Consider the following 112,522-nt stretch of genomic DNA (forward strand, 5'->3'; position numbering starts at 1 on the left):
CGGAAGAACCGCGTGTAATCAACCGGCCCATCTTTCAGCAGGCCGATCACGCCGTCCACCAGGTCCGACGCCGCGTCCCCTTCGGGCGTCCCGGCCAAGCCTGCCGGCAATCCAATCTTTGCCTTCATGCCGTTGAACCAGGCATCGCTGTACTGGCCGCGGAATTTGCCCAGGGCCTCCACGGCGGGGCCGACAGCCTGTTCCTGGTCTTCGTTGAAGAGCGGCAGCATGGCCTCCGCGAGCCGGGCCAGGTTCCACTCAGCAACCACGGGCTGGTTCGCGTAGGCATAGCGGCCGCCCACATCGATGGAACTGTACACGGCGGCAGGATCAAATGCGTCCATAAAAGCGCAGGGCCCGTAGTCGATGGTTTCCCCGGAGATGGTCATGTTGTCCGTGTTCATGACCCCGTGGACAAAGCCCACCAGCATCCACTTGGCCACCAGGTCTGCCTGGGCAGCCACCACTGCCTCGAACAGTGCAAGATAGGGGTGTTCCGAGCGGGCTGCCCCAGGGTGGTGCCTGCTGATGGCGTGGTCCGCCAAGCGGCGCAGCAGGTCCATGTTCTCGGTGGCCCGGGCGTATTGGAAGCTGCCTACCCGGAGGTGGCTGCTGGCCACCCGGGCCAGGACTGCACCGGGCAGCATCGTGTCCCGCCGCACCGGCCGTCCCGTGGCCACGACAGCGAGGGCGCGCGTGGTGGGAATGGCCAGGGCATGCATGGCCTCACTGACCAGGTACTCCCGCAGCATGGGCCCGATGACGGCACGGCCGTCACCCGCACGGGCAAAAGGTGTGCGGCCGGAACCCTTCAGGTGCACATCCCGCAGGCGCCCGCCCTCGCCAACAAGTTCGCCCAGCAGCAGCGCCCGGCCGTCGCCGAGCAGTGGCGAGTAGCCGCCGAACTGGTGCCCTGCGTATGCCTGCGCAACGGGGGTGGCGCCGGGCGGAACGTAGTTGCCCAGCAGGAGGCGCACACCTTCCGGCGTCCGCAGGTAGTCGGGCGCCAGCCCCAGCTCCTCGGCCAGGGAGTCATTGAGGACCAGCAGCTCGGGATCCGGCGCTTCCTCCGCCTGCCACGGAACGGCCAGCTCGGTTAGTTCGCGGGCAAAACGGCCTTCGAAGGCGACAGTTGATTCTGCTGCAGCAGTCATGGGTTAACCCTATCTCCGCCGTGTGTCCGGCGGTGGACGGCAGAACCGGCGACGTCGGACGCCGGCAGGCCAGGCACACGGGTGAGGGTGGGTTCCTTGCCGTGGGCGGTGACACCGGGCAGTTCGTCGGAAGCGGCGTTCATGGGTGACCTCCAGGGGTTGTTGAATGGCGTGGCCCTGGTGCAGCGGAGGGTTCCGGTGCAGTGGACCGTTCACGCGCGGTGGACTGTTCAGGCGCAGTGGAGCGGGTCCCGGGCCAGGTGCGCCGCCGGGGAAAGGGCACGCGCTGCAGGTCCTGCGCGGCGATGACGGTGGTGTCCCCCGCGCGGGCCCTGGCCTGGGCCGCCAGCGGTCCGGCGTCGTCGCCGTACCGCGAGGAAAAATGCGTCAGCACGAGGGTCCCAGCGCCCGCCCCCGCAGCAAGTTCCCCTGCCTGCCCGGCGGTGAGGTGGCGGTACTGGCGCGCAAGCCCGGCGTCGTCATCGCTGAAGGTGGCCTCCGCAACAAGGAGGTCGGCGCCGTCGGCCAGCTCTTCGGCGCCCGGGCAGGGCGCTGTGTCCATCACGAAAGCGAAGCGCTGGCCTGGCCGCGGAATACTGACGTCGTTGAGGCGGACGCCGGCAAGGTTCCCGTCGCGCTGCAGGCGGCCGATCGCGGGGCCCGCTATTCCTGCTGCGGCGAGGCGCTCCGGCAGGAGGGTGCGGCCGTCCGGTTCCGCCAGCCGGTAGCCGTAGGTCTCGATGCGGTGCTTCAGCGGCCGGACGTCCAGGCCTTCGGACACCGCACCGCTTCCGCCGTGGGGTTGCAGCCTGAGGTCGATTCCCGGTGAACTGACGGACACGAGGGCGCGGACCACGTCCTCGCCGGATGACGGGTAGTGGAGGTGGACGGGGTGCGCCACGCCGTCCAGGGCCATACGGGACAACACTCCCGGCAGCCCAAAACAGTGGTCTCCATGGACGTGGGTAAGGCAGATGCGGGTGATCTGGCTGGCCGGGACGCCCGCATGGATCATTTGGCGCTGTGTTCCCTCGCCCGGGTCAAAGAGGAAGCCCTCCCCGTCCCAGCGCAGAAGGTAGCCGTTGTGGTTCCTGGTCCGGGTGGGGACCTGGGAGGCCGTACCCAGGATGGTGAGTTCACGCATGGCAGATGGGACCAAAAAGCAGGTTCCGGACGAGTCCGGGACCTGCTTTTTATGGTTGCCGGGACGGCCTAGCGCCGCCGGAGCATCCCCATGATTTTGCCGGCCACGCCACCGGGCCTGGCTCCTGCGGCCCCCGTTGTGCCGGCCGCCCGGCCCGTGGCGTTCAGTCCGGTCCGGCGCGGTGTTCCGGCGGTCCCGGTCCTGCCGGAGAATCGTCCAGCGGCATTCCTGATCATGCTTCCCAAGTTCATGTGAAACTCCTTCAGTGTTGATCCTGCCAACCGATATTCATCAGCCTGCTTATCATTTTAGCGCAGTTTGGCTGAAGCCGGGGGAAGCAGCGGAAGAGCCTTGGGGAATGGTGCTGGCTCAGTGGAGGAGCCACGATCCGTCCTGCGGCGGACCAGGCTTCCGGCGCAATTTGCGGACCAGGTAGAGGAAGGGCCAGGCCAAAAGCCGCAGCAGGCCCGCCGTAACCAGCAACGCGAGCACCAGGACAATAACCGGCGAATACAGGAGGAATACCCCTACTGCTGCCGCAACATAACCTCCGATGAAGGCCAGGACGGCCCCTGTATCCATTGAAACTCCTCCCAATTTGGATCTTGGGCCTCGTCGCAGGGATGCCCAGCAGCGGAGGTGCCAGGTGCGGGGGGACCGGTAGCCCGTGGGAAAGGACAACGGATTTAGGCGGCCACCGCACACCCCTCCGGGATGCTGGAGATGTCATCCAATCTGCTGTGGCGGCCGCATGCTTCCTAACGGTCATCCAAGGCTACTCTCCCCGCACGAAGGGGGAAAGCCGAAGCCCCGACGCCGGGCAGCCCGCTCGTCGGGGGAGATCCCGGGCCGGAACAACGGGCAATTGCCCCTACCAGCGGCAGTGGGGTGGTCTCTTCGACGCCGTGCACCTGGCGCGTGGGACGATCTGGCGCACCTGGCGGGTGGCCGAGCGTCCAGGAGACGGACGACGTCGTCACTTTCGCCGTGGAGCGTGTTGATGAGAGGGAGGTGAAGCCTTCCCTGCCCGGGCTGTACGTCACCATCAGGATGCTTATGAAGGACGGGGTCCACCAGCCCCCGGCAGTACAGCCCTACGCGTGCCAACGACGGCAGGCACCGCCCCTTCGCTGTCAAGCGGGTGCACGGGCAGGGGGCGCCTGACGGCGAAATGTCCAACCTCCTCCACAACGACGTGAAGGTGGGCGACGAAGTGGGTGCGGAGGGGCCTCATCGCCCGGCGCGTTCCGCCCAAGGACATCCAGTATGAAGTGTTCGGTCCCGACGATTGGCTGGCCGGCTTCCAGTAAAGGAAAGCCATCATTTCGTGACGGGCGGCTACTTCCTCGTGGACGGGCGGTCTGGCGTGCAGGCACGCTGCCCAGGCTTACCGCTTGAGGCGGCGGACGAAGGGGGCTTTGCCCAGTGGGGTCCGTTCCAGCTGGTCCACCACTGACACGGATACCGGGGTATTCGTGACTCCGGCCGCCGTCAGGGCTCCGGCCACCGACGCCTGGATGCCCGCCGGAGTGCTTCCCGCCGCCAACCCTGCGATGAGTACCCGCAGACCGCTGCGTTCCTGAACCACCTGCCAACCCGAGGCCGCAGCCTGGTCCAGGACGTGGTGGAACACGATCGGGTGAATGCTGACGATGCCCGCCCTGCCTGGCAGTTCCAGCACGTCCTCCAGCCGGCCTTCAATGTCCTCCATCCGGATGAACGAACGCCCACAGGGGCAGCCCCGCTGGCCCAATGCCACGCTGTCGGACAGTTCGTATCGGATCAGCGGCAGCGTCCGCGAGAACAGGACGGTGACCAGGAGCTTCGCGCCCGCTGTCCCGGGAGGCACCGGAACCCCTTCCCGGTCCACTGGCTCGATGATGAGCAGGTCCTCGTAGACATGCCGGTTCCGGTAGGCGCACGGCGATGCGATACCAGCCGTCTCCGTGGCGGCGTAGACATCGAAGGGTGCGCTCCCCCAGGCCTGTTCCAGTTCCTGGGCCGCGTGCGGAGTGAGCACCTCCGAGGCCGACATCACGGCCTCGGGAGAGATCTTCAGGCGTCCGGACAACTGTTCAGCCGCCAGTGGGCGGAGCGCTGAGGCGTAGCCCACCAGCACCCGGGGCTGGAACCCGTTCAGTGCCGCCACCGTTTCGTCCAGGGGCGCGGTCACGTCCAGGCGGAGGGTGGGGACCAGGCCCGATCGCAGGGAAGCTCCAACGACGGCGGACTGGTGGGTGGGGACGCGCGAGCTTACCAGCGCCATTTTCAGCGGCCGGGTGGGGCCCGCCGCTATTCCGGCCCAATCATTGGCGCGGGCATAGGAGGCCAGCACCTGCGCCCATTCCGGACGGCTCCACGCGAATATTCCGCGCGGACCGGCGGTCCCGGCCGTCGCCGCGGCCCACCAGCGGCCCCTCCAGGGCAAGCCCGGATCGCCGCCCTCCGATGCCAGGGTCCGGAGGCGCTGTTCCAGCTCCGCCAGGCTCAGGTCACGTGCGGTCAGGGCCTCGTCGAAGTGGCCCATCAGGTCAGCCTTGGTCACAGGCGGTAACTGGGCAAGCGGAGCGCTATGCAGCCCTGAGTGATGGCGCCGGTAGAACCCGGACCCGGCATAAGCCGCCGTCCGGAGTTGACGCAGGGCGCGTTCCTGGTGCGCGGCGATCCGGGCGGGGCTCCAGCGGTCCCGTCGCCGCATGGCGGCCCGGAGGAGGAGCACACGGGCTACGAGCTGCACATCCATGGATCCGGCCGTGGAAAACCGGGCACGGCGGCTGGTCAGGCCCCGCGGGCGCGGCGGAGTGCCGCGAGGCGGGCCGAATATTCCGTCTCGTCTATTTCACCGCGGGCAAAGCGCTCGGCCAGCAGTTGCTCCGCACTGCCGGTGCTGTGGGCTCCGCCGCCATCCCTGCGATTGCTGACCGACATGGAGCGCGCAAAAACGACGATGGCGGCGATGATTGCACCCCAGAACAAGATGAAGCTCACCACCATCAGGATGTAGCCCCAGGCGCCCATGTTGCCGTCCCAAAACATCATCCCTGCCTCCTCACCTCATGCGGCCCCGCCCTGCTCCTGCTTCGAGGATCCATCCCGCGCGGCCGCGCCGCCAGAGTCTTTCGTCCCAAGAATGAACGCGCGGTCAGGGCCGCACACCTCAACGCTCCAGGTCGTCAGGCTCGAACTCGCTGAGCGGGGACCCGCCAAAGTTCTCCGTGTCGTCGCTGCCCTCAGACTCAGGCCCGCCCGGATTCTCCCCGAAGTCGACGTCCGCAACGGCCTCGCCCAAGGTGGGCGTCACCGGAACATCCTGGCGGTCATCGGCCGCGTACCGTGCCTGGGCTGAGTCGTCCCGGAATGCCTGCTCGCTAATGAAATCTTCTTCTTCCCCGGAGACCGCCTCGTCCTGGAGTAGAGGATCCTCCTGCCAGCGGTCCGGATTGTTTTCCGCCGCACCCGGGTAGCTGTCCGGCGCGCCCTTAACAGGGTCGAGTTCAAAGGACGCAGCCGCGCCGGGAGTCTCATCAAGAAGCACGTCGTCATCCCGGACAACCTCAAGGTTGTCGTCAGGGAGGTTCTGTTCCGTCATGGTGATGCCTTTCTCTTGAACAGCCAACGTCGCGTGGACAGGCTAAGCGGACAATAGTAAGCATACTGACGAAACAGTGGGGGCGCTAACCTCCCTGGCTTCCCTTGCCCCGGACCTGGACTATGCGCAACCGGCTCAGATGCAGGGCTCCGAGGACCAGGAACAGCAGCGACAATGCCAGCCAGGACCAGAAGGCTGCGGGGTCGAACCGTGCGCCGAACAGCGCCTTGGCGGGCTCCGCCGCAGCAAGGGACAGGATCAGGGCAAAGCCGAGCACATAGGCGGCCGGCAGCAGCAGCACCCCAGGCGTCCTCCCCCGGAAGGCCGCAACTGCGAGGATGAGGAAGGCCGGCATGATGAAGCAGAGATCCAGGATAAAGACCGAGTAGATGGTTTCAATCTTCTGCCGGGCTGCCATGAGCGGTACCAGCATGCCGATCCACAACGGATAGAACATCAGCGGTTGCAGGAGCGCCCCCGCCGCTGACGCTAGCCGTACGCGTTTGGGCAGGTGCACCCGGGCCGTCCCGCGGCACAAGGCGGCCACCTGGTACACCAGTGCCCAGACGGCGATTGAGAAGATGGCCATGTAGACCAGGTAGAGCCAGTTATAGACGCGTTCAATGATGTAGATGCCGTAGGCATAGGCGAGGTAGCCAAGCAGGCCCAGGACAATGATTTCCAGCTTTGGGCTGGATCCCCCGGCCGCCCAGGCAAGGGCCAGCAGCGCCAGTGCGGCGCCAAGGGACATGGCGTCCTGCGAGAACGCTCCGGGAAGGTAAGGCTCCTCGATGAGGCCGCTGTAGATCCCCGGGGAGGCGATTCCGGCACCGGATGCCAGAAGCGTCAGCACTGCCGTGAGCACCCAGGCAACCCGCCGCTGGATGTTCCTCTCCCGGCTGATGGGTTCCCGGGCGGGCGCGGATGGCGTACCTGCTGCTGCTTTATTCAACTTGCGGCTCCTTTGGGTTTATGTGAAGGCTCCCATGGGCGCGTTGCGGCGGCGAAGTGGCTAAGGTCCCCCTGTGGCCACCCGCGCGACTTGCCATGACCTTTGGCCCTATATCTCCTGCCGGCACAGAGCCAGTCTTGAACTGGACACCGCCCGAGAAAGACAGGGAGCCCTGCCATGACAACCCGTAAACCGATCGCAGTCGCCACCAACGACTCCCCGCAGAGCCAGGCGGCCGTGCTCTGGGCTGCCCGCCGGGCCGAGCGCTCCGGCCTGCCACTGGTGATCCTCCACGTCGTGGACGACCGGTGGATGGCTGAACCGTATCCGTGGATCGGCGTCCTCGAGGAGGCGGGCGACAAGCTCCTGCAGACTGCCGCCGGACGTATCCGGGGGGCTTTCCCCATTGGCGTTACCACCCGGCTGCTCACCGGAAGCGTAGGGGGCTCACTGGCGAAGTACTCCGGCAAAGCATCCATGGTGGTGGTGGGCTCGGGCACCGGCCACCTTGGCGGTTCCCTCGCAGACCGGGCCCTCCAGGTTGCGGCCTCGTCCAAGGTCCCTGTTGCGGTGGTGGGAACCCAGGAGCTGGAGGGCCGGTCCGGCGTGGTGGTGGGCGTCGACGGCTCCAAGGAAGCGACCCAGGCTGTGGCCTTTGCCGCTGCGGAGGCTGACAGGGAGGGGGACGACCTCACTGTGGTGTATGCCATCAACGCTCCCGACCGGGTAACGGACGCCGGCCTGTTGTCCACCAGCCTGGCTGACCTCATTACCGAGGAGGAGCGCATTGTCTTGTCCGAGACAGTGGCGGGGCTCAACGAGGACTACCCAAGCCTGCGGGTGCATCGGGTGCTGGAAACAGAAAGGGGCCCGGTGGAATCACTGGTTGATGCTGCTGCCGGGGCCAGGATGCTGGTGGTGGGCAGCCGAGGGAGGGGCGGAATCAAACGGCTTCTTCTCGGTTCCACAGCGCATGGGGTCCTCAAGCACCTGCCGTGCCCTACCGTGATTACCCGGATCCAGGCAATCAAGAACAAGACCTAGGCCGCACCGGCGGCGCCGCCGCCCGCGCACCGTGCTCCCACGCACAAACTGTCCCATTCCCTACATTCCGGGTTCGGCATCATGAAAAAGACCGCTGCAATAATCATGCTCATCCTGGGGATCCTCATCTCGATCGTCGGGGCCACCATCCTGGCCGGGGGTGCCGTGGCGTCAGTGGTGGGATCCGCCCAAGGCGACGGATACCTCACCACTCGCACGGAACGCCTTTCGGTGGGTTCCCACGCCCTGACCTCGCCGAGGCTTGACGCGGTGGGCGAGGGCGTACCGCCCCGCCTTCCTTTCGACGTCGGAACGCTGAGGCTGCGTGCTTCTTCCGTGGACCCCGGCAAGGAAATCTTCATGGGCGTCGCCCCGCAGGCCGACGTCGAGCGATACCTTTCAGGCGTGCATCACTCGGAGCTGCTTAAAGTCGACAGCCGGCCCTTCAGGGCCGAATACCGCGACATTCCTGGCACCAGCACTCCGGCACCGCCAGGAGAGCAAACGTTCTGGAGCGCCTCGGCCTCCGGGTCCGGCCAACAGGATCTCACGTGGGATCTTGCCGCCGGCAACTGGGCGATTGTCATCATGAACGCCGACGCCAGCCCCGGTGTCAATGCCGAGGTGCAGGCAGGTTTTCGCTCTGACCTGATCCGGCCGGCGGCAACGGGCCTGCTGGTGGGTGGTGCAGTCGCGCTGGCAATCGGGATTCCGTTGCTGATCCTGGGGGCCGTTGGACTCGGCCGGCATACGGGGCCCCACTCCGGCGGGCCGGCCGGGCCACCCCCCGGCTACGGGCCACCCCCCGGCTACGGGCCACCCCCCGGTTATGCGCCACCCCCACCCGGGTACGGCCAGCCCCCGGGGTATGCGCCGCCACCCGGCTACGCAGGTGCACCGGGAACGGAGGGCGCCCCGGGAGGTCCCGGAAATCCCGGCACACCGGGAGCCCCGCCGCTGCCCCAGCCTGGCCAAGGGGACCGGGCGGAACGTGCTCCCTACCCGGCCCGGCTCTTCGGCGATCTTGACCCGGCCCTGTCGCGCGCGATGTGGCTGGTCAAGTGGTTCCTTGCCATCCCGCACTTCATCGTGCTGTTTTTCCTGTGGTTTGCGTTCGTCGTGACCACCATCGTGGCGTGGTTCGCCATCCTTTTTACCGGCCGCTACCCCCGGTCCCTGTTCGACTTCAACGTGGGCGTCCTGCGCTGGAACTGGCGGGTCGCTTTCTACGCTTACGCCGCGGCAGGAACGGACCTCTACCCGCCGTTCACCCTGGCACGAACCAACTATCCTGCCGACTTCGAGGTTGACTACCCGGAGCGCCTATCCCGCGGGCTGGTCCTGGTGAAATCGTGGCTCCTCGCCATCCCCCATCTGCTCATCGTTGCAGCCCTCTCCGGCACCAACTGGACCTGGCGGGCGGAAACCGATGACTTGGGAACCACCTACCAACGGAGCACAGGCGTGTCGCTGCTGGGCCTGCTGGTCCTGATTGCAGTTGTGGCCCTGCTGTTCACCGGCCGCTACCAGCGCCCGCTGTTCGACCTGATCCTCGGCATCAACCGCTGGATCTACAGGGTCCTTGCATACGCCGCCCTTATGCGGGACGAATACCCCCCGTTCCGCCTGGACCAGGGGGCCCGTGAAGTACCGCCGGCCCTGGCGGGACCGCCATACCAGGGAGCGGCCCGCCCCTCGAATGACGGACTGCTTTAACGCAGCAGCAGCGTCGAACGGCCCCAGGTTTGCCTCTATTCTTGGATAGAAGCCCGCCCTAAACTGACCTTGCAATCATCGGCTGCATACAAGAGGGAGAAGGCCATGGCGGTCATCGAGCAGGTGCGCGAAGGAATGCACGTCGTAGCGTCGGACGGAAAGAAAATCGGCAAGGTCGAGGACCTTAAAATGGGTGATCCGGAGGCGGTGACCTCTGACGGCCAGACGGACCCTGAAACCGGAGGCCTCGTCAATACTTCGATCCATGGGTTTGCCGCGTCGTCCAGGTTGCCCCACCACACCGCAGAGAGGCTGTTGCGGATCGGCTATGTGAAAGTGGACAGGTCCGGTTTATTGACTGGTCACGCCTACTTTGCATCGGATGAGCTGGACCGGGTTGAGGGCGATACGTTGTGGCTCAAAGAGGGGTCCCACACCGGCTAGGTGGGAATGTCCGCTGCCACCCGACCTCAACCCCCTCGTCGCTGCCGCCTGCAGTGACTTTCGGCCCTACCTTTGCGGGAGCCCGCCGGGACACCATTGCCAGTGTGGCCGCACGGGCCGCATGAGGAGCTGAGATGAATACTTCCGGAGCACCGTTCTCGCGGATACTGGTAGGGGTCGACGGATCGGAGGCTTCCATTGAGGCCCTGCGGCAGGCCCAGCGGCTGGCGGTCCCGCTCGGCGCGAAGGTCCTGGCCAATGCCTACTGGGATTATCCGCAGGTCTACACGGGCTACGTGATGATGGGCATTGAGGGCTTCGAGGAACGCGCCGGGGACATCCTGGCGGAGGCAGTCAAGTCCGCCTTCGGTGACGAAACGCCGTCGAACGTCATCTCCAGCCTGGTCCGCGGCCATCCCAGGGAATCACTGATTGAAGCCAGCCGCGAAGCGGACATGGTAGTGGTGGGAAGGCGGGGGCACGGCGGCTTCGGCGGGCTGCTGCTGGGCTCAGTCAGTTCCGCGCTGGTGGCCCATGCCCATTGTCCCGTGCTGGTGGTCCACACACCGGAAAGCCACACGGCGTCCCCTTAGGGCAGGGCGGCTTGGGCAGGAACACACCAGGTAGTGACCGTTGACAATAATGCAGCAGGGCGGACGACGGCGGGTGGTCGCCGTGGCGGTGGCGCTCGCCCTGCTGGCGCTCGCCATAGTCCTGGCGCTGGTGCTCAGGGCGCCGGCAGGAGGGCCGCCGTCCGCCGGTCCGTCAGGCTCCGCGAGTGCCTCCGCAAGCCCGGAAGCGCCAAGCCCGGGCCCCAGCCCCACTCCTGGTGCCGCCAGCGCATCTCCCCCGGCGTCGGAGCCGGCGGAAGCCTCAACGGAAACACCCGAGGCGGGCCAAACTCCCGTCCAGCCGCCGGTCATCGTGCCTCCCGTCCCCGCCGCTCCGCCCTCCGGGCCCGACGCCGGCCCCGGCCCGGTTGCGCCGGCCGCGCCGTTCCCTGCCCCGCTCCGTGGCCAGGACCTCACGGTCATCCCGGGCGCCGGGCAAGTGGTGGCGCTGACTTTCGATGCGGGAGCCAACTCTGCGGGGCTGCCAAAGATCCTCGCAACCCTGTCCGCAAAGGGGGTTGCCGCCACGTTCTTCCTGACCGGGAACTGGGCCGGTGCGAACCCCGGCGGAGTGGGGCAGATCGTTTCCGCGGGGCACCGGGTGGCCAACCACTCCATGACCCATCCTGGTTTCACGGGGCTTACCGCCACCGGCATTGCTCAGCAGGTCCTCGGGGCGGAGCAGGCCATCCTGGCCGCCGGCGCGGACCCCCGGCCGCTGTTCCGCTTTCCCTTCGGCGAACGCGATGGCCGGACCATTACCGCCGTCAACGACCTCGGCTACGTTGCAGTCCGGTGGACGGTGGACACCCTGGGATGGAAAGGCACCAGCGGCGGCGTCACCATGCAGATCGTCGCTGACCGCACCCTGGCGGAGCTGCAGCCAGGCGAAATCGTCCTGATGCACATCGGTTCCAATCCCAACGACGGCACCACGCTGGACGCCGATGCCCTGCCGCAGATCATCGACCGGATCAGTGCCGCGGGGTATGGCTTCGTCACCCTCGACGCACTGCTGGCCTCATAGGCAGGGCCGGACCCATGGCGAAGGCCAGGCAGGCAGGACCCGGCGGCAGGAAGTCCGTCCCGGCCACGAACGGCGTCCAGGACCGGGCCCACCACGGCCTCCCCCTTCACGAAGTTGTGCTGCTGCTGGAGACGGACCACGTGCAGGGCCTCGATTCCGGGGAGGTGGCGCGCCGGCAGGCCCAGTTCGGCGCCAACGTGCTGCCCCGTTCACGAAGCGGGGGCATTGCCCGCAAGCTTGCCCGCCAGTTCAACAATCCGCTGGTTTACGTCCTGCTGGCCGCGGCCGCCGTCACCCTCCTCCTGGGCGAGTACCTGGACTCGGCCGTCATCCTCGCCGTGGTCCTGGTGAATACGGTCATCGGCTTTGTCCAGGAGGTCCGCGCGGAGGCTGCCCTGGATGCCCTCCATTCCCTCGTCCGGACCCGCGCCGTAGTGACACGGGGCGGGCAAAGGCATGAGGTTCCCTCCGAGGACCTGGTCCCGGGAGACCTCGTCCTGCTGGAAGCCGGCGACAAGGTGCCGGCGGACCTCCGGCTGGTACGGCTGTCCGGCCTGCGCGCGGACGAGTCGGCACTGACCGGCGAATCCGACGCCGTGGCCAAGGACGAGGTGGTACTGCCCACCGCCACCCCCGTGGCGGACCGCAGGAACATGGTCTACAGCGGCACCCTGGTGACCGCGGGCACCGGCGCAGGCATCGTCGTCGCCATCGGCGGCGAGACGGAACTTGGCGAGATCCACCGGCTCATGGGTGCTGTGCAGCCGGTGGCCACACCGCTGACGCAGAAACTGTCCCGCTTCAGCATGACGCTCACGGTGGCCATCCTTGCCTTGGCCGCGGTGGCCTTCCTCGCTGGCGTGGCACGGGGCCAGCAACCGGCAGAGATGTTCACTGCCGCCGTCGCGCTGGCAGTGGGGGCCATTCCGGAAGGGCTGCCGGCCGCCGTCACTGTCACGCTAGCCATCGGGGTCCGCCGGATGGCCCGGCGCCGGGCTGTGGTCCGCCGGCTCCCGGTGGTTGAGACGCTGGGCAGCACCACGGTGATCTGCTCGGACAAGACCGGCACATTCACGGAAAACCAGATGACGGTGCGTGCGCTCTGGACTCCGTCCGCCAGGTACGAGGTGACGGGTTCCGGTTACGCCCCGGAAGGGCACGTCCTTCCTGCCGGGGCCGGCGTCCCTGCGGCCGAGACCGGAGCAGGGCGGACGACGGCGGCACGGGACGAGGGACTGTACTGGTCCCTGCTGGCGGGCGGCGCCTGCAATGACGCCAAGATCATCCGGGAGGGGCATGCCTGGCAGGCCCAGGGGGACCCCACGGAAGCTGCCATGGTGGTGGCTGCCGCGAAGGGCGGCGTGGACGCCGCTGGATTCCTTTCGGCCAATCCGCGGACCGGCGCGCTGCCCTTCACCTCCGAGCGCCAGTACATGGCCACCTTCCACACCTCCGCGTTCCCGGGCGGCAGCGGCAAGGAGCCCGCCATTGTGCTGGTCAAGGGCGCGGTGGAGCGGGTGCTGGAGCTTTGTGCGGGCCAGATGGACAGCCAGGGCCGCACCATTCCGCTGTCCAGGCAGCCGGTGCTCGATGAAGCCCACCGGTTCGCCGGCACCGGCCTGAGGGTCCTTGCCACGGCGATGATGCGCCTCCCTGCCGGGGGTGCCCTGGCCGAGCCAAGCCTGCAGGGGCAGCTGACCTTGACAGGGCTGCAGGCCATGTTCGATCCACCCCGCGAGGCCGCGGCGAAGGCAGTGGAGGCCTGCCACCAGGCGGGCGTGGCGGTGAAAATGATTACCGGAGACCACGTGGGAACAGCCTCCACCATTGCCAAGGCAGTGGGCCTGACAGCGGACCGCGCGGACGGGACGGCACTGACGGGAACTGAACTTGACGCGATACCCGCGGACGCCCTGCCCGACGCCGTCGAGCGGGCCACGGTCTTCGCACGGGTGTCCCCCGAACAGAAGCTCCGCCTGATCGGCGCCCTGCAGTCCCGGGGAAACGTGGTCGCCATGACGGGGGACGGCGTCAACGACGCACCGGCCCTGCGGCAGGCGAACGTGGGCATAGCCATGGGCCGCTCGGGGACGGAGGTGGCCAAGGAGGCCTCGGACATCGTCCTCACCGACGACGACTTTGCCACCATCGAGGCAGCCGTCGAGGAAGGCCGGAACGTCTTTGACAACCTGACCAAGTTCATCGTTTGGACCCTGCCCACGAACATGGGGGAAGGCCTGGTGATCCTGGTGGCAATCCTGGTCGGGGCAACGCTCCCCGTCCTGCCCACCCAGATCCTGTGGATCAACATGACCACCGCTGTGGCCCTGGGCCTGATGTTGGCATTCGAGCCGAAGGAACCCGGCCTGATGTCCCGCCCGCCCCGCGCCCCCGGCCGCCCGCTCCTGACCTGGACCCTCACCCTTCGGATCATGCTGGTCTCCACCCTCCTCGTGGCAGGCACCTGGTGGATCTTCGAACTCGAACTCGCGGGCGGCGCCTCGCTCGCAGAAGCCCGGACGGCGGCCGTCAACCTTTTTGTTGCCGTGGAACTGTTCTACCTGTTCAGCTGCCGTTCCCTGACCCGGTCGGTCTGGCGGATCGGCTTCTTCAGCAACCGCTGGGTCATCCTTGGTGTCCTGGTCCAGGCAGCCGGCCAGCTGGCCATTACGTACTTGCCACTGATGAACGAGCTGTTCCATACGGCCCCGATCACCGCGGAAGCCTGGCTGCGGATCCTGGGTATCGCTCTGCTCGCGTCCCTGGTTGTGGCAGTGGAAAAGCGCTTCCGCCGCAGTGAGTTCTAGGTCCTGTCACCCTTCTGGACGGCGCTGGCCCGCCGTGCCCCACGTCGTCGACAGGAGCCGCACCATCACCAAACCGGTAACCACGGCCATGGCCACCGCCATCAGGATGGCCGCCCCGATTCCGATCGCCGCAACCAGCCATAGCTCCTGGCCAGGCTGCCACAGCGGGGTGGCCGCAGCCATGAAGACACCCAGCCCTGCCGCCCATGCGGCGGCGCTGCCGGCTACCCACCGCCAGGCCTGCGGGGCGTGATGCCGCAGTTCTACCCACTGCGCAAGGCCGATCGACACCAGGACCACCACCGCCGCCACGGCTCCCGTAGCGGCCTGGGCGGGTGCGGGCCAGCCCTGCCAACCCTCGTTGCTGAAGGTCAGCAGTGCCACGGCCCAGGCAACCACTGCCGCCGCTGCCGTTAAGAGGACCCACCGCCGGGCGGACACACCGGGCAGCCTTGTCCTGAGTACCCGCACCTGGAACCACCCCAGAACGGCTCCTTCAACAAAGCCGGCCAGCACCAGCAGGGGAACCGCCGCCGCCGGACCCAGGGCAGCCGAGGCGGACTGGGCGAGTGCCGGGGCCAGGAACCCCAGGCTCTCACCGAGGCTCACCCAGCCCACCCACTGGGCGAGGAATGCATTTCTGCGCGTCGCGACAGGTCCGTCAGCCACCGGGTACAGTCCTCCTTCTGCTGTCCTCCCAGCGTGGGCCGCGCGGCGGTGGAAACGCCAGTGCCAAAGGCCCCGGCGGTGGCACTGGAGCCGGCCGTCCCGCCTTGGTAGCTTCAACGGATGGGCATCAAACTTGAGAACGTGGGTATCGCGGTCCGCGACCTGGAAGCGGCAATCGCCTTTTTCACGGACCTGGGGCTCAATGTCGCCGGCCGTGACACGGTCAGCGGCGAGTGGGCCGACACCGCGGTCGGGCTTGACGGGAACCACGCAAAGATTGCGGTGCTGCAGACCCCGGACGGTCGTGGCCAGCTGGAGCTCTTCGAATACATCCATCCCGAAGCAATCGAGACGAATCCAACCCGTCCCAACGAGATCGGCATGCACCGCGTGGCCTTCTCGGTCGACGACATCGACGCAGCGCTTGAGACAGCTGCGAAGCACGGATGCCATCCGCTGCGCGGCGTGGCGACCTACGGTGACACCTACAAACTCACGTACCTCCGCGGCCCCAGCGGAATCCTCGTGATGCTGGCCCAGAAGCTGGGAAACGGCTGACACCGGAACCGGGACCAATGGCTCTGCCTGCGGCCTGCGCCTGCCGCCCATAGTTAACGGCAGGGAAGCACCCTCCGCTGCCAGTAGTCCGGAAGCCACGGACTGCGCAAGAGTTAGGAAGAGTCCATGAACCAGCCCAAAGACGCCGCCTCCGAGGCCCAGGCACTCCAGGCGGTGGAACGGCATCATTCCCACATGCTCAAGCAGCTCAACGGGCTGGTGGCCCTGCTGATGGAAGCGGTTGAGGCAGGTGATTCCGGCGCCGAAGGAACAGCACAGGCAACGTTGTTGGACTGGTGCGACAGCGAGCTGATTCCCCACGCCCTGGCCGAAGAGGGCCCCTTGTACAGTGGCGGCACACCGGAGGGGCGGCTCCTGGTTGAGGGCATGCTGGCCGAGCACCGCGTCATCGTGGACCTGGTGGAGGAACTGCGCACGTCCAGCGGGCTGTCCGCGGTTGTTGCCGGCGCTGCCATCCAGCGGATGTTCGCCATGCACCTGGACAAGGAAAACCGCCTCCTCATGCCCTTCATAGCCGACTCCCCCGGGCTTTCCCTGGCCGAAGCGGTCAAGGGCCTCCACGAACTGACCGGAGAAGGCAGCGGGCACCACGCGGAAGCCCACGACGGCGGCGCGCACCAGCGGTGACCTGCCCGGCGTACCTACTTCCCGCCGTCGGCCTGTGCCGCTTCTTTTGCATAGCCGCGCTCTTCCTCCGGGGCGTGCACCACCAGGACAGGGCAGTGGGCGTGGCTGACGCAGGCTGAGCTGACGGAGCCCGGGACAAAGCCGCTGTGCCCGCGCCGTCCAACGATGAGGAGCGAGGCGTTCCGGCTCCCCTCGACCAGGAGCTCGCCGGGTTTTCCGCGCACCAGCCGGGTATGGACATGCAAAGGCCGCTCGGGGCCGAACGCGGCTGCGAGCGCCTTCTCCAGCGACTGCTCCGCAGCATATTCAAAACCTTCGATACCCACCACGAGGTAGAGCCCGAAGCCGGGTGGAACATCCCAGCATGCCCAGGCCTCCACCGTCGCTTCGAGGGGCCCGGCCAAAGCATCGGCCGTCCGGAGGGCCGCAACCGAGGCATCGGAACCATCCACGCCCACAATGATTTTGGGGTGCCGTTCGTGGGCATCCATGATGTGGGCTCCATTCTGTTTGGCCTGTTCCAAGATTGGACAAGGTTCGGCTGCCGGAATAGGGCCTAAAGTCACAGTGGGGCCGCCGGCCAACCGTTGGACCAGCTGGTGCTGGTGCAGTCCTTGCCGAAAAAAGCGCCGTTGTATGATCATGACTCCAGACTTTGGTCCCTTCCCGCCAATCTGTGCGGAAGGAAGAATAGGCCTAAGCCCTTCGCAGGGGCTGCCTCACACAGCAGTGGGTGCTTGGTCCTTATGAACATGGGAGCGGTTAAGTGCGTATGCATGAGTCAGGCCCGGAAGGTACTGCAGATCCCCGCGAGCCTTTGCGCGTGTTCATCCTCGATGACCACGAACTTGTCAGGCAGGGCCTGAAGGACCTGCTTGAGGGTGAAGGGTTCGTGGTGGTCGGCGAAAGCGGTTCGGCGGCGGAGGCCACGCGGCGCATCCCGGCCCTGCAGCCGGATATTGCGATCCTGGACGGCCGGCTTCCGGACGGCACCGGGATCGAGGTCTGCCGGGATGTGCGCTCGTTCGATCCCCGCCTGAACTGCCTGATCCTGACGAGTTACGACGACGAGCAGGCCATCCGGGGAGCAGTGCTGGCAGGCGCGTCCGGTTACATCCTCAAGCAGATCAGGAGTGATGACCTGCTGGCAGGGATCCGCAAGGCTGCCAGGGGCGAATCGCTGTTCGAGCCCGGTGTCAAGGAGCGGATTATCGCCGGCCTGTCCAAGACCCCGACAGACCCGCGCCTGGAGGCGCTCAGCGCGCAGGAGAAGAAGGTCCTCACGCTGATCGGGCAAGGTCTGACGAACCGCCAAATCGGCGAGGAACTCTTCCTCGCCGAGAAAACCGTGAAGAACTACGTTTCCTCCATCCTGGCCAAACTGGGGTTCGAGAGACGCACGCAGGCTGCCGTGTACGTAACCCGGAACGCGCAGGACGCGCAGTAGCCGCCGGCGCTTAAGCGCAGGGCCGGACCGTTCGGGTTCTGCTGGATCCGGGCCTGATTATTGGCGGTGGGCGGACCAGGTTATCCGGGTGCCGTCCCCCGGAGCACTCTGGATAGCGCAGCTGCCGCCCAGCAGCTCCGCACGGTGCCGCATGTTTGCCAGGCCACTGACCCGTGCAGGCTCGGCAAAACCGCAGCCGTTGTCCGTGATCACCAGCTCAACCTGTTTTTGGGTGACGGAGATGGTGACGCGGATTTCGTCGGCGCCGGAGTGCCGGGCGGCGTTGCTCAGTCCTTCGGAGAGGACGGAAAGCAGGTGGCCGGCGATGTTCTCCCGGACGGCATCGTCCACGGGCCCGGCAAAAGCGACTTTCGGCGCCACGGCGTAGCTCCGGGATGTCTCCTGCACCACCTTCAGGATGCGGCCCGTGAGCGGTTCATGCTCGTGTTCGCCCGTGCGGAGGGAGTAGATGGTGTCCCTCAGCTTCCTGATGGTGTCGTCAAGTTCTGACGTGACGACGGCGATCCGCTCGTGGGCGATCGGGTCCAGCGTGTAACGGCGAAGGCTCTGGATGCTCAGCCCCGAAGCGAACAGCCTCTGGATAACAAGATCGTGCAGGTCACGGGCAATCCGCTCCCGGTCGGTGAACAGGAGATTCTGTTCCCGCAGGGCGTGGACACGGGCCAGGTCAAGCGCGAGCCCGATCCTGCTGCCGAAAAGCGAGCTGGACTCGACCTCGGCCTGGTTGTAGGCAGCCGAGCCCACCGGCCGGGCGAGCAGCAGCACGCCGTTTTCACTGTTGCTGTGGCCAATGGCGCAGACCAGCACCGAACCAAGCTTTTCCGCCACCTCGTCCTCGAAGACCAGCTGGGGGTCCCGCGCCACAAGCGACTCCCCTGTTTCGATGACCCGGGAGACGACGTCGGACGCCGCAATTTCCTGTCCCGCCTGCAGGCCCTGCACCCCCAGGCACGCCCTGCACCGCAGGACGCCGTCCCCGGCGGGAACCGCAATCACGGCAAGCGCTGAATCCGACACCCGCAATGCAGTTTCGGCAACAAGATCGAGGTTTTCCTCAGTTTCCGGGTGCGGTGTCATGATCAGCCGGCTGCTCAGCTCCATGCCGGCCTCCAGCCATTTCTGGCGCCGCTTGCTGTCCTCGAAAAGGCGGGCATTCTGGATGGCCACGCCCGCTGCGGCAGCCAAGGCGACCGCGAGGTCCTCGTCCTCCGGCGTGAAGTCCTGTCCGCCGTCCTTTTCCGTCAGGTAGAGATTCCCGAACACTTCGTCCCTGACACGCACGGGTACGCCCAGGAAGGTCTTCATTGGCGGATGGTTCCTGGGAAAGCCTGATGCTATGGGGTGCTGGCCCAGGTCGTGCAGCCGCAAAGGCCGCGGCTCGCGGATCAGGAGCCCCAGGACGCCATGCCCGGTCGGCAGGTCCCCGATGGACCTGATTTCGTCCTCGTCAATCCCCACGGTGATGAAATGGCTCAGGCTGCGGTCCTCGGCAATGACCCCCAGCGCACCGTACCTGGCGCCGACAAGTTCGCAGGCGGACCGCACCAGCCGGTCCAGCACGGCTTCCAAGCTCAGATCCTCGGCAAGGGCCACCACGGAAGAGAGGAGTCCGTTCATCCGTTCCTGGGTCTGCAGCAGCTCATCCGCACGGGCAACAAAATCGCGCAGGAGGTCCTCGGCCCTTTCCTTCATTGGAGAGCGCCACGGCTCAGTACTCACGTCCGACCTCCTGTGACAGTTACCCGCGACGCTGCGGGCCCAGCAGCATTCCAATCGTCCGGGCCGGTTGGTTCCCCCGGAAACACCACTTCACCTGAGCACGAAGGGATGTCTTGGGACCAGTCTAGAAGACAAAGTCAAGGCCTGAAATGCCCCATTTGGAGCGTAGATCAACGCAGGCGGCCTTCGGCGGAACGGTCCGGGACCTTCTTCCCTAGCCGGGCGGGATTCCCCGCTTTAGGCTACGGCCATGGATACAGCTGCGACGGAACCGGAAGCCGAAAGCCTCGGCGTACATGACTGCTGGAGATACCTCCGGTCAACCTCCCTCTGCCGGATGGCCTTCACGCGTGGCGACACGGTGGAAATCTTCCCGGTGAACTACGTGCCCAGCAACGGAACACTGCTGATCCGTACGGGAGAAGGAACGAAGTTGGACGCCGTGGCTGAACGCAGGGTGGTGGCGCTGGAGGCCGATGGGCTGAACCAATACGGCACCATCGCCTGGAGTGTGGTGGTGAAGGGCCACGCAGTGGCCGTCACCGACGCCGAGGAATTCCAGGACGCCGCCGACGCGGGCTTGTCGCCCTGGCAGGCGGGACCCAAGAACAGCCTTATCCGCGTGACACCCGAGGAAATCACCGGACGGAGGTTCGTGATCGCTCCGCCAACCCATTGGTGGGCTCCGCAGGAACCGGCCGACAGGGCCTGACGCGCATCCTCACCGCCGGACCGACAGTACCAAGGAAGGTAACCCATGGACGCAACCAAGCCCATCGCCGTCGGCATCATCGACTCCTCCCCCTCGAACGCCGCCTTGCTGTGGGCGGCCGCCCGCGCCCGCCGGCTCAAGCTGCCGCTGGCAGTCCTCCATGTCCTGGATGACCGCTGGATGGCAGGCGAGGCGCTGGACGCCCTCCCCTATATTGACGCTCTGCGGAACTCCGCGCTGGACATGCTGAAGGAGGCCGGGGAACGCGTACGCGCGGCAGAACCCGACCTCCAGGTAACAACCGAACTCCTGGAAGGCAGCGTCGGGGGTTCGCTGGGCGACTATTCAAAGAACGCGTCCATGCTGGTGCTGGGCAGCAGCGGCCACTCCCGCGCCGCACTGACGGACCGCGCACTCCAGGCGGCCGCCACCGCAGAATGCCCGGTGGCGGTCATTGGCACAAACCAGGGCGGCGGCCAGGGCGTCGTGGTGGGCGTGGACGGATCAAGGGAGTCCACCCAGGCCGTGGCCTTCGCGGCATCTGAAGCTGACGCACTGGGCGAAGAACTCACCGTCCTCTACGCCTTCACCGGCCCCAATCGCTGGATCAAGGCCGGACTGCCGTCCAGCAGTTTCGCCGAGCACGTGGTGGAAGAGGAACAGATCGTGCTGTCGGAGACAGTGGCCGGGCTCCGCCAGGACTATCCCGGCCTCGTGGTGCATGGAGTCCTCGAAACTGTCCTGGAACCTGCCGACGCCCTGGTGCAGGCCGCCGCCAACGCAAGGATGCTGGTCCTGGGAAGCCGCGGCAGGGGCGGCTTCGGGAGGCTGCTCCTGGGGTCGACGGCGCATGGTGTCCTGACCCAGCCTCCCTGCCCCACCGTCATCACACGGCTGAAGAAGACCCGGCACGAAAAATGACCGGCGGAACCCTGCCAACGGCGTGATGTATGAAGCCCGGGAAAGCATCGAACACCAACCGTCCTCCAGCGTTCCCGGGGGCCGGCGGCGGCGCGACGGGCTTACCTCGGCTGAGGTCCTGGAGCGAACCAGCGCAGGACGGGGCAACAGTGTCCCGGGGACAACAAGCCGCAGTCTCTGGGAGATCGTCCGCGCGAACGTCCTGACCCTTTTCAACGGCATCGTGGCGGGGTGCTTCATCCTGCTGTTGGTGCTGGACCAGTGGCGGGACGCGCTTTTTGGCTTTTCAGCCCTCGGGAATTCCCTGATCGGCATCGTGCAGGAATACCGCGCGAAACAATCCCTGGACCGGCTGGCCATTCTCCACGCGGCGGAGAGCAGGGTGGTGCGGGACGGCCGGACGCAGCAGGTCCCCGCGGACGCCCTGGTTCCGGACGACATCGTCCTGCTCAGCGCCGGGGAACAGGTCAGCGCGGACCTCCGCCTCCTGGACGGAGGGTACGTCGAGGCGGATGAGTCCTTCCTGACCGGAGAGTCCGAACCCGTGTCCAAGGCCCCCGGGGCGGTGCTCCTCTCCGGGTCGCTGATCATGGCAGGCAGTGGCCGTGCGGAGGTGGTCCGGGCTGGAGCGGACACGTTCGCCAACAAACTCACGGCTGAGGCCAAACGGTTCTCCCTGGTCACGTCCGAGATCCGCTCGGGCCTGGACAAGGTCCTCCGTGTTATCACCTGGCTGCTGCTGCCCACCGCGCTACTTGTGGCCAACGCCCAGATCCAGAACGCGGGCGGCTGGGAGGATGCCGTCAGTTCCGGAGGCTGGGTACCCGGCACCCTGGGGCTGGTGGCCAGCATCATTTCCATGATTCCGCTCGGCCTGGTCCTGTTCACCAGCGTCGCCTTCGCCGTCGGCGGGGTCCGGCTGGCCGGCCACATGGTCCTGGTGCAGGAACTGGCGGCCGTTGAGGTCCTGGCGAGGGTCGACGTCCTGTGCCTGGACAAGACCGGCACCCTGTCCTCCGGTTCCATCGCCTTCGAGGCCGTGCACGACGCCGGCACCCCACCAGTCGAGGGGTGGCGGAAGGCGCTGGAGTGGTTCGGTGCGAAGGAGGAAGCCAGCACCACCGCCAGGTCCATCGGTGAAGCCTTTCCCGCAGCGGACCTCCTGCCTGCGGCCGGCTCCGTTCCGTTCACGTCGGCCCGGAAGTGGAGCTCCGTGACGTTCCCGCCCGGCTCCGGGGCTGCCGGAACCTGGGTCCTGGGAGCCCCTGATGCCGTCCTCGGGGAATCGCCCTCCCGCGCCGGCGCCCACAGGCTCGCCGCAGCGCTGGCCTCCACCGGGCGGCGGACCCTGGCCCTCGCCCACCTGCCGGGCTCCATGCCCGCAATCGGGGAAGACGGCAGGCTGCCCCCTGGACTGGTGCCGGTGGTGCTGCTGACCTTCCGTGAGGACATCCGGAAGGACGCACACAGGACCCTTGCCTACTTCCGGCAACAGGGGGTCACCCTGAAGATCATTTCCGGTGACGATCCGCGCACCGTGGCGGTCCTCGCGCGCGAGGTGGGGTTTGGACAGGGCCCGGCCTATGACGCCCGGGAACTGCCCACCGACCCCGCCATGCTGGAGGAGACCATGGAGGGCAACCACGTGTTCGGAAGCGTGACTCCCGCCCAGAAGCGCGACATGGTCCAGGCCCTGAAGCGGCGCGGGCACACGGTGGCAATGACCGGAGACGGCGTCAATGATGTGCTTGCCCTGAAGGACGCGGATCTGGGCATCGCCATGGACACGGCGTCACCGGCAACCAAGGCCGTGGCGCGGCTTGTCCTCCTGGACGGGCGATTCGACAGATTGCCCGCCGTGGTGGCAGAGGGCCGCCGCGCCATCAGCAACATCGAGCGGGTTTCCATGGTGTTCCTCAGCAAGACGGTGTACATAACGCTGATCTCGCTGGCTTTCGCGCTGCTGCTGTTGCCTTTCCCGTTCCTTCCGCGCCAGCTGTCCGTGCTCGATGGACTGACCATCGGCCTGCCGGCGTTCTTCCTGGCGCTGCAGCCCAGTGCGCAGCGCTACGCACCAGGGTTCCTTAAACGCTCCCTGGCCTTCTCGCTGCCCGCCGGCCTGTGCGCAGCGCTGTGCGTACTGGCGGTCAACGCCTACGCACGGCTGGGCGGCCAATACAGTGCCGGGGCTGCCCAGTCCGCCACCGTCATCACCCTCGCCCTGATCGCGGCATGGGTCCTGGTCATGGCCTCGCGCCCGCTTAACTGGATCAAAACCCTCATCCTGGCCGGCATGTACGGCGGCCTGGTCCTGCTGTTCACCGTCCCGCCCGTGAAGGACTTCTTCAGGCTCGACTGGCCTCCCCCGGACCTGTTGGCGGCCTCCGTCATGGCAGCCGCGGCAGGAAGCCTTGCCATCGAAGGAGCAGGCTACTTCCAGCGGCGAGTGGCCGGCCGGCCAGGGGATGGCTGACGGAACATGACTTTTGGCTCTGTCCGGGCCCCGCCGGCCCATGCAACGGTTGTAATCCGACGGCAAGAGGAGGAACAGGTGCTCGCTTGGTGGGTGGACCGCCCCGGCCCCGTCTCTACCCGCCCCCTGGGCATGGGGATCCGCGAAGACCCCAGCCCCGGACCCAACGAACTGCTGGTTGATGTGAGCGTCTGCGGCATCTGCCGCACGGACCTGCACCTCACCGAAGGGGACCTCCCGCCCCGCCACCCCCGCGTTGTGCCGGGGCACGAGGCAGTGGGCGTGGTGGTCCGGAGCGGGCCGGGCTATTCCCGGTTCACCCCGGGGGACAGGGTAGGCGTCGCCTGGCTCGGCGGTGTCTGCGGTACCTGTGCCTACTGCCGGCGCGGAGACGAAAACCTGTGCACCGCCCCCGTCTTCACCGGATGGGACAGGGACGGCGGCTACGCCCAGCAGCTCACGGTCTCCCAGGACTTTGCCTACCCCATTCCGGATGTGTTTACCGATGAACAGGCGGCACCCCTGCTGTGCTCGGGGATCATCGGTTACCGCGCGCTGAAGCGGGCCCGGGTGCCTGCCGGCGGGCGCCTTGGCATCTACGGGTTCGGCAGCTCCGCCCACCTGACCGCGCAGTTGGCCATGCACCAGGGGGCGTCCGTTTTCGTCATGACCCGCTCGGCGAAGGCCCGTGCCCTTGCCCGCGACCTCGGCGCAGAGTACGTCGGCGGCGCCTACGACGATCCGCCGGTGCCCCTTGATTCGGCCATCCTCTTCGCTCCGGTAGGCGACCTCGTGCCTGTGGCGCTCCGGGCCCTCGACCGTGGCGGAACGCTCGCCATTGCCGGCATCTACCTGAGCGACATACCGGCCCTGAACTACCACGACCACCTGTTCTACGAGCGCCAAGTGTGCAGCGTAACCGCCAATACCCGTGAGGACGGCCTGGAGTTCCTGTCGCTCGCAGCCGCAATTCCGCTGGAACCGGCCACCACCGTCTATCCCTTTGAGGCCGCAGGAAGCGCGCTGGCCGATCTCGCTGCGGACAGGATCACCGGTTCCGCCGTTCTCCGGGTCCGCGCTGGGTAGGCAGCACGCCACGGTGGGACCTTGGACTCTGGAACCTTCCCTGCATGAAGCGGATGGTGGTAGTGCCGGGTAACCAGCTGACCCGGACCAACATGAGCAGGAGGCAAGAATGACCGAGCTGATGAAGTGGTTTGAATCCCGCCGCTCCCCCATGGACGTGATCGAAAGACTGTTCGAGGGCGAGGCGGGCACTTCCGCAATCCGGGTGGAGGAGATGGTGGACGGCAACACCCTGGTGGTGCGGGCGGAGCTGCCCGGCATCGACCCGGAAAAGGACGTGGACGTGACAGTGACCGACGGCGTGCTGTCCATCAGGGCAGAGCGGCAGGAAAAGAAAGAGCACAAGGACAAGGACAGCTACCGGTCCGAATTCCGCTACGGTTCCTTTGTCCGGCGGCTCCCGCTGCCCCGCGGCGTCCAGCTGGGCGACGTCACAGCTTCCTACAAGGACGGCGTCCTGGAAGTCCGTGCTCCCCTTCCGGACCAGGGCCAGGGACCCGCGGCGTCGAAAATCCCGATCAGCAGGGGTTAATGGTTGGCGCCTGGCCCTGCTGCGGGCCAGGCTCCCCACCCGGCGGTCAGCCGAACAGGATAGCCGCCTCCCTGTACCGTTCCTCGGGGACCACCTTCAGGCTTCCAAGTGCGAGCTCCAGGCCCACGGTGACAATATCGGTGCCCCGCAGGGACACCATGGTGCCCCACTTCCCGTTGGCGGCCGCTTCGACGGCGGCCATCCCCAGCCTCGTTGCAAGCACGCGGTCATAGGCCGTCGGTTCCCCGCCCCGCTGGATGTGGCCCAAAACGGTGGCCCGCGTTTCAATGCCCGTCACTTCCTCCAACCGCTTTTCCAGCAGGCGGCCGACGCCGCCAAGCCGCGGGCGCCCGAAGGTATCGAGGCCCCGGGGAGCGTAGGGTGCCTCCTGTCCTTCCAGCGCGAATGCCTCTGCCACCACCACCAGTGGCGCCCTCCCGCGCTCCCGCGCGGACAGGACCCAGGCGGAGATCTGGTCCAGGGAGACTGGATGCTCGGGAACCAGGATGGCATGGGCGCCGGTGGCCATGCCCGCGTGGAGCGCAATCCAGCCGGCATTGCGCCCCATGACCTCCGCAATCATGCACCGGTGGTGGGACTCCCCGGTGGTCCGCAGCCTGTCGATTGCGTCCGTTGCCGTTTGGACTGCCGAATCAAAACCAAAGGTGTAGTCCGTTGCCCCGAGGTCGTTGTCAATCGTTTTGGGCACGCCCACCACGTTGATGCCCTGGTCCGACAGTGCTTTCACCGCCGCCAGGGTTCCTTCACCGCCAATGGCAATAAGGCCGTCCAGGCCGTTGCGCCGGAGGCTGTCCCTTACCGCGTCAACGCCGCCGTCCTTGAGCGGATTGGTGCGGGAGGTTCCCAGGACGGTTCCGCCAAGCCGGGACAGTCCCCGGACGCTGGGGCGGGGCAAGGGAACAACATCCTGTTCCAGGACTCCCCGCCAGCCGTCGCGGAAACCCAGGAACCCGTAACCGTGGGCAACGTCGCCGCCCAGGACGGCTCCCCGGATCACGGCGTTCACCCCTGGGCAATCGCCGCCGCTGGTCAGGATGCCGAGTTGCTTCATCATGCGGCCGATCCCTGTGCCTGCGCCGGCAGCCGGAAACTCCGGGCCTGCCCGGCCGGGAGGGCCGTGTCCCTGCCGTTCACGCGTACCCTGATGGGGTCCGCGTCCCCTGGGGCGGAGGCCAGGTGCATGCGTCCGTCCCTGAGTTCAACCTTGAGGTGGTGTCCCCGGTAGCGCACTTCAAAGGCGACAGCCCGGAGCCCCCTGGGCAGGTTGGGTGCGAACACAATGGTGTCGCCGCTGAGCCGCAGTCCCGCGAAGCTGCGCTGGATAACGTCGATGGATCCAGCCATCGCGCCCAAATGGATTCCTGCCCGTGTTGTGCCGTGCTGCGTATCGTCGAGGTCGGCGTCGAGAGCCTCCCGGAAACTGTCCCATGCACGGTCCGCATCCACCGCCGCCAGGACGGAGGCGTGCGCCACGCGGCTGAGCGTGGATCCATGGGCGGTCCGGGCGAGGTAGTACTCGATGGTCCGGTTCAGCTGGTCCGGGGTGAAGGCGTAGCCGAGTTCGGACAGGAGGCTGATGAGTCCTTCCTGGCCCAGCAGGTAGGGCAGCATCAGGACATCTGCCTGCTTGGCGAGCTTGTAGCGGTTGGTTTCGTCCCCCTCAGCCTCCAGGATCAGGTCCAGCCGCTCGATGCTGTCATAGGCCTCGCGGTAGCGGTCCCAGTCGAGTTCCTCCAGTTGTTCGTAACCGGCGAACTGGCTGATGACGCCGTCGGCGTGGAACGGCACAAAGAGTGCCCTGCCCACCAGCTCCCAGCCGGCAACTTCCTCGCTGGTGATGCCGAGGCGGTCCATCAGCCCGCCCAGTTCGTTGCCCTGGACAATTGAGACAATCTCAGCGGCCCGGAGGCACGCCCAGGCAGCCATGACGTTGGTGTAGGCGTTGTCATCGAGTCCCGGAGCAGCGCTGCCCGGATAACCCGTGTGGTACTCATCGGGCCCCACGACGCCGCGGAGGTGGTAACGGCCGGTGTCCTGGCTGTGCTCCGCCCGGGACGAGAAAAAACGGGCAACGTCGATGACCAGTTCGGCGCCCCTCCGGAGGAGCCAGGCTTTGTCACTTGTGGCCTGGTAGTACTGCCAGGCGTTGAACGCCACGGCCAGGCCGGCGTGCAGCTGCATGTGCGAATGGTCCTTGACCCACCGCCCGGACCTGTCGTTGTAGAGCCATTTGGGAGTCTCCTCCGTCCCGTCGCTGCCGCTCTGCCAGGGAAACTTCGCACCCGCGAGCCCCAGGATGGAGGCGGCGTGACGGGCCGCGGGAAGCCTGCGCCAGCGGTAGTCGATGAGGGACCGGGCAACATCGGGCGTCCTGGACGTCAGGAGGGGCAGCACAAACAGCTCATCCCAGAAGACGTGGCCCCGGTAGCCCTCGCCGTGGAGCCCGCGGGCGGTAACTCCCGCATCAAGCTCGGCCGTGTGGCGGGTCAAAGTCTGCAGCACATGGAAAATGTGCAGGTTGAGGACCAGGCGCACCTGGACCGGTGCGTCGATGTCCACCAGGAACGGACGCAGTTCACGCCGCCAGGCCTCCTGGTGGGCAGCCAGAAGGGCTTCGAAGTCATCATCGGACCGCTCCAGGACTGCGCGTGCAGCCGACGCCGGGGAGGAAATCGCACGGTCACGCGAGGTCACAACGGCCACGGCCTTGCTGATCCTCGACGGCGCCCCGTCGACGAGCGGAACCTGGAACGTCCGGAAGTGGAAGGCACCCTTCCTGCCGGGGTGTCCCGCGCCCTGCGCCCCGGCGGCCCCGGTGCGGAATGCGGCAGCTATCCGGACCAGGCTTTGCGTCGTTTCAGCCTCAACGACGGAAATGGTGTCCGGAGGGGACTGCCGGGCGCCGCTTCCAGGCCCGGTCCGGTCCACCAGGTGGGTCCCGGGGCCGGCCCCCTGGCCGGGAGTGTTCGCGTTCCTGACGCCGGCATTGATCCCGCTGCGGACGTCCACTGAACCGCTCCAGCCCAGCGGGGTGACCTTCATTTCCAGGGCCAGCAGGTGTGGTTCGGCCATGGACACGAACCGGGTCTGGACCACTTCCAGTCGCCGCTTGTCGGCAGCTTCCAGCAGCAGCCGCCGTTCCAGGACGGCCCGCTGGAGGTCCAGGGTGCGGCGCTCGCGGAGGACAGTCATTCCTCCCGCCGACCACCACTGTCCCGACCCCAGCCGAAGGTCGACGGGAAGGCAGTCAGGAGCATTGACCATGTGTTCTTCCACGAGCACTTCACCGGCCACTTCAGCGGTTACACGGTTGTACACCCCCGCCAGATACATGCCCGGGTACCGGAAGCTTCCACCTTCCGGTGCCGCGCCCCGCACGCCCAGGTAGCCGTTGCCAAGGGTGGTCAGCGCTTCACGGTGCCCCTCGTGGCCGGCGTCAAAACCCTCATAGACCAGCTGCCAGGGATCACCCACCACGAGGCCAAGGTCCAGTTCACCCACGTCATTGAGGACTGAACGGGCCCCGGCGGCCTCAAGCTCCCGCCGGGTACCGTTCCGGTCGATTCCCACCACCAGCCCGAATCCGCCCCGGTGCGCCGCAAGTACCCCCGCCACCGAGTCCTCGATAACCACTGCGTGGGACGGCGATACCCCCAGGCGGAATGCGGCGGCCAGGAAGACGTCAGGGGCCGGCTTCCCGCGGAGGCCCAGGTTGGCCGCAGCGGTCCCGTCCAGGATGACGTTGAATTTGCCCGGAATACCGGCCGCGTCCAGGACGGAGGAGGCGTTGCGGCTGGACGTGACCACACCGGTGGGAACACCGGCGTCGGAAAGCCTTTGCAGCAGCTGCATCGTCCCCGGGTAGCTTTGCACCCCTTCCCGCCTCAGGTGCTCGAGGAACAGGCGGTTCTTCAGGGCACCAAGCCCAAAAGCCGTCCAGGTGCCCGGCTCGTCCCGGTCAGATCCCCGGTCAACCTTCACGCCCCTGGAGGCAAGGAACTTCAGTACACCTTCCTCCCGGGGAAGGCCGTCAATGTAAGTGCGGTAGTCGGCTTTGGTGAGGGGGGAACGGTCCGCGGCTGCGGGTATCCGCGGGTCCTGCAGGATCTGTTCGAAGGCCTCTTTCCAGGCGGCCTGATGGACCAGTGCCGTGTTGGTGACCACCCCGTCCAGGTCGAAGATGACGGCGTCAAAGGGCGGCTTGGCGGCAGCTGCGGTGGGCGACGCGGTCATATGACAGTGCTATCAGCCGGCCACCCGCCCGTGACAGTGCCGTTAGGCCTGTCTGCCCAGCCGCCGCTCGGCTGCGGCGATGACGGGCAGGGCCTTCAGGAACGTGTCCGGGTTCAGCGAGATGGAATCGATGCCCTTGCCGATGAGGAACTCGGCAAGATCCGGGTGGTTGCTGGGGCCCTGCCCGCAGATACCGATCTTGATGCCGGCGGCATGAGCCTTGTCGATGGCCTGGGCAATCATGGCACTGACGGCGGGGTCCCGTTCATCGAACAGCCCGGCCAGCTGTTCGGAGTCGCGGTCCACGCCCAGGACCAGCTGCGTGAGGTCATTGGAGCCAATGGAGAAGCCGTCGAACCGTTTGGCGAACTCTTCCGCGAGCACCACGTTGGAGGGTATTTCGCACATCATGTAGAGCTGCAGCCCGGCGCTGCCCCGCACCAGGCCGTGCTCCGCCATCGCTTCGATGACCAGGTCGGCCTCGTGCAGGGTGCGGCAGAAGGGGACCATGACGATGACATTGGCGAAACCCACTTCTTCCCGCACGCGCTTCAGGGCTTTGCATTCCAGGGCAAAGCCCTCACGGTAGTGCTCGCTGTAGTAACGCGAGGCACCCCGGAAACCCAGCATCGGGTTTTCCTCCGCGCTTTCAAAGTAGCCGCCGCCGATCAGGTGGCTGTACTCGTTGGTCTTGAAATCGCTGAGCCGGACGATCACGGGTTTGGGATGGAACGGCGCCGCAATTTTGGCGATTCCGGTGGCCAGGACGTCGACGAAGTACTCCCGGGGGTCCTGGTAGCCGCTGGTGAGCTTCCGGATGAGGGCCGCCTCCTCCGGATCGGTCACCCGCTCCGGGTGCACCAGGGCCATCGGGTGGATGCGGATGAGGTTGTTGATAATGAATTCCATCCGGGCAAGCCCCACCCCGGCAGCCGGCAGGCGCCACCACTTGAATGCTGCGGCCGGACTGCCGATGTTCACCATGACATCGGTGCCGGTGGCCGGAAGCGCCTCCATGTCCACCTCGTCCACGGCGTACTCCAGGAGTCCTTCGTACACGCGGCCTTCTTCGCCTTCCGCGCAGGACAGGGTGATGGGGGCACCGTCCGGGAGCGCTTCGGTTGCGTTGCGTGTTCCGACGACGGCGGGCACGCCCAGTTCCCGGCTCACGATCGCCGCGTGGCTGGTGGGCCCGCCGTGGTCCGTGACGATGCCGGCGGCACGCTTCATGACCGGAACCCAGTCCGGGTCCGTCATCCGGGTCACCAGCACCGAGCCGTCCACGAACGACTCGATGTCCTTCGCGTCCCGGATGACGCAGGCCTGCCCGTTGGCGATGGCATCCCCGATCGCTGCCCCCGAGGTCAGCACCCGCCCCGGCTGCCGGAGGTGGTAGGTGCGGAAGGTCGAACTGCTGCGCTGCGCCTGGACTGTCTCCGGCCTCGCCTGCACCATGAACAGTTCGCCCGTTATTCCGTCTTTGGCCCATTCCATGTCCATCGGCCGGCCGTAATGCTCCTCCACCGCGGTGGCCCAGCGCGCCAGCAGGACCACTTCCCGGTCGTTAAGCACCAGGGTTTCCTGCTCACGTTCCGTGGTTTCCACCATCCGGGTCCTCGCGTTTCCCCCGTGGCTGTAGACCATCTTGCGTTCCTTCGCGCCCAGTTCCCTTTCGATGATTGGGCTGAAGCGGTCATTGGCGAGCAGCGGCTTGAATACCTGGTACTTGTCCGGGTTGATGGTTCCCTGCACCACTGTCTCGCCCAGGCCCCAGGCGGCGCTGATGAGCACTGCCTGCGGGAAGCCGGACTCGGTGTCGATGGAGAACATGACCCCCGAGGCGCCAAGGTCCGAGCGGACCATGCGCTGGACCCCCACGGACAACGACACCTCAAGGTGGTCATAGCCCTTCATCTCGCGGTAGCTGATGGCGCGGTCTGTAAACAGCGAGGCGTAGCAGTTCCGGCAGGCTTCGAGGACGGCGCGCTCCCCGGCCACATTGAGGAAGGTCTCCTGCTGGCCCGCGAAACTGGCGTCCGGGAGGTCCTCCGCGGTGGCGCTGCTGCGGACGGCGACCGCCGCCTCTTGCTGGGCGGCGCGGCGGCACAGGAGGCGGTAGTGCTCCCGGATTGCCTCTCCAATGCTTTCCGGGAAGGTTGCCGACAGGAAAAGTTCCCTAATGGCCGCGCCCGCCTGGCGCAGGGTGGCCCGTCCCGCGCGGTACTCCTCGATGTAGGCCCTGATCCGCGGCTCCAGGGCGTTGGCTTCCAGGAAGGCGCGGTAGGCGGCGGCGGTAGTGGCGAACCCCTCAGGGACCCTTACTCCGGCAGAACGCAGGGACCGGCTCAACTCGCCCAGGGAGGCGTTCTTTCCGCCCACGGACGCTATATCCCCTATTCCCGTATCTTCGATCCACATGACATGGACATCGGCAAGGGGGGTTGCGGGAGCAGTCATGCCTTGATTCTGGGCCGTGGCGGAAGAAGCCGGGCAGAGTCTTTGGTCCCGAGCCCCGCCCCTGCCGGGAATGCCCCGTTCCGGGCAAACACCCCGGGCAAACGCCCCGGGCCGGGCACCTCACGCCCAGGGGCACGTACGGTCACGTGTGGCTGGCGCGTCCCCTGATGCCCTTGTAGGCCCAGTCAGCGGCGAGCACTGCGGGCACTGCGGACAGGGCCACGAGGAGTCCGGCCGGCGTCGGCGGGGCCTGCCCCAGCACGGCGGCGAGCTGGGGAATGAACAGGCAAGCCGCCAGCACAGCCAGCTCGGCCACGATGGCCCATACCAGGAGCCTGTTCGTGCCCCAGCCCAGCTGCCAGGGCGGCATTGTCGCGCTTCGGCAGGCGAAGGCGTTGGCCAGCTGGCCCAGCACCACGGCCGTGAAGGCGGCACCTGATGCGGCGAGGAGCAGCCCGGGATCCGGCGCTTCGCCGCGGGCCCAGCCGCCACCGAAGAGCACCGCGGAGAAGGCTGCCATTTCAACGGCCGCCTCCACGGGGCCCAGCACGCAAAAGACGCGCACCATCAGCTTCCGGTCCATCAGGTGCCGCCGTTCCGGCGGGCGGGCCAGCACGTGCTTGCCGGGCTGTTCGGCGCCCAATGCCAGGGCCGGCAGCAGGTCGGTGCCGATGTCCAGGGCAAGGATCTGCAGGACGCCGAGGGCAAGGGGAAACTGCCCGCCGGAGAGCGCCCAGACAACAAACGGCGTCAGCTCTGCCACGTTGTCCGTGAGGTGGTAGGTGAGGAATCTGTGGATGTTGGCGTAGGTGGCCCTGCCCTGCTCGATGGCAGCAACGATGGTTCCAAAGTGGTCATCGAGGAGGACCAGGTCCGCAGCTTCGCGTGCAACGTCGGTGCCGCTCAAGCCCATGGCCACCCCGATGTCCGCCTCGCGCAGGGCCGGGCCGTCGTTCACCCCGTCTCCGGTCATGGCCACCACGTGTCCCCGGGACTGCAACGCCTTGGCAACCCGCAGCTTCTGCTCCGGGGACACCCTGCTCACCACCACGCCGTCGCGGTCCAGGAGAGCGCCCAGCAACTGTTCATCGTCCGGGAGGTCCGAGCCTTCCAGCACCCATTCCGGAACCCCCATCAGGCCAATCTCACGCGCGATCGCCGCCGCCGTCCCGGGGTGGTCGCCGGTGATCATGGCGACTTTGAGCCCGGCATTGCGGGCGGTCCGGATGACCTCGCCCACGTCGGGCCTGGGCGGATCATGGAGCCCGATCAGGCCCAGCAGCTCCAGGCCGCGTTCGAGGTCCTCCGCAGGGCGGGACTCCCAAAGGTCCGGCGCGCCCTCCAGCTTCCGGCGCGCCACGGCGATGACACGCAGTCCGCGGGAGGCCATCAGGTGGACTTGTTCCTCCAGCGGCCCGGACACGGGGCCGCACAGCGGAAGTACCGCCTCGGGGGCACCCTTGCAGTACAGGTCCTGTCCCACGATCGCCGATTCCCGCCGTCGTACCGGATCGAAGGGGAGCCGGCGCGAAGGCGCCCTCCCCTCACCCGCTGTGCCCGTCAGCCGCCGTGCCAGCACGTCGATGGCCGCCTCCATCGGGTCGCCCGAGGCCCGCCACTGCCCTTCGTGCAGTTCAACGCGGCCCTGCGAGGCGGCGCGGGCCGCGAGCGCAGTTTCCGCGGCTTTGTCCGTTCCCTCCCCCTGGGCCGTCCCTTCGGGGCTGTACCCGTCACCGGCAATCTGGACCTGTCCGCGCGAGGTGAAGACCTCCACGGCGTTCATCCTGTTCTGGGTGAGCGTGCCTGTCTTGTCTGTACAGATGAACGTGGTGGAGCCGAGGGTCTCCACGGCCTCGAGGTTGCGGACCAGCGCGTTGCGGGAGGCCATGCGCTGGGCGCCCATCGCCAGTGACAGTGTCACGGTGGGCAGCAGGCCCTCCGGAACCAGGGCAACGGCCACACCGATGGCGAAGAGGAAGGAATCGCGCCACTGGATGCCCACCAGCAGGGAAACCAGGAAAAAGAGGGCGGCGATGGCCAGGGCGACGGAGGCCACCACGCGGACAATCCGCCGCAGTTCCAAGGACAGCGGAGTGGGTGGGGACACGGCGCCGCTGGTCAGGAGGGCGATCCCCGCCAGCCGGGTCCTGGCGCCTGTCGCGGCGACGGCGGCCTCGGCGTTGCCGTTGACCAGGAACGTTCCACCCCAGGCAGGATCGCCGCCCACTTTCGGCACCGGCTCGCTTTCCCCCGTCAGCATCGATTCGTCCACGGTGCAGGACGCTGCAGTGACCAGCGTGACATCGGCGGGGATGCGGTCTCCTGCGGCCAGGAGCACCACGTCGTTGACCACGAGTTCACTGGCATGGATTTTCCGGACGCGCCCGTCGCGCCGCACCAGGACGTCCGCGGGCAGCAGCGCCCGCAGTTTGGCCGCCGCATGCTGGGCGCGTTCCTGCTGGATGTGGGCAAAGACGCCGTTGACAATCACGACGACGATAATCGCCACGCCCAGTTGCGGCATGTCCGCGAGGAAGGCCAGGCCGGCCGCGCACCACAGCATGAGGGCGAAGAAGTGTGTCAGCTCCCCCCAGAGTTTCCGCCACTGCGGTACGGGTTTCTCGGCCGGAAGGAGATTGGGCCCTGCCTTTTGCAGGAGTTCCGCGGCCTGGACCGAGGTCAGGCCAGCCGCGGTCATCACACGACGTCCGCCTCCTGGCCCACCAGGAGCACCGGGCACACGGACCGTGCGGCGCACGCCTTGCTGACCGAGCCCATGGTGGTTCCGAGGAAACCTCCCTCACCGTGCCGGCCCACCACCAGCAGCTGCGCGCGCCGGCTCTCTTCCACCAGGACCTTGCCCGGCGGCCCGAACTTCACTGTTATGCCGATGTCCTCGGGCCGGTCGCCGGTAAATGCACGCCCCAGGGCTTCGTCCACCAACCGGCGGGCAGCATCCTCCAGCCTCGCCGTGAACTGGCGGTCGGCGCCTTCAAGGTGGGGCAGCACCAGGTAGTCCGGCATGCCGATGCAGGTGATGACCTCCAGCCGGGCGCCGAGGCGGGCCGCCAGGGTGCCCGCATACCTCAGGGCTGCCGAAGAGAATTCCGATCCGTCGACGCCCACGATCACGGGCTTGGATACTGTTTCTGCTTTCATATCCACCACACTCCCTACTGCTGCAGGCCATGGGAAGGGCCGAAGGTCATACCCGCCCCTGCGGTGTCAGCCGAGGCTCAGGGGCTTTTCGGCTTGGGTCCGTGCAGCGCCCGCAGCCCGTTCAGAATCGTGGCCAGGTCCACGAGCTCCTGCAGGAGTGCCCCGGTGACGGCGGGGATGTATCCCGTCATGGCCACAGCCATGAGTCCGATGCTGAGGCCTATTCCCGTCCAGATGCTGACCAGGGCCACGGCTACGGTGCGCTTGCCTATTTCGACTGCAACGGCCACCTTGGAGAGGTCGTCCAGCATGATCACAACGTCCGCCGATTCACTTGCCGCTGTGGCGCCCTTGGCTCCCATGGCGATCCCGACGTCCGCTGCCGCGAGCACGGGGGCGTCATTGACGCCGTCGCCCACCATCACCACGGGGCGCTCCCGCACGCCGGCCACCGCATCAACCTTGTCCTCGGGAAGGCAGTCCGCCTGCACGTGCCGGATGCCCGCCTCTTCGGCAATGTGCGCCGCTGTCCCCTGGGCGTCACCGGTCAGCAGCATGGTGTGCCGGATCCCCAGGCGGTGCAGCCGGGCAAGGGTTTCCCGGGCGTCGGCGCGCAGCGGGTCCTTCATGATGAGGGCACCGGCGTATTCGCCGTTCACGGCAACGTAGACCGCCAGCTGACCGCTCCGCACGGCGGCTTCCCTGAAGCCCCCTGACAAGCTCCGGACCAGGCCGGCCTTTCCCACCACCACAGTGTCCCCGCCGCATACCGCCTCCACCCCCTGGGTGGCGTGTTCCGTGGCCCGGGTTACCGGCAGGAGTTCAAGATCGCGCACGGCAGCGGCTTCGATGACGGACGCCGCCAGGACATGCGAGGAGTACTGCTCGGCGGAGGCGGCAAGCTGCAGGATACGGGCAGGGTTGATGGACCCGCCTTCTTCCCCGCCCGGCGCGGCCTGCACGGTGTCCAGGACAGGCCGCCCGGATGTCAGCGTTCCGGTCTTGTCGAACACGGCTGTCCTTGCTTTGGCCAGTTGTTCGAGGGTCCCGCTGTTCTTGATGATGATGCCCCTGTGGGCGGCCTGGCTGGTACCGGCAAGGAACGCCACCGGGGCGGCGATCAGGAGCGGGCATGGAGTTGCCACCACCAGGACCTGGGCGATCCGCACGGGATCCCCCGAGAGGAGCCATGCGGTTCCAGCCATGAGGACGGCGAGCGCGGTAAAGGGAACGGCGTAGCGGTCCGCCAGGCGGACCACCGGGGCCCGGCTGGACGCCGCCTCCTCCACCAGGGCGATGATGCGGCTGTACTGCGATTCGGCCGCCGTGGCGGCGGCCCGCATCCTGACGGCCGTCTCGCCGTTGACGGAGCCGCTGAGCAGGAGGTCCCCGCGGACCCGCTCCACCGGCAGGCTTTCGCCCGTCAGCGAGGATTCATCCATGCTGGCGGCGTCGGACAGGAGCTCCCCGTCCACGGGGACCAGCTCGGAGGGACGCACCACCAGTACGTCCCCCGGCACCACCTCGCCAATCGGCGTGTCCTCCAGGACCGATCCGGCGCCTTCCCGGTGCGCGAACCGCGGAGCCCTGTCCAGCAGCGACCTCAGTTCCCGTGCAGCGCGTCCCTGGGCAAAGGTTTCCAATGCTTCCCCGCCGGAGAGCATGAGAATAACCACCAGGGCGGCAAGATACTCGCCCACCCACACTGTGCTGCCAATCGCCATCAGCGCAAGGACGTCGATTCCCCAGCGGCCCTCGCGCAGGGAGCGGAACATTGAGACGCCACGGCTGGCGGCGACGACGACGGCATAGGCGGACGCGCCGAGCCGGGCCTGCTCCTCCAGGCCCGACTGCAGCAGCAGCCCCGTCAGAATCAGCATCAGGCCGGTCACTGCAACCAGCGGGTACAGCCGGACAAACGCGACGCCCCTGCCCGCCGCCGACGTGCGGGGCTGCTCGGGGTTCGCCGCCTGCCGCGGCCCTAGAGCGGTGCCGGGCGGGGCGGCCGGCCGTCCCTCAGGCAAAACCCGCCCGCGCCGGATCATCCAGGTGGCTCCACCAGGTCAGCGGCGGGGTGACCTTAAAGCGCCGGCCGGTCACCGCCGTCGGAGTGATCCGCACAAAGTAGTCCTTGTGCCCCGCCTGCCAGGGAAAAAGGGTGAGGCCAACGCCTGTCATCAGGTCCGGTGAAGGTTCAAGGACCTCAGCATGGCCCTTCACTTCGACGCTCCATGCGGTGTGCCTTCCCTGGTCGGTGCCATCGGCTTCGAGGGCGACGGCGGCGGGCCCGGCCGCTGCGTGCAGCTTTGTTCCTTCTCCGGTGCGGAAGACCACCGACTCATGGTCCACCTTGTAGTTCACGGGGAAGATCTCCGGATGGCCGTCAACCAGGACGGCAAGGTGGCCAACCGATACCGTGCGCAGGAGATCCCAGCAGGCACTTGCGCCAAGGACCTCGACTGCAGTTGCGTCCCGTTCCGGTGAGTTGTTGCGCATACTGCTGAACGTAGTGCTCCCTGGCGCGCTGCACTAGGGCATTTAGGCACTACGGCACAAAAGCAGCAGGGGCATTCAGGCATCAGCAGATGGTTCCGCGGCCGGGCTTTCCCCGGCCTTGTCATGACTTTCGGCCCTGCACTGCGCGCCGTGCCGCCCGCATGCTGGAGGGAACAATCCTCCTCCGGCTGGGTCCGGGAAAGGCCAGGGACACCATGAAGGCATTCGTCGTCTATGACTCCGCCTACGGCAACACCAAGACCATCGCGGAAGCCCTGGCAGCGGGCCTGGGCAACAAGGCCGCTGCAGTCCCCGTTGACCGTTTCGATGCCGGCTCACTCCAGTCCGGCGACCTCCTTGTGGTGGGCAGCCCCATCAATGGCTGGCGCCCGACGCCCAAAATCACCCAGGCGCTCGCAGACCTTGCCTCCCGTGGGCTGGCAGGGGTGAAGGCGGCAGCGTTCGACACCCGGCTCAAGCTGTTTATCCATGGGGATGCCGCCAGGAAGATGACCCGGGCGCTCAAGGCCGCCGGCGCCAGCATCATCACCGGCCCCATGGCCTTCTACGTCAAAGGCAGCGAAGGCCCCCTCCGTCAAGGGGAGGTTGACCGCGCAGCTGCGTGGGCGGAAACGCTCCGCTCCGCCGTGAAGGACCAGGGCAGCCGCAGGGAAGCGTGAACTCCGCGGGAGGTCAAAGGTCTTTGGGCCCTGTCAGTCCAGTAACCAGCCCCGTAGGATCTGGGCATGACCGACAAGAACATGGTGCCAGAAGCTGAAATCCTGGACTCCGAGGAGTGCTGGAAACTCCTGGAACGCACGAGTGTGGGACGGCTTGGCGTCGTCGTGGACGGCCAGCCCGATGTGTTTCCGGTGGGCTTCAAGGTTGACGGCGACGGCCTTGTTTTCCGGACGGGCAGCGGCACGAAGCTCCAGGCCATTGAAGCGAACTCCCTGGTGGCCTTGGAGGCGGACAGCGTCAGCGCCGAGTTTGGCCTGGCCTGGAGCGTTGTGGTCAAGGGCAGGGCTGTCCAGGACGATGCCGCGGGGCCGGCCCTGAACGAGACGCGCCGGGGGCTCTTTCCCTGGCAGGGAGTAGGCCAGGACCACCTCATCCGGATCGTTCCCCAGTCCGTGACGGGCCGGCGGTTCACCCTGTCCGCCACAGGCACCTGGGGCACCCCGCTGGACGAAGCCACCCGCGCAGGACTCGAATAGCCCCTCCCCATGGAGGACGGCGGACCCTGGACGGTTGACCGCTTTTTTGAAGGTTCCCCCACGGCCTACGGCGTTTACCGGGCGGCAGAACGCATGGCAACCGGGCTGGGACCCTTGGAGGTCCGGGTCTCCAAGAGCCAGGTTTCGTTCCGCCGCGGGCGCGGCTTCGCATTTCTTTGGCGCCCTGGCTCCTACGTGAAGTCCACGGTCCCCGTGGTCTTGTCCCTGGCGCTCCCTTACGAGGCGGCATCGCCGCGCTTCAAGCAAATCGCGCACCCCTCCCCCGGGATCTGGATGCACCATCTTGAGCTGCAGGACAGCGGCGAGCTGGACGCCGAGGTGGAACAGTGGCTGCGCGAGGCCTATGAAGCTGCCGGCTAGGGCGGGACGCCGTGGGCACCTTTTAGAGTCCTAAGGCCCTGTAACCCCGGCAGCCTGCGGCGCAGGCTAATGCCATGAACAACTCCGCCCAGCACCCGCAGAAAGTCCACCTCACGGAACAGCCCGTCGCCGTCGTCCGCGAACGCGTCCCCATGGCTTCACTGACCGACTTCTTCGGCCGGGCCTTCGGTACCGTGATGGCTGCAGCCCGGAAGCAGGGAGCCAGCCCCGCAGGACCGCCTTTCGCGCTCTACCGGGGCATGCCCAGCGAGACGGTTGACGTGGAAGCCGGCTTCCCCATTGCCGGCAGCTTTACCGACGCGGATGGCGTGGCGGGCGGGACCTTGCCTGAGACGGATGCCCTTGAGGCGCTCCACGTCGGCCCGTACGACACCCTGGAAAACACCTACCACGCGATCCTGGGGCAGATGGAAGCTGACGGCCTCACCCCGTCGGACACCATGTGGGAGTACTACCTGACCGACCCGGAAGCCGAACCCGACCCCGCGAAGTGGCAGACAAGGGTTGTCTGGCCCGTCGCGTAAAAGCCAACCATCCAAGGAGGTCTCCCATGAAGGTCCTTGTTGCGTACGCCAGCCGGCACGGTTCCACCACCGGAATAGCCGGGCGCATCGCTGCCCGCCTCCGTGAACAGGGGCTCGAGGCCGAGGCCCGGCCGGTGGCGGAAGTGCATGACGTCGGCCCGTACGAAGCCGTGGTGCTGGGCAGCGCCGCCTACATGGTCCACTGGCTCAAGGAAGCCACGGCTTTCGCGAGGCGGCACCGGCGGGAGCTCCAGGACAAAAAGGTATGGCTCTTCAGCAGCGGCCCCCTTGGCACCGAAGCTGTTGACAAGGATGGGGAGGATGTTCTGGCGAGCGCCCGGCCGAAGGAGTTCGCTGAACTGCAGGAGCTGCTCCATCCCAGTGGAGAACAGGTCTTTTTCGGCGCGTGGGACCCGGATTCCCCTCCCATCGGCATCGGTGAGCGCCTCATCAGGCTTGCCCCGGCAGCGAAGGAAGCCCTGCCTGCGGGTGATTTCCGGGATTGGGCGGCCATCGACGCCTGGGCCGACAGGATCGTTGCCGGACTGGACTCCCCAGGCGGACCGGCCGCCGGCGTCCAGGCAGGCTAGCCCGGCCATGCCTGATGTTCAGTCCGCGGTTCCACCCAGTCCCGCCTTCCAGGACAATCTCCAGCCATGGAGGCCGCTCTTCCGGTGGGCGGGGATAGCTTCTGTCCTCTTCGTGTTCCTGCTGATAGCCGCCCTGGTGCTGGATTTCCTTGCACCTCCGCCTGTGCACGGAGGGGCGGAAAACCTCGAATTCATCGCCGCCAACAAGGCGCGAATTACGTTGCGGAGCAGATCCTGTGGATCCTCCCCAACATCCTTCCGGTGCTGGCCTTCACCGCGCTCTTTGTGGCATTGGCCCCCGCACAGAGAAGCCTCGCGCTGATCGCCCTCATTTTTGGCGCCCTGCCATGGGCCCTCATCCTGGCCGTCCCTGTCAGCAGCCGCGGATCGCTGAACCTCATCTACCTCAGTGACCGCTACCTGGAGGCCGGTACCGAGGAAGAACGCAGGGTTTTTGCCACGGCCGCAGAAGCAATCCTCGCGGAGAACAACACCCCCGCGATCGTAGGAACCCTTTCTGCCTTCGGCATCCTCCTGATGGCTGTCGCCATGGCCACGGGGCCCAGGGCACTCTTCCCCCAGTGGATTGCCTGGCTGGGCGTGGCAACAGGGGCGCTGGGGGTGGTGAGCGAAATCCTCCGCCACGCGGTGCCTGAATTCTACTGGGGCTACGGCATCCTGCTCTGGGTGTGGTTTGTGGCTACCGGTTTCGCGCTGATCCGGCTTTCCGGGCACAGAACGGACGGAAAGTCATAAACCATCATCCGTGCCTTCATCCTGCCGCTCCTGCACTGCCCCGGATGGCAGCGCGCCGGGCCGGGAGAGCAGGGCCCGGAGCTCCTCGAGCAGCTCAAGCTGCTGGCTGTTGATCGCCATCAGCCGGTCGATCTCCGACTTTGACTGCACGTCTGTCTCGTAGTCGTGGCGGGCCATCGCCGCGGCAATGGCGTCCTGGCGCTTTGCGGCAATCAAAAGAATGGCGCCCTGAAGCCCGGCCAGCATGGAGAGGAAGAGGTTCAGGAGGATGTAGGGATAAGGATCCCAGGCGTCCGCCGCCAGCACGTAGGAATTAAACCCGGCCCATGCCGCCATGAAGGCAACGAACAGCCCCACGAAGGTCCAGCTGCCCATGCCGTTCCGTAGGACGTCCGCCGCCCGCTCACCCCGGCTTAGGCCCTCCTTGTGCCGTGCATGCCATGTAGTTCTCCGCTCGCTCATGTGCCTAGGGTAAGTGGCGGCGGCAGTACCCGCGCCCGCGAACCACGAATTACCCCAATGAATAGGGCAGACGGGACTTTGGTCCCTGATGGCAGCCCCTACCCTCTGGCACGCTGGATTGAGGCCCGAAGGATGCACCGTGGCTGGGGTGCTGTGTCCGGGCTGCGCACCGGATGCCGGTGGGCCCATGCGCTCCACTGCTTGGAGCAAGGATGCTTGAGGAGAACAAGGCTTATGGCGGGAACGTTCGAACTGTTTGTCGACGAGGATTCGCGGATCAGGTTCAGGCTGATGGCGCCGGATGGACAGGTACTGGCCGTTTCCGGACAGTACCCGGACAAGTACACCGCTGCTGACGCCATCAAGGACGTCCGCGAATGCGCCGGCACCGGTTTGATCCGGGATCTCGCGCCCGCGGCCACCCTTGTCCGGACGCCCCGCAGGGGACCCCAGTTCCGGGCGTTCGGTTCCGGCAAGGCCGGTTCCCTCGGTGCCGCCTAGGAAACCGGCCGCGCCGTGACGGCGGACGTCCAAACCCGGAAGGCGCAGGTCCTGGGCGTCAAAGGCCTGGTGAAGAGCTATGGCCAGCACACGGTGGTGGACGGCGTCACCTTCCACATCGAGGCCGGCGAAACCTACGGGCTCCTGGGCCCTAACGGGGCGGGGAAAACCACCATCATCTCCATGGTGGCCGGGCTGATTCCCGCGGATTCCGGAACCATCGAACTCGCCGGTTCTGCCATGACTCCTGCGAGCACCCGGGTCAAGCGGCACATCGGGCTGGTCCCGCAGGAACTTGCCATCTACCCGGACCTGACGGCGAAGGAGAACCTCCTGTTCTTCGGCAGGCTCCAGGGCCTCGGCGGCCAGGAACTCAAGAACCGGACGCAGGAGGTCCTGGACCTGATCGGGCTGGCGGACCGGGCCGGCGAGCAGACCAAGAAGTTTTCGGGCGGTATGAAGCGCCGGCTGAACATCGGCATCGGCCTCCTGCACCGGCCCACCCTGCTGATCCTTGATGAACCAACGGTGGGGGTGGATCCCCAGTCCCGCAATTCCATCCTGGAATCCGTGGAAGGCCTCGCCACGGAGGGCATGGCGGTGCTGTACACAACCCATTACATGGAGGAGGCGGAGCGGTTGTGCGACCGGATCGCCATCATTGACGAGGGCCGGATCCAGGCCGAGGGCACCCGGAACCAGCTCGTTGAATTGACGGGCGGCGTGGACCGGATCGACCTGCACGGCAGCGGAAACACCGGTGCCGCCGCCGCGGCACTGCGGCAGCTTCCAGGCGTGCAGCATGTCGACGGCGGCGCCTCCGGCCTGATCCTCACGGTGCACAACGGACCGGGCCTCCTTGCCCCCATCGTGGCCGAGGCGGGCGGCGCCGGGATGGTGCTGACCTCGGTGGAGATTGTCCGGCCGGACCTGGAGTCCGTCTTCCTGCACCTGACCGGCAAAGCGCTGCGGGACTGACGTGCACGGACTGTGGACCATGGTGGCCAATGACCTCCGGCAGCGGATCCGGGACAAATCCGTGTTTATCTTCTCGCTCCTTGTCCCCCTGGCCCTCATGGGGGTCCTGAACCTCTCCTTTGGCGGCTTCGACACTGAAAGCGTGGACCTCAAGCCCGCCGTCGTCGTCGCAAGTTCTGAGGACAGCGGGCAGTTGGGCGGCGCGCTGCTTGATGCCCTGGACTCGCTTCCCATCATGGACGTCACCATCCGCAAGGTGCCTGCCGCCGACGTGGGCCGGGAGACGAAGGACTCCGGAGCCGACCTGGGCATCATCCTCCCCGCGGAATTCACGACGGCGGTGAGGTCAGGGCAGGCCCTCTCCGTCCAGGTGGTGGAAGGGGATTCGGCGGGCCTTGAAGCCAACGTCCTGATTTCCGTGGTGGACGGGCTCCTGGGGCAGTTAGCGGCGGGCACCGCGACCGCCGCGGCAGGGGAAATCGCAGGGCTCCCCCATGAAGGCCTCGGCGCCCTTGCACAGCAGGCCGCAGCCGGCAGCCCTGCGCTGACGCTGTCTGAAGGCAAGGCGTCCGCTGAACAGCTTTCCCTCAAGGGCACCCTGGTGGCCGGCCAGACCGGGCTCTTCCTGCTTTTCACCGTCGGTTTCGGGGTGCTTGGGCTGCTGGCCGAGCGGGAGGAAGGCACGCTGGCCAGGCTGCAGGCCAGCCCTGTGGCCCACGGGACAATCATCACGGCAAAAGCCCTTGTTGGATTCATCCTCGGCGTTACCGCCACTACCATCCTGCTCACTGCCGGCAGCATGCTGTTCGGCGTCTCCTTCGGCTCGCCCGCGGTGGTCGCGCTCCTGGTGCTGGCCGTGGCAGCGTCCGCCACCAGCCTGACCTTCGTGGTTGCCCGCCTGGTCCGCAGCGCGGAGCAGGCGAACATCGCCCAGTCGATCCTGGGCATGGTGCTGGGCATCGCCGGCGGCGCGTTCTTCCCCATCGAGGCCTCGGGATTCCTGGCCACCCTCATGGACCTCAACCCGATTGCCGCCTTCATCCGGGGCCTGGGCATCACGTCGGGCGGGGGCGGAGTGGCTGACGTCGCCGTCCCCCTTGCCGTTATGCTGGGCTTCGCGGCGGCAGCCACACTGGCTTCACGCCTGCTTCCGGACAGGGGCGCCAGGGCATGAGGAGCATCACCGGCATCGCGGCCGTGGAAGTCCGGCTCTTCCTGCGGGACAGGTCCAATATCTTCTTTGTCTTCATCTTTCCCCTCCTGCTGATCCTGCTGCTCGGCTCGCAGTTCGGCGCCAACAGCGGCCAGTCACGTGTTGCCCTGTCCGGCGCACCGGACACCCGGCTGGCGACGGCCCTGGCGGAACGGCTGGGAAAGGACGGCCTCCAGGTGTCCACTGCCGGGGCCGGGACGGTGCGGGACCAGCTCAGCCGAGGCCGGACCGACGTCGGGATCTTCATCAGTGACGACGACGCCGCAGCGTTCGCAGCCGGCCGGCCTGCCGACCTTGAAGTGGTCACGGCGTCCCAGTCGGCAGCGCAGGCCGTGCTCCAGGAGGTGCGGGCCTCCATCCAGGCAGTCAGCACCGAGCGGCGGCAGCAGGCCCTCCTCGAATCCGCAGGGGTGGGTGCGTCCGAGGCGGCCGCCGCGCTGGAGCAGGCCAGGAAAGCGGTGGAACAGCCCCGCGTGGAGGTGGTTGACACCAATGACGTCTCCCAGGTGTTCCAGGGGCTGGGACGGTTCGACCTAGGAGCGGCCCAGCAGCTCCTGCTGTTCGTCTTCCTCAGCTCCCTCACCGGGGCCACCACCTTGATCAAGGCCAGGCGCCTCGGGGTCATTGCCCGCGTCATGGCTGCCCCCGTTTCAAGCTGGCAGGCATTGGCGGGCCAGGCCCTGGGGCGCTTCGGCATCGCCGCCGTCCAGGGTGGTTACATCATGGCCGGCACTGCCCTGCTGTTTGGCGTTGACTGGGGTGATCCCCTGCTGGCGGGGCTGGTCCTGGTTCTTTTCTGCGCAGTTTCCGCCGCTGCCGCCATGGTCATAGGTTCAGTGATGGATAACGACGCCGCTGCCTCCGGTGTGGGGGTTGGGCTGGGCCTGGTGCTGGGTGGCCTGGGCGGTTCCATGGTGCCGCCGGAGTTCTTCTCCGAGGCACTCCAGGCAGTGTCCCGGCTGACCCCGCACCGCTGGGCATATGACGCCTTCGCGGACATCCAGCGGCATGAGGGAACCCTGGCGGAGATCCTTCCGCAGCTGGGCGTCCTGGCCGCCATGGCGCTGGCGCTGCTGGCGCTGGGGTCCTTCCTGCTGCAGCGGAGCCTCAGCCGGGCGTTGTAGGTCGACGGCCGCCGTCGTACCCTCAGCGCCGGTACCCGCTATCAGAAGCTGGATGAACTGCCTGAGCCGGAAAAACTGCCGCCGCTGCTTCCATAGCCGGTGGTGCTGCCGCCTCCGCCGCGGGCTGAGCTGACGCTGCTGACCCCCGTATTGAGCCCCGAGTTGAAGGTTGCCACGGAGAAGAAGTGGTAGGACGGGTAGACGGTCCCCAGGATACTTGGCTCATAGCTACGGCGGCGGTGGTCCAGGCCTTCCTGGGCTTCCTGCATTTCCTTGCGCATGAGCCCGGCTTCGCGTTCGTTCTTGGCAAAGCCCCCGATAACCGTTTCCGCGTGGTTCTCCAGGAGCGAAGCGAGGCGGGTCCGGGCGTCGTAGAGGCGGTCCAGCGCCTTTTCCGGGCTGATCTTTTCCTCCGCCAGCTCCGCGGTCCACCGCTCGATCTCGCGCAGGCTCTGGTCCCGGAAGGACCGCAGTGCCGCCGCGGTTGCCGAGTCCCCCTGCCCGTGGCGCTTGCTGAGGAGCTGTTCGAGTCCGGCCAGGTCGCTGCGGAAAGGTGCCAGCTGCCGGTCCCAGGCAGTGTGCCAGGCGCTGGCACGGTTCAAGAGGGCGTTGGTATCCGCGATGACGTCGTCAAGGGCGTCGAGCTCGGAGGCCGCGTCTGCGTACTGGCGCGCCAGCTTGAGGTTCTTCCGGCGGCTCAATGCGCGTCTGGAGAGCGCGTGCACTTTGTTGGAGAGCTCGCTGGCCGCGTTGTAGCGGCTCAGGAAGGTGCGGTGTTTCTCGAGGACGTGGCTTCCATACCGGGATGATTCGGGAATGGTGGCGGCGTTCAGCTCCGTCACATCCAGATCCATGCTCACATTGCCGTAGCTCCGGTCCCCGCGCTCGATCTCCTTCCGGCTGGAAGACCTGGTAACGGCCCGCACAACGAGCCAGGCTCCGCCGCCGAAGGCTGCTGTTCCAGCCGTGATCCAAGCCGCGACCAGGAAGGCGGCCGAGCGGTACCAGGGCTGGTTGATGAGCTCCGCCGCGCGCCGGACGCCGGCGATGGTTCCCTCTGTCCACTGCGCATCCCGCAGGAGTTCCTTGGCCGAGTCCTGGATGTCGGTCCGCTGTTCCAGGGACACTTTGCGGTCTTCGCCCATGTACGTGCCAACATGGCGGCCCACCGGGTCAAGGGCAAAAATGAAGAGCCCGTCCGCCCACTTCTGCCCGTCAGCACTGATCCACTCAGGGTGCCCGGCCCGGGCAAACCTCAGGACTTCCTCGTTGAGGTTGTCCTCCGCGCTGCCGTTGTAGGTGTACACCACAACCTTGGTGGGGTTGTAGAAATCGATGCGTTCGAGGGCCGGTACCAGCGTGTTCCGGTCCAGCACCCCTGCCGTGTCCTGGACCTCCACGGACGCCGGCGGGACAGCGAAGGCGATGCCCGCTCTGCCGGGCAACAGCACCAGCAACGCCAGCAGCAGGCCAGCAGTCCTGCGCATTATGAGGCCCATTTCCGCCCACTTCCTGGAGGCGCGTCCGCCCCTAAACGGCGTTCCATCCGTTGTCCGAAGCCAGCACCACTCCATTGATGTTCGTGCCGTCCCGGCTCAGCAGGAAGGCGGTTCCTGCCGCCACCATGACTGTCTGGCCCTCGAACCGGTGCGGGGTGATGTTTTCCTGCCAGGCGGCCATGTGCTGCTCCTCGGGATCGGACAGAAGTTCTTGCTTCCGGCAACTGTGGGTACTCTGCTGGAATAGGCGGTACACAGCGCGGCCCACCCCAACAGCATGGAGTCTCACGGGGAGCCACCACAGTGCCGAAGGTCCCCTGGGCAGGAGCGGAGAGCAATGGAGGAATCAGGATCCATCGTTGCGGGATACGACGGTTCAGCTGAAGCCGCCGCCGCCGTCCATTGGGCAGCCCGGCAGGCGGACCTGCGCGGTTGTCCCCTCCACGTTGTCCACGTCTCCATTTGGCCGCTGCTGACACACCGGCTGGGCCCGGTTCCGGGGGTGGCGGACAGCGGCCTGGAGCGGTCAGCACAGGCGATCCTCGAGGAGGGCGTCAGCCACGCCCACGCCGCGGCCCCGGGACTGGACGTGCAGGGCACCCTGTTGCATGGGCTGCCGGCCTCCTACCTTGCCGAGGCCTCTGCCGGCCAGGAGATGGTGGTTGTGGGCAGCCGGGGGCTGGGTGGATTCCTGGGGCTGCTGGTGGGGTCGGTCAGCCTGGAACTCGCAGCCACTGCATCCTGCCCCGTGGCAGTGATCCGGCCGGACCTCCACCCTGGCGGGCCGATCGTCGCCGCGGTGGACGCATCCGGGTCCCCCACCGCGCTGGAGGACGCTTGCGCCCTCGCCTCGGCAACGCAGGCCAGGCTCAGTGTCCTGCACGTCCACCATGTGCCCGCCGGGTACGCACAGCGGAACGAGCCCGACGCCGAGGCTGCCGCAGGCGAAGTGCTCCACGCCGCCCTCCGGCGTGCCCGGGCGCTCGCACCCTACGTTGCCGTGGAGGGCAGGGTGCTCACTGACTCATCGGTCCCGCATGCCATCCTCAAAGCCTCGGATGACGCGCAGATGCTTGTTGTTGGGACCAAAGGCCACGGCTTTTTGCGGCAGACCATCGGTTCCACCGCCCACGCGGTCCTTCACCATGCACGCGGCCCGGTCCTGATCTCCCGGCGCGGCAACAGCTGACGGACCTACGCTCCTGCGCCAGTCCCAAGCCCTGTCTAGCCCGAACACGCCTATCCGGAGCGCCACGGGAAGAGCAGGTACAGGCTGACCCACGCCAGGCCGACCAACAGCAGGGCCCGGATCCACAGTTCCCAGGCGGTGTTCCACACCCACAGTGCCGCAGTCCATGGCAGGAGAACCAGGAATTCCAGCCCCTGCAGGACCCAGGGCTGGCCCCGGAAAGCGGCCCACAGGTCAGCCAGGTTTCCCTGCCTGACCAGCAGCACTGCGCCGAACGCCGCCCACAGCAGAACGGCGATGACGAAGACGATGGCGCTGACGATTTTGGTGGAGTCCGCCATGGTTCCTCCGGACTTTCTTCTGGATGGCCAATCGGTCGACCAGCTCCAACCCGCGTTGGAGCTCCAGAAACCAGCGTCACCCGAAATCCCGCGGGCCCACAGGGTCTTTCGTCCCAGCGGCCCGGGCGCGGTGGCCCATCCCACAGCGAATCGGGACGGTCGGCCCTATGCCGGGCGTTCCGTGGACAGGAACCTGAAGGTACGGCACGCGTCAACCGGGAGGATCCCATGCACGCCCTCCGGACATCAGTCCGAACGCATCCGCTGTGGTGGTATTTCAGCGTCACATTCCTCTTGTCCTGGGGCTGCATTGTGCTGGCCGTCTGGGCCAGCACGGGTGGCTTGTCGCCCACGCCGGAAGAATTCCAGCTGACGGTCCCCGTCACGGTGCCGGCGATGCTGCTGGGGCCTGCTGTTGCCAGCCTGCTGCTGACGGGAGTTGCCTCCGGACGTGCAGGCTACAGCGAACTGTGGCAGCGCCTGAAGCACTGGCGCGTGGGCGGGCGGTGGTACGCCATCGCCCTGCTGGTCGCGCCCGTGACGATGGCCGCCGTCGTGCTGGGTCTGTGGACTTCCTCTCCCGCATACGCGCCACGGATCGCCACGGCAGAAGACAAGGCCGGGACCATCGCCATGGCACTGGTGCTCGGGCTGGTGGTGGGGCTGCTCGAGGAAGTCGGCTGGACCGGGTTCGCCATCCCGAGGGCGCGCCGTCGCCTCAGCGCACTCTGGACCGGAATCCTGGTGGGGGTGCTCTGGGGAGTGTGGCATTTCTTCGTGAGTTACTGGGGCGGCGGCGGAACCAACGGCGGCATACCGATGGAGATCTTCCTTTCCCTGTGGTTCGTGGGCGTGCTCGTCGGGCAGCTCACCGCCTACCGGGTGCTCATGGTGTGGGTCTACGACCGCACCGGCAGCCTGCTCCTGGCAGCGCTGATGCACGCGAGCCTCTCCACCTTCCAGTTCATCCTGAACCCGCTGACGCCGGGGATCCCGCAGCAGGTCTACCCGTGGGGCCACGCGGCAACAGCCTGGCTGGTGGTCGCCGTCGTGATGCTGGTCCGCCGCGGCGACCTGACCCGGGGACCTAGGACCCTTTCAGCCAGGAAACCCATCCACCATTCTTGAGTTAACGCGGCGCTGGACGGCACCCGGATCATCGACGAGCAAGGAGCAGGAATGAAAGCCATTGTCTACGGCGGACCGGGGAAGAAATCCTGGACCGATGTGCCGGAACCAACCATCGTCAATCCCAGTGACGCCCTCGTAAAAGTGGACACCACCACCATCTGCGGAACGGACCTGCACATCCTCAAGGGCGACGTGCCGGCAGTCCAGGAGGGAAGGATCCTGGGCCACGAAGGCGTAGGAACAATTACCGAGGTGGGGTCCTCCGTCACCACGCTGAAGCCCGGTGACCGGGTCATCATTTCCTGCATCAAGTCCTGCGGCCACTGCGCCAACTGCAAGACCGGCCTGTACTCCCACTGCCTGGGGGACGAAGGCGCGTCGGGCATCGGCTGGGTTTTCGGCCACCTGATTGACGGCACCCAGGCCGAATACGTCCGTGTGCCCTACGCCGAGAATTCCCTGCACCTGCTGCCCGCCGGAGTGAGCGACGAGCAGGCGGTCATGCTCTCCGATATCTTCCCCACCGGCTTTGAAATCGGAGTGCAGTACGGGCGGGTCAAGCCAGGAGACACAGTTGCGGTGGTAGGAGCAGGGCCGGTGGGGCTGGCGGCCATCGCCACCGCGGGACTCTACGGAGCGGCCACCATCATCGCCATCGACCTTGACCGCAACCGCCTGGAGCAGTCCCGCGGGTTCGGGGCCACGGACATCGTTGTTTCGGGCGACCCGGACTGGAAGGACCAGGTCCTCTCCCGTACCGACGGGCAGGGGGTGGACGTGGCCATCGAGGCGGTGGGCATTCCCGCCACCTTTGGCATGTGCACCGAGATAGTCCGTCCCGGCGGCACCGTGGCCAACGTTGGCGTCCACGGCAAGGCAGTGGAACTGCACCTGGAAAGACTGTGGATCCAGAACGTCAACATCAGCACGGGCCTGGTGAACACCAACACCACGCCCATGCTGCTGAAGCTCGTGGCGCAGAAAAAGCTGCCCGCAGAGAAGTTCGCCACGCACCATTTCCGGTTCGACCAGTTCATGGATGCCTATGACACTTTTGCCCGGGCGGCGGAGACCAATGCCTTGAAAGTCGTAATCACTGCCTGACATGCCCGGCTGCGGGGTGTCCGGACGTCTGGCAGCACTTCCCGGCCTATGCTGGCAAGGTGACCCCTGTCCCGTCCCCCACGCCGCTGGACGTCGTCGTCCACTCTGGTCCGGCCGAGTGGTGGGTGATCCTCGCCGGGCTCGGTCCGCTGGCCGTGCTCATCGCAGCCCTGCTGGCGTTCTATATCAACTGGCGCACCCTTAAGCAGCGCACCGCTGCGGACAAGACGGCCCTGGACCAGAAGCGGGAAGCGGATGCCCGTGCCCTGATGCAGAAGACTGAAGCGGACAGCCGCGCTGAATGGTGGCGGCGGACGCAGTGGGCACTGGACCGCGCGCTGGACGGGGACGAGGGAACAAAGGCCTTGGGACTGGCCACCCTGGAAGTGCTGGCCCGCAGCGAACTCGCGCGCACCGAAGAACTCGAGTTGTTCGACATTGCATGGAAAAGCGTCTCCGGCGATGAGAACGGGGAGGACCTCGGGGAGGAAGGAAACGGCGGCCAGGAGATGCCCTTCGTGGACGACAGCCGCATCATGGGCGAGAATGGAACGACGGATGAAGGCACAACCAAGGAGGCTGGACCATGAGCGCAGCGTCGCCTGAACACCGGTTTGTCCATCCTCCGCGGAACACTTCCGCCAAGCCTGCCCCCAAGAAGGCCACCCCGGCTGAGCATCGGGTCCAGGTTGCGGCCGCCAGGCTGCGCGTCACGCTTGACGAGCGCCTGGGCCGCGAAACACCGGCCAAGACCAAGGCGCTGGCCAAGGAACCTATCTAGGTTCCATTCGGAAGGCTGTGCACCACGCACAGCGTGTGCTGGATCGGGTGGGTAGTGGCTGCAGTCCTCCTTGGATGGAATCCCAACGCATGGGACCGCTGGGACTACCCTGCCGCCGTCGAGCAGGTGGCGCAGTCCGGCCGGTTCCTGCAGCGCTGGAGCGTCGGCCATGCGCTGGACGTCCGGCTGGGGACTGAAGCCTGGCTCCTGGTGCAGGGCAGGACTGACGCATGGACCGGGCTTATTGGACACGGGGTGGTGGTGTCCGAACCATACGCCGGCATGCCCGGTGCGGAACCTGCCGACGCCGGCTGGAGCGTCAGCGTCGCTTTCGACGCCCTGCTCCCGCTCGGCGAGCAGATACGGCCCGAGGCCCTCAGCGAGGCCGTCCCCTGGCTGGCGTGGCGCGACGCCGTTGTTCGTCCAGGCATGGACCTTCCGCCTGGGGCGGAACCTGGCCTTCGCCGGTTGTGGCGGGAGCAGGGGCCGACGGCGGGTACCCCCGCCCAGGTGGTGTCCGGGACCTGCCCGCCGTCCGCGGTCAGCAGCATCGAGGTGAACCGCTACGAGCGGGACGCCGAGGCGCGCGGGGTATGCCTGGCTTTCCATGGAACGTCCTGCGCTGCCTGCGGATTCTCCTTCGAGGCCTCCTACGGTGATGCCGGCACGGGCTACATCGATATCCACCACGTTGTGCCGCCGGAAATGCTCGGGAGCGGGTACCAGCTGGATCCTATTGCCGACCTTGTTCCGCTGTGCCCCAACTGCCACACCGTGGCGCACCACGGGGTGACGGAACCACGCACGGTGTCGGAACTCCGGAACATCATCGCCGCTGCCGGCCATTTGAGGGGCGAGGCAGTGAGCCCGCATGCCCTTCAGGCGCAGGATGACGCCCGGCGGATCCTTGAAGGCCGCCAGGACTGACCAGATTGCCGTCCCGCGCTTGCGCCGCGGGGACCTTATGCCCTGTTTCCTCCGGCGGGTAAGCCGCATCCTGATCGGGACGTGTACGCACAAACTGTGGGAAGCAGCCATGCCAACAAGAAGGAAGACCAGCCGCACTGCCGGTCCTGCTGCAGGCGGCGGGCAGGGTGCCCAGGCATCCGTCGAGGCCGCCTACCTGTTCGGGTTCCGGGTGGCAGTTGCCACCACCGTCCTGACGGTGCTGACCTTTGCGCTTGCCCTGACAGCACTGCCGGACAAGGTCCCCTACCCCTTCACGGACGACGTGATCGCCGCCCAGTGGCCCGGTGACTACTACTGGCTGTTTCCGGCGATGATGCTGATGCTGCTGTTCGTGGCGTTGGTTGCCGCACTGCATCAGTACTCCCCGGACAGGAGCAAGACCTACAGTTCGCTGGCGCTGTGCCTCGCGGTGATCGCGGCGGCTGTCCTCCTGGTCAACTACTACATCCAGGCAGTGGTGATGCCCACGAGCCTCGAAAAAGGTCAGCTTGACGGCTGGTCCATCTTCACGCAGTACAACCCCAACGGGATCTTCATCGCCCTGGAGGAGCTCGGGTACCTGCTCATGACCGTGGTATTTCTCTGCCTGGTGCCTGTGTTGTCTACCCGGACCAGGCTTGAGCGGAGTATACGGTGGCTGTTCCTCGCCAGCTTCGCCGCTGCGGTGGCCTCCCTCGCCGTCGTAGTGGCGCTGCGCGGCATGAACCGGGAGGATGTCTTCGAAATCATCATCATCAGCATCGTCTGGCTGACCCTGATCGCCGGCGGGGTCCTCCTTGCGGTCCTTTTCAAGCGCGGCCCGCAGTCGGTATAGGCGTTCGACGGCGGCATCGAAGGAGAGTGCCATGGCTGGAGCGGCGCGGTACGGCGGCCCGCACTGGCGGCGGGTTGTGGCTGTGCTGGCCAACAGCGATGCCCGCACTGCTTATGCACAAATTGTCCTCGGTGCCGTGCCCGGGGACGCGCCCACAGAGTTGAAGAATCAGCAGCTGAACGGCCGGCGGCGGAACCGGGCCATCGAAAACCTGCTCGGGTCGGGGCTCGTGGAGCGCACTGCGGCCGGCGGGCTGGTGGCGCCTGAAGCGATCTTCCGGAATCTGCTGGCCCAGCAGCCGCGGCGGCAGGCACCCACCGGGGTGGCACGTTTCCTGCGCCTGGGCAGGATTGAGAGGTACCCGGCCACCATGGCGGAGCGCCGCGAGCTCCTGGCTTGGATTGCCAACGACTCGATCCGGCCTGGTGAGCACCTGACCGAGAAGCAGGTGAATGAGCGGCTCCTCTCCTACACGGAGGATGTGGTCCTGCTGCGCCGCTACCTGGTTGACTTCGGACTGCTGGAGCGGACGCCTTCGGGTTCATCCTATGGACGGCCACAGGAATCCTAGGAATTACAGCTCGCCCTTGACGGCTGCAAAACGTTTTGCATATAGTGATTCAAGCAACATACAAAACGTTTTGCAAAGGAACGGTCGATGGCGACGAAGGTAAACATCCGGGACGTAGCGAAAGCTGCAGGCGTTTCCGTGACCACGGTGTCGCACGCCCTGAGCGAAGCGCACAGCTCCCGGGTTAACGCCCGGACCGTCGAGCACATCAAGGCCGTCGCCGGCGACCTCGGCTACGCACCGAACCGTTTGGCGAGCGGACTGCGCAACCAGCGCTCCCAGATCCTGGGCCTCGTCAGCGACGAGATCACCACCACCCCCTTCGCCGGCGCCATGATCCAGGGCGCACAGGACGCGGCCTCCGAGCACGGACACCTGCTGATGGTGGTCAACTCCGGCCTGGACAATGAACTGGAGCGCCAGGAGATCCGGGCACTGCAGCAGCACCAGGTTGACGGAATCATCTTCGCCCGGATGTTCAACCAGCGGGTGTCCGTACCCGACGAACTGAGCGCGGTTCCCACCATCGTGTTGGACGCCACCACAGACAACCCCGGGTTGTCCTCGGTAGTGCCGGATGAGTTCGGCGCCGGCGAGTCCGCTGCCGAACTCCTGGTGGCGGCAGGCCACCGGAGGATCGCCATGATCAACAACGAGGACGACATCCCTGCTGCACACGGCCGGTTGGCAGGTTTCCGGGAAGGCCTGCTGCGCCATGGACTGGAACTGCCGGCAGAGTACCTGCTCGCCGGGCATCCGAGCACGGCCGGAGGGCGCAATGCCGCCCTGCAGCTGCTGTCCGGACCCGGGCGGCCCACCGCATTGTTCTGTTTCAACGACCAGATGGCCATGGGCGCCTACCAGGCGGCCGGCTATCTTGGGCTGGGCATCCCGGCAGACCTCTCGATTGTGGGAGTGGACAACCTGGAACTGATTGCCGACGCCCTTTGGCCCGGGCTCTCCACCATGGCCCTCCCCCACTATGAAATGGGCCGGTGGGCGGTCCATAAGCTGCTCAACGAACTGGAAAACCCTGGCGCGCCCCGGGTGCAGGAAAAGGTCGCATGCCCGCTGGTCGAACGCGGCTCCGTGGCCCCGCCCAAGAACTGACCCTGACGCCAACTGACCCGCAGGGCAGCCGTCGAGGCTGCCCTGGAACGAACCTGTCTTACCCCACAAAAAACGGGAACGCAGCCGTTGCAGCGGCCGCGTTCCCAGCAGGACCCCGTCACACCCCTCCACCCTGTCCAAGCAGAAAGACTGACCATGAACACGAAGCTCACCAAGGTCCTGGCGACCAGCATAGCCGCCGTCGCCCTCACCGCCACCCTCGCCGGCTGCGGCAAGGGCAGCGCCTCCTCCTCCAGCGAAGGGTCCGGCGAGATCGCGCTCTGGACCCACAACGCCGGCAACCCCGACGAACTGGCCGCAGTCCAGAAGATCGTGGACTCCTACAACGGCAGCCAGGACAAAGTGAAGATCAAGGTCCAGGCCTTCCCCCAGGACTCCTACAACGACTCGGTGGTCTCCGCCGCCGCAGCAGGCAACCTCCCCTGCATCGTGGACATTGACGGACCGAACGTGCCCAACTGGGCATGGGCCGGTTACCTGAAGCCCCTGGAACTGGACGCTGACCTTTCCGAGCAGCTCCCCAGCACAGTGGCTGAATGGGACGGAGAGCCCTATGCGGTGGGCTACTACGACGTGGCGCTGGCCATGATGGCACGCGGCTCCGACCTGGAGGCCGCCGGGGTACGGGTTGCCACCATGGAGCAACCCTGGACCAAGGAGGAGTTCCAGGACGCCCTGACGAAGCTCAAGGCCCTCGGCAAGTGGGAGCACCCGCTGGACCTGGGCACTGCCGGCACCGGCGAATGGCTTCCGTACGCCTATTCCCCCTTCCTGCAGTCCTTTGGCGGCGACCTGGTCAACCGCGACGGCTTCCAGAGCGCCCAGGGCGAGCTCAACGGCGACAAGGCTGTGGCGTGGGCGGAGTGGTTCCGCGGCCTGGCCGACCAGGGTTTTATGGCCAAGAAGAGTGGCAAGGATTCCACCCAGGACTTCCTGAACAACAAGAGCGCCATCGTCTACACCGGCTCGTGGGCCGCGGACAAGGCCAAGGCCGCACTGGGCGATGACCTCGTGGTCATGCCGCCTGTTGACCTTGGTGAAGGCCCCAAGATCGGCGGTGCCTCCTGGCAGTGGGGCGTCACCAGCGGCTGCAGCAATTCCGAGGCGGCCATGGACTACCTCTCCTACTCCCTGAAGCCGGAGAATATCGCTGCAGTGGCCAAGGCCACCGGCGCCATCCCCGCCAGCGAGGAGGCCGCGGCCCAGATCCCATCGTTCGCCGAGGGCGGCGCCAACCGGATCTTCATGGACTTCTCCCGCGAGTACGCCGTCATGCGGCCCGAGACACCCGCTTACCCCTTCATCGCCACGGAGTACGGCAAAGCCGTCCAGGACATCCTGAACGGAGCAGACCCCAAGTCCACCCTGGACAGCGCCGTGAAGGCCATCGACGCCAACATCAAGTCCAACGGCGGCTACAAGAACTAGCCGGCGCCGCCGGAGGCCTGCCGCTCCCATCGGCGCGGCAGCCCTCCGGCAGCCCGACCTACGAAAGACTCCCCATGGCAACTGCTCCCCTTCCCACCCGCCCACGCGTCCCATCGAGCACCCAGGCCGCCCCGCCGCCGTCGAACGTTAAACCCGCTGCCCACCGCCGGCCCGGATTCCGCCGCGACCAGCTCAGCGGCTGGGGCATGATCGCCCCCGCGGCGCTGCTCCTGCTGGCCTTCATCTTCATTCCGGCCATCCTGGGCTTCGGCCTGGCCTTCACCAACGCCCGGCTCATCTCGCCGCGGCCGGTTGAATTCGTGGGGCTGGACAACTTCACCCGCCTGTTCACGGACCCCACGTTCTACCGCGCCCTGCTCAACGTCGCCTACTTCACCGTGGTCATTGTCCCGGTGCAGTCCGGCCTGGCGCTGGTAATGGCACTGTTGATCAACAAGAAGTTCCGCGGCGTGAATTTCTTCCGGACGGTGTACTTCCTTCCCGTGGTCACCTCCATGGTGGTTGTCTCACTGCTGTGGCTGTTCATGTACCGCAAGGACGGCCTGATCAACGAGATCCTCGCGGCCGTCAGCTTCGGCCTGATCGACGGGCCGGACTGGCTGGGCGATCCCAACACCGCAATGCCGGCCATCATCATCCTGTCCATCTGGCAGGCCGCCGGCTTCCACATGATCATCTGGCTGGCCGGGCTGCAGGGCATCTCGGGCGAACTCTATGAGGCAGCCCAGCTGGACGGCACCAGCCGCTGGCAGCAGTTCCGCTACGTCACCTGGCCCGGGCTCTTCCACACCCGCAGCCTGGTGCTTGTCACCATCACCATCCAGGCCCTTGGGCTCTTCGACCAGATCAGCGTGATGACCCAGGGCGGACCCATGGATTCCACCACCACCATCATTTACGAAGCCGTCCAGTCCGGCTACCGGCAGCAGGAAACCTCCTACGCCTCCGCCATTTCGCTGGTGTTCTTCGTCCTCGTCCTGATCGTCTCCGCGGTGCAGCGCTACCTCACCCGGGAGAAAGACTGACATGAAAAACCAACTCCTCCTGAAGAACGCCGGCACCATGCTGGTGCGCATCCTCTTCGCGGTTGTCGCCGCGTTCCCCATCGTCTTCATGCTGGTGTCCTCACTGAAACCGGACCAGCAGATCTTCGGGGACATGTCCTCCCTGGCCGCGTTCCTGCCGGTGGGCAACATCTCGTTCGACAATTACACGGCCGTCTTTGACCGGGTCCCGGCGGCCCGATTCCTGCTCAACTCGGTGGGCGTCTCCGCCGTCACGGTCATACTGGGCATCTTCGTCAACAGCCTCTGCGCCTTCGCCCTGTCCCGGATGCAGGTCCGCGGCAAGAAGATCGTATTCACCGCCATCCTGGCCACGCTGATCGTGCCTTTCCAGACCCTGGCCCTGCCGCTGGTGTGGTGGGTCAACCAGCTCCCCTACTTCGAGCTGAACGGCTTCAGCCTCGAGTTCTCCAAGGGCTGGCTGGACACCTACCAGGTGCAGATCATCCCGTTCATCGCCAACGCCTTCTCCATCTACCTGTTCCACCAGTACTTCGAATCCATCCCCAAGGAACTGGACGAGGCCGCCCGCATCGACGGCGCCAGCTGGTTCAAGATCTACCGCCAGGTGGTCATGCCGCTCTCCGGACCGGCCACCGCAACCGTGGCGATCCTGACCTTCCTGCCCGCCTGGAACTCCTACCTCTGGCCCCTCATGGTGGTCCAGTCCGAGGAACTGCGGCCGGTGATGATCGGCATCCAATACTTCTTCCAGCTGAACGTCTCGTGGGGCGAGGTGATGGCCTACGCGTCCCTGATCACCGTCCCGGTGGTGGTGCTGTTCATCGCCTTCCAGCGTTCCTTCGTCAACAGCATCGCCTCCAGCGGAGTAAAGGGCTAACCATGAATTCATTGACGACGGCGGGCGCCACTGTTCGTGCCACAGGTCCCGCCGCGGACCAGTTCCGGCCCGCCTTCCATTACACCGCCGAACGGAACTGGCTGAACGACCCCAACGGGCTGGTGTACCTCAACGGCACCTACCACCTCTTCTACCAGCACAACCCGTTCGGCCCGGACTGGGGCAACATGTCCTGGGGGCACGCCACCTCGCCGGACCTGCTGCACTGGGAGGAGCAGCCGGTAGCCATCCCCTGCGACGAGCATGAGGGGATCTTCTCCGGCTCGGCAGTGTTCGACCAGCACAACACCAGCGGCCTCGGCACGGCAGCGCATCCCCCGCTGGTGGCCATCTACACCAGCGCCTACAGCGAGGCCGCCCCGTTAGCGGGCCGGCAGGCCCAGTCGCTCGCGTACAGCCTGGACGAGGGCAGGACCTGGACTAAGTACCACGGCAATCCGGTGCTGGACCGCGCGTCCGCGGACTTCCGGGATCCCAAGGTCTTTTGGTACGACGGCGGTGCCGGCAGCTACTGGGTGATGGTCGCCGTCGAGGCGGTGCGGCGCCAGGTGGTGCTGTATAAGTCCGCCGACCTCAAGAGCTGGGAACACCTGAGCACTTTCGGGCCTGCCAACGCCACCGGCGGCGTATGGGAGTGCCCGGACCTGTTCGAGCTGCCCGTGGACGGGAATCCGGCGGACAGCCGGTGGGTCCTGATCGTGAACATCAACCCGGGCGGCATCGCCGGCGGCTCGGCGGGGCAGTACTTCCTTGGAGAGTTCGACGGCGTGGCGTTCCGTTCCGAATCCACCGTCACCGAGGGCCTCCAGAGCGATGTCTCGCGCATGCGCGAGTACGGCTGGCTCGACTGGGGCCGGGACTACTACGCCGCTGTCTCGTTCAGCAACATGCCGGACGGCCGCCGGGTCATGATCGCCTGGATGAACAACTGGGACTACGCCCGCGAGACGCCCACCGGCGGCTGGCGTAGCGCCATGTCCCTGCCCCGGGAGGTGTCACTGGCCCGGGTGGACGGGAAAGTGGTGCTTCGGCAGGAGGCAGTTGATCCGTTTGATGGGTTGGATTGCCAGGGCTTCCGGCTTGACCCGCAGCCCTTGGCCTCCGGCGTCCTGGACGTCCCGGCCGCCGCATCCGTGGCGCGGATCGATGTTGAGTTGGAGCCGGGTGCGGCCCCGAGTGTGGGTCTGGTGCTTCGGGCGGGGGACGGTGAACGGACGGTCATCCGCTACGACGCTGCGGACGGGATGCTGCGGCTGGACCGGCGCGAATCGGGGCACGTGGATTTCCACGAAACCTTCCCATCCGTCGAAGCCGTGGCCGTGCCTTTGTGGGGAGGCCGGCTCCGCCTGCGGGTCTACCTGGACCGCTGCTCGGTTGAGGTCTTCGCCCAGGACGGGCTCGCCACACTCACTGACCTGGTATTCCCCGCTGAGGCGGGCACGGCTCTGTCTGTCTTCGCGGAAGGTGAGGGCGCGCGCCTCGTGGCGCTGGACGTCGTCGAGCGCTGATTTTGCAGGACGCCGGGGCTTCGTTCATGCACATGTAACGTCTCCTCCATCTGTTCGCTGTGGCAGGTTTCCCCTCGGTCCCAAGACTTGGTGTGCCCTTTTACCGGGCACACCCCAACTTGGAGAATGACAGATGAACTATGCAAAGCTGCTGACCGCGGCGGCCATGTGCACAGGACTGGCGCTGGGAACATCCCTTCCGGCGCAGGCCGCGGACACCAATCCGAAAGGCGCCGACAACCACTTTGACCTCCAGGCGCACCGCGGCGGACTGGGCCTGACAGTCGAGTCCACCCTTCCCGCGTTCGCCAAAGCGCTCGAAACCGGCGTCACCACCCTTGAACTGGATCTCCAGATCACCAAGGACGGCCGCGAAGTTGTCACCCATGACCGCAAGATCAGCGATAAGAAGTGTGCCGACACCGCCCCCGTCACGCCCGGGGATCCCCAGTTCCCCTACGTGGGCAAGTACATCAAGGACCTCACCTTCGACCAGGTCCGGAGCCTTGATTGCGGCAGCCTGACCCTTTCCCAGTTCCCGGGCCAGCAGTCCGCTCCCGGTGAGAAGATGCCGACCCTCGCCGAAGTTTTTGCCCTGGTGGATTCCTACCGTGCCAGCCAGGTGAAGTTCAACATCGAGACGAAGGTTGAGGCGGGAGCACCGGAGCAGACTGCTCCCCGGGAGCAGTTCGTGGCCGTGGCACTGAAGGAAATCAAGGCCGCCAACATGCAGCCCCGCGTGTCCATCCAAAGCTTCGACTGGGGTGCCCTCCGGCTGGTGCAGGATCTGGACCCCCAGATCCGCACCGTTGCACTGACCAACAAGGACTTCCTGCAGGCCGGCAAGCCCGGCAGCTCGCCGTGGCTGGGCGGCATTGACGCTGACGACTTCGGCGGGGACCTGGTGGCAGCTGCCTCCCATCTGGGCTTCGACGCCATTTCCCCGGTACACGGAACTCCCCAAAACGGGACCGTGGTGGACCCCGGATACACCCCTTACGTCACCGCAGACATGGTCAACCGCGCCCACGAGGCCGGGATGCAGGTCATTCCGTGGACCGTGGACGACAAGCCCACCATGCGCGCGCTCATCGACACCGGCGTGGACGGGATCATCACCGACTACCCGGACCGCCTTCGCGACGTCATGGCCGAATACTCCATGAAGCTCCCGCAGCAGTTCTCGCTGGAGCCGGGGGCTGCCCGGCTGTAACGCCGAAGCCAGCACCACGCGGGCCCTGCACGGTTTACGTGCAGGGCCCGCTTTTTTGCCTCCATTGGGACTTTGGGCTCTGGGTGCCGGGCCGGGACCGGCCGTAGTGTCAGGGCATCCGGTCCATGCGCCGAGAGTGGCACTTTTGGTTCCGCTTACTTGCCGGACACCTCTTAGCTTGGGAGGCAGGAATATGCTTTTGCTCCGAACCGAGGGCGGAAACCGCGGAACGGCCCGCATTCCAGGGCAATGGTTACTGGGGATCGTTGGTGCTGGCACGGTTGTCGGTGCCCTTACACACGGCGTGATGCCCCGCCTCTTAGGAAAATGGGGTGCCACCGGATCAGAGGCGGGCATGTTGCTGCCAGGCGATAACCTGATCCCCGAGCCCGACTCCGTCCAGACAATGGCCGTCACCATCTCCGCGCCGCCCGCGCAGGTCTGGCCGTGGCTCGTGCAGATGGGGGTTGACCGGGCCGGGCTGTACTCCTACACGTGGGTTGAGAACGGGTTGCTCCGTCTGGGAGTAACCAACGCGGACCGGATCCACCCGGAGTGGCAGGACCTCAAGGTAGGCGACACGATCGCCTTCACTCCCCCAGGTTATCCGGGAGGGCGCAGGGGACCCCGCGTGGCCGAATTGGAGAGCTGCCGGCACCTCGTTCTCGACTCAAGCCCGGGCGCGCCGGCAGGCACGGTAACCGGAACGTGGCAGTTCATCCTCCACGATACGGGCGACGGCGGGACGCGGCTTTTGCTGCGGACTCGCACCGGTCCGGGGCGGCCTGCAGTGCTGCGCTTCATGGACTTCCTGCTGCAGCCAGGTTACTTGTTCATGGATCGCGCGATGCTGCTGGGCATCAAGCAGCGGGCTGAGCGGGAGGTGCAGAAGGCACGGGTGGCAACCCTCGCGTGACCCCGTTGCCGGACGGTCCGGCAACGGAAGCCGCGCCTGCCCGGCGGCGTCCCGAAGCGTCCCGAAGAGCCATTCAGCCCGCGCGCCTACCGCCGCTCCCCCCCGCGCCGCCTACCGCCGCTCCGCCCCGCGGGGCGAAGCCGAACGCGCTAGCGCGAGAGCCCATCCACCGGTGACTCCAATGGCAAGGAGCACGGTGATGAAACCGATCGCCGGTGCGCTCGGCCACGACAGGACGTCGCCATACCGCAGCAGGGCAAGCGCCTGCAGAATGACGAAGGCCACGGAGGTCAGGGCCACAGGGCGGACGGTGCGGAGGTCGCGGCTGGACTGGCCCTGAGCGGCCGACCAGCCAAGACCGACCAGCCACGCTCCGACCGCCCTCGCTGTGAGCTCGGACAGTGGCCACGGCCACAACATGGCGGCAGGAATGGGTACGGCCAGGAGCGCAACGCCATAGAGCAGCAGTACCGCAGCGATTCCCACCATGAGCAGCCGGAGCGCAGCGGGCAGCACTGGCCGTGCCACCGTCCCGGACTTCGGGGCAGGACGCCGGGAGCGGACCTGCATCCAGCCAATGACGAGCATCGCCACGGGCACGGCAGCATAGATTGCCAGCCATGCCCAGGTGGCTCCTTGGGCGAGGGGGCCAGCGGCCGGCGACAGGTGGAAGCGGTCAAGATGAAGCAGGGTGACTCCGAGAGTCAGAGTGGTGAAGACAAACACGGGCCAGACTGCCAGCCTCGCTGCATCCCAACCCGCTGAACGGGCGCCCGCCACTTCCAGGCCAGCGGCCGACCAGTAGGCCGCCCCGAGGAAGACCGCCGTCATTGGCGGATTGACTGTCCACGCAAACCATTCCGCAGTCCGGAGCGGGAACACGAACAGCACGAGGCCCGCGAGGAACACGAGGAATGCAGCGGCGTAGAGCAGCCATCGCATTGGATGAATCAACGGTGCTGTTTCAGTTGACGCGGTCTTCACCGGTCAGCTCCTCGGCTGCGGCTGGGTCACCAGGGGCAGGGGGTGAGGCAGGAAGCGGGTTCTCGGCCAGGTAGGTGTGAAGCATGGAGACCACGGTGGCGCCGTCGCCCACTGCAGTAGCCACCCTTTTGATCGAACCCGCCCTCACGTCCCCAATGGCGAAAACGCCGGGCATGCTGGTTTCCAAAGCTAGTGGCGGCCTGGGCGGCCTGGTGGACGGGGCGTCGCCACTGCCCTCGCGCCTGATGCCCGTGAGCAGAAAACCGGCCGGGTCACGCCCTACGCTGCCAGGCAGCCAGGAGGTCCGCGGCACCGAACCTATCAGCACGAACAAGCCGCCCGCTTCGATCTCCTCGCCGCGGACTGCGTCGGCGGCTCCGGATGCGGCGACCTTGACGGCGGCAAGGAATCCGTCCTGGTCACGGGCGCCCACGATCATGGTGCTATAGCGGATGGCAACGTTCCGGGTGGCCTCAAGTTGGGCTATGAGGTACTCCGACATACTCACCGACAAAGTGGGTCCGCGCACCAGCAGCGTCACCTTCTTCGCATACTTGGCAAGGTGCAGGGCCGCCTGTCCGGCCGAATTGCCGCCTCCCACTACACAGACGTGTTTTCCGGCCATCGACGGCGCCTCGGAGACTGTGGCCCCGTAGAAGACGCCTCGACCCACCAGATCCTCCAGCTGGGGTATGCCCAGGCGACGGTACTCCACGCCCGTGGCCACCACCACCGAGCGGCACCGTACAACGGTGCCATCGGAAATCGATACTGTGTACAGTCTTCCGTCCTCGCCGAGCCGCTCCACCTTCCGCAGGAAGAGGAAGTCCGTGCCCAAGGTCCAGGCCTGGTGGAAAGAGCGGTAGGCCAAATGGGCGCCGCTCACACCGCGGGAGAAGCCAGGGTAGTTGCGAATCAACGAGCTCGTGCCGGCCTGGCCACCCACGGCCTCCCCCTCCACCACCATGGTGGAGAGGCCTTCGGAGGAGGCATACACGGCGGTAGCCAGACCGGAGGGGCCAGCCCCCACAACCACCACATCGAAGACTTTGTCCGCCGGTGGCGGTCGCGTTACCCCTATCGCTTGGGCGATCTCCAGGTCACTGGGGTTCTCGAGGACAATGGGGGGCGCCGTGAACTGCAGCACCATAACCGGAAGGGCGGGACTGCGGAGGTTCAGGCTATCCAGGGTCCGTTGCGCGATCTCGGACTCCACAGGGTGGAAGACGGCTGGGATGTGGTTTCGGCTCAAGGAGTCCCGCAACACGTAGGTTCTTTCGTCGCCGACCTCCCCGATCAGCCGGACGGCCTCGAACCCGACGCCCTGGGCCAAGTGCCAGTCGTCAAGGGCGTCGGTAATGGCCCCGTGGAATTCTTCGTCGCGCGATCGTTCGGGACGTATGATCAGCAATTCAGCGTACCCGCGCGCGATTGCCTGGAAGACGGTGGGGGCGCTGGCGAAGTCGCCCCACGTGACCACAACAGCACGCTTGGCAGCCGGGTGAAAACCATAGGCACGCCGCAGGAAATCGAGTCCACCGCGGTCTGCCGGTCCGTAGCACCCGAGGATGAGGGCAACCTGGCGGTTCCAGCGCCTGAGTCCCTCAAGCACCGCCCGCCCGTGGGCGTGTCCGTCGCAGGCCACCACCTCGTAGTCTGCACCGTACCGTCGACGTAATTCGTCTCCAAGGATGCGCCGGGTGGTGGGGTCTGTGGTGGCAATCAGCATGATCGGAACCGAGTCATCCATGGCCGCCGTCTTTCCGGATCAATGGTTCGGTGGCGATCACGATACCCGCGCCAGGACACTGGGGACAAGGGCATGCGGACTCTGTCAGAATGACTCCCTACAGCGGGCAAACGGGACCTGGGCAGAGCAGAGGCTATGGAAATGGAGGACTCGTGGACGACCACCCGGTACCTGGAATCAACCTGGACGCCACACCCAGTGGAACAGGATGCGTGGAATGCCTCAACGGTGAGGGCGCCGGATGGTGGCTGCATCTTCGCCGCTGCGCCCAATGCGGCCACATCGGCTGCTGCGATTCATCACCGTCACAACATGCCAGCGCACACGCGCGCACCGCCGGGCACCCCGTCGTGAGGTCCTTCGAACCTGGGGAGGACTGGTTCTACGAGCACACCACGAAGAAGTTCTTCCGCGGCCCGAGGCTCCCGGATCCTCAGTCCAGGCCACCGGAGCAGCCGTCACCCGCACCGGCAGGCAAGGTACCGGCAGACTGGCGGGAGCGCCTGCACCGGTAACAGCGCATCCAGAATCCTGTTTGCCAGTGCTGGTTTTTTTACGGCAGTCCGTCCACCGCGCCCAGGCCACGCCGGGCGACGACGTAACCCCAGAACAGCAGTGCGTGTGGACGGGTCCCGCGCCAGCTCAAGGTGATGGAAGCGCCGCTCTGTTCGACGACCCTGGCTGTCCAGCGCCGCCGGACCAGCCCGGGCCGGCGCAACTGGAGCCGGTTGAGGTAGGCATAAGGAATCCATCTCCCTGCATGCTGCTTAACGAGGCTGACAGCGCGCGCAGGCGTAACGGTGGCGCGCTGGAAGTGCGGGTTCTCGCTCTGGTCCAGCGGCCCGTGCGGGATAGTGCCTGCAGGCAGGATCAGGATGCCGTTCCGGTTGACCCAAACCTGAACTTTGCCGCCTTCACTGGCGGCATCGCCCGAGACCAGCCGGCACAGGTCGTCACTTTCCGGAGGTTCTGCTGACTGCGGCGCCTGGACCATGGGGGTCGGCTGCGGCTGGGGGACGCCCTCGCCGGCGGGACTTCCCGGCTGATCGGGCGTATGCGTTTCATGCGCCTTTCTGTTGGCCGCGGCGACAGCCAGCATCACGGCTGCGCGCAGTCCATCTGCACACAACCGGGGCGCTTCAACGGCGAACACTTCGCGGTCGAACTGGACAACCGAGCGGACGCCGGGCTGCTCTCCTAAATGGTCCGCCAGGTCGTCGTGATCGGGACGAACGAGCAAACCGACTTCGTCGTCCAGTCCCACCTGCCAGCCGTGGTTTGCGACCTCCGGTTCAGGTTCGGCATCGACGTAGATCCAGTCCGCCAGTTCGGCCCCACGTACGGGCCGCAGACCCTCCGCCTCGATGCATGGGACAAGGACTCCCAGACGCTCAACAACCTCAGCCGTGTGTACTGCACAGTCATGCTTCGTCAGCCGGTGATGCACCATAGCCGCCCGCCCCCACCCGAGTTCCGCTTTCCTTCGGCAAGCACGAGTCTAAGGCACCTCGCCGCGCCCGTGGCCTCCCAATCAGACCTCGTATGCAGGGGCGCCGATCGGAACAATCCGGTTCGGTTCCCGGCCGAATCCTTCCACCACGAGGCGGTCATCGAACGCCTGGACAGTGGCGTAGGAATTCACCGTCGTATCGAGCATCCCCTTGAAAGTGATGAAGTGGGTGCCACCGGCGAAACCGTAGTTGCCTGCGTGGTTGTGGCCATTGAACCAGGCGACAACATTGTCGTAGGAGGTCACCAGGTCCACGAGTGTGGTGTCGTTGTAGGCGTTGTGCTGGTCGAGGGGAAAAACAGGGTGGTGGGCATTGAGCACCACCTTCTCTCCATTGTGGCGAGCAAGTTCAAGGGTCTGCTCAATCCAAGCGAGCTGCTCCGGACCAACGCCGCCGTTCCAGGTCTGACCGTTCGGCTTGCCCGCCGCCTGCAGTTCGGCCCGCATCTTTTCGGCCAGTACGTAGTTGGCGGAACCTTCGGGGTTGCCGTAGGTGCTGACGTCATTTGTGTCAACGATGATGAATCGCCAGCCGTTGCGGCGGAACTGGTGGTACGACGCCGGCATGTTCATCGTGCGCAGCACCTCCTCCCGGGGCATCTGGAAGTCATGGTTGCCAAGGACATGGAACTTTGACATCCTCAGCTGCTCCCAGATCGGCATCACGGCATCAAAGCTCTCCGGGAACTCATCAATGAAGTCGCCGAGGTGCAGAGCGAACCGGAGGTCCGCCTCATTGAGGGTGGCCACCGCCTCCTGCAGCTTGCCGATGGACTGACGGTAGAGCCGGACGCCGCGGTCGGGCTTGTCGGCGTACTGGCAGTCGGCAATGACGCCGAACCGCAGCGGCGGCTCGGCGCCGCGATTGGATGCCGATGCCGCGGCCGGTGCACCCGCGACGGCAAAGGCGGCGGCTGCGCCGGCGCTCATGCCCAGGAAGCTGCGGCGGCTCTGGCCATGGCTGGTACGGGGCGCGGGGAACTGGATCGGCATTGTGAGCTCCTGGGTGATAGGGAAGGATCAGCACGAGCGAAACAGCGCCCGGTGACGCAGCGGCAACGAAGCGAAGGCTACCCGGTAACATCTGGCCGAAGTCCTTCTCGAGCTGCCGTCTCACAGGATCAAGCCACCCATGCGGGACGGTCGCTCACGTAATTCGGGCCCGGGCCACACCTACGCTCTTCCGGAGAAGCCGATCCCAGCGTCGGACCAAATCTTCATGGATCTGGTACGTACTGCCGTCGAACGGGTGGATAGGCTGGGTGGATGGCGACAGTTATCCTCGTGCGGCACGGCCGCACCACAGCCAATGCCACTGGCCTGCTGGCCGGCCGGGCTGCCGGTGTCAGCCTGGACCAGATCGGGCGCGAGCAGGCTGCCTTGGCCGGAGAACGGCTCGCGGCAGTGCCGGTAGTTGGCGTGGTGTCGAGCCCTCTCGAGCGTTGTCAGCAAACCGCCCAGCTCATCCTCGAGCGCCAGGCAGGCACTCCGTACGCGCCGGTGGAACCCGATCTTACCGAGTGCGATTACGGCCAGTGGCAGGGCCGCACGCTCAGTGATCTCGCAACCGAAGCCCTGTGGACGGCTGTGCAATCGCAGCCGTCCGCCGTTGTCTTTCCCGGCGGTGAATCCATGGCCGGGATGCAGGCTCGGGCGGTCGCAGCCATTCGCCGCCATGATGCTGCCTTCGAAGCCGAGTACGGGCCAGGAGCTGTGTGGGTGGCAGTGAGCCACGGTGACGTCATCAAATCAATCATTGCCGACGCGCTGGGCATGCACCTGGACCTGTTCCAGCGCATTAACGTGAACCCTGCCTCCGTATCGATCGTGCGCTACAGCGCCACCCGGCCAAGCGTCCACGCGACCAACACCGAGGCCGGGGACCTGTCCTGGCTGTCGAACGGCATCCTCCCGGTCGACGCGCCGGTGGGCGGCGGTGCAGGGCAACAGGCGCCATGAAGCGCCTGTGCCTAAAATGCTCTTATGCCTACACGTGTTCATGAGTTCGACTGGCCTGATCGGGTCGTCGTCGGCACTATTGGCCTTCCGGGGGCACGGACGTTCTACCTGCAGGTGCGGGCAGGGAACCAGATCGTCAGTATCGCGATGGAGAAGCAGCAGTCGGCCCTGCTCGCGGAGAAGATCGACGAAATCCTCGACCAGCTTCTCAACGTCGAAGGCAACCCCCACAGCGTTCCCACCGGCACTCCCATCGAATTGGTTGACAATGACCAGCTCGAGGCCGTTGAGGAGCAGTTTCGGACCGGCGCCATGAGTTTAGGTTGGGACCCGACGACGGCGCAGGTCGTCATAGAGGCCTATCCCATCATCGATGCCGACGCGGATAACGACGACGAATCCCTTGATGAGGACGCCGACGTGCCCGAAATGCTGCTTGTGCGGATGCCGGTTGGCACAGCGCGCGCGTTTGCCAAGCGCACACGTGAGGTTGTGGGCGCCGGGCGTCCCGCGTGCCCGCTCTGCGGTTACCCCGTAGACGCCGACGGGCACGTCTGCACTTTGCCCGAGGCCTGATGCCGGCGCCTGACCTGGTGACGGCCGAACTGATGCTCACCGGGCGCATTACGACGGCGTCGAATGCCACCTTCCTGGGCAGCATTGGCGGCACAGCGGTTGTCTACAAGCCGATTGCCGGGGAGAAACCGCTGTGGGATTTTCCCGACGGCGTCCTTGCCCACCGGGAGGTTGCCGCTTATCTGGTCTCGGAGGTCCTCGGATGGAACGTGGTGCCCCGCACCTGGCTGCGCGATGGTCCGTTGGGCGAAGGGATGGTGCAGCTGTGGCAGGAGGCAGACCCCGACCAGAACGCGGTGGACCTCGTTGAAGCGGGCGACGTTCCCGAGGTCGGTTGGAAGCAGGTCCTCGAGGGTCAGGATGAGAACGGACGGATGGTCGCCCTCATACATGAGGACTCTCCGGCGCTCAGGCGCATGGCGGTGTTCGACGTCGTCGTCAACAACGCCGACCGCAAAGGCGACCACATCCTTGCCATGACGGACGGACACCGGCACGGAGTGGACCACGGGCTTACCTTTCACCGTGACCACAAGCTGCGCACCGTGCTGTGGGGGTGGCTGGGAGACGCCCTGACCGTCGAGGAACTTGAGGGCATCGACCGCGTCAGCGATGGACTGGACGGTGAGCTGGGCCGAAACCTGGCAGACCTGCTCAGCGCCGAAGAAGTCGCCTCGCTCGCGGCCCGCTGTGCCCGGTTGCGCTCGGCGGGTAGGTTCCCGGCCCCGAGCGGCGAGATGTCGGCGGTGCCCTGGCCGCTGTTCTGAGGGAATCGCGACTGCGCCTTCGCAGCACGCCAACGTAGAATGTCAGACCCTCCTTCAATAATGGGTACATGGCAAGCGGAGCGGTGGAAAAGGCTTTCGGGGCGATAGACGACGCGATTGCGACAATCCGCGCCGAAGTCGCTCTGCCCCCTTTCGCGTCGGCGTCGGACACAGACCCTCTGGCTGCCGTTGCTGACGGATGCTTGGACATCCTCGCCAGGAGCGGACGGGCCGAGGCTAAAATCGCGGCATTGAAGGCGGAGGCAGCCGCCACGTATGCGGACTCGGCGCGGTCGGCGGCGCCCCTGGACATGCCGGCCCAGGCCCAGGAAATGGCCATAGCAGCCGAGGTGGGCTGCGTACTGGCCATCGGCGATCGGGCCGCAGGCATGCTGCTGGAACAATCCCATGCGTTGGCCACGTCCCTGCCCGGGACCCTGTCAGCCCTGCAGGCGGGAACTCTTTCGTGGCAGCACGCCAAGGTGATGGTGGACGAAACCGCCACCCTCGACCGCGACGCGGCGGGAGCACTTGAGGCCCACTTCCTTGGGGATGATGCGGCCACCCCTGCCCGCGGCTGCCCGGCCGGCGAGATGCCCGCCTTCAGGTTCCGGCGGAAGGCCCGGACCTGGCGCGAACGGCACCACCCGGAAAGCATCGAAAAGCGCCATGCCAAGGGCGTGCAGGACCGATGCCTGGAATACACCCCAGAGCAGGACGGCATGGCGCGGGTGTCTGCCTACCTGCCCGCGGACCAGGCGGCTGCGATCTGGAACCGGATTACCGCCATCGCCCGGGGCCTGCAAGGGCCCCACGAGGAGCGGACGCTCACGCAGTTACGGGCAGACGTCTTCGCTACGGCAGCCCTGCGAAGCAACAACGGCTGCGCCCGCTGCAGCAACGGCATCAGCGGCGCGACCGAGGCCGGGCCGGATGCAGGGGCCAGCGGTCTAGCCGATGTACCTACGCCCCGGGCCGAAATCCTAGTTACCGTTCCTGTCTTCTCCCTGCTCGGTATGACTGAAGAGCCGGCGATGCTCGACGGGTTCGGACCCATCCCTGCCTCCATCGCACGGGATTTGGTGGCCAATGGAGCTGACTCGTTCCACAGGGTGCTCGTGGATCCACGGGATGGGGCGCCCTTGGAAATCGGCCGCACGAGTTACCGCATCACGAAGGCCATGCGGAACTGGCTACGGATGCGTGACGGCAAGTGCCCGTTCCCCGGGTGCAGCAACCATTCGCTGGACAACGAGGCCGACCACCTCCTGGCCTGGCATCACGGCGGAACCACCGGGATCAGCAACCTGGGACAGCCCTGTCCACGGCACCACAGACTCAAACACGCCAGCGGCTGGAACCCGACACCAGCCACAAAGAATGAACCGCCCGGCTGGCTCTCCCCTTCGGGGCGGAAATACAAAAGCGAACACCAGGACTGGGAACCGCCACACTGGCCGCGTTCGCTCACGCCGGTAGCCGGAGAATTGCAACGACAACTGCCGTACCCGCCTATGCCCACCGCTCTGGGCGGCACCGTGGACTACCTTAAGGACCCGCGCTCTGCCGCAGAAGAATGCCTGCGCGCGTATCTCGATGCGAGATAGGCTGCCAAACGGAGCTGTCGTCCCCAGGGCCGCTCTCCGCCGCGCCGCTTCGGAATGGCCCTTGCAGGGTGCTGGGAACCACGCGACTTGTCCCAATGCACAAGGGACCCCGCACAAGCGTGCGGGGTCCCTTGTGTCAGGTCCGAAAGGTATTGCGGCGGGAACTAGAAGTCCCAGTCCTCGTCTTCAGTGTTCACGGCCTTGCCGATCACGTACGAAGAACCGGACCCGCTAAAGAAGTCGTGGTTCTCGTCCGCGTTCGGGGACAGGGCGGAGAGGATGGCCGGGTTCACGTCGGTGACGGACGCCGGGAACATCGCCTCGTAGCCCAGGTTCATGAGCGCCTTGTTGGCGTTGTAGTGCAGGAACTTCTTGACGTCCTCGGCCAGGCCCACGCCGTCGTACAGGTCGTGCGTGTACTGGACCTCGTTCTCGTACAGCTCGAACAGCAGCTCGAAGGTGTAGTCCTTGATTTCCTGGCGCTTCTCCTCGGAAACCCTCTCCAGGCCCTTCTGGAACTTGTAGCCGATGTAGTACCCGTGGACAGCTTCATCACGGATGATCAGGCGGATCAGGTCGGCCGTGTTCGTCAGCTTGGCGCGGGAAGACCAGTACATGGGGAGGTAGAAGCCCGAGTAGAACAGGAAGCTCTCCAGCAGCGTGGAGGCCACCTTGCGCTTCAGGGGGTCATCGCCCTGGTAGTAGTCCATGACGATCTGCGCCTTCTTCTGAAGGTTCTCGTTCTCGGTGGACCAGCGGAACGCCTCGTCGATCTCCTTGGTGGAGGCCAGCGTGGAGAAGATGGAGGAGTAGCTCTTGGCGTGCACGGACTCCATGAACGCGATGTTCGTGTAGACGGCCTCCTCGTGGGGAGTCAGCGCATCCGGGATCAGGGAAACTGCGCCAACAGTTCCCTGGATGGTGTCCAGCAGGGTCAGGCCGGTAAACACCCGCATGGTGAGCTGCTGCTCGGCCGGCGTCAGGGTGTTCCAGGACTGGACGTCATTGGACAGCGGCACCTTCTCCGGCAGCCAGAAGTTGTTGACCAGTCGGTTCCAGACGTCCACGTCCTTGTCGTCCTGGATACGGTTCCAGTTGATGGCCTCGACGTGGCTAAGCAGCTTGACCTTCTCGGTCATGTCATCCCCTATGCGTTGGGTGGTTTTCTCTAAGTTAAAGCGTACGACGGCGGGCGGGCGCCCGCCGTCGTACCAGGAGTCAGCTGAAGCTACAGCATGCAGCTGACGCAGCCCTCAACCTCAGTCCCTTCCAGCGCGAGCTGGCGGAGACGGATGTAGTAGATGGTCTTGATGCCCTTCTTCCAGGCGTAGATCTGGGCCTTGTTGATGTCGCGCGTGGTGGCCGTGTCCTTGAAGAACAGCGTCAGGGACAGGCCCTGGTCCACGTGCTGGGTGGCTGCGGCGTAGGTGTCGATGACCTTCTCGTAGCCGATCTCGTACGCGTCCTGGTAGTACTCCAGGTTGTCGTTCGTCAGGTACGGTGCCGGGTAGTACACGCGGCCCAGCTTGCCTTCCTTGCGGATCTCGATCTTGGACGCCACCGGGTGGATCGAGGAGGTGGAGTTGTTGATGTAGGAGATCGAGCCCGTCGGCGGAACAGCCTGCAGGTTCTGGTTGTAGATGCCGTGCTCCATGACCGAAGCCTTCAGCGCCAGCCAGTCAGCCTGCGTGGGGATGTGCACGTCCTTGAAGAGCTCTCGGACCTTCTCGGTCTGCGGCACCCACTCCTGCTCCGTGTACTTGTCGAAGAACTCACCGGACGCGTACTTGGACTTCTCGAAGCCGCCGAAGGTCTGGCCGGTCTCGATGGCCAGCAGGTTGGAGGCGCGGATGGCGTGGTACACCACCGAGTAGAAGTAGATGTTGGTGAAGTCCAGGCCCTCCTCGGAACCGTAGTGGACCCGCTCCCGCGCCAGGTAGCCGTGCAGGTTCATCTGGCCCAGGCCGATGGCGTGGCTCTGGTCGTTGCCCTTTGCAATGGACGGCACCGAGGTGATGTTGGACATGTCGGACACAGCCGAGAGTGACCGGATGGCCGTTTCGATGGTCAGGCCGAAGTCCGGGCTGTCCATGGTCTTGGCGATGTTCAGCGAGCCCAGGTTGCAGGAAATGTCCTTGCCGGTCTCCGCGTAGGACAGGTCATCGTTGTACGTGGTGGGCTGGGATACCTGGAGGATCTCGGAGCACAGGTTGGACATGATGATCTTGCCGTCAATCGGGTTCTCCCGGTTCACGGTGTCCTCGAACATGATGTACGGGTAGCCGGACTCGAACTGGATCTCGGCGAGGGTCTGGAAGAACTCGCGGGCCTTGATCTTGGTCTTCTTGATCCGGGAGTCGTCCACCATCTCGTAGTACTTCTCGGTGACCGAGACGTCGGAGAACGGCATGCCGTAGACGCGCTCGACGTCGTACGGGGAGAAGAGGTACATGTCCTCGTCCCGCTTGGCCAGCTCGAACGTGATGTCCGGGATGACCACACCGAGGGAGAGGGTCTTGATGCGGATCTTCTCGTCCGCATTCTCGCGCTTGGTGTCCAGGAAGCGGTAGATGTCCGGGTGGTGCGCGTGCAGGTACACGGCACCGGCACCCTGGCGGGCACCGAGCTGGTTGGCGTAGGAGAAGCTGTCTTCGAGGAGCTTCATCACGGGAATGACGCCGGAGGACTGGTTCTCGATCTGCTTGATGGGCGCGCCCACCTCACGGATGTTGGTCAGCGCGAACGCCACGCCGCCGCCGCGCTTGGACAGCTGCAGGGCGGAGTTGATGGACCGGCCGATCGACTCCATGTTGTCTTCGATGCGGAGCAGGAAGCAGGAGACCAGCTCGCCGCGCTGCTTCTTGCCGGCGTTCAGGAACGTGGGGGTGGCCGGCTGGAAGCGGCCCTCGATGATCTCGTCCACCATCTGCAGGGCAAGCTGCTCGTTGCCGCGGGCCAGGTGCAGGGCAACCATGCAGACGCGGTCCTCGTAGCGCTCCAGGAAGCGCTTGCCGTCGAATGTCTTCAGCGTGTAGGACGTGTAGAACTTGAAGGCGCCCAGGAACGTCTCGAAGCGGAACTTCTTCTTGTACGCACGGTTGAACAGCTCACGGATGAAGTTCATCGTGTACTGGTCCAGCGTCTCGCGCTCGTAGTACTGGTTCTTCACCAGGTAGTCGAGCTTCTCCTCCAGGTCATGGAAGAACACGGTGTTGTTGTTAACGTGCTGCAGGAAGTACTGGTGGGCGGCCTCGCGGTCGGCCTCGAACTGGATCTCTCCGCTGGGACCGTACAGGTTCAGCATGGCGTTCAGCTCGTGGTAGCCCAGGCCCTTGTAGGCGGCGGGCATCTCGGGCTTCTGGGCCCTGGTTACTTCTGTGTCTGCGACAGTCGTGTCCAAAACGTATCCAATCCTTGGTTGACCCGGGTGACGTCTTCCGGCGTTCCCATAAGTTCGAATCTATAGAGGTGGGGTACCTGGCATTTGGCGGCGATGATGTCCCCCGCCATGCAGTAGTTGTCCCCGAAGTTTGTGTTGCCGGCACCGATGACCCCGCGCAGCAGCTGCCTGTTCTGCGGGTTGTTCAGGAACCGGATGACCTGCTTGGGAACGGAGCCTTCTCCCCCCGTGCCGCCGTAGGTGGGCACCACCAGCACGTACGGCCGGGTGGCGAGCAGGGGTGCGTCCTTGGCCAGGAGCGGAATCCGGGCCGCGTCGCGGCCAAGCTTCGAGACAAAGCGGCTGGTGTTCTGGGACGCCGAGGAGAAGTAGATAAGCTGGCTCTCCGTAACAACGGACGGGACCGGCCCGGAGGACTCCACGCGCTGAGCCACGTGGGAATCCTGGACTGCTGGTGCTGCCGTGAGAGTCACCTCGGCTGGTTGATGGTTGCCGGCAGGGAAGGCCCTTAGGCCACGGAGGAAACGGCAGAGAGGGCCAGTTCCTCGATCTTGTCCGGGCGGAAGCCTGACCAGTGGTCCTGGTCCGTGACCACAACGGGTGCCTGCATGTAGCCTAGTGCCTTCAGTCGCTCGAGGGCTTCGGCGTCCTGGGAGATGTCAACGCTCTGGTACGTGATGCCCTTTTTATCGAGAGCCCGGTAGGTGGCGTTGCACTGAACACAAGCAGGCTTGGTGTAAACCGTAACGGTCATGATTCCTGTCCCCTTTTCTGGAAAAACTTGCTCGTCCGGTGTTCCCGCCCAAGCTGTATGTAGATACTACATCTAGTGCAGACGCCTCTTCGGAACCCCAAGATGATGTATTACAAGTATGTCATTTAATGCACCGTTAATCCACAGGCAAGGGCCTTCAAAATGTCCGGAATCCCGCCGATTTCGCGGACGGAATCCACATGCTGTGGACTACTTAGCCACATTTAACGCCCAGCGTGTCGTGGAAAAGACGGCGTGTCGCGTCTGGTGCAGGAGGGGGCCAAGGGGGTCCGGAACACCGAAAAAGGGGCCCCGAAGTGACCTTCGGAACCCCTCCTGGTGATGAAACGCACGACGACGGCCGCGCGCCGCCGTCGTGATCCCTCCTCCCTGCCGGGCAGTCGCTACAGCTGCGCCTCCCGGCGGTCCAGCACGATCTGCTGCACATCCAGGTAGCCGGACTGGAATCCCGCCCGCGAGTAGCAGAGGTAGAACAGCCACATCCGCTGGAACACAGCATCAAACCCCAGTTCCCCCACCTCCCGGGACCGCTCCAGGAACCGTTCCTCCCACAACCGCAGGGTAGCGGCGTAGTGGTCCCCCATCCCCATCCGCTCCCGCACCCGCAGGGACGTGTGCTGCTGCGTCACGCCCTCGATGGCGCGGACGGACGGCAGGAACCCGCCCGGGAAGATGTACTTGTGCACCCACGTGTACGCATTCCGGGTTGCGAGCATGCGCCCATGCGGCATGGTGATCGCCTGGATAGCCACCTTGCCGCCGGGGGCCAGCACCCGGTCGATGGTCTGGAAGTAGATGGGCCAGTACTCGTAGCCCACCGCCTCGATCATTTCGACAGATACGACGGCGTCGTACCCGCCCTCCACCGCGCGGTAGTCCTGGAGGGCCACGGTCACGCTGTCCGCGTAGCCGGCCGCCGCAATGCGCTCCTGGGCGAGGGCCTGCTGTTCGCTGGACAGGGTGACGCTGTAGACGGTGGCGCCGCGGGCCGCTGCCCGGAGCGCCAGTTCACCCCAGCCGGTGCCGATCTCCAGGAGCCGGGTCCCGGCACCGACGCCGGCCTTGTCCAGCAGCCTGTCGATTTTGGCCTGCTGCCCCCCGGCCAACTCCTCCCACCCCACAGAAACCAGCGGCCCCGCCGTGGGCGGAAACAGCGCCGACGAGTAGCTCATCGTGGAGTCGAGGAAGTTGGAGAACAGGTCATTGGACAGGTCGTAGTGCCGCGAGATGTTGCTGCGGGTATTCTGCTCGGCGTTCCTTTCCTGCCGCGGCGTGCGCGGCAGGTACAGCGAGCGCAGTTTCTGCAGCGGAGTGGGAATGAGGGTGTCCACCGACGCCGCGAAGACCTCAAGGACGCCGGCCAGGTCACTGGCTTCCCAGTCGCCGGCCATAAAGGATTCGCCCAGCCCGATCAGTCCGTTGTCGCCGATCCTCGCCTCGAATGCCTCCGGCCGCACCATGGTCATGACCGGCGCGTCCGGACCGCCCGTGCCCAGCACCGTGCCGTCGGGGTATTCAACGCGCAGCGGCAGCCGCTTGACGGCTCCCTTGAACAGGAGGCCTGCGGCCTTGCCGGCCACAACAGCCTTGGCGCCCGACGGCGGCCGGGCAACTTCCGGCCACACGTCCGGGTCGATGCTGGCGGGCGACGCCGGCACGCCGTTCGCGGTCCAGGCTTCGGCGTAGTGGGCTGGGACGTAGTGGGCTGGGGCTTTGCCACCGGCTGTGTCCCTGGCGGCAGTTGTTTCGTTGTCGTCCGTCATTGTCATTGAACTGCCTCCTGTGAGGGGTGGTGTGGTCGGGCGACGACGGGCAGGCGTCTTGCCCAGAGTGTAATGCCCTGCACCCGGATGAGTGCGGAAACGAGCAGCGGCGCGGCCGGCACCGCAGCCGCCGCGGCAAGGATGTTCCCGAGCGTGGCGGGCCGGCGGGTGCCGTCCATGCTGGCCACGAAGGGCCGGTGGCCCTCCCGCTCCAGCACAATGGACACCGCCAACCGCTCCCCCGGGGCGGGCAGCTTCATCCGGTACTGCCCGCTGACGTCATTGAAAGGCGAAACATAGAACGCCTTGGGCACGGCGGCCCGGCCGGCCGCATCCGTCCGCAGCAGGTAGCAGTGGCGTTCCCCATAGGTGTTGTGGACCTCGGCCACTACGCACTCAAGCTCACCGCTGGTCCGGTAGCACCAGAACAGCGTCAGCGGGTTGAAAACGTAACCGAAAACCCTGGCGCTGGTCAGCATGTGGATGGCACCGCCGTCGGGCTCGATGCCCTGGGTGCGCAGGTACCGTTCCACGTTGCTGCGGATGCTGGCGGCCGGGTCCCCAAGGTGGTCGCCGGCCTTGAAGACGGCAAGCGGCCGAAGCAGGAACGGCAGCCGCGGGAGTTGGTCCACATCCACGAACCAGCTGTAATTGCGGTAGGTGAACGCGTTCTTCAGCGGCGTGCGCCGCACATGCGAGATGGATGTGCGGTAAATGGCTGGGACTGCGCTCATGCGGGTTCCGCCGCGGGCAGCAGTTTCCGTTCGCCGCCGTCCCGGGAGGCGAACTCATCGGCAGCCCGGGCAACGGGCCAGGAGCGGCCCAGCGCTTCGGCTGCCCGCACGCCGGAAAGCGCCCCGTCCTCGTGGAAGCCCCAGCCCAGGTAGGCACCGGCGTAGGCGATCCGGTTGTCACTGAGGCCTGCGATTGCCTGCTGTGCCTGCAGCGATTCGGGCGTGTACTGAGGGTGCTCATACACCATCCGCTCCAGGACCCGGTCATCCGCAATCAGCTCCGACTCCCCCAGGCTCACCAGGTAGGGCATGCCGTCGGCCGGGCTGAGCCGCTGGAGGCGGGTGAGGTCGTAGCTGACCAGGACCTTGTCCGGCCGGGCTTCGCAGGAGGGCAGCCGGTAGTTCCAGGACGCCTTCGCGTTGCCGGCAGCGGGCAGGACGGCCGGATCCCGGTGGAACACCGTATGGTTCACCGAGTACGGCATCCCGCCGAGCGCCTCCTTTTCGGCGGGCGAGGCATCAGCCAGGAACCCCAGGGCCTGGGCAGGGTGGGTGGCAATGACAACTGCCTCGAAGTCCTCTACGCCGTGTTCCGTGACCACCTCGATGCCCAGGGCGTGGCGCCGGACGGCAGTCACCGGGGTGTTGAGCCGGACATCGGGCAGTGTGGCGGCGAGTTTTTCGACATAACGGGCCGAGCCGCCGGTGACCGTCCGCCACTGCGGCGAGCCTTTGACGCCCAGCATGCCGTGGTGGCCCAGGAACGTGAAGAGGTATCGCGCGGGGTAGGCCAGCGCGGTGGTGGGGTCGCAGGACCATACTGCGCTGACCACCGGGGTCATGAAGTGGGAGATGAAGTATCGACTGAAGTTTTCGCGTTCCAGGAACTCGCCCAGGGTCGGCTCGGCTCCGGCAAGGTCGGGGCTGACAGCGGAAACGGGGGCCGTGCGCAGGAGCGCCCGGGCCTTCCGGTAGAAGCGGGTGACCTCGAGCAGCATCAGCAGGTACCGGCCGCGCAGGAGGCTGGAGGGACGGGCAATGATGCCGCGGCCGCCGTCGCGGGCTCCTGCATACTCCAACCCGCAGCCGTCGCACCGGACGGACATGCTCATTTCGGAATCCTGCGTTTCCACGCCCAGTTCGGCGAACAGCCGCAGCAGTGTTGGGTACGTCCGTTCATTGTGCACAATGAAGCCGGTATCGACGCCGAGGGAGGACCCGTCCGGCTGCGCCAGGTCATGCGTGTGCGCGTGCCCTCCCAGCCGTGAATCCGCTTCGAACAGCGTGACGTCGTCCTGCCGGTTGAGGACGTAGGCGGCAGTCAGGCCGGCCACGCCGCTGCCGATGACGGCCACCCGCCGTCGTCCGCCTCCGCTTACTGCTGGGTTAGGTGACAATGTATGCTCCTCTGCTGAACATTTGCCGCTTGGCTGGGTATGCAGAGGGCAATTCGGCACCATGGGTCCTGCGGATGGGTGCGATGGACCGCAGTTTTTTCGGCGCCTGCCGGCGGAGTACTGTGGGCGGGTGGTAAACCCGGTACACCTGAAGACCCTCCTGGAGGTCACCCGGCTCGGTTCATTCGCAGCCGCAGCGGCAACACTGGGCTACACGGCCTCCGCCGTCTCCCAGCAGATGTCCGCGCTGGAACGCGACACCGGCGTTGTCCTGTTCCAGCGCTCGGCGCGCAGGGTGGTCCCTACGGAAGCCGCCGTCGTCATGACCCGGCACGCCGCCAAGGTGCTGACCGACATTGAAGCCCTGATGGCCGCTGCCTCCAGGACGCAGGATTCGGCCAGCCAGGAACTGAGGCTGGGGATCTTTCCCAGCCTCGCCACGTACGTTCTGCCGCGGATTTTGAAGAACCCGTCATGGAAGAACCTGGGCATCGACCTGAAGGTGTCCGTCGCTGAACCCGGGCAGACCATCCAAGGGCTGCGCACCGGCGGGGAACTGGACCTCGCCGTGGTTTTCCAGGTGGGCCAAACGGGCTTCGCGTGGCCGAACACCATCAACCGGCAATGGATCGGCGACGACGACTTCCGGGTGGTGCTGCCCGCCGGATGGGGCTTCCGCTCCGACGCCAAGGTGGCCGCAGACCACCTCTCGGACATGCCGTGGATCATGCACCACCCGGGTACCAGCGACGCCATGGTGATTGAGCGGCTGTTCGCCGGGTGCAACCTGCATCCGCGGGTCGTGGCGCACAGTGACGACTTCCACGCGAGCCTGGAGATGGCGGCCGCCGGGCTGGGCGCGGCTTTGGTGCCGGAACTCGCGCTGCGGAACAAGCCGGCCGGCGTGGTGGTGCTGGACGTTCCTGAGATCCGGCTCGCCAGGAACGTTTTTGCGCTCCTGATCAACGAGCGGAAGACTGCCCGGGTCCAGCTGTTCGTGGACCTGCTGGCCGAGACGCTCGCCGGGATGCGCACTGCCGTGAATTAGGCCTGAACGCTGGAATGCTCCGCTGTTCGGGTCTATGTTGAAACTATGAGCAAGGTAGCGAGCCGGCACTTTGGAGAGATTGAGCTCAACCACGGCAGGGATCACTTCATCGCCGCGAAGCATGAACTGCGCGGCCATCCGCTGGAACTCGACCTGAACGTCACCGCCCACGACCACTTCGATGAGGCCGCCCTGCACAAGGTCGACTACCGCCTGCGGTTCCTGCCGGAGCTCGTGGACGAGGTCCGGGACATGATCGCGGAAGAACTGGAGCAGGAAGGCACCAGCCCGCAGGAGTACCTGCACTTCCACTGCAATGCCCTCAAGGACGAGCACCTGCAGAAGGTCTTTGGCATATCGGACCGCAGCCAGCTCACCAACGAGGTGTTCCTGAAGGCCCTGAAACTCGGCCATGTGGGCATCTACCCCGGCCAGCCTGAACGCTACTTCGTCCTGGACTTCACCCTGGGCGAGCATTTCACCGACGAGGTCCTGGTGGCCTCCGCCGACGAAGACGGCGTGGTGGACGACGAAATCGTGTGGGAGTCCTGAATCGAGTGCTCCGTACCTGCCGTTTTGAGCGTCCATAACGGCAGGTACGGACCACTCGATGTGGCCTTTGACCCTAGTGGCACCGCATGCCCGGGCACAATATGGGAGCCATGCATGATGTCCGATCCGGAACGTGGCGCCTTGCTTCCTCACTGCTCCTCTCCGGCGTGGTGGTTTCGCTCCTGGCCGGCCTCCTTCATGCGGAGTCCCATGACGCGAATGACCATGTAGCCTCGTTCACCGCCTACGCGAACAGTGATATCTGGACCGCCGTCCACTTGGGCCAGTTTGCCGGGATGGCTTTGGTGTGCGCCGGGCTGGTGGCTTTGTGGTCCGTTATCGGCCTTCGGCGGGGCGGACTGGGCTGGACCGCCCGCTTTGGGGCTATTTCCGCCGCCCTCGCTGCGGCGCTTTATGCCGCGTTGCAGGCTGTGGATGGCGTAGCACTCAAACAGGCGGTGGACGCGTGGGCGGTCTCTGCGGAACCGGACAAGGCGGCGCGTTTCGCCACCGCCGAAGGCATCCGCTGGCTTGAATGGGGAATGCGCAGCTACCAGAGCTTCCTGCTGGGGGCCGCGCTGCTTCTGCTGGGCACCGTTGTTGCATCACTGCGGCCGGTTTCGCGGTTCATCGGCTATTTGATGGTTCTGTCCGGGCTGGCGTACGTGGCGCAGGGCTGGATCATCGGCGAACTGGGCTTTGCAGCCACAAATTCGCTGCCCACGTTAACCGGGATCATCGCGGTCCTGGCCTGGTCAGTGTGGTTAGCCGTCAGCGCCTGGCGGATGAAGGAAACCGCTAAGGCAGGCTGAGCCCCGTTCGCTCGCAGGCTAAGGGTTGGCGCGGCAGGCCGCGCCAACCCCTAAATCTCTGCGGGCTCCTACGAAGCGGCTACTTGGCCGCTTCAAGCAGCTCCGCGCGAACCGCCTGGGTTGCCTTGACCAGGTTGCGCAGGGACTCTTCGGTCTCCGCGTAGCCGCGGGTCTTCAGGCCGCAGTCCGGGTTGACCCAGAGCTGGCGGGACGGAACGTGCTTGACGGCGGTGGCCAGCAGTTCGGTGACTTCGCCCTCGCCCGGTACGCGCGGCGAGTGGATGTCGTACACGCCCGGGCCCACGCCGCGGCCGAAGCCGTGGGACTCGAGGTCGTGGACAACCTCCATGCGTGAGCGGGCTGCCTCGATGGACGTGACGTCGGCGTCGAGGCCGTCGATCGCGTCGATGATCACGCCGAACTCCGAGTAGCAGAGGTGGGTGTGGATCTGGGTGGCGTCTGCGGCGCCGGCGGTGGCGAGGCGGAAGGAGTCCACGGACCACTTCAGGTAGTCCGCGTGGTCCGCCTTGCGGAGCGGGAGGAGTTCGCGCAGTGCGGGTTCGTCCACCTGGATGACCTTGATGCCGGCAGCTTCGAGGTCAGCGATTTCGTCGCGCAGGGCCAGGCCAACCTGGTTGGCGGTCTCGCCCAGCGGCTGGTCGTCGCGGACGAAGGACCAGGCCAGGATGGTGACCGGACCGGTGAGCATGCCCTTCATCGGCTTGCTGGTCAGCGACTGGGCGTACTTGGCCCACTCAACCGTGATGGGGGCGCTGCGGGTGACGTCGCCCCACAGGATGGAGGGACGGGTGCAGCGTGAGCCGTAGGACTGCACCCAGCCGTGGACGGTGACGTCGAAGCCCTCGAGGTTCTCGGCGAAGTACTGCACCATGTCGTTGCGCTCGGGCTCGCCGTGCACCAGGACGTCGTAGCCGAGCTCTTCCTGCAGCTCCACAACGCGCTTGATCTCGTCCTTCATGAGCTGCTCGTACTGCTCGTCCGTGAGGTCGCCCTTGTTGTTGCGGGCCCGGGCGGAGCGGATTTCGGAGGTCTGGGGGAAGGAGCCGATGGTGGTGGTCGGCAGCGGCGGCAGGTGCAGCGCCTCTTCCTGGGCTGCTTCGCGGACCGAGTACTCGGAGCGGGTGAAGTCGGCAGCGGTGAGGGCCCCGGTGCGGGCGCGGACGTCGGCGCGGCGGACGCCTTCGGCGGTGGCGCGGGAAGCGATGACGGCTGTTGCGTCGTCAATGGCGGCCTTGGCGGAGGCGGGCTCGGCCAGGTAGGACGCGAGGGTTTTGACCTCAACCGCCTTCTGGTCGGAGAACGCCAGCCAGCTGCGGAGCTGTTCGGAGAGCTGCGTCTCCTCGGCGACGTCATGCGGGACGTGCTGCGTGGAGGTGGAGGTGGAGACGGTGACCCTGCCTGCAGCTGCCTTCAGTGCGTCCAGCTTGGCGGCTGAAGCGGCGAGGTCATTGCGCCAGATGTTGTGGCCGTCAACGACGCCGGCAACCAGGGTCTTGTTGCCCAGACCGGCGAGTGCCGCGGCAGAGGGGACGGCGCCCTTGAAGACGTCGATGTGCAGGGCATCGATGGTGGTGGCGGCGAGGGTGCCGAGCTGGCCGTCGAGCGGGCCGTACGGGGTGGAGACGAGGATTTGCGGGCGGTTGGCCGCGGCGGTGAGGACTTCGTAGGCGCGGGCAACGGCCGCTGCGATCTCGGCGGCAGGGGTGTCCTGGTCAACAACCAGCGCGGGCTCGTCGAGCTGGACCCAGCTGGCTCCGGCGGCGGCGAGCTTATCGAGCAGCTGGACGTAGACGGGCAGGATGTCCTCGAGGCGGGACAGCGGCGCGAAACCTGCCGGGGCGCCGTCGGACGCCTTGGACAGGAGCAGGTACGTAACCGGGCCAACGATGTACGGGCGGGTTTCGATCCCGTTGGCCAGGGCGAACGCGAACTCGTCAACCTTCGCGGTGGAGGCCAGGCTGAACTCGGTCTCCGGACCGATTTCCGGCACCAGGTAGTGGTAGTTGGTGTCGAACCACTTGGTCATTTCCAGCGGCTGCTGGTCCTTGGTGCCGCGGGCCAGGGTGAAGTAACCGTCGATGTCCAGCTGCCCCTCACTGTTGAGGAGTTTGCCGAAGCGGGCCGGCACGGCGCCCAGGTGGGCGGTGGTGTCCAGGACCTGGTCGTAGTAGGAGAACGTGCCCGGCACGGCTGCGGCCTCCGTCAGGCCGAGATCCTGCAGGCGCTTGGCGATGCTCAGCTGGATGTCCTTGGCGGCGGCGTCCAGCGCGGCGGCGTCGATCTTGCCGGCCCAGTAGGCCTCCACGGCCTTCTTGAGCTCGCGGCGGCGGCCGATGCGCGGGTAGCCGAGCAGGGAAGCAGCGGGGAAGGGCGTGGTGGCGTTGTTGAGTGCAGTCATGGGATTCTCCTGGGGAGTTGGAATGTGTGCGGACACGCCGTTGGCGGGCGTCCACAAAAAGGTGTTCAGCTAAAAGGCGTTTGCTGGAAAGGCGGGTTTTGCGCTTTTGGCGGGTTCAGCTGGCGAGCTGGCCGGCCACGGCTTCGCTGCGGCTGGAACGGGTGCGCCGCGGGAGGGCCAGCTTGTCCAGCACGTCCAGGGCGCTTTGGTGTTCATTGAAGGTGTATAGGTGGATGCCCGGCGCTCCGGCTTCCAGTGCCGCGTTGGCAAGGTCAACGGTGGCACTGACGCCGATCCGCATCCGCTCCAGGTCGCTGTCCGCCGCTGCCATGCGTTCCAGCAGTTCGGGAGCCGGCTCCACGCCGGTCAGCTCGCCGAGCCGCTTCAGGCGCCGGAGGCTGGTGAGCGGCATGACCCCCGGGATGATCGGGATGGTGACCCCGGCCCGGCGTGCCCGGGTGAGGAGGTCCGCGTACTGCTCCGTGTGGAAAAAGACCTGTGTGATGGCAAAATCCGCGCCGGACCGCTGCTTGGCAAGCAGCACCTCGACGTCGTGCGCTTCGCTTGGTGACTCCGGGTGCCGGGTGGGGTAGGCAGCGACGCCGACGGCGATCTTCCCTGCGCAGAGCAGGGCGGAGCGGCGCTGTTCAACCCGGCGGATGAGTTCGATCAGGTCCTGGGCATAGCGGAGCGATCCGGCGGCAGGTTCGCCGCCGTCCTTGGGCAGGTCACCGCGGAGGGCAAGAATGCCGCGCACGCCGGTGTCCAGCAGTTCGCCGATGATTCCCGCCAGTTCCTGGGGCGTGTTGCCTACGCAGGTGAGGTGGGCCAGCGGCCGGAGCGTGGTTTCCAGCAGGAGGCGGTTGATGAGGTCGACGGCGGTGTCCCGATTGGAGCCGCTGGCGCCGTAGGTGACGGAAACGTAGTCCGGTGCAGTGGTTTCCAGTTCCCGGATGGTGGTCCAGAGGGTTTCCGCGGCTGCCGGCGAACGGGGCGGGAACAGCTCGTAGGAAAGCGCCACCGGAGCGGCGTCGGAGAGATTCGGGTGCGTTTCAATAAGGCTTGGTGGCGACATTTGCGTCCTTGGCTTTGGGCCACTGACGGCTGCTGTCCGCACGAACGGCGGCAGCCCGGCAGTGAATTGAGTTTGGGGAACACGGACGGACTCCACGAGGACGCAGCCGCGGCTGGTACGCCTGAAATGAAGTTCTCCGTGAGCAAATGTCAGGCCCACATGGGGGCACCCACACCCTCCACAGGGAGGATCGCTGACACGTTACCGGGGTAACTTGTATAAGACTCTATGAGTAGCAGGGCTGTGCGTTCAAGTTGGCCGCCGAATTAAGACGCAGTTTTACGGCTTGTTGAGGTTCTCTACGGAATTTTGTTCGCTTGCCTTGCCGTTACCAGGGGCGCCCGGGGCCGGGCGCATATTCTGCGTCCTCCAGGTATTCCTCCCGTTCGCGGCCGCTGTTGCGTTCGCGCTGCGCCTGCCGGGCACTGTCTTCCAACTGCTGCAGCTGGCTCTGCTGCGGTGAATCCGGGCCCGCCTTCCCTGGATCGTTCTCCGCAGGCCCTGCTTCCGGTGCCTGGTTAGCGCCGGCGTCCGCAAGTTTTGACCGCAGGCGCGCTTCAGCTGCGGCCAGCCGGTCCCCCGCCACGCCCGGAGGTTTACCGGAAAAGCATCCCTGCGGCGCCGCCTCCGCCACATCCAGGGCTTCTGCGTACAGGCCGGCCGCCGGCGCCGGTTCTCCTGCCTGCAGCTTCCCGTCGCCGAGCCGCTCGATGGCCAGGACCAGGTTCACCCGGATGACGCAGGCTTCGGCGGACGCGGGCAGGGCGGGCGGGACAAGGTTCAGCGCCTCCTCGAACCGGAGGCGGGCCGAGGTGAAATTGCCGTCCAGGACGTCGGCGCCCCCGGCAGCAAAGGGCGCTTTGTGCGGTTCGATGATGTTTGCCAGCTGCAGTCCTCCCGCGGCTCCCCGGACAGATGCTGCGTCGGCGGATTCAAAGGCACTGGCTGCCCGGCCGCCCAGCAAACCAAGGCTCAGCAGTTTGGCGGCAATGCACATGACCAGGAACACCGGGACGGCAGACCACACGAGGAGGCGCCGCCGTCGGGCTGGCATGCTGCCTGCGTCGCGCTCGAGGGAAGTCACGTGGCCTCCGCCTTTCCATCACCGGAACGCGGCCCGGCGGTGGCCTGGACTACTGGGCGCCCGGCAGCCGGGCCCGGCGCAGCTGAAGCCGGGGCAACCGGGGGCCGGGCGAGCGGCCGCAGTTCACGCAGCTGCCGAATGATCACCCTCGCTTCCCCCAACCCCAGCGCGAAGGCACCGGCCGCGAGGACCCAGTACAGCTCTGTCCGCGCCGGCAAGGACCCGTCACCGGCCGCGTGATCAAGCTGGCCCCGGAATTCGGGCACGGCAGGGCGGGCATCCTGCATCATCGGCGCAACGGGGTCACCGGCAGACCGGTGGACATACGGAACCCCCAGCTGTCCCGCAACCTGCCGCAGCCGGCCTTCATCAATCCTGGACAATGCAACCCCGGGCAGCGCCCCTCCCCCGGCACCGCCGCTGCTGTCCTGGACATACGGCGCTCCCTCGCCTGCCGCGGAACCTCCGCCGTAATCCTGTCCGGTGTTCTCGCGCATCCTTCCGCCGCCGGCCGTGCCGTAACCCAGCACCGCTCCCCCAGCCACCAGGCCATCCTCGAGGTCCATGGTTTCCGGTTCCTTCGCGCTGGTATGCTCGCCGTCGCCGAAGTAGTACACAAGCCGGGGCCGCTCGGGGTGGCTTTGCCGGGCCGCGGTCAGGCGTTCGGCCAGCACCTTCCGGGCAGCCGTGATGCTGCTCCCTTTGGCATAGGCCGTGACCTGCGGCTCAAGCACGGACGTTATGGTTTCCAGCGCCAGGGTATCCGTGGTCAGCGGCATCCGGACATGGGCTTTGGTGTCGAAGGTGATGACGGAAAAGCGGGCACCGGGCAGCTCTTCTGCGACGGCCGCGATGTCCCTCCGCACTCCCGCCGTCCTGGGTTCCGCGTTGCCGTAGTCTTCCGCCACCATGCTGGTGGTGGTGTCCACCACGAAGAACACGTTGAGGTCGGCGGTGGCTGCCTGGGCCGTGCCGCCGGGCACCCCGGGGCGCAGCGCGGCGCCGAAGAGGAGCAGTACCAGCACGGTTCGGCGCAGCCAGGGACGGATGCTGACTCGCGCACCCCGGTCCCCGGCTGCCCGTGCAGCAGTCGCCGCTCCCCGGTAAAGCCGCCAACCCAGGAAAGCCAAGGCCGCCACAGCGACGGGAAGCAGCAGCCACCAGGAAAGGACCGGTTGCAGGGTCATGGCCGCAACCGCCAACTGGCGAGCACCAGGACCAGGCCGGAGAGGAGGGCAGCGGAAAGAGGCAGGCTCGGCTCATCCCAGGCAACCGCGCGCGGTGCGCCCTGGAGGGCCGCCTTTTCCGTTTCCTCGACGCCCCGCACAACGCCCTGCACCGCCTCCGGGTTGTCCAGGGCGTAGTAGGCGCCGTCCGTGGATTCCGCGGCGGCCCGCAGCTGCGCCCCGGGCTGGTCCCGGCCCGTGCCGTAGTCCAGGTCACCCGGGTTCAGTGCATACACGCGTACTGCCCTGTCCTTGGCAAGCGCCGCCGCTTCCCCAAGGGTCATGATGGGGTCGCCGGAGAGGAAATTGTCCGTGGCCAGGACCACTGACCGCGAGCGCGATGGCGGGCCGGCGTCCGCGCCGGGATTCGGGTTGTTTCCGGACTGGTCCGTCCTGCGCGGGAAGCTGTTGAGGCAGGACGCCAGGCCGTCACCGATCAGGGATGAGCCCCTGCCGCTCCACGTCCCGTCCAGGAACCCGGAACTGCCGGGTTTCCCGTTGAAGGCGTCCCGGGCAAGCTTCAGCTGCTCCTGCGCGTAGCCGTAGTCGTCGGTCAGCGGAAAGACCTGGATGGCCGTGCTGTCGAAGATTGTCAGGCCGATGCGTTCGCCCTCGAATTCGGTGGCCAGGGCGGCGAATACGTCCACCAGGGCGGCGTCGGCGCTGCTCATGGAACCGGACGCATCAAGGCACAGCATGATGTCGCGGTTGTGCTGTTCAGGCCGGATGATGGTTACTTCCAGAGGCCGGGCGGCCGCCACTGCCGTGGAAACCAGCAGGGACGCGCAGGCCAGCGCGGCCACGGCCAGCCAGCGGCGGTGCCGCCGCAGCCCTGCCTGGTATTCCGGCAGCAGGGTGAGCCTGTCCGCATGGGCCACCGGCCGGCGTCGTGCGTTGGCGTTCCTGTCTCGCCGCAGGGCCGCCCACGCGGCGGCACCGGCCGCCGCCGCCGCCAGCGGAAGCAGCCACCACCACATCAGTTCCATGCCTGCACCGCCCTGCGTGCCGCGGCCGCCGAACCTGCCACGGAGGGAAGCGGCCCGGGACCGAACTCGGCCGGGTAGAGCTGTCCGACGGCGGACGCGGCCGCGGGCAGGGGATGTTTCGCGAGGTCCGCGTGGGTCATGCGGAGGGCATCCACCCCGGTGGCATCGCGGACGAATTTCCTCAGCAGGAGGCTGATTTCCTGGTGGGAGTCCCGGATGCTCCGTTTTCCCGAGGCGGCGTCCCGTTCCACGTCATCGATCCGCTCCAGGTACGCCGCCTTGAGTTCCGCGAGATCCGTCAGCTGGGCAGGGCGCTGGCGGGCATCCGCGCCGCGTGGCGTGCGGGTGGCGGCAAACACGACGGCGTACCAGGCCGCAGTCAGGACCACCAGCGCCAGTCCGGCCCACCCCCACACGGAGTCATACTGCAGGGGTCCGTAAAACTCCGGTTCAACCTGCACGGCGGTGCCTTTCGAGGAGGGCGAACAGGGCAGTCATTACGCCCGCGGTTCCAGCCACTTCGCCTTCCGTGATTCCAGCCTGGCGCAGCATGGCTTTGCGCCCGGCGTCCCGTTCGGCCACGGCTTTGGCGTAGGCTGCGGCAACTGCCGGGTCCTTGGCAAGGTGCGCAATGAGGGGGTAGGAGCCGGCGACGCTGTACGAATCAGGCAGGACCTGGTCCGGCCGGTGGAGGGGGTCCTCAGGGGCCAGCCCTGCGTCCCGGACCGTGAGCCAGAGGATCTCGTGCTGCGCCCGGAGCCGGCGCAGCAGTTGCCCGGCGGCCGGGCTGGCCGCCACTTCATCGGCGACGACGAACAGCAGGTTGCGCCCCTTCACGGTGCGGGCCACATGGTCCAGCTGGTCCTCGATCCTGCTGGGCGCAGCGTCCAGCCTTGCCGCCGAGTCGACCTGCCGCAGGAGGCGTTCCAGGTGGGCTTCTCCGGCTTTGGCAGGCAGCGAGGCTGTGCCGGCGGAATCGCCGCACACCAGTCCCACCACGTCGCCATGCCGGTGGGCCAGGTACCCCATGACCCCCAGCGCCATCACGGCGATGTCCTTCTTCGTTTCCCCGCTGTAGGCTTCCGCTGCCATGTTGCGGCCGGTGTCGGTGACCAGGATGACGCTCTGCCGGCGGACCGCCACGTACCGCTTGATCAGCGGCGAGCCGTGGCGGGCCGATGCCTTCCAGTCGATGTCGCGGACCTCGTCGCCGGGAATGTAGGCGCGGAGGTCGTCAAAGTCCAGGCTGCGGCCGCGGAACACCGAGCCGTATTCGCCGTCGAGCAGGCCGCGGGCCTTGCGGTGCGCGAAGAAAGCCATGGTTGACTTCACCCGCTGGAGGAGGCTGGTCACGCTGGCCTAGGGGGTCTGGACGGCAGCGACGACGGCGTCAATCACCGTTTCCACCTGCACTTGTTCCGCCACGGCGTCGAAGTTCAGGATCAGGCGGTGGCGGAGGACCCGGTGGGCCAGCGTCTTTACGTCCTCGGGGATGACGTGGTCCCTGCCGTTCAGCAGGGCAACGGCCCGCGCAGCCTGGCTGAAGGCGATGCTGGCACGGGGGCTGGCCCCGAATTCGATGTAGCCGGCCAGCCGCGGGTCGATGTACTGCCCGGCGTTGCGGGTGACGAAGACCAGCCCCACGATGTAGTTGATGACCGCTGGGTCCATGTAGACGCGGCGGACGAGTTCCTGGACCTCGGTGACGGCATCCAGCGAGGCTGTGGCCGGGGGCGCCTGTTCAGGGGTGTACACCCCGGCATCAATGCGGCGGATGATCTCTGCCTCCTCCGCCGGGGAGGGATAGTCCAGCACGTCCTTGAGCATGAAACGGTCCATCTGCGCTTCCGGCAACCGGTACGTGCCCTCCTGCTCTATGGGGTTCTGGGTGGCCAGGACAAGGAAGGGCGAGGGCAGCCGGTATTCCTGGCCGCCGATGGAGGTCTGGCGTTCCTGCATCGCCTCGAGCATGGCGCTCTGCGTTTTGGCACTGGAACGGTTGATCTCGTCCAGGAGCACTATGTTGGCGTGCACCGGTCCCAGCTGGGTGATGAAGGTTCCCTTGGCGGCGTCGTAGATCTGCGTGCCCACGATGTCGCTGGGCAACAGGTCCGGGGTGCACTGGATCCGGCGGAACTCTGCGCTGACTGCCTCCGCCACGGTCTGCGCGGCGGTGGTCTTGGCAAGCCCGGGGACGCTTTCCAGGAGGATGTGCCCGCCGGTCAGCAGGCCAACCAGCAGGGATTCCCGCAGCCCGGCCTGCCCCACCACCTTGGCCTCGAAGCTCCTGGTGATGTTCGCCACAACCTGCTGCGCCCTGGCCAGTTCCGCCGGTTCAATTCTTGCGGACGCGCTGGTTGAAAGCACTCGGACTCCCCCTGGTTGCTGAACTGGGCATGGCGGCCGGACCGGCTGCACTCCGCCGCCATCCTATCCAAGAACGCGGCCGTGCTCTTGGGCAAGGGGGACCCCTCCCCATCAGGGGAACCCAGGTCTATCCTTTTGACATGAGCGAGCTTCCAGCCAGTTACAAGGAGTTTCTCGCCGACAAAAGCGAGATGTTCATCAGCACCGTCAGGCCTGTCCTGCTGCAGTCCGCGGCGGACAAGCTGCATGGGGTCCGGGTCACGTACAACCCCGGATCCACCGGCCACCAGGCCCACCTGGATGAAAGCCTGCCGTACGGGGTGGTTTTCGAGGATATCGACTGACTCCGCCGTCGGCGGAAGATCGCGCCAGGAGCCGGCATGGCACGCCGCAGAGCTGCAGCCGTTGCCGGCCTGGCCTTCATTCTTGGCTGCCTGACAGTGGTGGCGGCCTGCCAGCCCGGAACGCCTCCGCCCGCCGTCGAACAGCCTTCTTCGGCACCTTCTGGACATCCTTCCGAGCAACCGGCAGCCACAGCGCCCGCCCGGCTGCGCGTCACCGCGGCCGGTGACTATTCCTCAGGCAGGGAGGCTGCCGGCGTGCTGGCCCGGATCGGCGCCATTGAGCCGGACGCCCACTTCGCGCTTGGCGACCTCTCCTACGGTTCCCCTGGAGAGGAACAGCGCTGGTGTGACCTTGTGGCGTCCCACACGGGTGCCGGCTTTCCGTTTGAACTCGTGGCAGGAAACCACGAAAGCAACGGCAGGGACGGCTACATCGACGACTTCGCGGCGTGCCTGCCAAACCGGCTGCCCGGCATGGTGGGCGCGTACGGCCGCCAATACTACGTGGACGTCCCCCAGCAGGACCCGGTGGCAAGGTTCATCATGGTCTCCCCGGGCATCCCCTTCCGGGATGGAACGTGGGACTACTCGGCCGGCAGTGCACGTACAACTGGACCGCGGCGGCCATCGACGGTGCCAGGTCTGCGTCCATCCCCTGGGTGGTGGTGGGAATGCACACCGTCTGCCTGTCCCTTGGGGTGTACGGCTGCCAGGCCGGGTCCGCGCTGACCGACCTGATGGTCAGCAAGGGCGTTGACCTGGTGTTGAACGGCCACGAACACCTGTACCAGCGCACCAAGCAACTGTCCACCGGAAACGGCTGCGCCGCGATCAACCCCGGTGCCTACAACGCCGAGTGCGTGCGCAGGGACGGCAACAACTTGTCCAAGGGCGCGGGAACTGTCTTCGTCACGGTGGGTACCGGCGGGGTGCCCCTGAGGAGGGTACACACTGATGATCCTGAGGCACCCTATTTCGCCGCGTACTCGGGCCAGAATGCCACGCCGAGCCACGGGCTGCTGGACCTGCGGTTTACCGGGACTTCGCTGGCAGGACGTTTTGTGGCCACCGCCGGCAGTTTCCAGGATGCCTTCACCATCACCGGCGGCAAGTGACCCGGAACGGTACTGCCCGCCACCCCGGCCACAGTGACGTAGCCCGGCTATCCCCTGACGGCTCCGGACAGAGCAAAGGAATTGCCGGCGCCCCTGGCCACAATGACGTAAAGAGCCAGCACCGGCAGTGAATACAGGATGGAGAACGCAGCCAACTGGCCGTAGGCCACGGCCCCGTGCTGGCCGAAGAAACTGAAGATGGACACCGCCGCCGGCTGCCGTGCCTCGGACAGGAGCAGCACAAACGGCACAAAGAAGTTCCCCCAGGCCTGGATGAACACAAAGACGAACACCACGCCCAGCCCCTGCTTCATCAGCGGCAGCACAATGGTCCGGAGCGCAGCCATCCTGGTTGCGCCGTCCACCCAGGCAGCCTCTTCCAGCGACGCCGGCACGCCGTCCATGAAGTTCTTGGTCATCCAGATGGCCATGGGCAGGGTGGTGGTGGCCATAAAGAGGATGGTGGCGGGCATCGAGTCGAGCAGCTCGAACTGGACGAAGAGCCCGTACACCGGGACCATGATGGCGGTGATGGGCAGGCACGTTCCGAACAGGACGGTGTACATGAACGGCCGGTTGAACCGGGACTGGTAGCGGGACAGCGGATAGGCGGCCAGCACCGCTGCAACCAGTGTCACGGCGGCCGTCCCCCCGGACAACACCAGGCTGTTCCACAGTGGCCGGAGGAGCAGTTCCGGCGTCAGGACGGCGGCGAAGTTGGCCAGGCCGACGGCGGCCGGCAACCTCAGTTCATGGCCGGCTTCGGCATCGAGGGACGCCAGGATGAGCCAGAGCAGGGGCAGCAGGAAGCTGGCGCCGATCAGGAGCAGCACCAGGTCAGCCGGAGTCCTGCCGGCCCGGCGCCGTTGCGGCCCTGGAGTGCCAACCGGACGCGTGCGGGCCGTCTTGGCGGGGGCGCTCATGGCTTCCGTTCGCGGAGCAGCCGGATGTACGCCAGGCCGAAGATGGCGCCAATGAGGATGAGCACAGAGGCCACCGCAGTCCCATAGCCAATGTCACCGAACTTGAACGCCTCCTGGTAGGCGAGGACAGGGAGCGTGGTGCTCGCGTTGGCCGGTCCGCCCGCCGTCATCACCCACACCAGCGTGAACACCGCGAGCGTCTGCAGCGTGATCAGCATCAGGTTGGTGGTGATGCTTCCGCGGATCATCGGCAGCGTGATGAAGGCGAGCCGCTGCCAGCCGCGCGCACCGTCCATCTGGGCCGCCTCTGTCACCTCAGCCGGAACGTCGTTCAGCGCCGCCCGGTACACCAGCATGGAAAAGGCGGTCCCACGCCACACGTTGGCAAGCGTCACGGCCACCATGGGAAAGGCGTAGAGCCAGTCCGCCCGGCCCAGCCCCAGGCGCCCCAACAGCTGGTTCAGCGTCCCGTCGCCGCTGAAAAAGGCGTAGGCGGCGAAGGCTGCCACTATTTCGGGAAGCACCCAGGCCGCCACCACCGTGGTGCCGACGGCGGCGGACACTGCTGGCCGGGCCCGCCGCATCAGCACGGCCAGGGCCAGTCCCAGCAGGTTCTGGCCGAGTACCGCAGAACCTCCCACAAACATAACGGTGAGGAAAAGGGACAGCGGGAACACCGGGTCCGTAAGCAGCCGGCCATAGTTCTCCAGCCCCACCCATGAAGGGTTGCGGGCGCTGCGCCCGGTCAGTCCGGCGTTGGTCAGCGAGGCGTGGAACGCCCAGAGCACGGGTCCGGCAAGGAAGACGAGAAGGAGCAGAACAGCAGGAAGGACCGGCAGGTACCGCAACAGTTGCCGTGCCGTGGAAGGGAGCTGCAATGGGCTACTTCCGGACGGTCTTGTCGCCGCCCACGATCCCGGCCACTGCGGCGTCGTAGTCCGCAGCTGCCTCTTCCGGTGACCTGTTGCCGGTGATGACGGCTTCGGTGGCCTCCTGGACGGCCGCTGAAATCCGGGGGTAGTCAGCGGTGGCCGGGCGGTACCGGGTCACCGAAACAAGCTTGGATACGTCCCTGACGAACGGATTCGCGTCAAGGTACTGCTGCTCGGCAGCCACGTCCTGCCGGACGGCAATCTGTGAGCTTTCCACGGTGAAGGCCAGCGAATTCTTCTTGTTCAGCGCGGTGGTGAGGAAGCTGAAAGCCAGGTCCGGCTCCTTCGTCCCCGCCCCGAGTGCCAGGGTCCAGCCGCCGGACATGCTCACGGCCCCGGGTGCCTGGCCGTTCTGGGTGGGGAAGGGGGCGACAGCGATGTCCTGCTCGTAGCCGGGCCATTCGTAGGATCCGCCATCCTGCCAGAACGACGGCGCATAGGAGCCTTCCACGGTTGCGCCGAGTTTGCCGTCCGGGAACCATTCACCGAAGACCTTTTTCCAGACATTCGCGTCCAGGGCCTCAGCCGGGGACACCGCCAGCTGCTCTTCGTACAGCGTTTCAAGGAAAGCCAGTGAGTCCCGGAAGCCGGCGGAACCAACCACCCATTTCCCCGCCTCTTCGTCGTACAGGGCGGACCCCGTCCCGTACAGCAGCTCGTAGAAGCTTTGCATGACGGTGCCCTCGCCCGTGCCCTTGCCCGCGTACATGTTGAACGGGGTGACGGTGGGGTCGTTGGCCTTGATTTTCCGGGCGGTGTCCAGGATGTCCTGCCAGCTCCGCGGCTGCCAGGGAAGGCTGATTCCGGCCTTTTCCAGGACCTTCCGGTTGTACCAGATGGCACGGGTGTCCGTGCCCAACGGCACTGCGTACGTCCCGCCGTCGTCCGCACGCCCTGCCGCCTTGGCGCCGTCGTCGAACCTGTCCCAGTCCGCCCAGCCCGCAAGGTGGCTGTCCAGCTTCAGGAGGTAGCCGGCGTCCACGTCCGAGCGGACCTTGAACGTGTCCTCATAGAACACGTCCGGCGCCGTGGACGGCGACCGCAAGGCCAGCGCGAGTTTGGTGCCGTAGTCGTCGTCGTTGCCCTGGATGGGCTGCAGCTCCACCTTGACGCCCTGGTTCGCCGCCTCGAACTCCTGCTTGGCGGCCTGGAGCATGGTATCCAGGGCGGTGAAGGAATCGGTCTTCTGGTAGGCCACCTTCAGGGTCTTGGAAGCGCCCGCAGAATCACCCGGATTGCACGCCGCCAGGACAATCATTGCCGAAGCGATGAGGGACATGGTCTTCACTGACTGGCGACGCATGGTGCTCCATTCGGTCAATGGCTGCGGTCCCCTTTGTCAGCGGGCCCCAGCCGCGGCAATAAGCAAATGCTAGATGGACGCCCCGGCCCAAACAAGGCGGTGCGCCCGGCACACTCGTCAGCTCTCCAGCAGGAGCCGCTGGGCCCGGGGAGCCAGCGTGTGTTCCAGGACCAGCGAGGCCGCGCCGATGGCTCCGACGTCATCGCCTACCCCGGTCCCCACCACCTCGATGGGATGGATGAGCCGGGTGTCGCTGTTGGCATCGAGCAGGGCAGGAATCTTCTCGAGGTAGCGGCCGGCCAGGCGGCTCCAGAAGGGCCCGCCGAACACCACGCGCTCAACGTCGAGCGTGTTGGTGACCACCGATGCTGCACGCGCCACCCGCACTGCGGACTTGTCGATGATGGCAAGGGCCTGTTCGTTTCCCTCGTCCGCGAGGTCGCACAGCCGGGAAAAGCTTTGCTGGATCTCCGCGCCGCTGTTCCCCGACCGCGTGCCGTCCAGGATGCCGGCGGCCTCCGCTTCGGCCACCAGGACCTGCGGGATGCAGGTGGATTTCACGCAGCCGCGCAGGCCGCAGTCACAAGGGGGACCATCCGGGTCCACCACAATGTGGCCGATCTCGCCGGCATTTCCGGAGGTCCCCCGGACAACCTCGTCATTGAGCACAATGCCGCAGCCGATGCCCGTGCCCATGTACATAAAGATGAAGCTGCCGGAGCCGCTGGGGCCGCCGGCCCACGTTTCCGCGACGGCGGCGCTGGTGACGTCCTTGTCCACCAGGACCGAATAGCCGGTGGCTTCGGAAAGGGCGCTGCGCAGTTCCACCCGGTCCCAGCCGGGCAGCAGCGGCGGGTCCACCACGGTGCCGTTGTCCAGGTCGATGGGGCCGGGGGCCGCGAGCCCCAGTCCGGCGATCCTCTCCCGGTCCACGCCGGAGTCCTCCACGAGCTGGGCGATCTCCTCGGCAATGGTGGAAATGACCGCGGATGGATCGTTGCCGCCGGGAGTTTTGATCCTCGAGTGTCGTACCACCGCGCCCACCAGGTCCAGGACCACGAAGGTGGTGACAGCGGGGTCGAGGTGGACTCCCAAAGCGAACACGCCGCCGGGGTTGAGCCGCAGGATGGTGCGCGGCTTGCCGGGACCGCTGCCTTCCTTGCCGGCCTCCACGATGAGGTGCTGGTCAAGGAGGCGCCGGGAGATGTTGGAGATGGTCTGGGGCGAAAGGCCCACGATCTGGGCGAGTTCCACGCGGCTCAGCCCGCCGGAGGACCTGCGGATGGCGTCCAGGATCACCGTAAGGTTGAAGTCCCCCATTTTGGGCAGGTTGGTTCCGCGCCTCGGTGAGGATTGGCGGATCTCAGTCACGGCGTCCCCTAAACGTCTTTGGCCACGTACTTGTGGTGATGCTTGAATCGTACGTTACGCGTGGTCACAGACCCATAGGCGGGCGCGACGGCGCGGCGCGGCAAGGTGCGCTCCCCACCGGCGCACGGCTGAGGACGCGCCGGTTCCGGCTGGTCCGTCGCCAGTTACGCATCGCTGCTTATCCCGAGTGTCCGTCTTCATCAGTCGCCGCGCCGCGTGCTCACGGTCACCGTGAACTTGGGGTTCCTGCCTTTCACGGCGGTAGGCCCAACGTGCCGCTCCAACGCGGGCAGGTAGGGCAGGTGGCGGTTGAAGACCGTCCACAGCTCGCCCTCGGGCGCGAGTACCCGGCCCGCTGCCTCAATCATCTTCAGGCCTGCTCCCGCATGGACCCCGGCGCCAACATGGAACGGCGGGTTGAGCAGCACCAGGTCCACGCTGCCCGGGGCAAGGGTGCTGAGGGCGTCATCCTGCAGGACGGTGATGCGGCCGCCCAGCCCGTTGGCCTCTGCCGTTGCCCGCGCAGAGGCCACCGCGGCGGCGGACTGGTCAGTGGCCGTCACCGCCGCCCCCGGGTGCTGCCGGGCGTACATGGCGGCGAGGATTCCCGTACCGCAGCCGAGGTCGACGGCGTGCCGGGCCGGCTTCATGGATGGCAGGAACGTCAGGAGGAACCTGGTGCCGATGTCCAGTTTGGTGCCGGCGAACACTGCCCCATGGGCAGCCACGTGGAGGTCAAGCTCGGCCAGGTGTTCGACGGCGGGATAGCGTTCCGTTTCCGCGTCCCCTTTCGGCCCGCCAGCCAGGACCACGCGGGACTTCTGCCTGGCGAGCTGCGGCTGGACGGAGGAGAAGTGGCGTTCCAGCACGGCGTTCATGCCGAGGGACATGTGCTTGACCCGCCCGCCCGCCAGGAGCTGTACGTCCGGCGCGGCGTACCGGGCGACGGCGGCGGTGATCTCATCCAGCTCGGCGAGCGTTTTGGGCAGCTGCAGCAGTACTGCCTGCGCGCCGGCCAGGAGTTCCGGGCCGAGCGGGAGCTGCCTGAAGCCCGGGTCCCCATCCGTGCCGCCTGGCGGCGGCACCGGCTGCACGTCCGGCAACAGTCCGGCGGTGCGCAGTGCGGCTGCGTTGAGCTGCAGGGCCCGCTCCCCCGTGATCAGGTCCTGGTGCACGCGCACGGAGCCCGGGCTGAGCGTGGCGAGGGCGCCGAGCGCCAGGGCGCCGTACCGGTCTCCGATGACGGCCACCGCGCTTCCTGCGGGCACCAGGCCTCCGGCCGTCTCCAGCAGGAGACGGTCCGTGGCGTCCCACGCCTGCAGGTTGGGTGCTTCCACGTCCGGCCTGCGCCGGAGTGCCGCGAAGAGGTCGCCAAGACTGTTTGATGCCAAGTGTTTCAGCTGCTTTCCGTTGTGCCTGATTTAAGGACATTTGCCGGTGCTGCCCCTGACCCGCGGCCGCTCATCCCCAACTTACCGGGGCCGGGGCGGGGGTGATTCCCGGCAGTTTCAGGATTGCCGCCACGGCGGCGCGTCCCGCCCGGTTGGCGCCGATAGTGGACGACGACGGGCCGTAGCCCACCAGATGGACGCGCGGTTCGGCTGCCACCTGGGTTCCGTCCATCATGATTCCGCCGCCGGGTCCCCTGAGGTGCAACGGTGCGAGATGCTCGAGTTCCGCACGGAAGCCGGTGGCCCACAGGATCACGTCCACCGGCAGGAAGCCCCCATCGGCGAGCCTGACGCCGTCGGGCTCTATGAAGGTGAACATCGGCTGCCGGTTGAGCGCTCCCCTCGCGGCCGCCGCCTTGAGGGCCGGGGTCCGCATCAGTCCCGTCACGGATACCACGCTCTGCGGCGGCAACCCCTTGCGGACCCGCTCCTCAACCAGGGCAACGGCGTCGTGGCCTGCCTTGGCGTCGAACTCTTCGTCCCGCCACACCGGCTCCCGGCGGGTGAACCAGCTGGTGGTGGTGACGCGGGAGATCTCATCGAGGAGGCCCACGGCCGAGATGCCGCCGCCGACAACAATCACGTGGCGGCCGGCGAACTCCTCCGCGGAAACATAGTCGGCCACGTGCAGCTGCTGCCCGCGGAACGTCGACTGTCCCGGGTAGATGGGCCAAAAGGGGCGGGTCCAGGTGCCGGTGGCATTGATGACGGCCTTGGCTATCCAGTCCCCGGCAGACGTGCCGACCCTCAGCAGGCCCGCGGGGTCCGTGTCTTCACGCAGGACCGACTGCACCTTTACCGGCCGCCGGACGGACAGACCCAGGTCCTGCTCATAGCCGCCGAAGTAGCGGGCCAGGAATTCCGAACTGGGCTCGCGCGGGTCCACAGCCGGCTTTGCCATGCCGGGAAGATCGCTGATGCCATTGACGGTAGCCATCCGCAGGCTCTTCCAGCGGTGCCGCCACGCGCCTCCCGGGCCGTCCTCGGCGTCGAGCATGACATAGTCAACGCCGCGGCGCTGAAGGTGGTAGGCGGCGGAGAGCCCGGCCTGGCCCGCGCCGATGACGACGACGTCGGTTCGGGCAGAATTCACTCCCCAATGATAGTCGCGCGCGGTGTTCGGGCCTTAGTGTTGGCCCATGGAGACGGGAGGAGCACCATGACAACAGGTACCGGGAATGCAGCGCGGCTCGCCAAGGCCCTGGCAGTAGTACTTGGCACTGAAGAAATACCCCTGCGCCTTCGCGCGTGGGACGGTTCCGAGGCAGGACCGGCTGGAGCGCCTGTCCTGGAGTTCCGATCCCGCCGGGCGCTGCGCCGGATCCTGTGGTCCCCGGGCCAGCTCGGCTTGAGCCGGGCCTACGTGGCTGGCGAGATTGACTCCCCGGGGGACATTTTCGCTGCGTTCGCCGCCCTGAGCTCAGCGGGAAAATTCGCGGAGCCCGGGCCGTTCCGGCCGCTGACCGCCGGTGAGCTCTGGACGCTCCTTCGCACCGCCGTCCGGCTTGGCGCCCTGGGCCCGAACCCGGCGCCACCGCCGGAGGAGGCGAAGGTGGCCCGGAAAGGACGCGTGCACTCGCGCCGCCGCGACTCCGCAGCCATCTCGCATCATTACGACGTAGGCAACGATTTCTACGCCCTGGTGTTGGGACCGTCCATGGTCTACTCCTGCGCAGTGTGGCCCGAAGGCAGCTATGACCCGGCGCAGCCGGATGCGGGCGGCCGGCTCGCCGCCGGCCTGGACGCCGCACAGGAGGCCAAGCTGGACCTGGTGTGCCGCAAGCTGGGCCTCCGGCCGGGCATGCGGGTGTTGGATGTTGGCTGTGGCTGGGGCAGTTTTGCCCTGCACGCGGCCGGGAAGTACGGCGCAACCGTAGTGGGCGTAACACTCTCCACGGAGCAGGCGATCCTCGCGCGGAAAAGGGCCGCCGACGCCGGACTGACGGAACGGGTGGACATCCGGGTCCAGGATTACCGGGACGTCCGGGATGGTCCTTTCGACGCCATCAGTTCCATCGGGATGTCCGAGCATGTGGGGCGGGAGCAGACCCCCGCATACGCCGCTGCCTTGTTCGGCCTGCTCCGGCCGGGCGGGCGGCTGCTCAACCACGCCATCTCATGGAATGCCGGCCCCACCAAGGCCGATCCGGATTCCTTCATCCCCCGCTACGTGTTTCCGGACGGGGAGATGATCAGCCTTGGCGAGATGGTTTCCGCCCTGGAGGCAGCCCGCTTCGAGGTCCTGGATGTAGAGGCGCTGCGGCGCCATTATGCGTTGACCCTGCGGGCGTGGGTCAGCAGGCTCGAGGCGAACTGGGACCAGGCTGCAAAGCTCAGCGGCCTCGGAAGGGCCCGGGTCTGGCGCCTGTACATGGCTTCCAGCGCCCTGGGCTTCGAAGGCGGGCTGACGGGCGTTAACCAGGTCCTGGTCCAGCGGCCGGGCGGGGACGAACCGCCGTTGCGCCGCACAGCCTGGCTCTGACTGCCTGCACTCAAAGCAAAAGGGACGATCCCGTGGGGATCGTCCCTTTTGTCGTACCAGTGGAGCTGAGGGGACTCGAACCCCTGACCCCCTGCATGCCATGCAGGTGCGCTACCAGCTGCGCCACAGCCCCGGACTTTGCCGCTTCCGGTTCACCACCTCGAAGCAACCTGTTCAGCTTAATGCACTTTCGCCGCTCGCGCCAATCGGGGCAGGAATCATCGGCGGCTCGCCGGCTTCCGGATTTGGCACGGCGGAAAACAAAAAATCCGCCGGAATCTAAGCGATTCCGGCGGATTGTCCGGTGGAGCTGAGGGGACTCGAACCCCTGACCCCCTGCATGCCATGCAGGTGCGCTACCAGCTGCGCCACAGCCCCGAACTATTGCTGCTCCTTCAAGCTTTTCGGCTTTCCCCGAAGCAACTCAAATATCTTAGAACAGCAATTCCGAAAATTCCAAATCGGGCATATTCCGCGTGGTTCCGCGGATTTACTCCCTTTCGGACGCAGCAACGGCCTTCGCGGAAGTGTCGTCCCCGAGCTGCAGGTCAACCACCGGGCAGTCCTTCCAGAGGCGCTCCAGGGCGTAGAAAACGCGGTCTTCCTCGTGCTGGACATGAATCACGATGTCCGAGTAGTCGAGCAGCACCCAGCGGCCGCCGGAACGGCCTTCCCGGCGGACAGGACGCAGGTCCTGCTTGGCAAGCTCTTCCTCGATCCCGTCCACAATGGCGTTGACCTGCCGCTCGCTGGGAGCCGAGGCAATGAGGAAGACGTCGGCCAGGGCAAGACGCTCGCTCACGTCCAGGGCAACAATGTCCTGCGCGATCTTGTCCGCGGCTGCCTTGGCGGCGGCGCGGGCTATGGTGATGGATGATTCTGATGCAGTCACGTGACTCCTTTTTGGGTGAAAACTCTAAGTGGCGTAAGGCAGCTCAGCGGGACATGCCGCTGATGATGAGGATGATGCCCGAGACCAGGGCCACGATGCCGAACGCCAGGATGCAGAACTGCAGGATCCTGTTGCGCTGCGCACGGGCAAGTCCGGCCGTGGCAGCGTCCAGGGGTTCCAGGCCGTAGGCCGACTTGGCGGGAATCCGCGGCAGGTCCTCGAAGAGGTCCTCCGCCTGGTTCTCGTCTGTCAACACGGGCCGCGGGCGGGCGGCTGCCCGCGCCGCGGCTTCCGCCCTGGCAATGACGTGGGAGCGGCCCGATCCGGCATCTGCCGCGGCCGGACGCTGGGGCCCCGAGGGGCGCCGTTTCCTGGTTCCGGGCGCCGTAACCTTGGACCCCGGGCGGGTGGTGACCGGGACGTGCGAGGTGGCCGGCGGCTTCATCACCGGCCGGTCGATGCCGGGAACCTGCACAAACTCCAGCGGCGTGACCATGGCCAGGTTGCTGGCCGTCGATGGCGCCGGACGCTGGCCTGCCGTGCCGGCCTGGTCCCGGTTGCCGGGTTCCCGTGCCGGGTTGGGCGCGGGATCCTTCGACGGGGGAAGCGGGGCTCCGGCCTGCTCAGCCAGCTTCTGCTTGGCGAGGGCTCGGCGGTTCAGGATGGCCGCGCGTTCTGCCAAGGCGATCTGCTCGGCGAGGATCTCGGGGTCGACCGCTTCCGGGTCAAGGGAGGCGATGTGCTCCATCTTGGCGATCTGGTTCTTGGCCTGCTCCGCGAGCAGCGCCCGCGCTGCCAGGGCCTGTTCCACTGTCATGCCCTCGGGGGCTGTGGAAGCTGGCTTAGCGGTGGAGGGGCTCTTCTTGCCGTCCTGCGCAGGCCGCTCCCCCGCAGTCCGGGCGGCGTCCCCCGATACCGGAGCAGCCGCATCCGTGTGGACGGACGCCGGCGGCACAATGGGATTGGCCGCCGTCAGAGCCTGTTCCTTGAGCTGCTGCAGGCGCAGCTGCCGCCGCGTGGGCGGCCCTCCCGCGGAGAGCTGGCCCTCTTTTTCCTCAAGTTCCTTGATGGTGCGCAGGGCTGCGCGGTCGCGCGCCCGGATCTGGGAGGAACGTTGGGTGGAGGTCGGCTCGGGCGCAGCCGCAGCGGTCCCGCGGGCCGGCGGGGCGTCAGCCGGCGGGTTCGTCGCAGGGGAAAGCTGCTCCGTGCCCGCGGGCACAGGCTGTTGGGCATCCCTGGCCTGCCGGAGTTCCCGGCGGCTGCGAATGGGGGGCTGTTCCTGACTCATTGAGAACTCATTCGGTACTGGCTGGTTCACGTGCTTGGGAAGTTGGGATACTGCCGGCCTCCACGGCCTCCGCGTACAGGCCGTACTTGGCGATGTACTGGACAACGCCGTCCGGCACCAGGTACCAGACAGGGTGGTTCGCCGCCACGCGCGTGCGGCAGTCCGTCGAGGAGATGGCCATGGCCGGGACCTCAAGGAGGCTCACGTCAGTGCGTCCCATGCCATCGAGGACATGGCCGGGCCTGGTGACCCCCACAAAATGGGCGAGCGACCACAGTTCGTCGATGTCCTTCCAGGACAGGATCTGCGCCAGGGCGTCCGCTCCAGTGATGAAGAACAGATCGGCATCCGGCCGCTGGGCGCGGAGATCCCGGAGGGTGTCGATGGTGTAGGTGGGACCTGGCCGTTCAATGTCCACCCTGCTCACAGTAAAGCGCGGGTTGGAGGCCGTCGCGATGACTGTCATGAGGTAGCGGTGCTCGGGCTCACTGACGTGCTTGTGGGACTTCTGCCACGGCTGGCCGGTAGGGACGAAGACCACCTCGTCCAGGTCGAATTCCGCCGCCACCTCGCTGGCTGCGACCAGGTGGCCGTGATGGATGGGATCGAACGTCCCGCCCATCACGCCAAGCCGCAGCCTGCCGGTGGCACCCGAGCGGTGCAGAGCGCGGGAAATGTTAGTGGCCCTGCCCGTGATCGTGCTTGTTGGGGTGCTGGCGGTGCGGGTCCGCGTGCTCCTCGGTTGCTGTGTGGCGGTTGCCCAGGTTGGAGTAGGACAGGGTGATGAACATCAGCACCAGCAGGAGGGCGAACATAACCACCCCGAACACCCACGGCTCAGCCCACAGCGGCGCGAGTTCGTGTTCTCCGCCTTCGGCGACGGTCGTGGCAATCTGCTGGAACAGCATTTTCTCCCCTTGGGCTCAAACGATTGTGGCAGCGGAAAGCTCCGCCGTTTCTGGCTTCTGGTCTATGTTACCGTGCGCTACCCGCGCACCTGGCCCTCGCCCTGCACAATCCACTTCGTGGTGGTCAGCTCGGTCAGCCCCATAGGCCCCCGCGCATGCAGCTTTTGGGTGGAGATGCCCACCTCGGCGCCGAGGCCAAGCTCCCCGCCGTCGGTGAACCGGGTGGAGGCATTCACAATGACGGCGGCCGAATCCACCTCGGCGATGAACCGCTCGGCGTTCGCCAGGTCGTTCGTGAGGATCGCCTCCGTGTGGCCCGTGGACCAGGTGCGGATGTGCTGCACGGCCTGGTCCAGGCTGTCCACCATGCCAACCGCGAGGTCCAGGTCCATGTACTCGGTGCCCCAGTCCTCATCGGTGGCCGGTTCGGACTCAATGGAGGCAGGCAGGGCGGCGCGGACCCGCTCGTCGGCGTGCAGCCGGACGCCTGCCTGGCGAAGCGCAGCCGCGACGGCAGGGAGAACGGAAGATCCGGAGTGGACCAGGAGCGTCTCCACGGTGTTGCAGACACTGGGCCGCTGGGTCTTGGCGTTGAGGAGGATCTCCACTGCCATGTCCTCGCTCGCCGATTCGTCGATGAAGATGTGCACGTTTCCTTCACCGGTCTCGATCACGGGCACGGCGGAGTTGAGGACAACGGTCTGGATCAGCTCACGGCCGCCGCGGGGAATCAGCACGTCCACCCTGCCGCGTGCCTTCATCAGGACGTTGGCACCTGCGCGGCCGTACTGGTCGACTGTCTGGACGGCGTCGGCAGGCAGGCCCACGGATTCCAGTGCTTCGCGGAGTACCCGTACCAGCACCTCGTTGGTGGCCTGGGCGGCAGTGCCGCCGCGCAGGATCACGGCGTTGCCGCTCTTGAGTGCCAGCCCTGCGATGTCCACCGTGACATTCGGGCGTGCTTCGTAGATAGCCGCCACCACGCCCATGGGGACGTTGACCTGGCGGAGGCGGAGGCCGTTGGGAAGCGTCTGCCCGCGGACCACGTTTCCGACGGGATCGGGCAGGTTGGCCAGGTTCTCCAAAGCCGCCACAAGGCCCGAGATGCGGGTCTCCGTGAGGGTGAGGCGGTCCAGCATGGCAGCGGAGGTGCCGTTGGCCTTTCCTGCTTCCACGTCCATGGCATTGGCCGTGAGAATGGCCTCGTTGTTCTCCCGCAGGGCTGCCCCGATGGTGCGGAGGGCACGGTCCTTCCAGGCACGGTTTGCCATGGCCATCCGGCGTGCGGCGTGGCGGGAGCGGTCTGCGATGGCGTGCACTGCTGCCTCCACATCGCCGGAAGACAGCGGAGAGCCACCCGGCACCTGCGCCACGGATGAAGTATCCGGCTGCGCCTTGGCGGCAGCAGTATCTCCGGGATTTTCAGCAGTCTTGTGGATCAGGGCCTCAGTCATGTACCAAGTTTAGGCGAGCGGGAAGCTCAGACCAGCACCAGGTCGTCAACGTGAACAACTTCGCGGTCGTAGCCGCTGCCCAGCTCCTCACCAAGGTCCCTGGTGGACCGGCCCAGCATCCGGGGCAGTTCGGCGGATGAATAGTTGACCAGTCCCCGCGCCACCACGGTGCCGTCGGCGGCTGCTATTTCGACGGCGTCGCCCGCTTCGAAGTCACCGTGGACGGCGGAGATGCCGGCGGGGAGCAGCGAAGTGCGGTGGTGCCGCACAGCCTTGACGGCGCCGTCGTCCAGCACAAGCCGACCCTGGACGGAGGCGACGTGCGCCAGCCACAGGAGGCGGACGGGCTTGCGGGCACCGTTGACAGTGAACCAAGTGCCCACGTCCTCGCCGTTAAGGGCCGCGGCGGCGTTGGGGGTGGAAGTGACAAGGGCATGGATGCCGGAACCGGCTGCCATGGTGGCCGCCTCCACTTTTGTCAGCATTCCGCCGGTGCCCACGCCTGCCTTGCCGGCCTTGCCGATGGAGACGCCGTCAAGATCAGCGGGGCCCTCAACCAGCGGAATCCGCTTTGCCCCAAAGGCGGGCGGGCCGTCGTAGAGCGAGTCGACGTCGGACAGCAGCACGAGGGCGTCGGCCCGGACCAGGTGGGCCACCAGGGCAGCGAGCCGGTCGTTGTCGCCGAAACGGATTTCGTGCGTGGCCACGGTGTCATTTTCATTGACCACCGGAACCACGCCCAGGTTGAGCAGCCGGTTCAGGGCACGGAAGGCGTTGGTGTGCTGGCTGCGGCGCATCAAGTCCTCTGCGGTGAGCAGCACCTGGCTGACCGTCACGCCGTGGGCCCCGAAGGCCTGGGTGTAGCGGGCCATCAGGAGTCCCTGGCCCACGCTGGCCGCTGCCTGCTGGGTGGCGAGGTCCCGGGGGCGCTTGGCAAGGCCCAGCGGCGCCAGGCCGGCCGCGATGGCACCGGAGGAGACCAGGATGATCTCGGTGCCGGTGTTGCGTTTGGCAGCCAGCGCGTTGGCAAGGGCCGTCAGCGCCTCTTCGGAGATGCCGCCCTTGATGCTGGTCAGGGAAGACGAACCCACCTTCACCACGATCCGGCGGGCGTTGGCGAGCAGGCTCCTGTCCACGGACCGCGTCACGGATACCGCAGCCGCGGCACTAGAACTCATCGCCTGCGTCCAGTCCACTCTCCTTGAGCGGCTTGGCCACGCGCCGGCTGCTGACGGACTCGGTCCAGATGCCGGCCTTGCGCTCTGCCTCGAGCTCGGCACGGGCGGCAGCCCTGGCATCCTTGCGCTCCTGCTGTTCTTCGCGCTTCTGTCCGCGGGTGGGCCGGTCACCGATGTCGGCAAAGCGGACGTCGGTGCCGCGGGGTGAGGCCAGCAGTTCTGCGCCTGCCATCATGGTGGGCTCCCAGTCGAAGACGACGCCGTCGTCCTCGCCAATGACAACGGTGTCGCCGGGCTTCGCGCCCTGCTTGAACAGTTCAGTTTCGACACCGAGCTTGGCCAGGCGGTCGGCGAGGTAGCCGATGGCTTCCTCGTTGGTGAAGTCGGTCTGCTTGACCCAGCGGACGGGCTTCTCGCCGAGGACGCGGAACAGCGGTTCGAGGCCCTTTTCCTCGCGGCGGATCCTGAACCCGGCCTCGTTGACGGCGCGGGGCTTGAGGACCACGGGCTGGACCTTGGGCGGGGTTGCAGCAACGGCGTCGCGGGCGGCCTGGACGATTTCGGCCATGGCGAAGCCCAGCTGGCGGAGGCCCTCGTGGCTTGTTGCCGAGATTTCAAAGACCCGGTAGCCGCGGGATTCCAGTTCGGGGCGGACGAACTCGGCCATGTCCTTGCCGTCGGGCAGGTCCACCTTGTTCAGTGCCACGAGGCGGGGGCGGTGGTTCAGCGGAACCACTTCACCGTCCTGGCCCGCGTAGCTCATGTCCACGGCGTACTTTTCCAGTTCGGCCTCGATGACCGCAAGGTCAGAAAGGGGGTCCCGGTCTGCCTCGAGCGTGCCGCAGTCCAGGACGTGCACCAGGGCGGCGCAGCGCTCCACGTGGCGGAGGAAGTGGTGGCCCAGGCCCTTGCCTTCACTGGCACCCTCGATGAGGCCCGGGACATCGGCGATGGTGAAGCGGACATCCCCGGCCTGGACTACGCCAAGGTTGGGGACCAGGGTGGTGAACGGGTAGTCGGCGATCTTGGGCCGCGCCGCGGACATCGCGGCGATCAGGCTGGACTTGCCGGCGGACGGGAAACCCACCAGGGCAATGTCCGCGATGGACTTCAGTTCCAGCACAATGTCGCTGGATTCGCCCTCGATGCCGAGCAACGCGAACCCCGGAGCGCGGCGTTTCTGGGAGGAGAGCGCGGCGTTGCCGAGGCCGCCGATGCCCCCGGCCGCCGCAACGTACTCGGTACCTTCGCCCACGAGGTCCGCGAGGACCGTGCCGTCCTTGGACTTGACCACGGTGCCGTCCGGGACGGGAAGGATCAGTGTTTCGCCGTTCTTGCCGCCGCGCCAGTCGCCCATGCCGGGCCCGCCGTTGGTGGCGTGCCGGTGGGGCGCGTGGTGGTAGTCAAGGAGCGTGGTGGTCTGGTGGTCCACGCGGAGGATGACGTCGCCGCCGTTGCCGCCGTTGCCGCCGTCGGGACCACCCAGCGGCTTGAACTTCTCGCGGTGGACGGAGACGCACCCGTGGCCGCCGGTACCGCCGGATACGTGCAGTACTACCCGGTCTACAAAGCTGGCCACGTGGATCTCCTCAGTGCTGTTTCCTGGACGCCCAAGGGCGCCAAGACGATTGTAATGCGGTTAAAAGAACAGTGGAGCGGACCATATGGCCCGCTCCACCGCTTCAGAACTTGTTGTTACTCTGCAGCTGCAGCAGCAACGATGTTGACGACGCGACGACCGCGGCGGGTGCCGAATTCAACGGCGCCCGGGGTCAGGGCGAACAGGGTGTCGTCGCCGCCGCGGCCAACGCCGGCGCCCGGGTGGAAGTGGGTGCCGCGCTGGCGGACGATGATCTCGCCTGCGGAAACTACCTGGCCGCCGAAGCGCTTGACGCCAAGGTACTGTGCGTTGGAGTCACGACCGTTGCGAGTGGAGCTCGCGCCCTTTTTATGTGCCATCTGAAATGCCTGCCTCTAAATTCTGGGGAATCTGCTGAAAAACCTGAACAGTAACGGAAGGTTACTTGATACCAGTGATCTTGACCTTGGTCAGTTCCTGGCGGTGACCCTGGCGCTTCTTGTAACCGGTCTTGTTCTTGAACTTCTGGATGACAATCTTAGGACCACGGAGGTCCTGGAGGATTTCAGCCGTAACGGTTACCTTGGCCAGGTCAGCAGCGGCCGAGGTGACCTTGTCACCGTCAACCAGGAGCAGTGCGGGCAGCTGAATGGTGCTGCCAGCTCCACCGGCGACGCGGTTCAGGGTAACGAAGTCTCCAACGGAAACCTTCTCTTGGCGGCCGCCTGCGCGGACAATCGCGTACACCACTTGGGAACTCACTTCTCTCGACGTTTATTACAAATTTGCGTGCGGAACCTGGCTCAATTATTGGCTGGGCTCTCGCTGTGCCTCAACGCCGTGGGGTCATAACCCAAGTGTTGGCGTAAGCACCGAAGATCTAGAATACGCTAATTTTGCCTTCGGCCGCAAATGAGGCTGGTTCCGGCGGGTTGCCTGTGATAGGTACCACAGGACATTCCCTACTGCCGGACCGCGCCCCACCATAGTACCGGCGCGGCAGCTGTCCGGCCGTCACGAATGAAGGCGCGGCGCGTCGAAAAATTCAACTTCAAGGCGGCAGGAGTGCCTGAACGCCGTGGCCATGGCTGCCTTTTCATGGTCGGCAGCCGCGCGCCCTGCCCGGTCCACGATGGCAACGGCCGTCCGGGTTGCCTCGGCAAAGCCTTCATCTGCGTAGGTGCGGAGCCAGTCGGCGTAGGGGTGGCCGGCTGGTTCGCCGGCCGCCATGAACCTGGCGTGCAGCGTTTTGCCGGCCTCGGCATACAGCCAGAAGCAGGGCAGGACCGCTGCCGCCAGCACGGCATAGCTGCCCGACGCCGATGCCGCCAGCAGGTGGTCCACGTAGGACTTTGTCACGGGCCCCGGTTCGGACTGGACCTCGCGGGATGCCAGCCAGGAGCGGTGCAGTTCGGATTCGACTTCCAGGCACTGCTGGGCGGAGCGTGCCCAGAAGAGCTGTTCCGCTTCAGTCGGGGCGAGGGCGCTGGCGCGCGCAAGCACCCGTGAATAGCCGTTGAGGTAGATGGCATCCTGGGCCAGATAGTAGGCGAACTGGTCCTCGGCCAGGCCACCGGAGGCAAGGTCCTCGATGAACGCCAGGGCATAGATGGCTTCCAGGTGCTTCTCCGCTTCAGTCCACAGTTGCCCGGCGAAGCTTCCCTCGGCCGGCGCCTGCAGGTGGTGGAAATGGTGGACGGGCCCGTTGCCTGATCCCACGGCCAGCCGGCCTGATGTTTCCAGCGCACCCGCCAGCCAGGGCTTGACCTCTCGGAGGGCGGCCTCCCAGTCCCCCAGCCGCGGCTGGACGGTGGCCATGGCCGAGGAGAGCGAACAGCCGGTGCCGTGGCTGTTCCGCGTTGCCACCCGCTTCCCCTGAACCACCACCACTTCCTGGCTCAGCCTGCCGCTGGTATCGACCAGGGCATCGGGGCACTGGTCCCCCGCCAGGTGGCCGCCCTTAACCAGCACGGTTGCCCCTGTGGCTGCGGAGAGCCGGCGGCCCTGTTCCACCGCACCTTCCCAGCTCTCCTGCACAGGCCCGCCAACCAGCATGGCAAGCTCTGCCAGGTTGGGGGTGATGAGGTGGGCCAGGGGCAACAGGTCGCGGAGGGCCGCCTCTGCGGACTCCTGGAGGAGCCGGTCGCCGCTGGTGGCCACCATGACCGGGTCAAGGACCACGACGCCGGGACGCACCTTTTCGAGCCATGCCCGGACAGCGTGGACCACGGCGGCGTCGCCCAGCATGCCGATCTTCACGGCATCGATGCTGATGTCATCGCTGATTGCGTCGAGTTGCTGGGTGAGGAAGGCCACCGGCGGAACGTGGACGGCACGCACTCCGCAGGTGTTCTGCGCGGTAAGTGCCGTAACGACGGCCATCCCGTAGCCTCCGTGTGCAGCGATGCTCTTCAGGTCTGCCTGGATGCCGGCGCCGCCGGAAGGGTCAGAGCCGGCGATGGACAGGACCCGGGGTAGCTCCCGGCCCGAACCCGGCTGGGCGGCAGGACGGGTTTCGGGAGCTTCCTGCAGGATGGCGGTGGGCATTGCAAGGGTGGTGGACAAGAGACATCCCTTCGCCGGTGCTAACCGGACAGGTTCAACGGGTGTGGATCTCAGCCGGCCCTCTGCGCGGCACCCCGTGTCGATTCACCAGCCTAGCTTTTTTGCCGTGCGGAAGGTGAAGGTGACGCGGCGGCGTTTACAGGCTTAAATACCGGATGCCCGGCCGTCCACGGGTGGTGGGCGGCCGGGCATCCGGGCGTTTCGTGTGCAGTGGCTTAGAGCTCCGAAGCGGGAACCCCAACACCCAGGATGATGGGCTCCTCCGCGGGCTTGCCGTTGCCTTGCCCGGTGGCACCTGCCTGGTCGGCTCCCGGCGCTTTTGCAGAATGTGAGTGCCCTGCCGCCGCAGCGGGGACATTCTCGCGGTGCTGGACGGAGGTCTCGTTGGCCGCACCCTGGGCACGGCTGGCGCTGCGGTTGCGGCGTGCCCGGCGCGGGCGGGACTGTTCCAGGGTGTGGTCGGAATAGTCCTTCTCCGGCACGGCAGGGGCAGCCTGGGGCTGCTCAGGCCCGGCCTGTGGAACAACCGCCTGCGGCGCCTCGGCCTGCGCAGCCCGGACCTGCTCCGGTTCCCGCTGCTCCAGTTCCTGCTCCCGCCGTCCGGGCTGCTCAGCCTTTTCTTCGGCAGCAGGCTCACCAAGGTGGGCGAAGGCTTCGGCGAGCCGGTCAAGCGTCAGGGCCGGCTTCGGCTGCTGCTCCTCCGCGTGCTCCACGAAGGGCAGGGCAACTTTCTCCCCGCCAAAGGTGAGGACGGCAGCGGGCCTGGAGGCGTCGCCGTCGTGCTTCTCCGGCTCTGCCGGCGCCGCGGGCTGGGCCTGCGGAGCCTGCCTTGCCGCGGCTACCTCGTCGTCGTGCAGGTGGGCGGCGTGTGCTGCCGCAGCGATGTTGGCCAGGGCAAGCCTGGTGGCTTCCGCCTTGGCGTGCCGCTCGGCGTCCGTGGGGTCGGGGTGGACGGTGTGCACGTGGACGGCTGCCGCGGGAGCAGCGTCCACCTGCTGGCCGCCGCGGCCGCGGCGCCGTTTCCGGTCAGGACGGACGCCGGGCTGGGTGCTGTCCCCACGCTGGGCCTCGGTGCGGTGGCTTTCGTTCCGGACGTCCGTGCGGGAGTCCGAGCGCTGCACATGGTGCTCCGCGGCCACAATATTGGCCCGGCGGTGCTCCACGGGGTCATCGTGGGTCACTACGCCGCGGCCGGCGCAGGCCTCGCACTGCTCGCCAAAGACTTCAAGGAGCCCGGTGCCCATCCGCTTGCGGGTCATCTGCACCAGGCCAAGGGACGTGACTTCGGCAACCTGGTGCTTGGTGCGGTCGCGGCCCAGGCACTCCACCATACGGCGGAGCACGAGGTCGCGGTTGGACTCGAGGACCATGTCGATGAAGTCGATGACGATGATGCCGCCGATGTCCCGCAGGCGGAGCTGGCGAACCACTTCCTCCGCGGCTTCCAGGTTGTTCTTGGTCACGGTCTCTTCGAGGTTGCCGCCGCTGCCGGTGAACTTGCCGGTGTTGACGTCCACCACGGTCATGGCCTCGGTGCGGTCAATCACCAGCGAGCCGCCGGAGGGCAGGAAGACCTTCCGTTCCAGTGCCTTGTGGATCTGTTCGTCGATCCGCCATGCGCTGAAGATGTCCTGGTCCTTGGTCCACTTCTCGAGGCGCCCCACCAGATCCGGGGCAACATACGTGACGTAGGCCTCGATGGTGTCCCAGGCTTCCTCGCCGGAGACGATCAGCTTGGAGAAGTCCTCGTTGAAGACGTCGCGGACCACCTTAATGGTGAGGTCCGGTTCGCCGTAGAGCAGCTCCGGGGCGAGGATCTTGGTGGACTTCGACTGGCTTTCGATGCCCTCCCACTGGGCCCGCAGCCGGTTGATGTCGTGGGTGAGCTCTTCCTCGGAGGCGCCTTCCGCGGCGGTCCGGACAATAACGCCGGCCTGCTCCGGGAGGCGGTCCTTGAGGATCCGCTTGAGGCGGTTGCGTTCGACGTCGGGCAGCTT

111 protein-coding genes, 2 tRNA genes, 1 pseudogene and 1 riboswitch (2 of these 115 only partly in view) are annotated in these 112,522 nt (G+C 66.5%); of the genes and pseudogenes, 52 read left to right on the forward strand and 62 right to left on the reverse strand.

The window, feature by feature from the left end; translation table 11 throughout:
• The 5 genes from FHJ30_RS11080 to FHJ30_RS11095 form a co-directional block, all read right to left on the reverse strand.
• A protein-coding gene (locus FHJ30_RS11080) for a YdiU family protein (protein ID WP_139029361.1) crosses the window boundary here: on the reverse strand, positions 1-1,154 show its 5' portion. It extends 322 nt beyond the left edge of the window; only the first 1,154 of its 1,476 coding nucleotides appear in the window; the start codon lies at positions 1,152-1,154; its stop codon lies beyond the left edge, outside the window.
• The gene (locus tag FHJ30_RS21370) at positions 1,151-1,297 is read right to left on the reverse strand and encodes a hypothetical protein (protein WP_171058995.1); all 147 of its coding nucleotides are present in this window, start codon (positions 1,295-1,297) and stop codon (positions 1,151-1,153) included. Before FHJ30_RS21370 ends, FHJ30_RS11080 begins: the two co-directional genes overlap by 4 nt.
• Positions 1,294-2,298 carry a ribonuclease Z gene (locus FHJ30_RS11085; RefSeq protein WP_139029362.1) on the reverse strand — a complete coding sequence of 335 codons (1,005 nt, stop codon included), beginning with the start codon at positions 2,296-2,298 and terminating at the stop codon, positions 1,294-1,296. The genes FHJ30_RS21370 and FHJ30_RS11085 overlap by 4 nt, the downstream gene beginning before the upstream one ends.
• A 68-nt stretch (positions 2,299-2,366) precedes the next feature.
• Positions 2,367-2,549, reverse strand: coding sequence for a hypothetical protein (locus FHJ30_RS11090; RefSeq protein ID WP_139029363.1), 183 nt, complete (start codon positions 2,547-2,549; stop codon positions 2,367-2,369).
• Positions 2,550-2,667: 118 nt separating this feature from the next.
• Entirely contained in the window at positions 2,668-2,880 is a 213-nt protein-coding gene (locus FHJ30_RS11095; RefSeq protein ID WP_139029364.1) for a hypothetical protein, read from the reverse strand.
• 544 nt (positions 2,881-3,424) lie between these two features.
• On the opposite strand from FHJ30_RS11095, the pseudogene FHJ30_RS21670 reads away from it, so the two are divergent.
• Positions 3,425-3,568: pseudogene (locus tag FHJ30_RS21670) on the forward strand (hemin transporter); the annotation flags it as partial.
• 117 nt (positions 3,569-3,685) lie between these two features.
• Here FHJ30_RS21670 and FHJ30_RS11105 read toward each other — a convergent pair.
• From FHJ30_RS11105 to FHJ30_RS11120, 4 genes are all read right to left on the reverse strand, one after another.
• Positions 3,686-4,843 (reverse strand): phenylacetate--CoA ligase family protein, encoded by a 1,158-nt coding sequence (locus tag FHJ30_RS11105; RefSeq protein ID WP_240793671.1) that lies wholly within the window; start codon positions 4,841-4,843, stop codon positions 3,686-3,688.
• Positions 4,844-5,076: 233 nt separating this feature from the next.
• On the reverse strand, positions 5,077-5,337 hold the full coding sequence (locus tag FHJ30_RS11110) for an SHOCT domain-containing protein (protein ID WP_139029366.1): 261 nt from the start codon (positions 5,335-5,337) through the stop codon (positions 5,077-5,079).
• A gap of 118 nt (positions 5,338-5,455) precedes the next feature.
• Positions 5,456-5,887 (reverse strand): hypothetical protein, encoded by a 432-nt coding sequence (locus FHJ30_RS11115; RefSeq protein WP_139029367.1) that lies wholly within the window; start codon positions 5,885-5,887, stop codon positions 5,456-5,458.
• Between the two features lie 85 nt (positions 5,888-5,972).
• Positions 5,973-6,839 carry a hypothetical protein gene (locus tag FHJ30_RS11120; protein ID WP_240793672.1) on the reverse strand — a complete coding sequence of 289 codons (867 nt, stop codon included), beginning with the start codon at positions 6,837-6,839 and terminating at the stop codon, positions 5,973-5,975.
• Positions 6,840-7,016: 177 nt separating this feature from the next.
• Here FHJ30_RS11120 and FHJ30_RS11125 point away from each other — a divergent pair, with 177 nt between their 5' ends.
• The 6 genes from FHJ30_RS11125 to FHJ30_RS11150 all read left to right on the forward strand — a co-directional run bounded on the left by FHJ30_RS11125 (position 7,017) and on the right by FHJ30_RS11150 (position 14,488).
• Positions 7,017-7,883 carry a universal stress protein gene (locus FHJ30_RS11125; RefSeq protein WP_139029368.1) on the forward strand — a complete coding sequence of 289 codons (867 nt, stop codon included), beginning with the start codon at positions 7,017-7,019 and terminating at the stop codon, positions 7,881-7,883.
• A gap of 81 nt (positions 7,884-7,964) precedes the next feature.
• The gene (locus FHJ30_RS11130) at positions 7,965-9,599 is read left to right on the forward strand and encodes a DUF4389 domain-containing protein (protein ID WP_139029369.1); all 1,635 of its coding nucleotides are present in this window, start codon (positions 7,965-7,967) and stop codon (positions 9,597-9,599) included.
• A gap of 105 nt (positions 9,600-9,704) precedes the next feature.
• Positions 9,705-10,043, forward strand: coding sequence for a hypothetical protein (locus FHJ30_RS11135; protein ID WP_139029370.1), 339 nt, complete (start codon positions 9,705-9,707; stop codon positions 10,041-10,043).
• Positions 10,044-10,177: 134 nt separating this feature from the next.
• The gene (locus FHJ30_RS11140) at positions 10,178-10,636 is read left to right on the forward strand and encodes a universal stress protein (RefSeq protein ID WP_139029371.1); all 459 of its coding nucleotides are present in this window, start codon (positions 10,178-10,180) and stop codon (positions 10,634-10,636) included.
• Between the two features lie 49 nt (positions 10,637-10,685).
• Positions 10,686-11,681 carry a polysaccharide deacetylase family protein gene (locus FHJ30_RS11145; RefSeq protein WP_139029470.1) on the forward strand — a complete coding sequence of 332 codons (996 nt, stop codon included), beginning with the start codon at positions 10,686-10,688 and terminating at the stop codon, positions 11,679-11,681.
• Between the two features lie 14 nt (positions 11,682-11,695).
• Positions 11,696-14,488: an HAD-IC family P-type ATPase gene (locus tag FHJ30_RS11150; protein WP_139029372.1), complete on the forward strand. Its 2,793-nt coding sequence runs from the start codon at positions 11,696-11,698 to the stop codon at positions 14,486-14,488.
• Positions 14,489-14,494: 6 nt separating this feature from the next.
• Here FHJ30_RS11150 and FHJ30_RS11155 read toward each other — a convergent pair whose 3' ends face one another.
• On the reverse strand, positions 14,495-15,157 hold the full coding sequence (locus FHJ30_RS11155; protein WP_139029373.1) for a hypothetical protein: 663 nt from the start codon (positions 15,155-15,157) through the stop codon (positions 14,495-14,497).
• 120 nt (positions 15,158-15,277) lie between these two features.
• Here FHJ30_RS11155 and FHJ30_RS11160 point away from each other — a divergent pair, with 120 nt between their 5' ends.
• Together FHJ30_RS11160 and FHJ30_RS11165 are read left to right on the forward strand one after the other, a co-directional pair.
• Positions 15,278-15,715, forward strand: a complete 438-nt coding sequence (locus tag FHJ30_RS11160; RefSeq protein WP_139029374.1) for a VOC family protein — start codon at positions 15,278-15,280, stop codon at positions 15,713-15,715.
• A gap of 126 nt (positions 15,716-15,841) precedes the next feature.
• Positions 15,842-16,363, forward strand: a complete 522-nt coding sequence (locus FHJ30_RS11165; RefSeq protein ID WP_139029375.1) for a hemerythrin domain-containing protein — start codon at positions 15,842-15,844, stop codon at positions 16,361-16,363.
• Between the two features lie 14 nt (positions 16,364-16,377).
• On the opposite strand, the gene FHJ30_RS11170 is transcribed toward FHJ30_RS11165, so the two are convergent.
• The gene (locus FHJ30_RS11170; RefSeq protein ID WP_139029376.1) at positions 16,378-16,854 is read right to left on the reverse strand and encodes a universal stress protein; all 477 of its coding nucleotides are present in this window, start codon (positions 16,852-16,854) and stop codon (positions 16,378-16,380) included.
• A gap of 332 nt (positions 16,855-17,186) precedes the next feature.
• Between FHJ30_RS11170 and FHJ30_RS11175 the strand changes: the two genes are divergently transcribed.
• The gene (locus tag FHJ30_RS11175) at positions 17,187-17,810 is read left to right on the forward strand and encodes a response regulator transcription factor (RefSeq protein WP_139029377.1); all 624 of its coding nucleotides are present in this window, start codon (positions 17,187-17,189) and stop codon (positions 17,808-17,810) included.
• Positions 17,811-17,867: 57 nt separating this feature from the next.
• On the opposite strand, the gene FHJ30_RS11180 is transcribed toward FHJ30_RS11175, so the two are convergent.
• On the reverse strand, positions 17,868-19,523 hold the full coding sequence (locus tag FHJ30_RS11180; protein WP_171058999.1) for a GAF domain-containing protein: 1,656 nt from the start codon (positions 19,521-19,523) through the stop codon (positions 17,868-17,870).
• A 277-nt stretch (positions 19,524-19,800) separates the two neighbouring features.
• On the opposite strand from FHJ30_RS11180, the gene FHJ30_RS11185 reads away from it, so the two are divergent.
• From FHJ30_RS11185 to FHJ30_RS11205, 5 genes are all read left to right on the forward strand, one after another.
• Positions 19,801-20,262, forward strand: a complete 462-nt coding sequence (locus FHJ30_RS11185; protein ID WP_139029379.1) for a pyridoxamine 5'-phosphate oxidase family protein — start codon at positions 19,801-19,803, stop codon at positions 20,260-20,262.
• A gap of 45 nt (positions 20,263-20,307) precedes the next feature.
• The gene (locus FHJ30_RS11190; RefSeq protein ID WP_139029380.1) at positions 20,308-21,183 is read left to right on the forward strand and encodes a universal stress protein; all 876 of its coding nucleotides are present in this window, start codon (positions 20,308-20,310) and stop codon (positions 21,181-21,183) included.
• Between the two features lie 25 nt (positions 21,184-21,208).
• Positions 21,209-23,656, forward strand: a complete 2,448-nt coding sequence (locus FHJ30_RS11195) for an HAD-IC family P-type ATPase (RefSeq protein WP_139029471.1) — start codon at positions 21,209-21,211, stop codon at positions 23,654-23,656.
• A gap of 78 nt (positions 23,657-23,734) precedes the next feature.
• On the forward strand, positions 23,735-24,742 hold the full coding sequence (locus tag FHJ30_RS11200; protein WP_139029381.1) for a zinc-dependent alcohol dehydrogenase family protein: 1,008 nt from the start codon (positions 23,735-23,737) through the stop codon (positions 24,740-24,742).
• Positions 24,743-24,851: 109 nt separating this feature from the next.
• Entirely contained in the window at positions 24,852-25,274 is a 423-nt protein-coding gene (locus tag FHJ30_RS11205; RefSeq protein WP_139029382.1) for an Hsp20/alpha crystallin family protein, read from the forward strand.
• Between the two features lie 46 nt (positions 25,275-25,320).
• On the opposite strand, the gene FHJ30_RS11210 is transcribed toward FHJ30_RS11205, so the two are convergent.
• The 7 genes from FHJ30_RS11210 to FHJ30_RS11240 form a co-directional block, all read right to left on the reverse strand.
• Positions 25,321-26,346 (reverse strand): 6-phosphofructokinase, encoded by a 1,026-nt coding sequence (locus FHJ30_RS11210; RefSeq protein ID WP_139029472.1) that lies wholly within the window; start codon positions 26,344-26,346, stop codon positions 25,321-25,323.
• Entirely contained in the window at positions 26,346-29,528 is a 3,183-nt protein-coding gene (locus tag FHJ30_RS11215) for an HAD-IA family hydrolase (protein WP_139029383.1), read from the reverse strand. The genes FHJ30_RS11210 and FHJ30_RS11215 overlap by 1 nt, the downstream gene beginning before the upstream one ends.
• Positions 29,529-29,570: 42 nt before the next feature.
• Entirely contained in the window at positions 29,571-31,985 is a 2,415-nt protein-coding gene (gene ppsA, locus FHJ30_RS11220) for a phosphoenolpyruvate synthase (protein ID WP_139029384.1), read from the reverse strand.
• Between the two features lie 142 nt (positions 31,986-32,127).
• The gene (locus FHJ30_RS11225) at positions 32,128-34,683 is read right to left on the reverse strand and encodes a cation-transporting P-type ATPase (RefSeq protein ID WP_139029385.1); all 2,556 of its coding nucleotides are present in this window, start codon (positions 34,681-34,683) and stop codon (positions 32,128-32,130) included.
• Entirely contained in the window at positions 34,683-35,144 is a 462-nt protein-coding gene (locus FHJ30_RS11230; protein WP_139029386.1) for a universal stress protein, read from the reverse strand. Before FHJ30_RS11230 ends, FHJ30_RS11225 begins: the two co-directional genes overlap by 1 nt.
• A 77-nt stretch (positions 35,145-35,221) precedes the next feature.
• Entirely contained in the window at positions 35,222-37,189 is a 1,968-nt protein-coding gene (locus FHJ30_RS11235) for a heavy metal translocating P-type ATPase (RefSeq protein WP_139029387.1), read from the reverse strand.
• Positions 37,161-37,640, reverse strand: a complete 480-nt coding sequence (locus FHJ30_RS11240; RefSeq protein ID WP_139029388.1) for a pyridoxamine 5'-phosphate oxidase family protein — start codon at positions 37,638-37,640, stop codon at positions 37,161-37,163. The genes FHJ30_RS11235 and FHJ30_RS11240 overlap by 29 nt, the downstream gene beginning before the upstream one ends.
• Before the next feature lie 161 nt (positions 37,641-37,801).
• Between FHJ30_RS11240 and FHJ30_RS11245 the strand changes: the two genes are divergently transcribed.
• From FHJ30_RS11245 to FHJ30_RS11270, 6 genes are all read left to right on the forward strand, one after another.
• On the forward strand, positions 37,802-38,320 hold the full coding sequence (locus FHJ30_RS11245) for a flavodoxin domain-containing protein (protein ID WP_240793673.1): 519 nt from the start codon (positions 37,802-37,804) through the stop codon (positions 38,318-38,320).
• Positions 38,321-38,386: 66 nt separating this feature from the next.
• Positions 38,387-38,857, forward strand: coding sequence for a pyridoxamine 5'-phosphate oxidase family protein (locus FHJ30_RS11250; RefSeq protein ID WP_139029389.1), 471 nt, complete (start codon positions 38,387-38,389; stop codon positions 38,855-38,857).
• Positions 38,858-38,866: 9 nt separating this feature from the next.
• The gene (locus FHJ30_RS11255) at positions 38,867-39,238 is read left to right on the forward strand and encodes a DUF5655 domain-containing protein (RefSeq protein ID WP_171058996.1); all 372 of its coding nucleotides are present in this window, start codon (positions 38,867-38,869) and stop codon (positions 39,236-39,238) included.
• A gap of 74 nt (positions 39,239-39,312) precedes the next feature.
• Entirely contained in the window at positions 39,313-39,783 is a 471-nt protein-coding gene (locus tag FHJ30_RS11260; RefSeq protein ID WP_139029390.1) for a GyrI-like domain-containing protein, read from the forward strand.
• Positions 39,784-39,809: 26 nt separating this feature from the next.
• A complete protein-coding gene (locus FHJ30_RS11265) occupies positions 39,810-40,373 on the forward strand; it encodes a flavodoxin domain-containing protein (protein ID WP_139029391.1) in 564 nt (187 codons plus the stop codon).
• A gap of 66 nt (positions 40,374-40,439) precedes the next feature.
• Positions 40,440-41,129: a DUF4386 family protein gene (locus FHJ30_RS11270; RefSeq protein WP_139029392.1), complete on the forward strand. Its 690-nt coding sequence runs from the start codon at positions 40,440-40,442 to the stop codon at positions 41,127-41,129.
• Here the strand turns inward: FHJ30_RS11270 and FHJ30_RS11275 are convergent.
• Entirely contained in the window at positions 41,124-41,591 is a 468-nt protein-coding gene (locus FHJ30_RS11275) for a DUF1003 domain-containing protein (RefSeq protein ID WP_139029393.1), read from the reverse strand. The two genes, FHJ30_RS11270 and FHJ30_RS11275, sit on opposite strands and share 6 nt — an antisense overlap.
• 234 nt (positions 41,592-41,825) lie before the next feature.
• Here FHJ30_RS11275 and FHJ30_RS11280 point away from each other — a divergent pair, with 234 nt between their 5' ends.
• The 4 genes from FHJ30_RS11280 to FHJ30_RS11295 are packed head-to-tail and all read left to right on the forward strand — an operon-like array spanning position 41,826 to position 45,407.
• Positions 41,826-42,092, forward strand: coding sequence for a DUF1508 domain-containing protein (locus FHJ30_RS11280; RefSeq protein WP_139029394.1), 267 nt, complete (start codon positions 41,826-41,828; stop codon positions 42,090-42,092).
• Between the two features lie 15 nt (positions 42,093-42,107).
• On the forward strand, positions 42,108-43,070 hold the full coding sequence (locus FHJ30_RS11285; RefSeq protein ID WP_139029395.1) for an ABC transporter ATP-binding protein: 963 nt from the start codon (positions 42,108-42,110) through the stop codon (positions 43,068-43,070).
• A 1-nt stretch (position 43,071) separates the two neighbouring features.
• Complete coding sequence (locus tag FHJ30_RS11290) at positions 43,072-44,244, forward strand: ABC transporter permease (protein ID WP_240793675.1); 1,173 nt, start codon at positions 43,072-43,074, stop codon at positions 44,242-44,244.
• The gene (locus tag FHJ30_RS11295; protein ID WP_139029396.1) at positions 44,241-45,407 is read left to right on the forward strand and encodes an ABC transporter permease; all 1,167 of its coding nucleotides are present in this window, start codon (positions 44,241-44,243) and stop codon (positions 45,405-45,407) included. The genes FHJ30_RS11290 and FHJ30_RS11295 overlap by 4 nt, the downstream gene beginning before the upstream one ends.
• Positions 45,408-45,448: 41 nt before the next feature.
• On the opposite strand, the gene FHJ30_RS11300 is transcribed toward FHJ30_RS11295, so the two are convergent.
• Together FHJ30_RS11300 and FHJ30_RS21520 are read right to left on the reverse strand one after the other, a co-directional pair.
• Entirely contained in the window at positions 45,449-46,906 is a 1,458-nt protein-coding gene (locus FHJ30_RS11300; protein ID WP_139029397.1) for a DUF5129 domain-containing protein, read from the reverse strand.
• Positions 46,907-46,937: 31 nt separating this feature from the next.
• Complete coding sequence (locus tag FHJ30_RS21520; RefSeq protein ID WP_179997636.1) at positions 46,938-47,087, reverse strand: hypothetical protein; 150 nt, start codon at positions 47,085-47,087, stop codon at positions 46,938-46,940.
• A gap of 156 nt (positions 47,088-47,243) precedes the next feature.
• Between FHJ30_RS21520 and FHJ30_RS11310 the strand changes: the two genes are divergently transcribed.
• Complete coding sequence (locus FHJ30_RS11310) at positions 47,244-48,095, forward strand: universal stress protein (RefSeq protein ID WP_139029398.1); 852 nt, start codon at positions 47,244-47,246, stop codon at positions 48,093-48,095.
• A 50-nt stretch (positions 48,096-48,145) separates the two neighbouring features.
• Here FHJ30_RS11310 and FHJ30_RS11315 read toward each other — a convergent pair whose 3' ends face one another.
• The gene (locus tag FHJ30_RS11315; RefSeq protein ID WP_139029399.1) at positions 48,146-48,436 is read right to left on the reverse strand and encodes a hypothetical protein; all 291 of its coding nucleotides are present in this window, start codon (positions 48,434-48,436) and stop codon (positions 48,146-48,148) included.
• A 228-nt stretch (positions 48,437-48,664) separates the two neighbouring features.
• Between FHJ30_RS11315 and FHJ30_RS11320 the strand changes: the two genes are divergently transcribed.
• From FHJ30_RS11320 to FHJ30_RS11385, 14 genes are all read left to right on the forward strand, one after another.
• Positions 48,665-49,564 (forward strand): CPBP family intramembrane glutamic endopeptidase, encoded by a 900-nt coding sequence (locus tag FHJ30_RS11320; protein ID WP_139029400.1) that lies wholly within the window; start codon positions 48,665-48,667, stop codon positions 49,562-49,564.
• Positions 49,565-49,615: 51 nt separating this feature from the next.
• Entirely contained in the window at positions 49,616-50,671 is a 1,056-nt protein-coding gene (locus FHJ30_RS11325) for a zinc-dependent alcohol dehydrogenase family protein (protein WP_139029401.1), read from the forward strand.
• A 59-nt stretch (positions 50,672-50,730) separates the two neighbouring features.
• Positions 50,731-51,261, forward strand: coding sequence for a hypothetical protein (locus FHJ30_RS11330; RefSeq protein ID WP_139029402.1), 531 nt, complete (start codon positions 50,731-50,733; stop codon positions 51,259-51,261).
• A complete protein-coding gene (locus FHJ30_RS11335; protein WP_139029403.1) occupies positions 51,258-51,452 on the forward strand; it encodes a hypothetical protein in 195 nt (64 codons plus the stop codon). The genes FHJ30_RS11330 and FHJ30_RS11335 overlap by 4 nt, the downstream gene beginning before the upstream one ends.
• A gap of 54 nt (positions 51,453-51,506) precedes the next feature.
• Complete coding sequence (locus FHJ30_RS11340; protein ID WP_139029404.1) at positions 51,507-52,379, forward strand: HNH endonuclease; 873 nt, start codon at positions 51,507-51,509, stop codon at positions 52,377-52,379.
• A 109-nt stretch (positions 52,380-52,488) separates the two neighbouring features.
• Positions 52,489-53,235, forward strand: a complete 747-nt coding sequence (locus tag FHJ30_RS11345) for a hypothetical protein (protein ID WP_240793676.1) — start codon at positions 52,489-52,491, stop codon at positions 53,233-53,235.
• Between the two features lie 31 nt (positions 53,236-53,266).
• Positions 53,267-53,806: a DUF2087 domain-containing protein gene (locus FHJ30_RS11350; protein WP_139029405.1), complete on the forward strand. Its 540-nt coding sequence runs from the start codon at positions 53,267-53,269 to the stop codon at positions 53,804-53,806.
• A gap of 87 nt (positions 53,807-53,893) precedes the next feature.
• Complete coding sequence (locus FHJ30_RS11355) at positions 53,894-54,916, forward strand: LacI family DNA-binding transcriptional regulator (RefSeq protein WP_139029406.1); 1,023 nt, start codon at positions 53,894-53,896, stop codon at positions 54,914-54,916.
• A 156-nt stretch (positions 54,917-55,072) separates the two neighbouring features.
• Positions 55,073-56,365: an extracellular solute-binding protein gene (locus tag FHJ30_RS11360; RefSeq protein WP_139029407.1), complete on the forward strand. Its 1,293-nt coding sequence runs from the start codon at positions 55,073-55,075 to the stop codon at positions 56,363-56,365.
• Between the two features lie 74 nt (positions 56,366-56,439).
• Positions 56,440-57,411 (forward strand): carbohydrate ABC transporter permease, encoded by a 972-nt coding sequence (locus FHJ30_RS11365; protein ID WP_139029408.1) that lies wholly within the window; start codon positions 56,440-56,442, stop codon positions 57,409-57,411.
• A 1-nt stretch (position 57,412) separates the two neighbouring features.
• Entirely contained in the window at positions 57,413-58,291 is an 879-nt protein-coding gene (locus FHJ30_RS11370; RefSeq protein ID WP_139029409.1) for a carbohydrate ABC transporter permease, read from the forward strand.
• Positions 58,292-58,293: 2 nt separating this feature from the next.
• Complete coding sequence (locus tag FHJ30_RS11375) at positions 58,294-59,820, forward strand: glycoside hydrolase family 32 protein (RefSeq protein WP_139029410.1); 1,527 nt, start codon at positions 58,294-58,296, stop codon at positions 59,818-59,820.
• Between the two features lie 133 nt (positions 59,821-59,953).
• Positions 59,954-61,033: a glycerophosphodiester phosphodiesterase gene (locus FHJ30_RS11380; RefSeq protein ID WP_139029411.1), complete on the forward strand. Its 1,080-nt coding sequence runs from the start codon at positions 59,954-59,956 to the stop codon at positions 61,031-61,033.
• A gap of 307 nt (positions 61,034-61,340) precedes the next feature.
• The gene (locus FHJ30_RS11385; protein WP_240793677.1) at positions 61,341-61,949 is read left to right on the forward strand and encodes a hypothetical protein; all 609 of its coding nucleotides are present in this window, start codon (positions 61,341-61,343) and stop codon (positions 61,947-61,949) included.
• Between the two features lie 111 nt (positions 61,950-62,060).
• On the opposite strand, the gene FHJ30_RS11390 is transcribed toward FHJ30_RS11385, so the two are convergent.
• Both FHJ30_RS11390 and FHJ30_RS11395 read right to left on the reverse strand, forming a co-directional pair.
• A complete protein-coding gene (locus tag FHJ30_RS11390; protein WP_240793678.1) occupies positions 62,061-62,891 on the reverse strand; it encodes a hypothetical protein in 831 nt (276 codons plus the stop codon).
• Positions 62,892-62,913: 22 nt separating this feature from the next.
• Positions 62,914-64,683: an FAD-dependent oxidoreductase gene (locus tag FHJ30_RS11395; protein WP_139029413.1), complete on the reverse strand. Its 1,770-nt coding sequence runs from the start codon at positions 64,681-64,683 to the stop codon at positions 62,914-62,916.
• A 152-nt stretch (positions 64,684-64,835) separates the two neighbouring features.
• On the opposite strand from FHJ30_RS11395, the gene FHJ30_RS11400 reads away from it, so the two are divergent.
• The gene (locus FHJ30_RS11400; protein WP_139029414.1) at positions 64,836-65,198 is read left to right on the forward strand and encodes a UBP-type zinc finger domain-containing protein; all 363 of its coding nucleotides are present in this window, start codon (positions 64,836-64,838) and stop codon (positions 65,196-65,198) included.
• 38 nt (positions 65,199-65,236) lie between these two features.
• On the opposite strand, the gene FHJ30_RS11405 is transcribed toward FHJ30_RS11400, so the two are convergent.
• Positions 65,237-66,133, reverse strand: coding sequence for a hypothetical protein (locus tag FHJ30_RS11405; protein ID WP_139029415.1), 897 nt, complete (start codon positions 66,131-66,133; stop codon positions 65,237-65,239).
• Between the two features lie 81 nt (positions 66,134-66,214).
• Entirely contained in the window at positions 66,215-67,186 is a 972-nt protein-coding gene (locus tag FHJ30_RS11410; RefSeq protein ID WP_139029416.1) for a metallophosphoesterase, read from the reverse strand.
• 273 nt (positions 67,187-67,459) lie between these two features.
• On the opposite strand from FHJ30_RS11410, the gene FHJ30_RS11415 reads away from it, so the two are divergent.
• The 4 genes from FHJ30_RS11415 (at position 67,460) to FHJ30_RS11430 (ending at position 71,102) form a co-directional block, all read left to right on the forward strand.
• A complete protein-coding gene (locus tag FHJ30_RS11415; RefSeq protein WP_139029417.1) occupies positions 67,460-68,152 on the forward strand; it encodes a histidine phosphatase family protein in 693 nt (230 codons plus the stop codon).
• Positions 68,153-68,176: 24 nt separating this feature from the next.
• Positions 68,177-68,728, forward strand: coding sequence for a DUF3090 domain-containing protein (locus FHJ30_RS11420; protein WP_139029418.1), 552 nt, complete (start codon positions 68,177-68,179; stop codon positions 68,726-68,728).
• Positions 68,728-69,495: an SCO1664 family protein gene (locus FHJ30_RS11425; protein WP_139029419.1), complete on the forward strand. Its 768-nt coding sequence runs from the start codon at positions 68,728-68,730 to the stop codon at positions 69,493-69,495. Before FHJ30_RS11420 ends, FHJ30_RS11425 begins: the two co-directional genes overlap by 1 nt.
• 68 nt (positions 69,496-69,563) lie before the next feature.
• Positions 69,564-71,102, forward strand: a complete 1,539-nt coding sequence (locus FHJ30_RS11430; RefSeq protein ID WP_139029420.1) for an HNH endonuclease signature motif containing protein — start codon at positions 69,564-69,566, stop codon at positions 71,100-71,102.
• Positions 71,103-71,266: 164 nt separating this feature from the next.
• On the opposite strand, the gene nrdF is transcribed toward FHJ30_RS11430, so the two are convergent.
• The 7 genes from nrdF to FHJ30_RS11465 all read right to left on the reverse strand — a co-directional run bounded on the left by nrdF (position 71,267) and on the right by FHJ30_RS11465 (position 79,171).
• Positions 71,267-72,241: a class 1b ribonucleoside-diphosphate reductase subunit beta gene (gene nrdF / locus FHJ30_RS11435; protein ID WP_056079660.1), complete on the reverse strand. Its 975-nt coding sequence runs from the start codon at positions 72,239-72,241 to the stop codon at positions 71,267-71,269.
• 89 nt (positions 72,242-72,330) lie between these two features.
• Positions 72,331-74,451, reverse strand: a complete 2,121-nt coding sequence (gene nrdE / locus FHJ30_RS11440) for a class 1b ribonucleoside-diphosphate reductase subunit alpha (RefSeq protein WP_139029478.1) — start codon at positions 74,449-74,451, stop codon at positions 72,331-72,333.
• A 20-nt stretch (positions 74,452-74,471) separates the two neighbouring features.
• A complete protein-coding gene (gene nrdI, locus FHJ30_RS11445; protein WP_139029421.1) occupies positions 74,472-74,936 on the reverse strand; it encodes a class Ib ribonucleoside-diphosphate reductase assembly flavoprotein NrdI in 465 nt (154 codons plus the stop codon).
• Between the two features lie 74 nt (positions 74,937-75,010).
• Positions 75,011-75,256 (reverse strand): glutaredoxin-like protein NrdH, encoded by a 246-nt coding sequence (nrdH, locus tag FHJ30_RS11450; protein WP_013601222.1) that lies wholly within the window; start codon positions 75,254-75,256, stop codon positions 75,011-75,013.
• A gap of 404 nt (positions 75,257-75,660) precedes the next feature.
• Positions 75,661-77,046 (reverse strand): class I SAM-dependent methyltransferase, encoded by a 1,386-nt coding sequence (locus tag FHJ30_RS11455; protein ID WP_139029422.1) that lies wholly within the window; start codon positions 77,044-77,046, stop codon positions 75,661-75,663.
• Positions 77,043-77,774, reverse strand: a complete 732-nt coding sequence (locus FHJ30_RS11460) for a DUF1365 domain-containing protein (protein WP_139029423.1) — start codon at positions 77,772-77,774, stop codon at positions 77,043-77,045. The genes FHJ30_RS11455 and FHJ30_RS11460 overlap by 4 nt, the downstream gene beginning before the upstream one ends.
• The gene (locus tag FHJ30_RS11465) at positions 77,771-79,171 is read right to left on the reverse strand and encodes an NAD(P)/FAD-dependent oxidoreductase (RefSeq protein WP_240793679.1); all 1,401 of its coding nucleotides are present in this window, start codon (positions 79,169-79,171) and stop codon (positions 77,771-77,773) included. Before FHJ30_RS11465 ends, FHJ30_RS11460 begins: the two co-directional genes overlap by 4 nt.
• A gap of 130 nt (positions 79,172-79,301) precedes the next feature.
• On the opposite strand from FHJ30_RS11465, the gene FHJ30_RS11470 reads away from it, so the two are divergent.
• The 3 genes from FHJ30_RS11470 to FHJ30_RS11480 all read left to right on the forward strand — a co-directional run bounded on the left by FHJ30_RS11470 (position 79,302) and on the right by FHJ30_RS11480 (position 81,583).
• Positions 79,302-80,219: a LysR family transcriptional regulator gene (locus tag FHJ30_RS11470; protein WP_139029425.1), complete on the forward strand. Its 918-nt coding sequence runs from the start codon at positions 79,302-79,304 to the stop codon at positions 80,217-80,219.
• Positions 80,220-80,264: 45 nt separating this feature from the next.
• The gene (locus FHJ30_RS11475) at positions 80,265-80,771 is read left to right on the forward strand and encodes a DUF2004 domain-containing protein (RefSeq protein WP_104998188.1); all 507 of its coding nucleotides are present in this window, start codon (positions 80,265-80,267) and stop codon (positions 80,769-80,771) included.
• A gap of 110 nt (positions 80,772-80,881) precedes the next feature.
• Positions 80,882-81,583 (forward strand): hypothetical protein, encoded by a 702-nt coding sequence (locus FHJ30_RS11480; RefSeq protein WP_139029426.1) that lies wholly within the window; start codon positions 80,882-80,884, stop codon positions 81,581-81,583.
• Between the two features lie 79 nt (positions 81,584-81,662).
• On the opposite strand, the gene metE is transcribed toward FHJ30_RS11480, so the two are convergent.
• From metE to FHJ30_RS11520, 8 genes are all read right to left on the reverse strand, one after another.
• A complete protein-coding gene (gene metE, locus FHJ30_RS11485; RefSeq protein WP_139029427.1) occupies positions 81,663-84,002 on the reverse strand; it encodes a 5-methyltetrahydropteroyltriglutamate--homocysteine S-methyltransferase in 2,340 nt (779 codons plus the stop codon).
• Positions 84,003-84,117: 115 nt separating this feature from the next.
• A complete protein-coding gene (locus FHJ30_RS11490; protein ID WP_139029428.1) occupies positions 84,118-85,077 on the reverse strand; it encodes a methylenetetrahydrofolate reductase in 960 nt (319 codons plus the stop codon).
• A 328-nt stretch (positions 85,078-85,405) separates the two neighbouring features.
• A complete protein-coding gene (locus FHJ30_RS11495) occupies positions 85,406-86,161 on the reverse strand; it encodes a hypothetical protein (protein WP_240793680.1) in 756 nt (251 codons plus the stop codon).
• Positions 86,158-87,348, reverse strand: a complete 1,191-nt coding sequence (locus FHJ30_RS11500; RefSeq protein ID WP_139029429.1) for a vWA domain-containing protein — start codon at positions 87,346-87,348, stop codon at positions 86,158-86,160. Before FHJ30_RS11500 ends, FHJ30_RS11495 begins: the two co-directional genes overlap by 4 nt.
• Positions 87,345-88,373: a VWA domain-containing protein gene (locus FHJ30_RS11505; RefSeq protein WP_139029430.1), complete on the reverse strand. Its 1,029-nt coding sequence runs from the start codon at positions 88,371-88,373 to the stop codon at positions 87,345-87,347. The genes FHJ30_RS11500 and FHJ30_RS11505 overlap by 4 nt, the downstream gene beginning before the upstream one ends.
• Positions 88,364-88,834 (reverse strand): hypothetical protein, encoded by a 471-nt coding sequence (locus FHJ30_RS11510; protein ID WP_139029431.1) that lies wholly within the window; start codon positions 88,832-88,834, stop codon positions 88,364-88,366. Before FHJ30_RS11510 ends, FHJ30_RS11505 begins: the two co-directional genes overlap by 10 nt.
• Complete coding sequence (locus FHJ30_RS11515) at positions 88,824-89,726, reverse strand: DUF58 domain-containing protein (protein WP_139029432.1); 903 nt, start codon at positions 89,724-89,726, stop codon at positions 88,824-88,826. The genes FHJ30_RS11510 and FHJ30_RS11515 overlap by 11 nt, the downstream gene beginning before the upstream one ends.
• A 6-nt stretch (positions 89,727-89,732) precedes the next feature.
• Entirely contained in the window at positions 89,733-90,740 is a 1,008-nt protein-coding gene (locus tag FHJ30_RS11520) for a MoxR family ATPase (RefSeq protein WP_139029433.1), read from the reverse strand.
• Positions 90,741-90,880: 140 nt separating this feature from the next.
• On the opposite strand from FHJ30_RS11520, the gene FHJ30_RS11525 reads away from it, so the two are divergent.
• A complete protein-coding gene (locus FHJ30_RS11525; protein ID WP_104999755.1) occupies positions 90,881-91,084 on the forward strand; it encodes a hypothetical protein in 204 nt (67 codons plus the stop codon).
• 234 nt (positions 91,085-91,318) lie between these two features.
• Here the strand turns inward: FHJ30_RS11525 and FHJ30_RS21675 are convergent, their stop codons facing one another.
• Positions 91,319-91,582 (reverse strand): hypothetical protein, encoded by a 264-nt coding sequence (locus tag FHJ30_RS21675; protein WP_240793681.1) that lies wholly within the window; start codon positions 91,580-91,582, stop codon positions 91,319-91,321.
• 80 nt (positions 91,583-91,662) lie between these two features.
• On the opposite strand from FHJ30_RS21675, the gene FHJ30_RS21680 reads away from it, so the two are divergent.
• A complete protein-coding gene (locus FHJ30_RS21680; protein ID WP_240793682.1) occupies positions 91,663-92,199 on the forward strand; it encodes a hypothetical protein in 537 nt (178 codons plus the stop codon).
• A gap of 47 nt (positions 92,200-92,246) precedes the next feature.
• Here FHJ30_RS21680 and FHJ30_RS11535 read toward each other — a convergent pair whose 3' ends face one another.
• The 6 genes from FHJ30_RS11535 to FHJ30_RS11560 form a co-directional block, all read right to left on the reverse strand.
• Positions 92,247-93,122, reverse strand: a complete 876-nt coding sequence (locus FHJ30_RS11535) for a carbohydrate ABC transporter permease (RefSeq protein ID WP_139029434.1) — start codon at positions 93,120-93,122, stop codon at positions 92,247-92,249.
• On the reverse strand, positions 93,119-94,000 hold the full coding sequence (locus FHJ30_RS11540; protein WP_139029435.1) for a carbohydrate ABC transporter permease: 882 nt from the start codon (positions 93,998-94,000) through the stop codon (positions 93,119-93,121). The genes FHJ30_RS11535 and FHJ30_RS11540 overlap by 4 nt, the downstream gene beginning before the upstream one ends.
• Before the next feature lie 4 nt (positions 94,001-94,004).
• Entirely contained in the window at positions 94,005-95,312 is a 1,308-nt protein-coding gene (locus tag FHJ30_RS11545) for an extracellular solute-binding protein (RefSeq protein WP_373683145.1), read from the reverse strand.
• A gap of 162 nt (positions 95,313-95,474) precedes the next feature.
• A complete protein-coding gene (locus FHJ30_RS11550) occupies positions 95,475-96,677 on the reverse strand; it encodes an ROK family transcriptional regulator (RefSeq protein ID WP_139029481.1) in 1,203 nt (400 codons plus the stop codon).
• Between the two features lie 251 nt (positions 96,678-96,928).
• Positions 96,929-98,119 (reverse strand): methyltransferase, encoded by a 1,191-nt coding sequence (locus tag FHJ30_RS11555; protein ID WP_139029436.1) that lies wholly within the window; start codon positions 98,117-98,119, stop codon positions 96,929-96,931.
• Between the two features lie 70 nt (positions 98,120-98,189).
• Positions 98,190-99,272, reverse strand: a complete 1,083-nt coding sequence (locus FHJ30_RS11560) for an FAD-dependent oxidoreductase (protein ID WP_139029437.1) — start codon at positions 99,270-99,272, stop codon at positions 98,190-98,192.
• Positions 99,273-99,338: 66 nt separating this feature from the next.
• Between FHJ30_RS11560 and FHJ30_RS11565 the strand changes: the two genes are divergently transcribed.
• Positions 99,339-100,661, forward strand: a complete 1,323-nt coding sequence (locus tag FHJ30_RS11565) for a class I SAM-dependent methyltransferase (protein WP_139029438.1) — start codon at positions 99,339-99,341, stop codon at positions 100,659-100,661.
• A gap of 60 nt (positions 100,662-100,721) precedes the next feature.
• Here the strand turns inward: FHJ30_RS11565 and FHJ30_RS11570 are convergent.
• Positions 100,722-100,794 (reverse strand) — tRNA-Ala (locus FHJ30_RS11570).
• Between FHJ30_RS11570 and FHJ30_RS11575 the strand changes: the two genes are divergently transcribed.
• The gene (locus FHJ30_RS11575; protein ID WP_139029439.1) at positions 100,762-100,944 is read left to right on the forward strand and encodes a hypothetical protein; all 183 of its coding nucleotides are present in this window, start codon (positions 100,762-100,764) and stop codon (positions 100,942-100,944) included. The genes FHJ30_RS11570 and FHJ30_RS11575 overlap by 33 nt on opposite strands.
• A gap of 22 nt (positions 100,945-100,966) precedes the next feature.
• Here the strand turns inward: FHJ30_RS11575 and FHJ30_RS11580 are convergent.
• The 12 genes from FHJ30_RS11580 to FHJ30_RS11635 all read right to left on the reverse strand — a co-directional run.
• A tRNA-Ala gene (locus tag FHJ30_RS11580) sits at positions 100,967-101,039 on the reverse strand.
• Positions 101,040-101,151: 112 nt separating this feature from the next.
• Positions 101,152-101,553, reverse strand: a complete 402-nt coding sequence (gene rsfS, locus FHJ30_RS11585; RefSeq protein ID WP_139029440.1) for a ribosome silencing factor — start codon at positions 101,551-101,553, stop codon at positions 101,152-101,154.
• Positions 101,554-101,596: 43 nt separating this feature from the next.
• Entirely contained in the window at positions 101,597-102,841 is a 1,245-nt protein-coding gene (locus tag FHJ30_RS11590; RefSeq protein ID WP_139029441.1) for a hypothetical protein, read from the reverse strand.
• Between the two features lie 7 nt (positions 102,842-102,848).
• A complete protein-coding gene (gene nadD, locus FHJ30_RS11595; protein WP_240793683.1) occupies positions 102,849-103,463 on the reverse strand; it encodes a nicotinate-nucleotide adenylyltransferase in 615 nt (204 codons plus the stop codon).
• Positions 103,464-103,518: 55 nt separating this feature from the next.
• On the reverse strand, positions 103,519-103,749 hold the full coding sequence (locus FHJ30_RS11600; protein WP_139029443.1) for a hypothetical protein: 231 nt from the start codon (positions 103,747-103,749) through the stop codon (positions 103,519-103,521).
• Positions 103,750-103,826: 77 nt separating this feature from the next.
• Complete coding sequence (locus tag FHJ30_RS11605; protein WP_139029444.1) at positions 103,827-105,203, reverse strand: glutamate-5-semialdehyde dehydrogenase; 1,377 nt, start codon at positions 105,201-105,203, stop codon at positions 103,827-103,829.
• Positions 105,204-105,229: 26 nt separating this feature from the next.
• Positions 105,230-106,381: a glutamate 5-kinase gene (gene proB / locus FHJ30_RS11610; RefSeq protein ID WP_139029445.1), complete on the reverse strand. Its 1,152-nt coding sequence runs from the start codon at positions 106,379-106,381 to the stop codon at positions 105,230-105,232.
• Positions 106,371-107,960 carry a GTPase ObgE gene (obgE, locus tag FHJ30_RS11615; RefSeq protein ID WP_139029446.1) on the reverse strand — a complete coding sequence of 530 codons (1,590 nt, stop codon included), beginning with the start codon at positions 107,958-107,960 and terminating at the stop codon, positions 106,371-106,373. The genes proB and obgE overlap by 11 nt, the downstream gene beginning before the upstream one ends.
• A gap of 116 nt (positions 107,961-108,076) precedes the next feature.
• Complete coding sequence (gene rpmA, locus FHJ30_RS11620) at positions 108,077-108,340, reverse strand: 50S ribosomal protein L27 (RefSeq protein ID WP_009372867.1); 264 nt, start codon at positions 108,338-108,340, stop codon at positions 108,077-108,079.
• Positions 108,341-108,401: 61 nt separating this feature from the next.
• Positions 108,402-108,710, reverse strand: coding sequence for a 50S ribosomal protein L21 (rplU, locus tag FHJ30_RS11625; protein ID WP_066276623.1), 309 nt, complete (start codon positions 108,708-108,710; stop codon positions 108,402-108,404).
• A gap of 264 nt (positions 108,711-108,974) precedes the next feature.
• Entirely contained in the window at positions 108,975-110,507 is a 1,533-nt protein-coding gene (gene thiD, locus FHJ30_RS11630) for a bifunctional hydroxymethylpyrimidine kinase/phosphomethylpyrimidine kinase (protein WP_139029482.1), read from the reverse strand.
• Positions 110,508-110,514: 7 nt separating this feature from the next.
• Positions 110,515-110,612, reverse strand: a riboswitch (TPP riboswitch).
• 128 nt (positions 110,613-110,740) lie between these two features.
• A protein-coding gene (locus FHJ30_RS11635) for an Rne/Rng family ribonuclease (RefSeq protein ID WP_139029447.1) crosses the window boundary here: on the reverse strand, positions 110,741-112,522 show its 3' portion. The gene runs 1,671 nt beyond the window's last position; only the last 1,782 of its 3,453 coding nucleotides appear in the window; the start codon falls outside the window, past its right edge — the gene reads right to left on this strand; it ends in the stop codon at positions 110,741-110,743.

This window comes from Arthrobacter sp. BB-1 (genome assembly GCF_006151685.1).
Lineage (GTDB): Bacteria > Actinomycetota > Actinomycetes > Actinomycetales > Micrococcaceae > Arthrobacter.

Bases quoted from the DNA above. Each gene is read 5' to 3' on its own strand.
- FHJ30_RS21370 (WP_171058995.1), bottom strand. From the start codon at position 1,297: ATGAACGCCGCTTCCGACGAACTGCCCGGTGTCACCGCCCACGGCAAG.
- FHJ30_RS11085 (WP_139029362.1), bottom strand. From the start codon at position 2,298: ATGCGTGAACTCACCATCCTGGGTACGGCCTCCCAGGTCCCCACCCGG.
- FHJ30_RS11090 (WP_139029363.1), bottom strand. From the start codon at position 2,549: ATGAACTTGGGAAGCATGATCAGGAATGCCGCTGGACGATTCTCCGGC.
- FHJ30_RS11095 (WP_139029364.1), bottom strand. From the start codon at position 2,880: ATGGATACAGGGGCCGTCCTGGCCTTCATCGGAGGTTATGTTGCGGCA.
- FHJ30_RS11110 (WP_139029366.1), bottom strand. From the start codon at position 5,337: ATGATGTTTTGGGACGGCAACATGGGCGCCTGGGGCTACATCCTGATG.
- FHJ30_RS11115 (WP_139029367.1), bottom strand. From the start codon at position 5,887: ATGACGGAACAGAACCTCCCTGACGACAACCTTGAGGTTGTCCGGGAT.
- FHJ30_RS11125 (WP_139029368.1), top strand. From the start codon at position 7,017: ATGACAACCCGTAAACCGATCGCAGTCGCCACCAACGACTCCCCGCAG.
- FHJ30_RS11130 (WP_139029369.1), top strand. From the start codon at position 7,965: ATGAAAAAGACCGCTGCAATAATCATGCTCATCCTGGGGATCCTCATC.
- FHJ30_RS11135 (WP_139029370.1), top strand. From the start codon at position 9,705: ATGGCGGTCATCGAGCAGGTGCGCGAAGGAATGCACGTCGTAGCGTCG.
- FHJ30_RS11140 (WP_139029371.1), top strand. From the start codon at position 10,178: ATGAATACTTCCGGAGCACCGTTCTCGCGGATACTGGTAGGGGTCGAC.
- FHJ30_RS11145 (WP_139029470.1), top strand. From the start codon at position 10,686: ATGCAGCAGGGCGGACGACGGCGGGTGGTCGCCGTGGCGGTGGCGCTC.
- FHJ30_RS11150 (WP_139029372.1), top strand. From the start codon at position 11,696: ATGGCGAAGGCCAGGCAGGCAGGACCCGGCGGCAGGAAGTCCGTCCCG.
- FHJ30_RS11160 (WP_139029374.1), top strand. From the start codon at position 15,278: ATGGGCATCAAACTTGAGAACGTGGGTATCGCGGTCCGCGACCTGGAA.
- FHJ30_RS11165 (WP_139029375.1), top strand. From the start codon at position 15,842: ATGAACCAGCCCAAAGACGCCGCCTCCGAGGCCCAGGCACTCCAGGCG.
- FHJ30_RS11170 (WP_139029376.1), bottom strand. From the start codon at position 16,854: ATGGATGCCCACGAACGGCACCCCAAAATCATTGTGGGCGTGGATGGT.
- FHJ30_RS11180 (WP_171058999.1), bottom strand. From the start codon at position 19,523: ATGAAGGAAAGGGCCGAGGACCTCCTGCGCGATTTTGTTGCCCGTGCG.
- FHJ30_RS11185 (WP_139029379.1), top strand. From the start codon at position 19,801: ATGGATACAGCTGCGACGGAACCGGAAGCCGAAAGCCTCGGCGTACAT.
- FHJ30_RS11190 (WP_139029380.1), top strand. From the start codon at position 20,308: ATGGACGCAACCAAGCCCATCGCCGTCGGCATCATCGACTCCTCCCCC.
- FHJ30_RS11195 (WP_139029471.1), top strand. From the start codon at position 21,209: ATGTATGAAGCCCGGGAAAGCATCGAACACCAACCGTCCTCCAGCGTT.
- FHJ30_RS11205 (WP_139029382.1), top strand. From the start codon at position 24,852: ATGACCGAGCTGATGAAGTGGTTTGAATCCCGCCGCTCCCCCATGGAC.
- FHJ30_RS11210 (WP_139029472.1), bottom strand. From the start codon at position 26,346: ATGAAGCAACTCGGCATCCTGACCAGCGGCGGCGATTGCCCAGGGGTG.
- FHJ30_RS11215 (WP_139029383.1), bottom strand. From the start codon at position 29,528: ATGACCGCGTCGCCCACCGCAGCTGCCGCCAAGCCGCCCTTTGACGCC.
- ppsA (WP_139029384.1), bottom strand. From the start codon at position 31,985: ATGACTGCTCCCGCAACCCCCCTTGCCGATGTCCATGTCATGTGGATC.
- FHJ30_RS11225 (WP_139029385.1), bottom strand. From the start codon at position 34,683: ATGACCGCGGCTGGCCTGACCTCGGTCCAGGCCGCGGAACTCCTGCAA.
- FHJ30_RS11230 (WP_139029386.1), bottom strand. From the start codon at position 35,144: ATGAAAGCAGAAACAGTATCCAAGCCCGTGATCGTGGGCGTCGACGGA.
- FHJ30_RS11235 (WP_139029387.1), bottom strand. From the start codon at position 37,189: ATGATCCGGCGCGGGCGGGTTTTGCCTGAGGGACGGCCGGCCGCCCCG.
- FHJ30_RS11240 (WP_139029388.1), bottom strand. From the start codon at position 37,640: ATGCGCAACAACTCACCGGAACGGGACGCAACTGCAGTCGAGGTCCTT.
- FHJ30_RS11245 (WP_240793673.1), top strand. From the start codon at position 37,802: ATGCTGGAGGGAACAATCCTCCTCCGGCTGGGTCCGGGAAAGGCCAGG.
- FHJ30_RS11250 (WP_139029389.1), top strand. From the start codon at position 38,387: ATGACCGACAAGAACATGGTGCCAGAAGCTGAAATCCTGGACTCCGAG.
- FHJ30_RS11255 (WP_171058996.1), top strand. From the start codon at position 38,867: ATGGAGGACGGCGGACCCTGGACGGTTGACCGCTTTTTTGAAGGTTCC.
- FHJ30_RS11260 (WP_139029390.1), top strand. From the start codon at position 39,313: ATGAACAACTCCGCCCAGCACCCGCAGAAAGTCCACCTCACGGAACAG.
- FHJ30_RS11265 (WP_139029391.1), top strand. From the start codon at position 39,810: ATGAAGGTCCTTGTTGCGTACGCCAGCCGGCACGGTTCCACCACCGGA.
- FHJ30_RS11270 (WP_139029392.1), top strand. From the start codon at position 40,440: ATGGAGGCCGCTCTTCCGGTGGGCGGGGATAGCTTCTGTCCTCTTCGT.
- FHJ30_RS11275 (WP_139029393.1), bottom strand. From the start codon at position 41,591: ATGAGCGAGCGGAGAACTACATGGCATGCACGGCACAAGGAGGGCCTA.
- FHJ30_RS11280 (WP_139029394.1), top strand. From the start codon at position 41,826: ATGGCGGGAACGTTCGAACTGTTTGTCGACGAGGATTCGCGGATCAGG.
- FHJ30_RS11295 (WP_139029396.1), top strand. From the start codon at position 44,241: ATGAGGAGCATCACCGGCATCGCGGCCGTGGAAGTCCGGCTCTTCCTG.
- FHJ30_RS11300 (WP_139029397.1), bottom strand. From the start codon at position 46,906: ATGGGCCTCATAATGCGCAGGACTGCTGGCCTGCTGCTGGCGTTGCTG.
- FHJ30_RS21520 (WP_179997636.1), bottom strand. From the start codon at position 47,087: ATGGCCGCCTGGCAGGAAAACATCACCCCGCACCGGTTCGAGGGCCAG.
- FHJ30_RS11310 (WP_139029398.1), top strand. From the start codon at position 47,244: ATGGAGGAATCAGGATCCATCGTTGCGGGATACGACGGTTCAGCTGAA.
- FHJ30_RS11315 (WP_139029399.1), bottom strand. From the start codon at position 48,436: ATGGCGGACTCCACCAAAATCGTCAGCGCCATCGTCTTCGTCATCGCC.
- FHJ30_RS11320 (WP_139029400.1), top strand. From the start codon at position 48,665: ATGCACGCCCTCCGGACATCAGTCCGAACGCATCCGCTGTGGTGGTAT.
- FHJ30_RS11325 (WP_139029401.1), top strand. From the start codon at position 49,616: ATGAAAGCCATTGTCTACGGCGGACCGGGGAAGAAATCCTGGACCGAT.
- FHJ30_RS11335 (WP_139029403.1), top strand. From the start codon at position 51,258: ATGAGCGCAGCGTCGCCTGAACACCGGTTTGTCCATCCTCCGCGGAAC.
- FHJ30_RS11345 (WP_240793676.1), top strand. From the start codon at position 52,489: ATGCCAACAAGAAGGAAGACCAGCCGCACTGCCGGTCCTGCTGCAGGC.
- FHJ30_RS11350 (WP_139029405.1), top strand. From the start codon at position 53,267: ATGGCTGGAGCGGCGCGGTACGGCGGCCCGCACTGGCGGCGGGTTGTG.
- FHJ30_RS11355 (WP_139029406.1), top strand. From the start codon at position 53,894: ATGGCGACGAAGGTAAACATCCGGGACGTAGCGAAAGCTGCAGGCGTT.
- FHJ30_RS11360 (WP_139029407.1), top strand. From the start codon at position 55,073: ATGAACACGAAGCTCACCAAGGTCCTGGCGACCAGCATAGCCGCCGTC.
- FHJ30_RS11365 (WP_139029408.1), top strand. From the start codon at position 56,440: ATGGCAACTGCTCCCCTTCCCACCCGCCCACGCGTCCCATCGAGCACC.
- FHJ30_RS11370 (WP_139029409.1), top strand. From the start codon at position 57,413: ATGAAAAACCAACTCCTCCTGAAGAACGCCGGCACCATGCTGGTGCGC.
- FHJ30_RS11375 (WP_139029410.1), top strand. From the start codon at position 58,294: ATGAATTCATTGACGACGGCGGGCGCCACTGTTCGTGCCACAGGTCCC.
- FHJ30_RS11380 (WP_139029411.1), top strand. From the start codon at position 59,954: ATGAACTATGCAAAGCTGCTGACCGCGGCGGCCATGTGCACAGGACTG.
- FHJ30_RS11385 (WP_240793677.1), top strand. From the start codon at position 61,341: ATGCCCCGCCTCTTAGGAAAATGGGGTGCCACCGGATCAGAGGCGGGC.
- FHJ30_RS11390 (WP_240793678.1), bottom strand. From the start codon at position 62,891: ATGCGATGGCTGCTCTACGCCGCTGCATTCCTCGTGTTCCTCGCGGGC.
- FHJ30_RS11395 (WP_139029413.1), bottom strand. From the start codon at position 64,683: ATGGATGACTCGGTTCCGATCATGCTGATTGCCACCACAGACCCCACC.
- FHJ30_RS11405 (WP_139029415.1), bottom strand. From the start codon at position 66,133: ATGGTGCATCACCGGCTGACGAAGCATGACTGTGCAGTACACACGGCT.
- FHJ30_RS11410 (WP_139029416.1), bottom strand. From the start codon at position 67,186: ATGCCGATCCAGTTCCCCGCGCCCCGTACCAGCCATGGCCAGAGCCGC.
- FHJ30_RS11415 (WP_139029417.1), top strand. From the start codon at position 67,460: ATGGCGACAGTTATCCTCGTGCGGCACGGCCGCACCACAGCCAATGCC.
- FHJ30_RS11420 (WP_139029418.1), top strand. From the start codon at position 68,177: ATGCCTACACGTGTTCATGAGTTCGACTGGCCTGATCGGGTCGTCGTC.
- FHJ30_RS11425 (WP_139029419.1), top strand. From the start codon at position 68,728: ATGCCGGCGCCTGACCTGGTGACGGCCGAACTGATGCTCACCGGGCGC.
- FHJ30_RS11430 (WP_139029420.1), top strand. From the start codon at position 69,564: ATGGCAAGCGGAGCGGTGGAAAAGGCTTTCGGGGCGATAGACGACGCG.
- nrdF (WP_056079660.1), bottom strand. From the start codon at position 72,241: ATGACCGAGAAGGTCAAGCTGCTTAGCCACGTCGAGGCCATCAACTGG.
- nrdE (WP_139029478.1), bottom strand. From the start codon at position 74,451: ATGCCCGCCGCCTACAAGGGCCTGGGCTACCACGAGCTGAACGCCATG.
- nrdH (WP_013601222.1), bottom strand. From the start codon at position 75,256: ATGACCGTTACGGTTTACACCAAGCCTGCTTGTGTTCAGTGCAACGCC.
- FHJ30_RS11455 (WP_139029422.1), bottom strand. From the start codon at position 77,046: ATGACAATGACGGACGACAACGAAACAACTGCCGCCAGGGACACAGCC.
- FHJ30_RS11460 (WP_139029423.1), bottom strand. From the start codon at position 77,774: ATGAGCGCAGTCCCAGCCATTTACCGCACATCCATCTCGCATGTGCGG.
- FHJ30_RS11475 (WP_104998188.1), top strand. From the start codon at position 80,265: ATGAGCAAGGTAGCGAGCCGGCACTTTGGAGAGATTGAGCTCAACCAC.
- FHJ30_RS11480 (WP_139029426.1), top strand. From the start codon at position 80,882: ATGCATGATGTCCGATCCGGAACGTGGCGCCTTGCTTCCTCACTGCTC.
- metE (WP_139029427.1), bottom strand. From the start codon at position 84,002: ATGACTGCACTCAACAACGCCACCACGCCCTTCCCCGCTGCTTCCCTG.
- FHJ30_RS11490 (WP_139029428.1), bottom strand. From the start codon at position 85,077: ATGTCGCCACCAAGCCTTATTGAAACGCACCCGAATCTCTCCGACGCC.
- FHJ30_RS11500 (WP_139029429.1), bottom strand. From the start codon at position 87,348: ATGACCCTGCAACCGGTCCTTTCCTGGTGGCTGCTGCTTCCCGTCGCT.
- FHJ30_RS11505 (WP_139029430.1), bottom strand. From the start codon at position 88,373: ATGGAACTGATGTGGTGGTGGCTGCTTCCGCTGGCGGCGGCGGCGGCC.
- FHJ30_RS11525 (WP_104999755.1), top strand. From the start codon at position 90,881: ATGAGCGAGCTTCCAGCCAGTTACAAGGAGTTTCTCGCCGACAAAAGC.
- FHJ30_RS11535 (WP_139029434.1), bottom strand. From the start codon at position 93,122: ATGAGCGCCCCCGCCAAGACGGCCCGCACGCGTCCGGTTGGCACTCCA.
- FHJ30_RS11545 (WP_373683145.1), bottom strand. From the start codon at position 95,312: ATGATTGTCCTGGCGGCGTGCAATCCGGGTGATTCTGCGGGCGCTTCC.
- FHJ30_RS11550 (WP_139029481.1), bottom strand. From the start codon at position 96,677: ATGGGGGACTTCAACCTTACGGTGATCCTGGACGCCATCCGCAGGTCC.
- FHJ30_RS11565 (WP_139029438.1), top strand. From the start codon at position 99,339: ATGACAACAGGTACCGGGAATGCAGCGCGGCTCGCCAAGGCCCTGGCA.
- FHJ30_RS11575 (WP_139029439.1), top strand. From the start codon at position 100,762: ATGCAGGTGCGCTACCAGCTGCGCCACAGCCCCGGACTTTGCCGCTTC.
- FHJ30_RS11590 (WP_139029441.1), bottom strand. From the start codon at position 102,841: ATGAGTCAGGAACAGCCCCCCATTCGCAGCCGCCGGGAACTCCGGCAG.
- nadD (WP_240793683.1), bottom strand. From the start codon at position 103,463: ATGGGCGGGACGTTCGATCCCATCCATCACGGCCACCTGGTCGCAGCC.
- FHJ30_RS11600 (WP_139029443.1), bottom strand. From the start codon at position 103,749: ATGCTGTTCCAGCAGATTGCCACGACCGTCGCCGAAGGCGGAGAACAC.
- FHJ30_RS11605 (WP_139029444.1), bottom strand. From the start codon at position 105,203: ATGACTGAGGCCCTGATCCACAAGACTGCTGAAAATCCCGGAGATACT.
- proB (WP_139029445.1), bottom strand. From the start codon at position 106,381: ATGAGTTCTAGTGCCGCGGCTGCGGTATCCGTGACGCGGTCCGTGGAC.
- rpmA (WP_009372867.1), bottom strand. From the start codon at position 108,340: ATGGCACATAAAAAGGGCGCGAGCTCCACTCGCAACGGTCGTGACTCC.
- thiD (WP_139029482.1), bottom strand. From the start codon at position 110,507: ATGCCCACCGCCATCCTGCAGGAAGCTCCCGAAACCCGTCCTGCCGCC.